The organism is Cupriavidus sp. FW305-46, assembly GCF_058787075.1.
The window spans coordinates 1-90,736 of the sequence record NZ_JBYSZI010000023.1; the positions used below are offsets into that span (position 1 = coordinate 1).

80 protein-coding genes, 5 pseudogenes and 2 riboswitches are annotated in these 90,736 nt (G+C 66.7%); of the genes and pseudogenes, 56 read left to right on the forward strand and 29 right to left on the reverse strand.

Features of this window, described 5'->3' with window-relative positions:
• Positions 1 to 218, forward strand: a 218-nt coding sequence (locus tag AC3WON_RS13280; RefSeq protein ID WP_492351998.1) for a T6SS effector amidase Tae4 family protein, incomplete at its 5' end; no start/stop codon positions are given.
• A 351-nt stretch (positions 219 to 569) separates the two neighbouring features.
• On the opposite strand, the gene AC3WON_RS13285 is transcribed toward AC3WON_RS13280, so the two are convergent.
• Positions 570 to 1,883 carry a D-amino acid dehydrogenase gene (locus tag AC3WON_RS13285; protein WP_492320635.1) on the reverse strand — a complete coding sequence of 438 codons (1,314 nt, stop codon included), beginning with the start codon at positions 1,881 to 1,883 and terminating at the stop codon, positions 570 to 572.
• Between the two features lie 11 nt (positions 1,884 to 1,894).
• Positions 1,895 to 2,013: riboswitch (glycine riboswitch) on the reverse strand.
• Positions 2,014 to 2,112: riboswitch (glycine riboswitch) on the reverse strand.
• A 156-nt stretch (positions 2,113 to 2,268) separates the two neighbouring features.
• Between AC3WON_RS13285 and AC3WON_RS13290 the strand changes: the two genes are divergently transcribed.
• The 5 genes from AC3WON_RS13290 to AC3WON_RS13310 all read left to right on the forward strand — a co-directional run bounded on the left by AC3WON_RS13290 (position 2,269) and on the right by AC3WON_RS13310 (position 8,774).
• The gene (locus AC3WON_RS13290; RefSeq protein ID WP_492351999.1) at positions 2,269 to 4,596 is read left to right on the forward strand and encodes a TonB-dependent receptor; all 2,328 of its coding nucleotides are present in this window, start codon (positions 2,269 to 2,271) and stop codon (positions 4,594 to 4,596) included.
• A 25-nt stretch (positions 4,597 to 4,621) separates the two neighbouring features.
• Entirely contained in the window at positions 4,622 to 5,845 is a 1,224-nt protein-coding gene (locus AC3WON_RS13295; RefSeq protein WP_492352000.1) for a sialidase family protein, read from the forward strand.
• Entirely contained in the window at positions 5,842 to 6,345 is a 504-nt protein-coding gene (locus AC3WON_RS13300) for a TlpA family protein disulfide reductase (protein WP_492320638.1), read from the forward strand. Before AC3WON_RS13295 ends, AC3WON_RS13300 begins: the two co-directional genes overlap by 4 nt.
• 293 nt (positions 6,346 to 6,638) lie before the next feature.
• Positions 6,639 to 7,730 carry a porin gene (locus AC3WON_RS13305; RefSeq protein ID WP_492320639.1) on the forward strand — a complete coding sequence of 364 codons (1,092 nt, stop codon included), beginning with the start codon at positions 6,639 to 6,641 and terminating at the stop codon, positions 7,728 to 7,730.
• Between the two features lie 39 nt (positions 7,731 to 7,769).
• Complete coding sequence (locus AC3WON_RS13310; protein WP_492320640.1) at positions 7,770 to 8,774, forward strand: MBL fold metallo-hydrolase; 1,005 nt, start codon at positions 7,770 to 7,772, stop codon at positions 8,772 to 8,774.
• Positions 8,775 to 8,804: 30 nt separating this feature from the next.
• Here AC3WON_RS13310 and AC3WON_RS13315 read toward each other — a convergent pair whose 3' ends face one another.
• The 3 genes from AC3WON_RS13315 to AC3WON_RS13325 form a co-directional block, all read right to left on the reverse strand.
• The gene (locus AC3WON_RS13315) at positions 8,805 to 9,794 is read right to left on the reverse strand and encodes a Bug family tripartite tricarboxylate transporter substrate binding protein (RefSeq protein ID WP_492320641.1); all 990 of its coding nucleotides are present in this window, start codon (positions 9,792 to 9,794) and stop codon (positions 8,805 to 8,807) included.
• A 61-nt stretch (positions 9,795 to 9,855) separates the two neighbouring features.
• The gene (locus tag AC3WON_RS13320; RefSeq protein ID WP_492320642.1) at positions 9,856 to 10,836 is read right to left on the reverse strand and encodes a tripartite tricarboxylate transporter substrate binding protein; all 981 of its coding nucleotides are present in this window, start codon (positions 10,834 to 10,836) and stop codon (positions 9,856 to 9,858) included.
• A gap of 26 nt (positions 10,837 to 10,862) precedes the next feature.
• Positions 10,863 to 11,612, reverse strand: a complete 750-nt coding sequence (locus AC3WON_RS13325) for a GntR family transcriptional regulator (RefSeq protein WP_492320643.1) — start codon at positions 11,610 to 11,612, stop codon at positions 10,863 to 10,865.
• A 119-nt stretch (positions 11,613 to 11,731) separates the two neighbouring features.
• On the opposite strand from AC3WON_RS13325, the gene AC3WON_RS13330 reads away from it, so the two are divergent.
• Positions 11,732 to 12,586 carry an amidohydrolase family protein gene (locus AC3WON_RS13330; protein ID WP_492352001.1) on the forward strand — a complete coding sequence of 285 codons (855 nt, stop codon included), beginning with the start codon at positions 11,732 to 11,734 and terminating at the stop codon, positions 12,584 to 12,586.
• Positions 12,587 to 12,693: 107 nt separating this feature from the next.
• A pseudogene (locus AC3WON_RS13335) lies at positions 12,694 to 13,306 on the forward strand (zinc-dependent alcohol dehydrogenase family protein); the annotation flags it as partial.
• Between the two features lie 16 nt (positions 13,307 to 13,322).
• On the opposite strand, the gene AC3WON_RS13340 reads toward AC3WON_RS13335, so the two are convergent.
• From AC3WON_RS13340 to AC3WON_RS13355, 4 genes are read right to left on the reverse strand one after another with little or no spacing between them, the layout of a single operon-like run.
• Positions 13,323 to 14,018, reverse strand: coding sequence for a DUF2894 domain-containing protein (locus tag AC3WON_RS13340; RefSeq protein ID WP_492320645.1), 696 nt, complete (start codon positions 14,016 to 14,018; stop codon positions 13,323 to 13,325).
• Complete coding sequence (locus tag AC3WON_RS13345) at positions 14,011 to 14,658, reverse strand: OmpA family protein (protein WP_492320646.1); 648 nt, start codon at positions 14,656 to 14,658, stop codon at positions 14,011 to 14,013. The genes AC3WON_RS13340 and AC3WON_RS13345 overlap by 8 nt, the downstream gene beginning before the upstream one ends.
• Complete coding sequence (locus AC3WON_RS13350) at positions 14,655 to 17,270, reverse strand: DUF802 domain-containing protein (protein WP_492352002.1); 2,616 nt, start codon at positions 17,268 to 17,270, stop codon at positions 14,655 to 14,657. Before AC3WON_RS13350 ends, AC3WON_RS13345 begins: the two co-directional genes overlap by 4 nt.
• A 10-nt stretch (positions 17,271 to 17,280) precedes the next feature.
• A complete protein-coding gene (locus AC3WON_RS13355; RefSeq protein WP_492352003.1) occupies positions 17,281 to 18,021 on the reverse strand; it encodes a DUF3348 domain-containing protein in 741 nt (246 codons plus the stop codon).
• Between the two features lie 116 nt (positions 18,022 to 18,137).
• Here AC3WON_RS13355 and AC3WON_RS13360 point away from each other — a divergent pair, with 116 nt between their 5' ends.
• From AC3WON_RS13360 to AC3WON_RS13380, 5 genes are all read left to right on the forward strand, one after another.
• Positions 18,138 to 18,746: a glutathione S-transferase family protein gene (locus AC3WON_RS13360; RefSeq protein ID WP_492320649.1), complete on the forward strand. Its 609-nt coding sequence runs from the start codon at positions 18,138 to 18,140 to the stop codon at positions 18,744 to 18,746.
• Between the two features lie 96 nt (positions 18,747 to 18,842).
• Positions 18,843 to 19,880, forward strand: coding sequence for a hypothetical protein (locus tag AC3WON_RS13365; RefSeq protein ID WP_492352004.1), 1,038 nt, complete (start codon positions 18,843 to 18,845; stop codon positions 19,878 to 19,880).
• A 124-nt stretch (positions 19,881 to 20,004) separates the two neighbouring features.
• A complete protein-coding gene (locus AC3WON_RS13370; protein WP_492352005.1) occupies positions 20,005 to 20,694 on the forward strand; it encodes a LuxR C-terminal-related transcriptional regulator in 690 nt (229 codons plus the stop codon).
• A complete protein-coding gene (locus tag AC3WON_RS13375) occupies positions 20,691 to 22,487 on the forward strand; it encodes an ATP-binding response regulator (protein WP_492320652.1) in 1,797 nt (598 codons plus the stop codon). The genes AC3WON_RS13370 and AC3WON_RS13375 overlap by 4 nt, the downstream gene beginning before the upstream one ends.
• 178 nt (positions 22,488 to 22,665) lie before the next feature.
• Positions 22,666 to 24,042 (forward strand): DUF1214 domain-containing protein, encoded by a 1,377-nt coding sequence (locus AC3WON_RS13380; RefSeq protein ID WP_492320653.1) that lies wholly within the window; start codon positions 22,666 to 22,668, stop codon positions 24,040 to 24,042.
• A 40-nt stretch (positions 24,043 to 24,082) separates the two neighbouring features.
• Here the strand turns inward: AC3WON_RS13380 and AC3WON_RS13385 are convergent, their stop codons facing one another.
• Positions 24,083 to 24,448, reverse strand: coding sequence for a glyoxalase superfamily protein (locus AC3WON_RS13385; protein ID WP_492352006.1), 366 nt, complete (start codon positions 24,446 to 24,448; stop codon positions 24,083 to 24,085).
• Positions 24,449 to 24,601: 153 nt separating this feature from the next.
• Between AC3WON_RS13385 and AC3WON_RS13390 the strand changes: the two genes are divergently transcribed.
• Positions 24,602 to 25,573 carry an aliphatic sulfonate ABC transporter substrate-binding protein gene (locus AC3WON_RS13390; RefSeq protein ID WP_492320655.1) on the forward strand — a complete coding sequence of 324 codons (972 nt, stop codon included), beginning with the start codon at positions 24,602 to 24,604 and terminating at the stop codon, positions 25,571 to 25,573.
• Between the two features lie 83 nt (positions 25,574 to 25,656).
• Here AC3WON_RS13390 and AC3WON_RS13395 read toward each other — a convergent pair whose 3' ends face one another.
• Both AC3WON_RS13395 and AC3WON_RS13400 read right to left on the reverse strand, forming a co-directional pair.
• The gene (locus AC3WON_RS13395; RefSeq protein ID WP_492352007.1) at positions 25,657 to 27,861 is read right to left on the reverse strand and encodes a phosphocholine-specific phospholipase C; all 2,205 of its coding nucleotides are present in this window, start codon (positions 27,859 to 27,861) and stop codon (positions 25,657 to 25,659) included.
• Between the two features lie 47 nt (positions 27,862 to 27,908).
• Entirely contained in the window at positions 27,909 to 28,118 is a 210-nt protein-coding gene (locus AC3WON_RS13400) for a hypothetical protein (RefSeq protein ID WP_492320657.1), read from the reverse strand.
• A 386-nt stretch (positions 28,119 to 28,504) separates the two neighbouring features.
• Here AC3WON_RS13400 and AC3WON_RS13405 point away from each other — a divergent pair, with 386 nt between their 5' ends.
• Complete coding sequence (locus AC3WON_RS13405) at positions 28,505 to 29,191, forward strand: GntR family transcriptional regulator (RefSeq protein WP_492320658.1); 687 nt, start codon at positions 28,505 to 28,507, stop codon at positions 29,189 to 29,191.
• Between the two features lie 25 nt (positions 29,192 to 29,216).
• On the opposite strand, the gene AC3WON_RS13410 is transcribed toward AC3WON_RS13405, so the two are convergent.
• On the reverse strand, positions 29,217 to 30,194 hold the full coding sequence (locus tag AC3WON_RS13410; RefSeq protein ID WP_492320659.1) for a Bug family tripartite tricarboxylate transporter substrate binding protein: 978 nt from the start codon (positions 30,192 to 30,194) through the stop codon (positions 29,217 to 29,219).
• A gap of 55 nt (positions 30,195 to 30,249) precedes the next feature.
• Positions 30,250 to 31,485: a CaiB/BaiF CoA transferase family protein gene (locus AC3WON_RS13415; RefSeq protein ID WP_492320660.1), complete on the reverse strand. Its 1,236-nt coding sequence runs from the start codon at positions 31,483 to 31,485 to the stop codon at positions 30,250 to 30,252.
• A 241-nt stretch (positions 31,486 to 31,726) separates the two neighbouring features.
• Here AC3WON_RS13415 and AC3WON_RS13420 point away from each other — a divergent pair, with 241 nt between their 5' ends.
• Both AC3WON_RS13420 and AC3WON_RS13425 read left to right on the forward strand, forming a co-directional pair.
• Positions 31,727 to 32,707, forward strand: a complete 981-nt coding sequence (locus AC3WON_RS13420; protein ID WP_492352008.1) for a quinone oxidoreductase family protein — start codon at positions 31,727 to 31,729, stop codon at positions 32,705 to 32,707.
• Positions 32,708 to 32,784: 77 nt separating this feature from the next.
• Positions 32,785 to 33,543, forward strand: coding sequence for an enoyl-CoA hydratase/isomerase family protein (locus AC3WON_RS13425; RefSeq protein ID WP_492320662.1), 759 nt, complete (start codon positions 32,785 to 32,787; stop codon positions 33,541 to 33,543).
• A gap of 7 nt (positions 33,544 to 33,550) precedes the next feature.
• On the opposite strand, the gene AC3WON_RS13430 is transcribed toward AC3WON_RS13425, so the two are convergent.
• Complete coding sequence (locus tag AC3WON_RS13430) at positions 33,551 to 34,441, reverse strand: LysR family transcriptional regulator (RefSeq protein ID WP_492320663.1); 891 nt, start codon at positions 34,439 to 34,441, stop codon at positions 33,551 to 33,553.
• A gap of 111 nt (positions 34,442 to 34,552) precedes the next feature.
• Between AC3WON_RS13430 and AC3WON_RS13435 the strand changes: the two genes are divergently transcribed.
• From AC3WON_RS13435 to dmpG, 17 genes are all read left to right on the forward strand, one after another.
• Entirely contained in the window at positions 34,553 to 35,671 is a 1,119-nt protein-coding gene (locus tag AC3WON_RS13435) for a muconate/chloromuconate family cycloisomerase (RefSeq protein WP_492320664.1), read from the forward strand.
• 62 nt (positions 35,672 to 35,733) lie between these two features.
• Complete coding sequence (locus AC3WON_RS13440) at positions 35,734 to 36,729, forward strand: tripartite tricarboxylate transporter substrate binding protein (protein WP_492352009.1); 996 nt, start codon at positions 35,734 to 35,736, stop codon at positions 36,727 to 36,729.
• 143 nt (positions 36,730 to 36,872) lie between these two features.
• Entirely contained in the window at positions 36,873 to 38,600 is a 1,728-nt protein-coding gene (gene poxR / locus AC3WON_RS13445) for a phenol degradation transcriptional regulator PoxR (protein WP_492352010.1), read from the forward strand.
• Between the two features lie 521 nt (positions 38,601 to 39,121).
• Positions 39,122 to 39,346 (forward strand): phenol hydroxylase subunit, encoded by a 225-nt coding sequence (locus tag AC3WON_RS13450; RefSeq protein ID WP_013952185.1) that lies wholly within the window; start codon positions 39,122 to 39,124, stop codon positions 39,344 to 39,346.
• 50 nt (positions 39,347 to 39,396) lie between these two features.
• The gene (locus AC3WON_RS13455) at positions 39,397 to 40,392 is read left to right on the forward strand and encodes an aromatic/alkene monooxygenase hydroxylase subunit beta (RefSeq protein WP_492352011.1); all 996 of its coding nucleotides are present in this window, start codon (positions 39,397 to 39,399) and stop codon (positions 40,390 to 40,392) included.
• 32 nt (positions 40,393 to 40,424) lie between these two features.
• Positions 40,425 to 40,706, forward strand: coding sequence for an MmoB/DmpM family protein (locus tag AC3WON_RS13460; protein WP_492320668.1), 282 nt, complete (start codon positions 40,425 to 40,427; stop codon positions 40,704 to 40,706).
• Positions 40,707 to 40,741: 35 nt separating this feature from the next.
• Positions 40,742 to 42,262 carry an aromatic/alkene/methane monooxygenase hydroxylase/oxygenase subunit alpha gene (locus AC3WON_RS13465; RefSeq protein WP_492352012.1) on the forward strand — a complete coding sequence of 507 codons (1,521 nt, stop codon included), beginning with the start codon at positions 40,742 to 40,744 and terminating at the stop codon, positions 42,260 to 42,262.
• Between the two features lie 32 nt (positions 42,263 to 42,294).
• Positions 42,295 to 42,654, forward strand: coding sequence for a phenol hydroxylase subunit P4 (locus AC3WON_RS13470; RefSeq protein WP_010810417.1), 360 nt, complete (start codon positions 42,295 to 42,297; stop codon positions 42,652 to 42,654).
• Between the two features lie 37 nt (positions 42,655 to 42,691).
• Positions 42,692 to 43,768: an NADH:ubiquinone reductase (Na(+)-transporting) subunit F gene (locus tag AC3WON_RS13475; protein ID WP_492352013.1), complete on the forward strand. Its 1,077-nt coding sequence runs from the start codon at positions 42,692 to 42,694 to the stop codon at positions 43,766 to 43,768.
• Between the two features lie 12 nt (positions 43,769 to 43,780).
• Positions 43,781 to 44,104: a 2Fe-2S iron-sulfur cluster binding domain-containing protein gene (locus AC3WON_RS13480; protein WP_492352014.1), complete on the forward strand. Its 324-nt coding sequence runs from the start codon at positions 43,781 to 43,783 to the stop codon at positions 44,102 to 44,104.
• Between the two features lie 69 nt (positions 44,105 to 44,173).
• The gene (locus AC3WON_RS13485) at positions 44,174 to 45,109 is read left to right on the forward strand and encodes a catechol 2,3-dioxygenase (protein WP_492320673.1); all 936 of its coding nucleotides are present in this window, start codon (positions 44,174 to 44,176) and stop codon (positions 45,107 to 45,109) included.
• Between the two features lie 48 nt (positions 45,110 to 45,157).
• The gene (locus AC3WON_RS13490) at positions 45,158 to 46,612 is read left to right on the forward strand and encodes a 2-hydroxymuconic semialdehyde dehydrogenase (RefSeq protein ID WP_492320674.1); all 1,455 of its coding nucleotides are present in this window, start codon (positions 45,158 to 45,160) and stop codon (positions 46,610 to 46,612) included.
• 9 nt (positions 46,613 to 46,621) lie between these two features.
• Entirely contained in the window at positions 46,622 to 47,404 is a 783-nt protein-coding gene (gene dmpE, locus AC3WON_RS13495; protein ID WP_492352015.1) for a 2-oxopent-4-enoate hydratase, read from the forward strand.
• Positions 47,405 to 47,440: 36 nt separating this feature from the next.
• The gene (gene dmpH, locus AC3WON_RS13500; protein ID WP_035816275.1) at positions 47,441 to 48,229 is read left to right on the forward strand and encodes a 2-oxo-3-hexenedioate decarboxylase; all 789 of its coding nucleotides are present in this window, start codon (positions 47,441 to 47,443) and stop codon (positions 48,227 to 48,229) included.
• Positions 48,226 to 48,444: a 2-hydroxymuconate tautomerase gene (gene thmT, locus AC3WON_RS13505; RefSeq protein WP_492320728.1), complete on the forward strand. Its 219-nt coding sequence runs from the start codon at positions 48,226 to 48,228 to the stop codon at positions 48,442 to 48,444. Before dmpH ends, thmT begins: the two co-directional genes overlap by 4 nt.
• 24 nt (positions 48,445 to 48,468) lie before the next feature.
• Positions 48,469 to 49,413, forward strand: coding sequence for an acetaldehyde dehydrogenase (acetylating) (locus AC3WON_RS13510; RefSeq protein ID WP_492352016.1), 945 nt, complete (start codon positions 48,469 to 48,471; stop codon positions 49,411 to 49,413).
• A 17-nt stretch (positions 49,414 to 49,430) separates the two neighbouring features.
• The gene (dmpG, locus tag AC3WON_RS13515) at positions 49,431 to 50,495 is read left to right on the forward strand and encodes a 4-hydroxy-2-oxovalerate aldolase (RefSeq protein ID WP_492320677.1); all 1,065 of its coding nucleotides are present in this window, start codon (positions 49,431 to 49,433) and stop codon (positions 50,493 to 50,495) included.
• Positions 50,496 to 50,532: 37 nt separating this feature from the next.
• Here dmpG and AC3WON_RS13520 read toward each other — a convergent pair.
• Together AC3WON_RS13520 and AC3WON_RS13525 are read right to left on the reverse strand one after the other, a co-directional pair.
• Positions 50,533 to 50,631, reverse strand: a pseudogene (locus tag AC3WON_RS13520) (SAM-dependent methyltransferase); the annotation flags it as partial.
• A 6-nt stretch (positions 50,632 to 50,637) separates the two neighbouring features.
• Positions 50,638 to 52,362, reverse strand: coding sequence for a serine hydrolase (locus AC3WON_RS13525; RefSeq protein WP_492352017.1), 1,725 nt, complete (start codon positions 52,360 to 52,362; stop codon positions 50,638 to 50,640).
• Between the two features lie 394 nt (positions 52,363 to 52,756).
• Between AC3WON_RS13525 and AC3WON_RS13530 the strand changes: the two are divergent.
• The 13 genes and pseudogenes from AC3WON_RS13530 to AC3WON_RS13590 all read left to right on the forward strand — a co-directional run bounded on the left by AC3WON_RS13530 (position 52,757) and on the right by AC3WON_RS13590 (position 69,435).
• Positions 52,757 to 54,390: pseudogene (locus AC3WON_RS13530) on the forward strand (methyl-accepting chemotaxis protein).
• Positions 54,391 to 54,468: 78 nt separating this feature from the next.
• Entirely contained in the window at positions 54,469 to 55,434 is a 966-nt protein-coding gene (locus AC3WON_RS13535; protein ID WP_492320680.1) for a threo-3-hydroxy-L-aspartate ammonia-lyase, read from the forward strand.
• Positions 55,435 to 55,509: 75 nt separating this feature from the next.
• A complete protein-coding gene (locus tag AC3WON_RS13540; RefSeq protein ID WP_492352018.1) occupies positions 55,510 to 56,739 on the forward strand; it encodes an RtcB family protein in 1,230 nt (409 codons plus the stop codon).
• 46 nt (positions 56,740 to 56,785) lie between these two features.
• Positions 56,786 to 56,962, forward strand: a pseudogene (locus AC3WON_RS13545) (IS3 family transposase); the annotation flags it as partial.
• 450 nt (positions 56,963 to 57,412) lie between these two features.
• Positions 57,413 to 57,612: pseudogene (locus tag AC3WON_RS13550) on the forward strand (nucleotide sugar dehydrogenase); the annotation flags it as partial.
• Positions 57,613 to 57,817: 205 nt separating this feature from the next.
• On the forward strand, positions 57,818 to 59,086 hold the full coding sequence (locus AC3WON_RS13555; RefSeq protein WP_492352019.1) for a flippase: 1,269 nt from the start codon (positions 57,818 to 57,820) through the stop codon (positions 59,084 to 59,086).
• Complete coding sequence (locus tag AC3WON_RS13560) at positions 59,079 to 60,311, forward strand: O-antigen polymerase (RefSeq protein ID WP_492320683.1); 1,233 nt, start codon at positions 59,079 to 59,081, stop codon at positions 60,309 to 60,311. The genes AC3WON_RS13555 and AC3WON_RS13560 overlap by 8 nt, the downstream gene beginning before the upstream one ends.
• Complete coding sequence (locus tag AC3WON_RS13565) at positions 60,304 to 61,248, forward strand: glycosyltransferase family 2 protein (RefSeq protein WP_492320684.1); 945 nt, start codon at positions 60,304 to 60,306, stop codon at positions 61,246 to 61,248. The genes AC3WON_RS13560 and AC3WON_RS13565 overlap by 8 nt, the downstream gene beginning before the upstream one ends.
• Before the next feature lie 412 nt (positions 61,249 to 61,660).
• Positions 61,661 to 62,908, forward strand: a complete 1,248-nt coding sequence (locus AC3WON_RS13570; RefSeq protein ID WP_492352020.1) for a hypothetical protein — start codon at positions 61,661 to 61,663, stop codon at positions 62,906 to 62,908.
• A 216-nt stretch (positions 62,909 to 63,124) separates the two neighbouring features.
• On the forward strand, positions 63,125 to 63,634 hold the full coding sequence (locus AC3WON_RS13575; RefSeq protein WP_058698492.1) for a sigma-70 family RNA polymerase sigma factor: 510 nt from the start codon (positions 63,125 to 63,127) through the stop codon (positions 63,632 to 63,634).
• Positions 63,635 to 63,640: 6 nt separating this feature from the next.
• On the forward strand, positions 63,641 to 64,657 hold the full coding sequence (locus AC3WON_RS13580; RefSeq protein WP_492352021.1) for a FecR domain-containing protein: 1,017 nt from the start codon (positions 63,641 to 63,643) through the stop codon (positions 64,655 to 64,657).
• A gap of 157 nt (positions 64,658 to 64,814) precedes the next feature.
• Complete coding sequence (locus tag AC3WON_RS13585) at positions 64,815 to 66,983, forward strand: TonB-dependent receptor (RefSeq protein ID WP_492352022.1); 2,169 nt, start codon at positions 64,815 to 64,817, stop codon at positions 66,981 to 66,983.
• Between the two features lie 10 nt (positions 66,984 to 66,993).
• Positions 66,994 to 69,435 (forward strand): TonB-dependent siderophore receptor, encoded by a 2,442-nt coding sequence (locus AC3WON_RS13590; protein ID WP_492352023.1) that lies wholly within the window; start codon positions 66,994 to 66,996, stop codon positions 69,433 to 69,435.
• A 157-nt stretch (positions 69,436 to 69,592) separates the two neighbouring features.
• On the opposite strand, the gene AC3WON_RS13595 is transcribed toward AC3WON_RS13590, so the two are convergent.
• Both AC3WON_RS13595 and phnN read right to left on the reverse strand, forming a co-directional pair.
• Positions 69,593 to 70,585, reverse strand: a complete 993-nt coding sequence (locus AC3WON_RS13595; RefSeq protein WP_492352024.1) for a tripartite tricarboxylate transporter substrate binding protein — start codon at positions 70,583 to 70,585, stop codon at positions 69,593 to 69,595.
• 43 nt (positions 70,586 to 70,628) lie between these two features.
• Positions 70,629 to 72,434, reverse strand: a complete 1,806-nt coding sequence (gene phnN, locus AC3WON_RS13600; protein WP_492352025.1) for a phosphonate metabolism protein/1,5-bisphosphokinase (PRPP-forming) PhnN — start codon at positions 72,432 to 72,434, stop codon at positions 70,629 to 70,631.
• A gap of 354 nt (positions 72,435 to 72,788) precedes the next feature.
• Here phnN and AC3WON_RS13605 point away from each other — a divergent pair, with 354 nt between their 5' ends.
• Positions 72,789 to 73,334, forward strand: a complete 546-nt coding sequence (locus tag AC3WON_RS13605) for a MarR family winged helix-turn-helix transcriptional regulator (RefSeq protein WP_035816290.1) — start codon at positions 72,789 to 72,791, stop codon at positions 73,332 to 73,334.
• A 108-nt stretch (positions 73,335 to 73,442) separates the two neighbouring features.
• Here the strand turns inward: AC3WON_RS13605 and nadC are convergent, their stop codons facing one another.
• The 8 genes from nadC to fliL all read right to left on the reverse strand — a co-directional run bounded on the left by nadC (position 73,443) and on the right by fliL (position 78,783).
• The gene (gene nadC / locus AC3WON_RS13610) at positions 73,443 to 74,276 is read right to left on the reverse strand and encodes a carboxylating nicotinate-nucleotide diphosphorylase (RefSeq protein ID WP_018313570.1); all 834 of its coding nucleotides are present in this window, start codon (positions 74,274 to 74,276) and stop codon (positions 73,443 to 73,445) included.
• A 123-nt stretch (positions 74,277 to 74,399) separates the two neighbouring features.
• Complete coding sequence (fliR, locus tag AC3WON_RS13615; protein WP_492352026.1) at positions 74,400 to 75,185, reverse strand: flagellar biosynthetic protein FliR; 786 nt, start codon at positions 75,183 to 75,185, stop codon at positions 74,400 to 74,402.
• Positions 75,186 to 75,226: 41 nt separating this feature from the next.
• Positions 75,227 to 75,496 (reverse strand): flagellar biosynthesis protein FliQ, encoded by a 270-nt coding sequence (gene fliQ, locus AC3WON_RS13620; protein WP_492320693.1) that lies wholly within the window; start codon positions 75,494 to 75,496, stop codon positions 75,227 to 75,229.
• 40 nt (positions 75,497 to 75,536) lie between these two features.
• Entirely contained in the window at positions 75,537 to 76,322 is a 786-nt protein-coding gene (gene fliP, locus AC3WON_RS13625; RefSeq protein ID WP_010810397.1) for a flagellar type III secretion system pore protein FliP, read from the reverse strand.
• Positions 76,319 to 76,774, reverse strand: a complete 456-nt coding sequence (fliO, locus tag AC3WON_RS13630; RefSeq protein ID WP_492320694.1) for a flagellar biosynthetic protein FliO — start codon at positions 76,772 to 76,774, stop codon at positions 76,319 to 76,321. Before fliO ends, fliP begins: the two co-directional genes overlap by 4 nt.
• Positions 76,771 to 77,220 carry a flagellar motor switch protein FliN gene (gene fliN, locus AC3WON_RS13635; RefSeq protein ID WP_010810395.1) on the reverse strand — a complete coding sequence of 150 codons (450 nt, stop codon included), beginning with the start codon at positions 77,218 to 77,220 and terminating at the stop codon, positions 76,771 to 76,773. Before fliN ends, fliO begins: the two co-directional genes overlap by 4 nt.
• Entirely contained in the window at positions 77,213 to 78,232 is a 1,020-nt protein-coding gene (gene fliM, locus AC3WON_RS13640; RefSeq protein ID WP_010810394.1) for a flagellar motor switch protein FliM, read from the reverse strand. The genes fliN and fliM overlap by 8 nt, the downstream gene beginning before the upstream one ends.
• A 59-nt stretch (positions 78,233 to 78,291) precedes the next feature.
• Positions 78,292 to 78,783, reverse strand: a complete 492-nt coding sequence (fliL, locus tag AC3WON_RS13645; RefSeq protein WP_011616679.1) for a flagellar basal body-associated protein FliL — start codon at positions 78,781 to 78,783, stop codon at positions 78,292 to 78,294.
• Positions 78,784 to 79,249: 466 nt separating this feature from the next.
• Between fliL and acnB the strand changes: the two genes are divergently transcribed.
• On the forward strand, positions 79,250 to 81,841 hold the full coding sequence (gene acnB, locus AC3WON_RS13650; protein WP_492320695.1) for a bifunctional aconitate hydratase 2/2-methylisocitrate dehydratase: 2,592 nt from the start codon (positions 79,250 to 79,252) through the stop codon (positions 81,839 to 81,841).
• Positions 81,842 to 81,999: 158 nt separating this feature from the next.
• Here acnB and AC3WON_RS13655 read toward each other — a convergent pair whose 3' ends face one another.
• Positions 82,000 to 82,659 carry a response regulator gene (locus AC3WON_RS13655; protein ID WP_492320696.1) on the reverse strand — a complete coding sequence of 220 codons (660 nt, stop codon included), beginning with the start codon at positions 82,657 to 82,659 and terminating at the stop codon, positions 82,000 to 82,002.
• A gap of 224 nt (positions 82,660 to 82,883) precedes the next feature.
• On the opposite strand from AC3WON_RS13655, the gene AC3WON_RS13660 reads away from it, so the two are divergent.
• From AC3WON_RS13660 to AC3WON_RS13685, 6 genes are all read left to right on the forward strand, one after another.
• Positions 82,884 to 84,689 (forward strand): hybrid sensor histidine kinase/response regulator, encoded by a 1,806-nt coding sequence (locus tag AC3WON_RS13660; protein WP_492352027.1) that lies wholly within the window; start codon positions 82,884 to 82,886, stop codon positions 84,687 to 84,689.
• A gap of 101 nt (positions 84,690 to 84,790) precedes the next feature.
• On the forward strand, positions 84,791 to 85,495 hold the full coding sequence (locus tag AC3WON_RS13665; protein ID WP_492352028.1) for a glutathione S-transferase N-terminal domain-containing protein: 705 nt from the start codon (positions 84,791 to 84,793) through the stop codon (positions 85,493 to 85,495).
• A gap of 142 nt (positions 85,496 to 85,637) precedes the next feature.
• On the forward strand, positions 85,638 to 86,969 hold the full coding sequence (locus AC3WON_RS13670; protein ID WP_492352029.1) for a PQQ-dependent sugar dehydrogenase: 1,332 nt from the start codon (positions 85,638 to 85,640) through the stop codon (positions 86,967 to 86,969).
• A gap of 77 nt (positions 86,970 to 87,046) precedes the next feature.
• Positions 87,047 to 87,886 carry an EamA family transporter gene (locus AC3WON_RS13675; protein ID WP_439669720.1) on the forward strand — a complete coding sequence of 280 codons (840 nt, stop codon included), beginning with the start codon at positions 87,047 to 87,049 and terminating at the stop codon, positions 87,884 to 87,886.
• Between the two features lie 141 nt (positions 87,887 to 88,027).
• Complete coding sequence (locus AC3WON_RS13680; RefSeq protein WP_492320700.1) at positions 88,028 to 88,852, forward strand: class I SAM-dependent methyltransferase; 825 nt, start codon at positions 88,028 to 88,030, stop codon at positions 88,850 to 88,852.
• A 232-nt stretch (positions 88,853 to 89,084) separates the two neighbouring features.
• The gene (locus AC3WON_RS13685; protein ID WP_492352030.1) at positions 89,085 to 89,447 is read left to right on the forward strand and encodes a hypothetical protein; all 363 of its coding nucleotides are present in this window, start codon (positions 89,085 to 89,087) and stop codon (positions 89,445 to 89,447) included.
• A 126-nt stretch (positions 89,448 to 89,573) separates the two neighbouring features.
• Here AC3WON_RS13685 and AC3WON_RS13690 read toward each other — a convergent pair whose 3' ends face one another.
• Together AC3WON_RS13690 and vapB are read right to left on the reverse strand one after the other, a co-directional pair.
• Positions 89,574 to 89,984, reverse strand: coding sequence for a type II toxin-antitoxin system VapC family toxin (locus AC3WON_RS13690; RefSeq protein WP_492352031.1), 411 nt, complete (start codon positions 89,982 to 89,984; stop codon positions 89,574 to 89,576).
• A complete protein-coding gene (vapB, locus tag AC3WON_RS13695) occupies positions 89,984 to 90,220 on the reverse strand; it encodes a type II toxin-antitoxin system VapB family antitoxin (RefSeq protein WP_492320704.1) in 237 nt (78 codons plus the stop codon). Before vapB ends, AC3WON_RS13690 begins: the two co-directional genes overlap by 1 nt.
• 136 nt (positions 90,221 to 90,356) lie before the next feature.
• Here vapB and AC3WON_RS13700 point away from each other — a divergent pair.
• Positions 90,357 to 90,736, forward strand: a 380-nt coding sequence (locus AC3WON_RS13700; protein ID WP_492352032.1) for a LysR family transcriptional regulator, incomplete at its 3' end; no start/stop codon positions are given.

Sequence of the window (90,736 nt, forward strand, 5' to 3'; positions counted from 1 at the left end):
AAGTAAAGGGGCGAACCGGAATAATAATGTTCGATGGCTATTGGGCGCGTGACGGAGAGGCGGCAGGGAATGCTAGCGGAGGCCATATCGATTTATGGAATGGGGAAAAACTTACAGGCTTTGGTACTGGTCTAAGAGTAAGTTGGAATATTGTGGTTCCAGGTGTTTGGTCAGATTTTCGCAACTCGAAGACAATTATTTTCTTCCCCATAAAATGAAGATACTGAGAGCAGTCATCGGCGCTATTGTTGGCGCTGTCCTGGCTACGCTTGCTGCTTGGGGCGGGTTATATCTCTTCGGCATTGTAGTGTTGCGCGGGACAGGAAGTTTGTTCGACACGAAGCAGCATGCAGCGAATCTGTTCTTTGTTGGCTGGTTCGTGTCTATGGTCGCAGCCTCATTAATTGGTGGATGGCTTGGATACTCATCCGGGCGAAGATAGGGCATCACGTCCACTATTCTTCAAGCGTATACATGCGCCGCCCCATGCTTCCATCATGGCGCGGCGCTGTTCGCGCACAGTGGCCCCTATCCCACAAATGGGAGAGTGGGAGAAAACACCCGCGAACTCAGGCCTTGGCCAATGCCAGCGGCGCACCCGGCGCGACTGCCACGTTCGCGCCGAAATGCTGGTCGACAACTCCCGCCACCATATCAGCCGTCACCGCCGACAAAGTCCACCCCAGGTGCCCGTGCCCGGTGTTGTAGAAGATGCATGCCGCCCGCCCGCGCCCCACGCGCGGCAGCATGTCCGGCATCATCGGCCGCAGCCCGGCCCAAGGCACCACGCTGCGCGTGCTGACGCCGGGAAAGCACTGCTGCACCCATTCCACCAGCGGGCGGATGCGGTCGGCGCGGATATCGCGGTTGTAGCCGTTGAACTCGGCGGTGCCGGCCACACGGAAGCGGTCGTCGCCCAAGCGGCTGGTGACCAGCTTGGTTTCGTCGTCGAGCAGGCTGACCACCGGTGCGGCGGCGCGGCTGGCCTCGTCGGTCAGGTTGACCGTGATCGAATAGCCCTTGACCGGATAGATGTTGACCCGGTCGCCCAGCCCCGCGGCCAGCGCGCGGCTGGCGGTGCCGGCGCAGATCACGGCGCCATCGAAGCTGGAGGTGGCCGTGTCGGCGCCGTCCTGCACGGTCACGGTGGCGCGCCTGCCGTCGGCCTTCACCGCCTGCACGTCCTGGCCGTACAGGCAGCGCACGCCCAGCCGATCGATGGCTGCGGCCAGGCCGCTGGTGAACTTGTGGATGTCGCCGGTGGAATCGCTCTCGGTGAAGTAGCCGCCGTAGTACGAGCCGGCCAGCGTCGGCTCGATCGCGCGCATCTCCTCGGGCGTCACGGCGCGCCGCTCCAGCCCGCCCTGCGCCAGCAGCGCCGAGACCCGGCCGGCATGCTCGAAGCCGGCCTTGTCGCGGTAGATATGGAGGATGCCTTCCTTCTTCAGGTCGAAATCGATGCCTTCCTGCGCCGCCCAGGCGAACAGGTGTTCACGCGCGGCGATGGCCAGGCGCGCGGTCTCGATGGTGTTGCGGCGGTAGTGGGGGATGGCGGCGATGAACTCGGCGAACCAGGACAGCTTGTGCCAGTTGGGCCGGGGATTGACCAGCAGCGGGGCGTCGTTGCGCAGCATCCATTTCATGCCCTTGACGATGGTCGACCAGTGGGTCCAGACCTCGGCGTTGGAGGCCGACAACTGGCCGCCATTGGCGAACGAGGTCTCCATGGCGGCATAGCGGTGGCGTTCGAACAGTGTGACGGAGAATCCGCGCCGGGCCAGCGCGTAGGCCGTGGTGACACCCGTGATGCCACCGCCGATGACAGCGATTGATTTCATGATCTGCAGGTTCCAGGAACGTCGATGGTGGGAGCCCGGACGCAATATGCGTGGCGGACGCCCCCTCTGTTCTGGACCTGAGAGATTCACGACACCCGGCCGCGAGGGCGGGGCGCGCTTGCTCCTTCGGTATGCCGGCGGACGATAGCGTCCGGCATTCTTCAGAGTGTACTGACTGGTGATGCCGGTCCTTTTGCCTGAGAGTTTCCGGGGCGGTTGCTCCTTCGGCGCTGTCCGCGGCGGGCGCCGCGACAGTCTCTCCCTGCATCACATTGGCTTGATGCCAATCGGGGCAATGTAGTGACAAGGCTCGACGTTGGATATGCGGGTTAACGCTTAGGCGGCCTGCCGCCCGCGTCGCTATGTCGCATCGGCCTGCGTCCCCGTGCCCCATAAAATGTCAGCGCTCGCTCTCGGGGAGAGGCGCCGTATGCTGCGCTCAGGTGGAGTGAGTCGAAAAAGACGACAACAAGGTTTTCCAGTGAAGAAAAATCGCATTGCACTGGCCGTTTCGGCGGTGCTGATGGGCCCCGCCGTCGCCGCCGCCCAGGTGGTGGACGCGCCCGAGCCGCTGCAGGAGGTGGTGGTCTCGGCCAAGTCGGAGCGCGCCGAGACGCCGGCGATACCGCCCAACACGCCCTCGCCGGCCTACGGCATCAGCAGCCGCCGCATGGCCGACTTCAATGTGGTGAACACGGAAGACGCCCTCAAGTACGCGCCCAACCTCGCCGTACGCAAGCGCTTCATCGGCGATATGAACTCGATCATCTCGGTGCGCAGCACCAGTTCGCGCCAGTCGGCGCGCGGGCTGGTGTATGCGGACGGCCTGCTGCTGTCCAACCTGCTGGGGTCGGACTTCAGCTTCCCGCCGCGCTGGTCGCTGGTCAACAGCGCCGAGATCGAGCGCATGGATGTGCTGTACGGCCCGTATTCGGCGCTATATCCCGGCAACTCGCTGGGTGCGACGGTGCTGATCACCACGCGCACGCCGGAGAAGCTCGAGGGCGATGCCAGCGTGCAGCTGTTCACGCAGCGCTTCAGCCTGTACGGCACGCACGACAACTTCAACGGGGTCCACGCCAACGCCTATGTGGGCGACCGCGTCGGCCCGTTCTCGTGGCTGGTCAGCGTGGACCGGCAGGACAGCAAGAGCCAGCCGTTGAGCTTCTATACCGCGGCACGCTCCACGGCCCGTGCCACTTCTGCCGACAAGCCGGTCACCGGCGCCTACTTCGACCAGGACCAGACCGGCCGCGACCGCGTGGTGATGGGCGTGAACAGCGAGGGCGTCACGCACACGGTGCAGGACCAGCTCAAGCTCAAGCTTGGCTACGACATCACCAATACCCTGCAGGCGCAGTTCACCGCGGCCTATTGGCAGCAGGACCGATCCAGCGCCACCGGCAGCTACCTGCGCGATGCCGATGGCAATGTTGTGTCGAGCGGTCCCGTGAATATCGGCGGCTATCGCTATGTGATTCCCGCCAACGCCTTTGCCCCCAGCAATGGCGAGGACGCGCGCTGGCTCTATGGCCTGTCGCTGCGCACGCGCAATGAGACCGGCTGGAATTTCTCGGGCGTGGCGTCGCTGTTCGATGTCAGCAAGGACATCAGCCGCAGCGCCAACACCGCCGGCAGCGGGCCGGGCACGGTGACCTATGGCGACGGCACCGGCTGGCGCACGCTCGACCTGAAGGCCGACTACCGCCCGCAGCTGCTGCAGGGCGGGCACTGGGTCACGTTCGGCTACCACTATGACAATTACCGGCTGAGCAACACCACCTACAACACCTCGGACTGGCAGGCGGTCACCATCACCGCCTTCAACAACGCCTTTGCCGGCAAGACCGAGACCCAGGCGCTCTATGCGCAGGACGCCTGGTACTTTGCCGAGGACTGGAAGCTGATCCCCGGCGTGCGCTACGAACACTGGCGCGCCTATGACGGCAGCCGCAGCCAGCCCGGCGTGGACATCGGCTACCCGGTGCGCAGCGAATCCAACTGGTCGCCCAAGCTGGCGCTGGAGAAGGCCTTCGGGCAGGACTGGCTGGGCCGCTTGTCGCTGGGCCAGGCCTATCGCTACCCGACTGTCAGCGAGCTGTTCCAGGGCCGCATCACCGGCACCGCGCTGATCAACAACGATCCCAACCTGCGGCCCGAGCGGTCATTCTCGAAGGACCTGACCTTCGAGCGCACGCTGGATTCGTCGTACTTCCGGGTCTCGGTGTATGAGGACGATATCCGCGATGCCCTGGTCAGCCAGACCAATACCACGGTATTCCCGACCGTCACCAGTTTCCAGAACGTCGACCGCGTGCGCACCCGCGGCATCGAGCTGGCCTATGACGCGCGCGATGTGTTCGTCAGCGGCTTCGACCTGTCGGCCAGCGGGGCCTACAACCATTCGAAGACGCTCGAGAACGCCAACAACCCGGCCTCGGTGGGCAAGTACTTCTACCGCATTCCCAAGTGGCGGGCCAACCTGATGGGCACCTATCGCATCACGCCGGCCTGGGCCGGCACGCTGGCCATGACCTATTCGGGGCGGCAGTACAATACGCTCGACAATTCCGACGTCAATCCCGACACCTTCGGCGGCACCAGCAGCTTCCTGACCTTTGATGTCAAGCTGACGTACCGGCCTGCGAAGAACGTGCGCCTCGGGCTTGGCATCGACAACCTCACCGACCAGCGCTACTACGTCTACCACCCGTATCCGGGCCGGACGTTCTACGCCGAGGCGAAACTTTCCTTCTGAGCACGTGAACAGGCTGACCATATCCATGCAAGGCGTTCGCCCCGGTTTCCGCTTGATCGTTGCCGGGCTGATGATGGCCGGTGCCGCGCTGGCCGCGACCGCGCAAACGCACGGCGATCACAGCGGCCACGGCGCGCAGGCCAAGGCCGCGAAGATGAGCGAGCTTGGCACCGGCGCCGCGTTCGACCGAAACGGCAAGCTGTGGGTCGCCTACAAGGACGGCCCTTACGTCGCGGTACGTGCATCGACCGACTACGGCCGCAGCTTCGGGCCGGCGCAGCATGTCAACAACGTGCCGGAGCAGGTCGCCGCCGATCATGAAAGCCGGCCCAAGGTCGCCGCGGGGCGCGACGGCGAGATCTTCGTCACCTGGACCCAGCCGCTGCCCAAGCCGTGGACCGGCTTTATCCGCTTTGCGCATTCCGCCGATGGCGGCAAGTCCTTTGCCGAACCGCTGACGGTGCATGCCAACCGCGACCAGATCGCCCACCGCTTCGACGCCATCGCGGTGGACAACGCCGGGCGCGTCTTCGTCAGCTGGATCGACAAGCGCGACGTGGTTGCCGCCGAGGCGCGCAAGCGGCCGTACGCCGGCGCCGCGGTCTACTACGCGGTCTCGGCCGACCAGGGCAAGACCTTCCAGGGCGACTACAAGATTGCCGACCAGTCGTGCGAATGCTGCCGCATCGCGCTGTCGCCCACGCCCGACGGCAAGATGCTGGCGCTGTGGCGCCATGTATTCCCGCCCAACGCGCGCGACCACGCGCTGGCGCTGCTGGGCACCGACGGCAAGGCCACGCCGATGCAGCGCGCCACCTTTGACGACTGGCGCATCGACGCCTGCCCGCACCACGGCCCCGGCGCTTCGGTGGCGCCCGATGGCACGGTGCACATGGTCTGGTTCAACGTGCGCGAAGGCAAGCCCACGGTCTCGGTGGGGCGCTGGAAGGACGGCAAGCTGCAGGCACAGCGCCCGCTGGACGACCCGCGCGCGCAGCATGCCGACATCGTCGCGCTGAACGACAACGAGATCGCGGTGGCCTGGAAATCGTTCGACGGCCAGCAGACGCGGCTGTCCGCGATGCTGTCGCACGATGGCGGCAAGACCTGGCAGACGCGCAAGCTGGCCGGCACGGAGCGCGACTCGGACCAGCCGCACCTGCTGCAGCATGCGGGCCGCGCCTACGTGCTGTGGCGTACCGAGGCCGAGGGCTTCCAGGTGTTCCCGCTGGGCAAGGAGGGCGCATGATGCCATCCCGCCGCAAGCTGCTCGCCGCTGCCGTCCTGACCCTGGCGATGACGGCCGCCAATGCCGGTAGTCAACCGGCCGACCGCGTCGCCGTGTTCGCATCGGCCAGCGCCGCCCAGCTGGCAGCCAGCCAGAAGGGCAAGCCCTTTGTACTGGTGGTGTGGTCGCTCGACTGCGTCTATTGCAAGCGCAACTTCGACGCCATCGGCAAGCTGCGCGCGCGGCATCCGGACCTGCGCGTCGTCACGCTGGCGACGGACAACCCCGACGCGCTGCCACAGGTGCAGCAATTGCTCCAGCGCGTCAGGCTCACGCGCAACGCGTGGGTGTTCGGGCACGAGCCGCAGGAGCGGCTGCGCTATGCGGTCGATCCGGACTGGATGGGCGAGATGCCGCGCACCTACTTCTATCGCGCCGATGGCCAGCGGCACGGCGTGTCCGGCGTGATCAGCGACGCCGACTGGGGCAAGCACCTGCGCTGGGCTGGCATCGCCGGCTGAGCGCGCACCGGAATTCCATGAGGCCAGCGCGGGCCCGCAGCCCACGCTGGAGCGCGCCTCAGGCAAACGCGGTTCACCGCCTTTCTTGTCGGCTGCGCCTGCGTGACGCGCAGCGCAGCGGCGTGCCATAACCCCTCCCCACACATCGGTAGTTTCCCCACTCGGCCTCCATAAAACGGGGCGGTAGTATTCGCCCGTGGTGGTTCAATAAAGAAACAGATGTTCAAATATGAACATATGGGGGCTGCCAGGGTGCCTGGCAGGTTGCCGCCACAGGAAGCAGGGGAGACAGAATGAAATTCAACAGATACGCGGCCGGCCTGGCTGCCGCCATGCCGCTGGTGGCGGCGGCGCAATCGGTGACGCTCTATGGGGTGATCGATACGGGTGTGGAATACCTCAACCACGTGGGTGCGGCGGGAAATGACCTGGTGCGCCAGCCGTCGCTGGCTGCGACTGTGCCATCGCGCTGGGGCTTGCGCGGTTCGGAAGACCTCGGCAACGGGCTGAAGAGCGTGTTCGTGCTGGAATCCGGCTTCGCGCCGGATTCAGGCGTCTCGAATCAGGGCGCGCGACTGTTCGGCCGGCAGGCCTTCGTCGGGCTGAGCGGCCCGTGGGGACAGATCGGGTTTGGGCGCCAGTACACCATGCTGTTCTGGGCGCGTCTGGATACCGACATCCTTACCTCCAACGTCTACGGTGTCGGCTCGATTGACAGCTATATCCCCAACACGCGCGCCGACAACGCGGTCTCGTACAAGGGCAAGTTCGGTGGCGTCACCGTTGGCGCCACGTACAGCCTGGGCCGCGATACCGTCAATGCGGGACCGGGCCCGGCCGGCACCAACTGTGCGGGCGAGAACCCCGCGGACTCGCGCGCCTGCCGCGAATGGTCGGCCATGCTGATGTACGAGACTGACTGGTGGGGCGTGAGCGCCGCCTACGATTCGCTGCGCGGCGGCCCCGGCGCCTTTGGTGGCCTGACCCGGAGCAGCCTGAAGGACGACCGCTTCTCGCTGGGCGGCTACATGCTGCTGCCGCGGACCAAGCTGGGCCTGGGACTGCTGTCTCGCAACAACGAAGCAAGCAGCACCCCGCGCAGCGACCTCTGGTTCGCGGGGGCGTCCTACGACATCACGCCCGCGTTCAACCTTGCCGGCGAAGTCTTCTACGTGAAGTACCGGCGCAGCGCGAACAAGGCCTGGCTTGGCGCGATCCGGGGCACCTACGCGTTCTCGAAACGCACCTCCGTGTATGCCACGGCGGGCTATATCGACAACGGCGGCCAGTCGGCGCTGTCGGTCAGCGGCGGCAGCCCCGGCGGCAATCCCAGCGCGGGCGGCAACCAGGCCGGCGTGATGCTCGGCGTCAAGCAGATCTTCTGAGGCGCTGCAGCGCTGTCACCCTTTTCAATAGGTAGAACGATGAAATCATCCCGCTTGCTGGCGATGCTGACCGGCATCGCCCTGATGTGTGCCACGGCCTTGTCGGTCGCCGCCACGCCCGCCCCGGCTGCGGCCGCCCCGGAACGCACTGACCATTTCCGCGTGACGCTGCTGGGCACGGGCACCCCGGTGCCTTCGGCAACGCGCGCTGGCTACAGCACGCTGGTCGAGGCCGGCGGCCAGAAGCTGGTTTTTGATTTTGGCCGCAATGTGGCCGTGCGCCTGTGGCAGTTGCGGATTCCGCTGGGCAGCGTCGACGCGCACTTCCTGACGCACTTCCACTCGGACCATCTGGTGGGACTGCCCGACCTGTGGCTGACTGGCTGGCTGCGGCCGCCCTACGGCCGCCGCGACAAGCCCATGGCGCTGTACGGCCCGGCGGGCACGCGCGCGCTTGCCGATGGGCTGCGCCAGGCCTTTGCCGCGGACATCGCCATCCGGCACAAGGATGAGGGCAGCGCGCTTGCGGGCATCACCATCGATGCCCGCGACGTCGCGCCCGGGGTCGTCTATGAAAAAGACGGGGTCCGCGTGACGGCATTCGAGAACGACCACGGCGACAACATCCGGCCGTCGTATGGCTACCGGATTGACTATCGGGGCCGGGTGGTGGTGCTGTCGGGCGATACCCGGTTCAGTCCCGCCGTGGTCGCGCAGGCAAAGAACGCCGACGTGCTGGTGCATTGCGTCACGCTGATCCCCGATGCGCTGCTGGCTTCCAACCCCGCGTACCGTGCCATCTACGATCACCTGTCCTCGCCGGAGGATGCCGCGCGGGTCTTCCAGGCTGCGGGGCCGAGGCTGGCGGTGTTCAGTCACATCGGCCTGAACGGCGATGCCACGGTCGGGCAGATTGCCGAGCGGGTCCGCAAGACGTATGCCGGTGAACTACTGATCGGCGAGGACCTGACGCGCGTGGAGATCAGCCTGGATGGCCGTGCCGGGACGCCGGGTGGCGTCGCGGTGTGGCAGGAGCGACCGTGAGCCCCGGCGCGCCGCGCCATCCCCTTGCGTTCAATCCGGCTTGATTCCCGCGCGCGCAATGATGGGCTTCCAGCGCTGCTGCTCCTGCGCGATAAAGCGCGAGAACTCGGCCGGCGTGTCGCCCACCACAATCGCCGCATCCGCGCTCAGGCGCTCGACCGACGACTTGCTCTTCACTGCTTTCACGGTGGCGTCCGCCAGCTTGTCGGCGGCCGCCTGGGGCAGAGATGCCGGTGCCAGCAGGCCATACCACTGCGTCATTTCGAAGCCGGGATAGCCTTGTTCGGCAACCGTTGGCACGTCGGGCAGCTGGGGAATGCGCTGGGTCGTGCCGGTGGCGATGCAGCGCACCTTGCCGGCCTTGATGAACTGGATGATCGCCGGCGCGCCGACCGCGGCTGCGTCCAACCGCCCCGACAGCAGGTCAGTGATCTGCGGACCGCTGCCGCGATACGGCACATGGGTGATGAAGGTGCCGGTCGCGGCCTTCAGGTATTCAAAGGCCAGATGGCCGGCGCTGCCGTTGCCGGCCGAACCGTAGTTCAGCTTGCCGGGCTTGCTCTTGGCCAACGCCACGAACTCCTTCAGGTTCTTCGCGGGGACGTCCGGGTGGACCACGTACAGGCTCGGCACCTTGGACAGCAGCGAGATCGCGCGGAAGTCCTTGACGGGGTCATAGGGCAGCTTCGGGAAGATAAACGGATTGACCGCCAGCGTGCCGATATGGCCGAGGATCAGCGTGTGGTTGTCATCGGCGCGCGCGACTTCGCCCATGGCGATATTGCCGGCCGCGCCGGGCTTGTTCTCGACGAAGACTGACACGCCTAGCAGCTTGGTCAGCTCCGCCGCGGTGGAGCGGGCCACGATCTCCGAGCTGCCGCCCGGCGCGAACGGCACCACCAGCCGGATCGGCTTGGCCGGCCAGGCCTGGGCACGCGCCAGCGTTGGCGCCAGCGCGCACGCGCCCAGTGCGGCGGTGGTCTTGAGCAGATGGCGGCGAAGGGGATTTATCGGGGTCATGCATTTCTCCTGAAAGTTCTGTAGCTGGGCCGTGGTGGGGCAGAGTCGGTGCCAGTTGGTGCTATTCGGGCTTGATGTTGCCGTCCCGGATGACCTTGGCCCACAGCCGGGCCTGCCCGTCGATGAATTGCCGTGCCTGTGCTGGCGGCGCAGCGACGATCTCGCCGCCCAGCTCGGCCACGCGTTGCCGGATCTCGGGGCTGGTCATGACTTTCTGCAGGGCGTCAGCGAGCTTCGCTGCGATCGGGTCCGGCGTTGCGGCGGGCAGGAAGGCCGCGTTCCATTCATAGACCTCGTAGCTCGCCACGCCGGCTTCCTGCATGGTGGGCACGGACGGCAATGCCTGGGTGCGGGCATGGCTGGTCACCGCCAGCGGCTTCAGCTTGCCGGCCTTGATGTGCTGCAGGCTCGAAGCGACGTTGGCAAAGAACAGCGGCACCTGGCCGGCGATGACATCGGTCATGGCGGGGCCGCCGCCCTTGTAGGGCACATGCAATAGGTCGACCCCCGCGCGCTGCTCGAACAGCACGCCGGCCAGATGCTGCGCCGAGCCATTGCCCGAGGACGCAAAGGCGACCGAGCCCGGCTTTTGCCTGGCCATGGCCAGGACGTCGCTGACCTTGCTGGCGGGAAAGCCCGCCGTGGCCACCAGCACGTTGGGATAGCGCGCCAGCACGCCGACCGGCCGGAAGGCCTTGTCCGGATCGTAGGGCAGGCGCGGATAGAGGCTGGGATTCACCGCATAAGAGGAGGCATCGACCATCATGGTGTAGCCGTCCGGTGCCGCCTTGGCGACATAGGCGGCACCGATCTGCCCGCCGGCACCCGGGCGGTTCTCGACGACGACGGTCTGGCCCAGCTCGCGCCCGAGACCCGGCGCGATCAGCCGTGCCATCAGGTCCGCGCCGCCGCCCGGCGGATACGTCACCACGATCGTGATGGGCCGTGCCGGCCAGGCCGCGGCGGTGTCGGCGGCCTGCGCCAGCGTGGTGGTGGCGATCAGGGCAGCGACCGTGGCGGCGATCGCGTGGCGTGCGTGCATGGGTCTGTCTCCTCGGGTGCGGTCCGTCAGCGGACGTCCGCGGTATAGCGAAAGGCAAAGGCGTCGCCCCGCGTCAGCCGGTATTCGATGCAGTTGCCGCCCAGGTCGAAGGCATGCCGGGTCACGACCGCGCACGGATGCGCATCCGGCAAGTCCAGCAACGCTGCCTCGTCTGCTGCCAGCGTGCGGAAGGTCACTTCGTCAACGGCGCGATGGACCGTGATGCCGCAGGCGCTGCCCAGCAGCGGGTAGAGCAGGTCGCCCCACTGCGCCGCAGGGAGTTGCTGCAGGGCTTCGCAGCGCGGCAGCGGCAGCCAGATCGATTCCAGCAGCCGGGGCGTGTCCTCCAGCCAGCGGCGGCGCGAGATCGCCAGCCCGCGCGCACCGGTCGGCAGCCCGAAGCGGGTTGCCATGGCCTTGTCTAGGCGCACGGTGCGGCACGACAGGATTTCCGAGCGCGGCACCGCCGGCGCGCCATCGGCGCCGCCGAAGCGGAAAAACCGCATCAGGCTGGCCCCGTTGAGCCCCTTGCGCACGAAGGTGCCCTTGCCCTGCACGCGCTCCAGCAGGCCCTGCTGGACCAGCACGGCGATGGCCTGCCGGATGGTGCCCAGCGCAATGCCGAACTCCTTGGCCAGCGCGCCTTCCGCAGGGATGGCGCTGCCGGGCGCCCACGCGCCCGAAACAATATTTGCCTGCAGTTCCGCCGCGATCTGGCCGTAGCGGCTCAGGCCCGCGGCGGTGGTTGTAGTCTGGAGCAGCGCGTTGTCTGGCATGCCGAACCCGTGCTAAATTGATGTCGATGTCCTCTAGAGGACTAGAATACTGACGCGGGTTCGGATGCCATATCCGGATATACCCGCGCCACTGAGCCGCGCCACGGAGGGGCTGACTGATGAGCAAGCGCGCTTTGCCGCTGGTGGATACCCACTTCCACGTGTTCGATGCCGGAGTGGCCGCGCCATCGGCCCGCTACCGGCCGCCCTATGCCGCTGACCTGAAGGACTGGCACGCCCGGCTTGCCGGATTGGGGGATCTGTATGGGGTGGTGGTGCAGACCAGTTTTCTCGGCACCGACAATGCGGCGCTGCTGGCCGCGCTGCAGGCCATGCCCGGGCGCTTGCGCGGCGTCGCGGTGGTCGGCCCTGAGGTAACGGATGCGGAACTGGCTACGTTGCACGCGGCCGGCGTGCGGGGCATCCGCCTGAACCTGTATGGCGATCCGGACTGGCAGCGCATTTCCACCGCGCCGTGGCGCGGGCTGTTCGCCAGGATCGCCGGGCTCGGCTGGCATGTCGAACTCCATACCCGCAACGGTGATGGCGGCATGGTGCTGGCGCAGCTTGACGCGGCCCTTGGCGATGCCGGCGCGCCGGTCGTGCTTGACCACTTCGGCCGGCCTGGTGCAGAGGGAGCCGAGGACACGATCTTCGACGTTGCGACTGCCGTGCGCGCGCGCCGCCAGGTCTGGGTGAAGATCAGCGCGCCGTACCGGCTTGCATCCCCTCAGGACTGGACCAGGTTTGCGCAGCGATGGCACGAAGTCGTGGGAGCTGACCGGCTGCTGTGGGGCAGCGACTGGCCATGGACCAACCACGAGGCGCCGGCTCGGGTCGACGAGTGCCGGATGCTTGCCGCATGGCCGGGGCAAGGGGCGCCCGGTGACAGCGAAGCGGCCGGCGCGGCCTTGTCCGCTGCGCTCCGGTGGCGCAACGCGGCAGCGCTGTACGGGTTTGCGGTGAAGGGATAGCGGGCGGCTGGCGCCGCCGGCTTCAATCCAGCGCCAGCACCCCGGGAATCGCTTCCACCAGCAAATCGATCGTCACCCTCAGCTTGTTCGGCAGGAAACGGGCTGGCCTGGACGCCGCGCAGGCCAGTACGCTGACCTGCGCCGGCCTGACGGCCTGGCAAGCCCTGGCCGAGGCCACGGTGACGCGGCCCGGCGACACCGTCGTGGTGATCGGCACCGGCGGCGTGGCCCTGTTTGCGGTGCAGATCGCCCGCGCACAGGGCGCGCGCGTGATCGTGGTGTCAGGCAGCGACGACAAGCTGGCGCGCGTGCAGGAGCTGGGCGCGGCGCATGGCGTCCATCGCGGCCGCACCGCTGACTGGCCGGCTGCCGTGCGCGAGCTGACCGGCGGCGGTGCCGACCATGTGCTGGAACTGGCTGGCGGAGACAACTTCGGCCGGTCGCTTGCCGCGCTGGCGCAGGGCGGCCGGATCTCGGTGATCGGCAATCTTCAGGGGGATGAGCTGCGCGCCAGCGTCTTATCCGGTCCTGCATGGCCGCGTGACCGTGCAGGGGATCGGCGTGTCGCACCGGCGCGCGCTGCAGGACCTGGTGCGTGCCGTGGACTGGCTGGCGCTGCGTCCGGTGATCGAGAGCGAGTATGGGTTCGGGGACTTGCCCGCGGCGCTCGACCACCTGGAACGCGGGGCCTTCGGCAAGGTGGTGGGGCGGCTGCGCTGAGGCGCGGGCCGGACTGCTATTTGCGAGCCTTGCCGCGCACGCTCTTTTTGGCCGCGGCGGCGCGCGCCGCTTCTTTTTCGGCCGCTGCCGCCGCGCCCAACTGCTCCAGCCAGGCCATGCCCTCGACATAGGACAGGAAATGCCGCAGGTATTCCGGCGACGTCTCGCGCATCAGGGACAGCGAACGATGCACGAGATGGTCGGTATTGAGCGGCCCGGCATTCTCCGGCACGCGCTCCAGCGACAGGCGGAAGTGCTGCTCGACGCTGACCCTGGCCCAAGTCTCGCGGAAGTAGTCGGCCAGGGCATCGACCAGCGGCGCGTCGGACTGGGGTGCGGTTGCCGGCACCGGCGTGGGCGATCGTGCATCGTTTGAGGCAACCGCGAGGGCGGGCCTGGCGCGCGCGGTGATGTCGTGCACGAGTGCGCCAAGCGCGCTGGCTGCCGGGCCGGCTGTTGGCGTGGGCGGCGCGGTACCATCGGCAACATCGCTGTCCTGAACTGTGTACCGCTGCACGATGGCTGCATACGCGGCGGCCAGGCCACGCAGGCGCTCATCCAGCAAGCTCCGCACCGCGCCACTGTGTGCGGCGGCGCGGCGGGCCAGCGCTTGCATCAGGCGGAAGCGCACGGGATCGGCATAGTCGGCGCCGCTGGCCTGCCAGGCGTCCAGTTGCGCGCGGATATCGGCTGCCACGTCGAGGCTAGCCATGTGCCTTCACCGTGCCTGCGGTCACGCGCGGCACCGGCGAGATCTCGACGCGCCGGTTCTTTGCGCGGCCCTCGGCATCGGCATTCGGTGTCACCGGCTGCTGCGAACCGAAGGCGGCCGAGAACACTGAGGTGGGCGGGATGCCGGCATCGATCAGGGTGCGGGTCACGGTCAGGGCGCGCTGCGCCGACAGCTCCCAGTTGTCGGCAAAGCGGCGGTTGCCTTCGCGCACCTGCTGGTCGTCGGTAAACCCGCTCACCATCAGGATCTCGTCGCGGCTGCGCAGGTAGGCCGACAACGGCTGCGCCAGGCTTTTCAGCAGATCGCGGCCGTCAGGTTGCAGCTGGTCTGAGTTGAGCGCAAACAGCACGTTGCCGCTGATGCCGATGCGGCCGTTCACCAGCGTCACGCGGCCGGCCGCCAGCGGCCCTGCCAGTGCCTTTTCCAGCGTCTCGCGGCGCTGTGCTTCCTCCTGCCGCTGCTTCACCTCGGCTTCCAGCCTGGCTGACAGTTCCATCTGCACGCCGATGACCCCCAGCAGGACCAGCACGAACGCGCCCAGCAGCACCGACATCAGGTCGCCAAAGACGGCCCACGCGGGAACGGTCGGCTCGACGCCGGCGTCAAGGTCCTCTCTCATGCCGCCTCTGCGCTGGGCGCTTGCTGGCCGGCGCGCTGCTGCAGGTCCTCAAGGATCTGCTTTTGCGACAGCATGCTCAGGTCGACGACTTCGCGCGCCTGCGCCACGTAGTAGGCCAGTTGCTCGTCGCTGCGCGTCATCGACTTGTCCAGCGCGGCCTCGATGCGCTGCAGGTGGTCGATCAGCTTGCCGTTGGATTCGCTGAACAGCTGCACCGCCACGCCAAAGGCCTCGCCCAGGCTCGCGACTTCGACCGCGCTGCCGGTGACCTGCGCGGCAATGTCGGTGAGCTTGCCGGTTTCGGATTCGACCTTGTCGGTAAAGCGCGTGCCGACGCGGTCCAGCAGGTCCGCCGTGGTGGCGACCAGGGTGTCGACCGCGCTGCGCTGCTCAGTGGAGGCGTGGCTCACGGCATCGAGCAGCGTGCCCAGCGTTTCCAGCATGCGGCTGCGTTCTTCCAGCATGGCGTTGTCGCGCGCCATGCCGTCGGTGAGCTTCTCGCGCAGTTCCGCGATGACCTCCGCGGCGGCCTTGGGCGCTTCGGATGCGGCCTGCATCAGGTGGGCGACTTCGGCGATGGTGCCGGTGGCCTGGGCCTGCGCCTGGGCTGCCATGTCGCGCGCGGTGACGGCCAGCGTCTCGCAGATTTCCTGCTGGCGGCTGACGGTGTGCGCGCTGGTCTGTTCCCATTCCTGGCGCAGCGATGCGGCCATGGTGCCGAGCGTGTCGGTCCAGGCGGCCATGCGTTGCGCGTCCTGCGATGCCAGTTCCGCCTGCAATGTGGTGGCGGCCTTGGGTGCCTCGGCCGCGGCTTGCACCAGGCGGTCGATTTCGGCGAGGGTGGTGCTGGCATGCGCCTGCGTCTCGGTCGAGATCGCGCGCGCGGTCTGCGCCAGCGCCTCGCAGATCTCCTGCTGGCGCGTGGCGGCGTGCGTGCTGGCCTGTTCCCACTGCTGGCGCAGCGTGGCGGCGATGGTGCCGAGCGTATCGGTCCAGCCGGCAAAGCGCTGTTCATCGCGCGCAGCCAGTTCGGCCTGCAGCGTGATGGCCGCCTTTGGCGCGTCCGTTGCGGCCTGCACCAGACGGTCGATCTCAGCGAGGGTGCGGTTGGCATGCGCCTGGGTCTGGGCCGAGATCTCGCGCACGCTCTGCGCCAGCGTCGTGCTGATCTCGTCCTGGCGGCTTACCGTGTGCGCGTTCAGCTGTTCCCACTCCTGGCGCAGGGCAGTCGTCATGGTGCCGAGCGTATCGGTCCAGGCCGCCAGGCGCTGCGCGTCGTGCGCGGCCAGCTGCGTCTGCAGCCCGGCATGCGACTCGCCCACGGTGCGCACCAGTGTCGCCGCATGCTCGCCGAACGCGGCTGCGGCGGCCGTCAGGGCCTGCCGGTTGTCGCCGGCGAGCTTCTCGCCGGTGCGCTCCTGGCGCGACAGCGCCTCGCGCCATGCGTCGGCAGCGCTGGCGGCTGCCGTGTCGAGCCGGGTGGCGACATTGTCCAGCAGCCCGGCCGAGCGTTGTTCAAAGGTCTGGGCAAAGCCGTCGAGGGATGTGCGCAGGTCCGCTGCCAGTGCCTCGCTCGCGCGTTGATGCCCGGCCAGCGCCTGGTTCCAGGTATCCGCAACGCCCGCGGTGGCGCTCTCGAAGCGGCTCGATACCCCATCCAGGTGCTGTTGCACGGCTTGGGTCACGTTGTCGCGCAAGGCCGTGGTTTCGCGTGCCAGGCCCGCCATGGTCGCGTCCACCGCAGGCTGGATCGCTGCGCTTGCGGCACGGGCGCTGTCGGCAATGCTGTCCTTCAGCGATTGCTCCACCGAAGACGCCAGGCGCGTGTAGACCACTTCGGTCTTGCCGTGGAAGGCGTCCTGGCTGGCGGCCAGGCGCTCGGTCAGGGCCTGGTTCTGTTCGGCCATCGTGGTCATCATGGCCTGCATGCGCTCGACCAGTGCCGGCATCACGTCGGCCTGGCGCTGCAGCAGCCGGAACGCTTCATCACGCTGGTGGCCGCGCGAGTAGGGGCGCAGCGTGGTGGCGATGCGGGCATCCAGCGCCTGCGCGGCCTGGATCCGCTCGCGCCGGCACAATGCCGACAACAGCCCCAGCATCGCGGACGTGGCCACGCCCGCGACCGAGGTGCCGAACGCAAAGCCCAGGCCCTTGACCGGTGCGGCCAGTGAGGCGCGGATGGCCTGCAGGTCGGTGGCGGTCTCCAGCGCGATGCCGGTGCCGCGCAGGGTCGCCACCATGCCCAGGAACGTGCCCAGCATGCCCAGCAGCACCAGCAGGCCGACCAGGTAGGGTGTCAGCGCGGGCCCGGGCAGGCCGACGCGCTCGCCTTCCACGCGCAGGCGGGCGCTGTCGCGCAGGCTGGGATGCAGCCGTTCCAGCCAGCTGCCAAGGCTGGCCGGCGCTTCGGACAATCCGGCGGCGGCCTGCGCCAGCGTGGCGGTGGCCTGGCGGTAGCGGTACAGCTCCAACGCCCCCGCCAGGTAGCAGCCGCCGATCAGCAGTGTCACGGCCAGCGCCAGGAAGTTCGTGCCTGCATAGCCGGCGGCGATCCAGCACACGATGGCCAGGCCCGCCAGGAAAGCGACAATATGGGTAAGGTATCGGGTCATGATGTTCTGGTTAGCTGTCTTGCAGCGCCGCCAGCAAGCCTTCAAGGGGCTGCCAGCGGATGTCGAGTTCGGCGAGCAATACGCTCTGCATATCCTTGCGGAATACCGCCAGCCACGCACCGGGCCTGGCCGTTGCGGGCTGTCCCGCGGCCTGGGCTTCGGCCAGCGCCGCGGCTTCGGCCTGGCGCAGGCGCTGGAAGTGCGGCTCCAGCATCGTCGGCAAGGCGCCCAGCAGGCTCTGTTCGCGCGCGCCCAGCACGCGCTCCATCACGGCATCGACCATGGCCAGCTTGGCCATGCCGGGTGCGTGGCCGGACAACGCGCCGCGCAGGCGCCCGCGCAGGTCGCCGATCGCGGTCTCCATGGTCTGTTGCAGCGTGAGGTAGCGCTGGCGATAGACCGCGTAGTCGACCTGCGCGTCCACGGGGTCGGGCAGCGCGGACGGCCGGGCCGGCCCGCGCCGCTTGCCGGCTAGCGTGGTGTCTTCCACGATGGCATCGGCCAGCGCGGCGCGCACGCGCGCGCATTCGCGTGCCTCAGTGCTGTCGGCAGCACGTGCGGCAGGCGGCGTTGCCGGCGCATTGGCCTTCAGCGCCGATGACAGCGCGATCGCATCCGCCCAGCCAAGCCATTGGCTCAGCTGGCTCGAGAGCGAGCTTGCAGGAGGAGGGGCATCGGCGTCAGTCAGGCGAGCCAGCAGGCGGACGAGCGTCGGGCCGCTGAAACCTGTGCGCCGGGGCACTTGTAACATTGCGCCGGATTCGAAAAATCCAGCAGTTTACACGCCCGCGCGGTGGCGCGGCCGGCTGGCGTGGTGGATGATTGGCGGGAATCCGTCCCGGACCCATCCCACCACGGAGTGAAACCATGAGACTGGTTGGCATGCTTGATTCCCCTTATGTCCGCCGCACGGCGATCTCGCTGCGCCTGCTCGGGTTGCCGTTCACGCATGAGTCGGTGTCCGTCTTCCGTGAATTCGAGCGTTTCCATGGCATCAACCCGGTGGTCAAGGCGCCATCGCTGGTCTGCGACAACGGGGTCGTGCTGATGGACTCGACGCTTATCATCGACTATGCCGAGTCGCTGGCGGGCCGCAGCCTGATGCCGGCGCAAACCGCGTCACGGCAGGCCGCGCTGCGCATCGTCGGGCTGGCGCTGGCGGCGAGCGAGAAGGTGGTGCAGAACTTCTATGAGCACAGCCAGCGGCCGGCGGGCAAGCTGCACCAGCCGTGGCTGGACCGTGTCGATGCCCAGCGCGAGAGCGCCTTTGCACTGCTGGAGGCGGAACTCGCCACGCGTCCGGTCCCGGCTGGCGAGGCGGAAACCGGCCAGGCCGAGCTGACCGCCGCGGTCAGCTGGACCTTCGCGCAGTTCATGATGCCGGGCGCGGTCGATCCGGCGCGGCATCCGGCGCTGGTCGCGCTGACCGCGGCACTTGAGCGGCTGCCCGCATTCGAGGCATTGCCCTGCGCATAGGTGGCTGCTGGCGCGCCTACCGCGGTAGGGTGCCAATCGCAGGCATTCCGATGCAACATCAGTCCCCCTGTGGAACGCGATTTCAAAGGGGAACACATGAAGACCAGACTGCATCGCCTGAAAGTCCTGAGCGCAGTCCTCTGCGTGGCCCTGGCCGCTTGCGGCGGGGGCGGTGACGACAACGGCGGCAGCGGCTCGTCGGGCGGCACTGGCAACAGCGGCAATACCAGCGGCACTGGCGGCACCGGCGGCAGCACCGCAACGCGGACGGTGATGTTCGAGGATACGCCCGTGACCGGGACCAGCGCCGAGTTCCTGACCCAGCTGAATGGCCAGGGTGCACGTGGCTTCCGTTTCGTCAGCGGCTTCTATTTCCTCGGGAACCCGGCAGGTTCCGAGCAGAAGGGGGTCTACGTCAAGGACGCGCAGACGACCTATACCTATGAACTGCCGCAGGAACCGGGCGGCGCCGATGTCCAGGCGTGGGCCACGGCGTACGAGGCCTGGCTGAACAGCCATGGCGCGCGCGGCTTCGTCTGGGGCGGGCCCTACATGGTGGGCGGCCAGATTTATGCGCTGATGCGCAAGGACAACGGGTCGTCGTCGACTTTCTCGTACAAGGTCATGGTGGTGGACACCAATGCCAGCCTGTCGGCCTTTGTCCAGAACCAGGCCAACCCGCTGGGCGCGGACGGCTACTACCTGGCGGTTCCGGCGTACCTGGGCCCGTTCGGCGTGAGCAGCACCGTGGCCATCTTCCGCAAGGACCTGCAGGGCAGCGCCCGCTATGGCTATGAGGTCCTGTCGAATCCGGCCAGCGACGGCGATGTCGTCGCCCAGATCAACACGCAGGGTGCGCGCGGCTATCGCTTCAAGGTGCCGTTCGTCAGCGGCGGCACGCAGGTCAACCTCTACGAGAAGGACCTGTCGCAGTCCAGCACCTTCCGCTTCCACGACTTCGCGTCGCAGCAGACCAGCGCGGGCTTCCTGGCCCAGGCCAACGCCGAAGGGCAGAAGGGCTCTAGCCTGATGGGCGCCTACGGGTTGCCGAGCGGCACCATCCGGGACTTCTACTTCGAACCGGCCAGCTGCACCGGCTTCCTCTGCGATACGCGCAGCCTGTTCGGCCTGTAAGCGCCAGGCGCCGGGGCTTGCCCCGGCCCCGGCGTGCCCATGTGCAGTCAAGGTAATACAATCCACCTGACCAGGCGACGAGACCAATCGACAAGTCCATACGCGCGAACCGGGGTGGGAACTCATGACAAGAAGTCAAGGCGCCGCAGAGAACAATAACGGCGCCAACATCGACGCCAGCGCGTGCCGCAACTATGCCATCGTGGTGGATGACCACCCGTTGATGGCGCGCGGCATTGCCGGCTACCTTGCGGCGCATTGCGGGTTTGACGCTGCCCTGCATGCAGCCGATGCGCGGGAATGCGCGGCGCTGACGGAACGGGAGGGATGCCCGGCGCTGCTGGTGGTGGATTTCTGGCTGCCGGACGGCACCGCGGTCGGGTTGCTGCGCGAAGCCGCGGCGCGCCTGCCCGCCTGTAAGCTGCTGGTGATGAGCGCCGACGACGATGCGCGCGTTTGCATCAAGGCGCGCGAGGCCGGCGCGCACGGCTTTATCCTGAAGAACGAGCCCCCGGAGGTGTTCGCCACCGCGGTAGCGTCGCTGCGCCAGGGCCGGCGCTGGTTCCAGCAGGCAGGGCCGCCGTCGGCGCGGCGCGAGTTGCCGCTGGAGCCCAGCGAACTGGGCCTGACGGCGCGCCAGGCCGAGGTGCTTGGCATGATGCTGCGCGGCCTGCCGAACAAGCGCATCGCCCTGACCCTGTCGGTGTCGGAGCAGACCGTCAAGGAGCACGTCACCGCGATCCTCGGCAAGCTTGGCGTGCGCAACCGGATCGAGGCCATCGCCCTGCTGCACGGGCGCAGGCTGGAATCTTGAAGAAGGCCCTCGCCCGGCTGCTTGGCTTGTCGCGCCCGGATGCGGATGCCGGCATCAGCCCGCGCGCGCGTGCGCGGCTGCTGGACATGACGTTCGGGCGCCTGGTGTTCAGCGTCAATGCGATTCCGTTCGTGGGGGTGCCTTTCGTCATCTGGCTGTATGTCCAGAAGCTGGACGGCGGCGCGCTGCTGGCCTGGACACTGGGGTATGGCGCCGCGGCGGTGTGGATGCAATTGCGCTTCCGGCGCTACAAGCAAGAGCGGGAAGACGATGACGCCCTGGTCCGGCGCTGGCTGCCGTTTGTGCAGCGCGTGGCGCTGGTGCACGGTTTCTGCCTGTCGCTGGCCGCGGTCCTGACGGCCAGCCTGGGGGGCTTTGACTTCAAGCTGCTGCTGTATATCAGCATCGCCGCCATCGTGGCGGCCAATGCCACGCACCAGACGCCGATCCTCGGTGTATTCCAGCGCTTCTTCGTTGCCTGCTGGACTTTGCAGATCGTCAACACCCCGCGCAGCTTCCCCGAGCACTGGCCGTTCGTGCTGCCGCTCGCGTTGCTGTATGCGCTGGCCATCTACCGGCACGCGCTGATCGCCAACCAGTTCTTCCGGCAGCAGGTACGGATGGAGGATGACGGCATCCGCCTGGCCGAGCGCTACCGGCTGGCCAAGGAAGAGGCCGAGAAAGCCCTGCATGCCAAGAACCTGTTTCTCACCACCGCCAGCCACGACCTGCGCCAGCCCGTGCATGCCATGGGCTTCCTGATCGAAGCCATTGCGCGGCGCAACCGCGACCCGGCCCTGATCCCGCCGCTGGACGACCTGCGGCGCAGCGTGCGCTCGGTGCACCTGATGTTCAACTCACTGCTCGATCTGTCCCGGATCGAAGGCGGCATTGCCAGCCCGCGCAATACCGCCGTGGCATTTGCGCCCTTGGTCGAAGAGGTGGCGTCGCTGTTCCGGGAAGAGGCGCGCAGCCGCGGCCTGGACCTGCGCGTGCGCCTGCCCGCAGGCGCCGCCGCGGTGCTGGCCGATCCCGCATTGCTGCGCCAGTCCTTGGTCAACCTGGTGCACAACGCGCTGCGCTATACCAAGCGCGGCGGGGTGCTGGTGTCCGCGCGGCGGCGCGGCAGCCACTGGCTGCTGGAGGTCTGGGACACCGGCGTGGGGATCGCGATCGAAGAGAAGGGGCGGGTCTACTCGCCGTTCTATCGCAACGAACATGCGTGGCGCATCGACAGCGCGGGCCATGGTCTGGGCCTTGCCGTGGTGGCGCGCTGCGCCACGCTGATGGGCGCCACCTACGGGCTGGACTCGGTGGAGCGCCGCGGCTCCAGGTTCTGGCTGCGCTTTCCCGAAGCGAAGCCGCTGGCGCCGGCGGCGATCGAGCCGGTCTACGAGCCCGATGGCCTGTCGGCCTCCACCCTGCTGCAGGGCGTCTGCCTGGTCGTCGAGGACGACCCGCTGGTGACCGCCGCGTGGACCAGCCTGATGGAGGCCTGGGGCGTGCAGGCGGCGTGCGCGGCGTCGGGGCAGGAAGCCCTGGCACTGGTCGATGCCGGCCTGCAGCCCCAGGCGATCCTGTGCGACCAGCGCCTGCGCTCCGGCGAGAGCGGCTTCGAGGTGCTCAAGGCGCTGTTCGAACGCTGCCCGGACGCAAGCGGCGCCATGGTCAGCGGCGAGTTCGATTCCGAGGCGCTCCAGCAGGCCGAGCGCGAAGGCTACCTGGTCCTGCACAAGCCACTGGAGCCGTCGCAGCTGCATGCCCTGTTGTTCCAATGGCTTTGTGCTGCCTGACAGCATGGATTGGTGGGTCTGCCTGCGGCGGTGGTCCCACTCAGGCATTTCCGGGGCGAAAGAAGTGTCCGGATCGATTTTATTCAGATCACCTGAAGAATTTATTTAGTTCACTTTTTTCGACCTCTCAGCGACAGTCTAGCGACCGCAAATCGCGATACTGGAAAGAGAGGGCCCCATGTCTATCTCAAACCGCGCTGTCGCTGCCTCCATGCTGGCCGTTTCCATGTTGGCGGGCCTCGCCGGATGCCATAGCCCGTCGGCCGCGGCGTTGGCTGCGGCGTCGGCTGTCTCGTCGGGCTCCGCGACGGCCGCGGTGTCGGAACAGGACATCAACGATGCCTACGTCTACCTGCTGGGCCGGCTGCTTGTCCTGCGCCAGCAGCAAATCGACTTCCGGAAGGAAGGTTTCCAGTGGAACCGGATCATTCATCGCGACGTCGGCGGTGTGTCGTGGGCCAACCCCAACCTGGATGTCGCCTACAGCGAGGCCTGGGTTGCGGTCGACGAAAAGACCTGCACGGTCTTCAGCGTGCCGGCCATCAAGGGGCGCTACTACACCATTCAGTTCCTGAACGGCTGGGGCGAAACCGTCGCCAATATCAACGAACGCACCTATCCGGACCATCCAGGCGGCGAATTCGCGATGTGCCTGAAGGGTGCCAGTGCGGCACTTTCGCCCAATGCCAGGCGCATCGACCTGCCGGGCAAGACCGCACGGGTGCTGGCCCGGGTGGAAATCGGCGCAGACAAGAAGCAGGCCATTGCCCTGCAGCATCAGATCACGACACGGATCACTGGCACGGCGACGATTGCCCCGGTACCTGCCACGCCCGCCTTCAGCAATGACAAGCTCCCCGGCGTTGAAGCCTTTGACTCGGCAGCCGTTGCGCTTGGCTCGGAGCCGGACATCAATCCGGGCATGGAGCCCATCCAGGCCAAGGTGCGCGCGGTGAGTGCCGCGGTGGCCAGCAGCCCCGCCGAACGCGCGCGGGTGGACAAGGTCATCCGCGAGAAGACGCTGCCGGCGTTCTTACAGTCGTTCTCCACCGCAGGTACCATCAGGAACGGCTGGAACCGGCCCGCTACCATCGGCAAGTACGGCAGCGACTACCACACCCGCACCCGCATCAACCTGGGCGGGATCTGGGCCAACAGCACCGATGAGGTCGTCTATTTCAAGACGGATGCAGACGGGACCGGCACCAAGCTCGACGGCGGCAATACCTACACCATCACCTTCCCGAAGGACGAGCTGCCCGCCCGCCACGTCAAATACTTCTGGTCGGTGATTGCGGTAGATGCCAAAAACTTCCGCGTGATCCCGAATGCGAAGAACCGGTTCCTGATCAACAAGCAGTCCAGGCTGAGCTATGGCGAGGACGGTTCGCTGACGCTGTACTTCGCGCCTGCCAGGCCGAAGGATGCGCCTGACGGCAACTGGCTGCCCACGCCCAAGGGAAAGAACTACCACCTGACGTTCCGGCTCTATGGGGCGGACCAGCCGGTCCTGTCCGGGGAGTGGTTCCCGGCGCCGCTGGTCAAGCGTAACTGAGCGGGCCGGTCTTGGCAGGAAGGCGCCTGCCAGTGCTGACCTAATCCTCCGCCACCTCGCAAAACCGCAGCCGGTTCCCGAACGGATCGGCCACCTGCAGCATCCGCCCCCAGCCCACATCCTCCACACCGGGCCTCGCGTACGGATAGTCCTTGGCCGACAGCTCCCGCTGCAGCGCATCGATATCCTCCACCGTCACGAATACCGCCGATCCGGGCGTGGCGTCGCCATGGTGCTCGCTCAGGTGCAGCGTCAGGCCGCTGCGCCTGACCTGCGCGTACAGCGGAAGTCCCTCTTCATACCGATGCTCCCAGTCGAGCGTGAAGCCGAGGAAGTCGAGGTAGAACTCCTTGGCCTTGTCGACCGAGAAGATCCGGAGGATGGGGATGCCGGCAGACAGGCTCATGGTTCCGTTCGGTAGTTGCGCAGGAATGCCGGATGATAACGCCGGCCCGCGGTGATCCGCGCGGCCGGCGCATAAGCATCCGCGACAATCTTCGTTGGCTTTGTGCGGGCCCGTGTCTAAGCTGGCGCTCCAGTGAAATCCCGGAACACCGCTATGAACCCGACCCATGACTCACGCCGCCGCCTGCTTCTGACGGCAGCGGGCGCCGCGGCTGCCGCCAGTGTGCTGCCAGGCGTCAGCTGGGGGCAAGGACAGACCGCGCTGCGCATCGGCTACCAGAAGTCCTCCACGCTGATGATCCTGCTGAAGTCGCGGCAGACGCTGGAGAAGGCGCTGGCGCCCAAGGGGGTGACGGTGCAGTGGTACGAATTCACCTCGGGCTTGCCGCTGCTTGAAGCGCTGAACCTCGGCAATATCGACCTGAGCGCCGACGTGGCCGATGCGGTGCCGCCGTTTGCGCTGGCCGCGGGTGCCGCGCTGACCTACTACGCCAGCGAGACGCCTTCGCCGCAGGCACAGGCCATTGTCGTGCGTGGCGACTCGCCGATCCGTGAGGTGGCGCAGCTCAAGGGGCAGCGGGTGGCATTTGCCAAGGGCGCAGGCGCGCACTACCTGGTGCTGGAAGCGCTGGCGCGCGCGGGTCTGTCGATCCGCGATATCGAACCGGCATACCTGAGCCCGGCCGACGCCCGCGCGGCGTTCGAGCGCGGCAGCGTGGCGGCATGGGTGATCTGGGACCCGTTCCTGGCCGCGGTGCAGCGCCAGGCCAATGCGCGTGTGCTGCGCGATGGCGAGGGGCTGGCCAGCTATCGGCGCTTCTACCTGGCGGCGACGCCGTTCGCGCGCGCGCATGCCGAGGTGCTCGAGGTGGTGTTCGATGCGTTGCGCGACGCGGGCGACTGGGTCAAGCGCAATCCGGCCGAGGCAGCGCGCTGGCACGCGCCGCTGATCGGCCTGGATGCGGCCACCGTGGAAGCCGCGAACGCGCGGCGCAGCTATGCGGTGCGCACGGTCGACGCCGCCGCGCTGGCCGAGCAGCAGCGCATCGCCGATGCCTTCACCGCGCAGCAGATCCTGCCGCGCAAGGTAGCGATCTCGGCGTCGCCGGTCTGGCGCAAGGCGTAGCCGGCAGGGCGCCGGCCACGCTTACGCGACTTGCGTCGCACAATCTGCCCCTGGGCTCAACGCGAGCCCCGGGGCGTGCCGCATCAAACCACTCCCATCTCCGGATCGCTGACCGCGTCCTCGCCGGTCTCCATCCGCCCCGCAAAGCGCCGCGCGAACGACGGACTGGCCTCGCAGGTCACGACGAAGTCGTACCAGTTGCCGCTGTCGGCCACCGGCCATTCCAGCATTTCCACCTTGCCGCGCTTCACGGTTTGCGTCCACGGGCCGTCGTCGCGGTAGGCCAGTGCCGTGACGGTGAAGGTCACGTCGGGGTCGCTGTCGTTATGCAGCTTCACCTGGATCGTGGGCTTCTTGCACGGGTTGTAGCAGACCTGGATTTCGGTGGACGTGGTCACCGCTTCGTTGATGTCGCCGGAGAAGGCGCGGTGATAGCCGTTGGGCCCGAGCACCCACAGGTCGTACTTGCCGCCGTCGGCATTGATGTCCCACGCATCGTCCAGCGTCTTGCCGGCTTCGACCACGTAGCGGCGCGGAATGCGGTCGAGGTGCAGCTTGTCATAGACGTGGAACAGCGCGCCGGCCTGGTTGGTGCTGGCGTTGGCGAACAGCAGGCGGACTGCCCTGGATGCGGCGTCGACGCGTGCACTGGTGTGCAGTTCATATGGCAGCTTGCGCGACGGACGCGTGCCGGTGTCCTGCTCCGGCAGCGCGGGCGTGGCCGGCACCGGGATCGCCGGCTGGGTCTGCTGCCAGGCGGTCAGGCTGGTGGCGTCGGCACGGGTGGTGCGCCCCGCCAGCGTGGGCAGGGTCTCGGTGTTGGGCGTGGCGAAGTTGAAGGCGCTGGTCAGGTCGCCGCAGATGGCACGACGGTAGGCGCTGATCTGCGGCTCCATCACGCCGAAGCGCGCCTCCAGGAAGCGCAGCACCGAGGTGTGGTCGAACACTTCAGAGTTGACCCAGCCGCCGCGGCTCCACGGCGACACCACCCACATCGGCACGCGCGGGCCGGGGCCGAAGGGCTTGCCGTCCTGCGGCGGCTGCTTGGCCGTGGCGGGCTGGAAGTTGAAGTACTCGTAGGCCATCTGCGCGTCGTCGAGGGTCGACTTGCCGGCCAGCGTGCCGTCCAGGTTGCGCGACGGCGCGGTCGGCGGCGGGCTATGGTCGAAGAAGCCGTCGTTCTCGTCGAAGTTGATCAGCAGCACGGTCTTGCTCCAGACCTCGGGCGATGCCGTCAGCGCGTCCAGGATGGCCTGCACGTACCAGCCGCCCTTGGCCGGGCTGGACGGGCCGGGGTGCTCGCTGAACTCGGCCGGCGGGATGATCCACGACACCTCGGGCAGCTTGCCGTTGAGCACGTCGTCGCGCAGCGACTGCAGGAAGCCGCCGTCGGGCATGGTGTTGCAGAAGCCCTTGGCCAGCGGGCTGTACTGGTCGTCGATGTCCGGGTTGTAGGGCGGGTTGACGCCGGTGCCGGCGGTGTTGGAGAGCTTGCGCCCGACGGGCATCTTCTCCATCTCGGCGCGCCAGTGCCGGAAACTCATCATCTGGTTGCAGCCATAGTTGTCCGGCACGTTCTGGTAGACCTTCCAGCCCACGCCCGCGGCCTGCAGGCGGTCGGCGTAGGTCTTCCAGGTCCAGCCTTCGGTGGAGGGACCAACATCGGCGCCCGCGTTGAACTCATTGATCATCACCGCGACGTTGTCGCCGGTGGGACCGTTGCTGCCGGTCCAGTAGAACAGGCGGTTGGGGATGGTGCCGGTGTGCATCGCGCAGTGGTAGGCATCGCACAGCGTGAAGGCGTCGGCCAGCGCGCGCTGGAACGGGATCTCGGCGTCATCGTAGTAGCCCATCGACAGCGCCTTCTTGGCCACCGGCCAGCGGTCCATGCGGCCGTGGTCCCACGCGGCCTGCGCATCGGGCCAGGTGTGCGGCGTGCCGCCGGCGCGCTGCGCGTTGCCCAGGGTTTCGTCCAGGTGGTAGGGCGTCAGGAGATTGCCGTTGGCATCGGTCTGGTAGAACGCGTTCTTGCCATTGGGCAACGGGATCGCGAAGCGGTCACCGTAGCCGCGCACGCCCTTGAAGGTGCCGAAGTAATTGTCGAACGAGCGGTTCTCCAGCATCACCATCACGACGTGCTTGACGTCCTGGATGGTGCCGGTGGCGTTGTTGGCCTCGATCGCGAGCGCGCGGCGGATGCTGGGCGGAAAGCTGGCCAGCACCGCGGCGGCGGCGCCGGTGCCGAGGCTGGTCTTCAGGAACTGTCTTTTTGACGGGTTGAAGGTCATGGCTGTGGCTGGGTCGGTCTGTCGCTCGATCGAAAAAGGGGCCCGCTTCACGGGGCGCAACGCGTGGAGCAGGCGCCGGGCTGGTCAGGTTTGCCGGCGTTTTCCGGTTGGTTGCCGTTGGCGGCGGTGGGCTGCAGGGTGCCGCCGCTCGCGCCCGGCGAGTCGCCGCCGCCGCAGGCGGCAAGCATCAGTGCGAGGGTGATGGTGCCGGCCGCCAGCCATGGGCGGGTGGGACGCAACAGCAATGAGGGTCTCATTTGGTGCATTGCCTTGTAGTCGTTGAGGGGGATAACGATTGCCGAGCCCATGCGCCGACATCAGATGCAGGCGCATGGACTTCCGCAGCGCGGACGACAAGTGCGGGGAACTGGCCGGTTCGGGTGCGGTTGGCCTTGGCTTGTCGCGACAGCGGGCGATTGTTGATTGGTCAAATGTCAGATGTTTGACATCAAACACATTTGGCGATTTGGTTTTGTAACCAAAAGTGTCGCACTGGCAGAGTTGCCATTGCTGGCTGGCCCCGCCCACTCTTAGTCAAGCTGGCGTGCCGTGAGGCCACATCGTGTGCACACAACAGGCATCAATGAATACGCAGGGCAGGGTAGAATCACGCCATCCCCGTCCTCCGCACGCGCCGCAGTCCATGTCTGAAGAAAAGAAGAGCCTGTCCGAAACCATCCGCGCCGCGATCGAGCAGGAGATTCTTTCTGGAAAGCTTCCCAGCGGCACCCAGCTGGAAGAGCAGCAACTGCTGGCGCGCTTCGGCGTGTCCCGCACGCCGGTGCGTGAGGCCCTGATCCAGCTTGAGTCGGCCGGCCTGGTGGACCTGGTCCCGCGCCAGGGCGCGATCGTATCGTCGATCACCCTGCGCGAGTACGCGGCGATGAACGAGATCCTGGTGCAGTTGGAGGCGCTGGCGGCGCGGCTGGCGGCGCGCCGTATCTCGGCGGCTCAGCGCACGGCGATGCAGGCCGCGTTCGAAGACTGCCGCGCGGCCGCGGAGCGTGCCGATTCCGACCGCTACCGCGAAGCCAACGATGCCTTCCATGACGTCATCTACGCGGCCTGCTGCAATGACATCCTGTCGCGGCAGATCCGCACCATGCGCGCGCGCATGCGCGGCATGCGCGACCTGCGCTTCGAGAAGCCCGCCCGCATCCTGGCCTCGCTGGCCGAGCATGAGGCGGTGATGAGCGCCATCGTGCGCGGCAACGAGGACGATGCCGCGGCCGCGATGGTCCGGCATATCGCCACCGGGGGCGACGTCTACGCGGACATGATCGCTTCCATGCCCGGCGACGAGGCCGGCGGCAAGCGCGGCCGGCGCTAGTCAATGACCGCGGGGGCAGGCAGGCTCAGTCCAGCTTGACGCCGGCCTGCTCGATCCGCGTCACGGCCGACTTGCCGTCAGCCGCGGCCCATTTGCCGAACTCCGCTGGCGACGCCGAGGTGGAGACCTCGCTGCCATTGGAAGCGAGCTTCGCGCGCAACTGCGGATCAGCCATCACCTTGGCGGTGGCGGCAAAGAGCTTGTCGCGGATGCCGTCGGGCAGCCCGGCCGGCCCGTACAGCCCGAACCAGAAGGTGAAATCAAAGCCCGGCAACCCCATCTCCGCCAGCGCCGGCAGGCCTGGCGCGACCGCCGATGGCTTGGGCGTGGTCACGCCGATCATTTTCACCACACCCTGCGTGCCCATCGGCAACACCGACGCCGCCGTGCCAAACGACAACTCCACCTCGCCCGCGGCAACGGCCTGCAGCGACGGTGCGCCGCCCTTGTAGGGCACGTGCGTCATCTTGACTCCGGTGGCCTTCTCGAACTGCAGCCCGGCGATATGCGGCGAGCCGCCGATGCCGGACGACGAGTAGTTGAACTTGCCCGGCTGCGCACGCGCCTTGGCCACCAGGGTCTTGACGTCGTTGACGTTCAGGTTCTTGTTGACGGCCAGGATCAGCGGCGACACGGTCAGCCGCGTCACCGGGGTGAAGTCGGTCGCCTTGTAGCGGGCCTTGTAGAGCTGCTGGTCGATGCCATACAGCGTGGCCGTGGCCAGGCCCAGGGTGTAGCCGTCGGGGGCCGCCTGCGCCAGTGCCGCGGAAGCCAGCGTGCTGCCGGCGCCGGGCTTGTTGTCCACCAGCACGGTCTGGCCAAGCTCCTTCGACAAGGCCTCGCCGAACACGCGCGCGACATAGTCGGCCGCGCCCGCCGGCGTGTAGCCCACCAGCAGCCGGATCGGCCGGGTCGGGTAGTCCTGCGCAGCGGCCATGCCGGGCAACGCAGCCAGGGTGGCAAGAGCGGTGCCGATCGCGGCGCGCCCGAGGGTGTGTTTCATTGCTGTCTCCTTTTGTGTTCTCGTTGTCGCTATCGCGTGTCCTGGCCGCTGGCGCTCAGGACGCCACCTTGGCTTCGCGCAGGGCCGCGACGCCGGCTTCGTCATAGCCAAGCCCGCGCAGGATCTCGTCGGTGTGCTCGCCGGGATCGGGTGCGGCGCGGGCAAAGCGCTCGGGGTGCGGCGCGGCCGACAGGTTGATCGGCGAACGCAGCAGTTCCAGTGGCCCCAGCGCCGGGTGCTCGGCGGGCCGGGTCATGCGCAGGTGGCGCACCTGCGCATCCTCGAAGGCCTGGCCGATATCGAACACCGGCCCGCACGGCACGCCGGCGGCATTCAGGCGCGAAGTCAGTTCGGCCGCGGTGAAAGCAGCGGTGCACTGGTTGATGGCCTGGTCCAGCCGGTGGCGGTCGGCGGCACGGCCCGCGGCGGTCTGGAACGCGGGGTCTTCCAGCAGCCAGACGGCCTCGACGGTGCGGCAGAAGTTGGCCCACATGCGGTCAGTGCTGGCGGCGATATTGACCACGCCGTCGCGGCAGCGGTAGGTGCCCATCGGCACCAGCGTCGGGTGCGCATTGCCCTGCTGGCTCGGCACTTCGCCGTCGACGGTGTAGCGCGTGGCCTGGAAGTCCAGCTTGTTGAGCATGCCCTCGATCAGCGAGGTATGGACCCATTGGCCGCGGCCGGTGCGCGCGCGGTGCAGCAGCGCCAGCAGGATGCCCTGGCCCAGGAACATGCCCGCGGTGGTGTCGGAGATGGCAATGCCCACGCGCAGCGGGCCTTTGCCGGGCTCGCCGGTGACCGAACTCAGCCCCGACATGCCCTGCACGATCTGGTCCAGTCCCGGGCGCTCGCAATAGGGCCCGTCCTGGCCGAAGCCCGAGATGCTGGCCAGGATCACGCGCGGATTGATCGCGCTCAGGCGCTCATAGCTCAGCCCCAGCCGTTCCTTGACCACCGAGCGGAAGTTCTCCACCACCACGTCCGACCGGCGCACCAGGCGCGCCAGCACCTCGGCGCCCTGCGGCGTCTTCAGGTCCAGGCACAGGCTGCGCTTGTTGCGATGCAGGTTCTGCTCGTCCGAGCCGCGCCGCCGCCCGGTGACGGAACCGCGGTCCTGCGGCGGGGGCGGCTCCACGCGGATCACGTCGGCGCCCCAGTCCGACAGCAGGCGCACCGCCGCCGGGCCGGCGCGGGCGATGGACAGGTCCAGCACGGTGATGCCGGACAGCGGCAGGTCCGCGGGGGGGGCGTGAGGCCCGGCGGCTTCAGTGCCGGGAGGCAAAGACGTCATGGCAGTTCCTTGGCGATGGATTGTGCAAGTATACAAATAACAATCATAAAAATACGTATACGGAGTTTCCACGATGCGGAGTGCTGCGGGAAGGCGTAGGCTGCGAGGGCATTCATGCGGATTTGCGTCACCTGGATCCCATGGAAATGCCATTCGAGTCATATGGAATAGCGCGATCGGCGGCCAGGCGGCCGGGTCCAATCACCCTGTGTCCGACCGACGCCCGAATTTGAGGATTTGTATGCTGACAGATACCGTCTGTATTAACAGGGTGGGCGGACCTGAGGTGCTGGAGTCCTGCCAGGTCACCGTACCGCCGCCCGGTCCTGGCGAACTGCAGCTGCGCCAGTCGGCCATCGGCCTGAATTTCGCGGACATCTACCAGCGCAAGGGCGCGCATGGCCCGCACACCGCGGCGCCGTTCCCGGTCACGCTGGGCTCGGTTGGCGCCGGCGAGGTGACCGCGGTTGGTCCTGATGTAGAAGGGTTCGAGGTCGGCCAGCGCGTCGCCTGCATGCATCCCGGCGCCTACCAGGTGACGCGCAACGTGCCAGCGGGCCGGGTCGTGCCTTTGCCGCACGCAATCCCGGAAGAGGTGGCCGGCGCCACGCTGCTGCGCGGGCTGACTGCCGAGTACCTGCTGCGCCGGCTCTACGCAGTGCAGCCGGGCGACGCCGTGCTGGTGCACGCCGCGGCCGGGGGCATGGGCGTGCTGCTGTCGCAGTGGGCGCGCGCACTCGGCGCGACCGTGATCGGCACCGTGGGCAGCGAGGCCAAGCGCGCGGTGGCGCTGGCACATGGCTGCCACCATGTCATCAATTACCGCGAGGCGGACTTCGTGGCCGAAGTGCAGGCGCTGACCGGCGGCGAGGGCGTGGCGGTGGTCTACGACGCCGTCGGCAAGAACGTGTTCGTGCCGTCGCTGCAATGCCTGCGGCCGTGCGGCATGGCGATCAACTACGGCACCGCGTCGGGCGACGTGGAGGCCTTCGACCTGCAGCTGCTGCACGCGCGCTCGCTGATCGTGTCGCGGCCGACGCTGCGCACCTACATTGCGAGCCCGCAGGCGCTGGCCAATGCCGCGGCCACACTGTTCGCCGCGGTCGCTGCCGGGCAGCTGCGCCTGGAGGTCAACCACCGTTACCCGCTGGCCGCCGTGCGCGACGCGCACCGCGACCTGGAGGGCCGGGCCACCACGGGCTCGGCCGTGCTGATTCCCTGAACCCCGGCGAGCACAAGATGAATCGCCGTCGCGCCCCGCAGGCCGGTGCCCAATGATCCCTACCTGGAGTTTTCCCGATGCACACTGATGGTTCCCTTCCTTCGCTCGACATTGCCGGTCATGTCGCCACGATCACGCTGCGCCGCCCGGCGGTGGCCAACCGCCTCGGGCCGGATGACCTGGCCGAGCTGCAACGGCATGTCGATGCCGTGAACGACAGCGACGTGCGCGTGCTGCGCCTGCGCGGCGCCGGCAAGTACTTCTGCAGCGGCTTCGATATCGGCAGGCTCGCGGCCGGGCAGCGCGGCGCCGGCTTCGAGACCCTGGTCAACGCGGTGGAAGACTGCCGTGCGGTGACCATTGCCGAGATCCACGGCGGCGTCTACGGCGGCGGCACGGACCTGGCGCTGGCGTGCGATTTCCGGCTCGGCACCGCCGCGGCGGACATGTTCATGCCCGCGGCGCGGCTGGGGCTGCATTTCTACCAGCGCGGCATGGAGCGCTATATCAGCCGGCTGGGCCTGAACCACGCCAAGCACCTGTTCCTGACCGCCGAGCGCATCGACGCCGACGAGATGTTCCGCCGCGGTTTCCTGACCGAGCTGCTGCCGGCGGAGCGCCTGCGCGAGCGCGCCGACCAGCTCAGCGACACCGTGGCCGGGCTGGCGCCGCTGGCGGTGCAAGGCATGAAGCGGCACCTGAACGCGATCGGGCGCGGCGCGCTGGATGCCGAGGCGCTGGCCGCCGACATCAGCCGGGCCACGCAGTCGCAGGACATCCGCGAAGGCGCGCTGGCCTGGAAGGAAAAGCGCAAGCCGCAGTTCACCGGCACCTGATGTAGGCCTACTGCGCCTGCCGCATCACCCATTCCACCGCCCGCGCCAGGAACGGTGACGTGTCGCCTTCGCGATAGCTCATGATCACCGGCGAGACGAAGCCCGGCGCGTCGATCGGGCAGTAGCGCACGTCGTCGCGATGCAGGCGCTGGATCGATGCCGGCACCAGGGTGATGCCGATGCCGGCCGCCACCAGCCCCAGCGCGGTCTGCAGCTCGTTGGCCTCCTGCGCCACACGCAACTGCAGGCCCTGCGCGCGGAACAGCGACAGCAGGTGGTCGGCATAGCTGGGCCGCGGCCGGGCCGGGTAAAGAATGAACGGCTGCGCCGCCAGCGCCTGTGGCGTCAGCGCCTTGCGGCGCGGCGCGGGCAGGCGTGCCGGCAGCGCGGCCACCAGGGGTTCGGCCATCACCACCTGCTGGCGGATGGCGGGGTCGTTCAGCGCGATGCGCCCAAAGCCCAGGTCGATGCGGCCGGCCTTGAGCGCCTCGATCTGCTCGACGGTGATCATCTCGGCCAGTCCCACCTCTACCTGCTGGTCGTGCCGGTCTGATTCGCGCAGCTCGCGGATCAGTTCCGGCAGCACGCCATACAGCACTGACGGCACGAAGCCGATGCCGAACCAGCGCTTGTCCTGCCGCCCGATGCGGCGCGTGCCTTCGATGGTCTCTTCCAGCCGCTGCGTCAGCTGCGTGGTCTGCTCCAGCAGGAAGCGGCCCGCTTCGGTCAGGCGCAGCCCGCGGCCGACGCGGTCGAACAGCGCCACGCCCACTTCATCTTCCAGCTGGCGGATCTGGCGCGACAGCGGCGGCTGTGCCATATGCAGCCGCTCGGCGGCGCGGGTGACGTTCAGTTCCTGGGCCACGACCTGGAAATAACGCAGGTGCCGGAGTTCCATTGCTGTCCTGTTTCCATACCTGCAAGGTATCGATCGAGACATCATCGGTCTTGGACGCAGGCAAAGTCAAGCCGCATACTTGGCCCCAATATCCATTTGCATCGACAAGGTATGACCACGACTATCACTTCGGTGGAGGCCATCCTGGTGGACCTGCCCACCATCCGGGCACACCAGCTGGCCATGGCCACCATGCAGCAGCAGACCCTGGTGATCGTGCGGCTGCGCTGCAGCGACGGCGTGGAGGGCATCGGCGAGGCCACCACCATCGGCGGCCTGTCCTATGGCGACGAAAGCCCGGAAGGCATCAAGCTGACCATCGACACCTACCTGGCCCCTGCGCTGGCCGGCCAGGATGCCACCAACGTGCATGGCGCGATGGCGCGCCTGGGCAAGGTCGCGCGCGGCAACCGCTTCGCCAAGTCAGCGCTGGAGACCGCCTTGCTGGATGCGCAGGGCAAGCGCCTGGGCGTGCCGCTGGCCACGCTGCTGGGGGGCGCGGTGCGCTCGACCCTGCCGGTGCTGTGGACGCTTGCCAGCGGCGACACCGCCCGCGACATCGCGGAGGCCGAGCAACTGCTGGCCGAGCGCCGCCACCATACCTTCAAGCTGAAGATCGGCCGGCGCAGCGTGCGCGACGACGTGGCCCACGTGGCCGCGATCAAGCGCGCGCTGGGCGAGCGGGCGCGCGTCACCGTCGACGTCAACCAGGCCTGGAACGAGGCCGACGCCGCCACCGGCATCGCCATGCTGGAAGCCGCCGGCATCGACCTGATCGAGCAGCCGACTCCGCGTGAGCAGCGCATGGCGCTGGCGCGTCTGGCAGCGCGCTTCGTGGTGCCGATCATGGCCGATGAAGCGGTGTGCGGCCCGGAAGACGCGATGGAGCTGGCGCGCATCGGCGGCGCCGACGTGTTCGCGCTGAAGATCGCCAAGGCCGGCGGCATCTTCGGCATGCTGCGCACCGCCGCGGTGGGCGACGCCGCCGGCATCGCGCTGTACGGCGGCACCATGCTGGAGGGCAGCGTCGGCACCATCGCCGCGGCGCATGGCTTCTGCACGCTGCCGCATCTGGCCTGGGGCACTGAGCTGTTCGGACCGCTGCTGCTCAAGGACGATATCGTGCAGCAGCGCCCCGAGTACCGCGACTTCAGCCTGCACCTGCCTGAAGGCCCCGGCCTGGGGCTGGCGCTGGACGAAGACAAGCTGGCGCACTACCGGCGCGGCTGAACTGGCAGGCCGCGCCCCCCGCATGGCACACCGGTGCCTGCACGCATCAAGTGAGGAGACCAATGAAGACGTTATTCCAGCGGCTGGCAAGCACCAGCCGCGCAGGGGCGCTGGCACTGGCTGCCGGCCTGTCGTTCGCAGCGCCGGCCGCGCACGCGGCCTATCCCGACCATCCGATCCGCTGGATCGTGCCGTTCCCCGCGGGCGGTGCCATGGACAACATCGCCCGCACGCTGGGCGAAGACATGTCGCGCACGCTGGGCCAGGCCATCGTGGTCGAGAACCGGCCGGGCGCCGGCGGCAATATCGGCGCCGAACTGGTGGCGCGCGCGCCCGCCGACGGCTACACGCTGATCATCGTCGCCAACGGCATGGCCGTGAACCCGGCGCTGTACGGCCGGCTGAGCTACGACCCGGTCAAGGACTTCGCGCCGGTGTCGCTGCTGGCGGTGGTGCCCAACGTGCTGGTGGCCAGCAAGGCGCGGCGCCAGGAAAGCACCGTCAAGGATGTGGTGGCGCACGCCAAGGCGGCGCCGGGCGAGTACACCTATGCCTCCGCCGGCAACGGCACCTCGATCCACCTGGCGGGCGAGCTGTTCACCTCGATGGCCGGCGTCGACATGCTGCATATCCCCTACAAGGGCAGCGGCCCGGCCATGACGGATCTGCTGGGCGGCCAGGTCGACTACATGTTCGACAGCATCACCTCGGCCAGGCCGCATATCGAATCGGGCAAGCTGACGGCGATCGCGGTCACCACCAGCAAGCGCTCCAGTGCGCTGCCCAACGTGCCGACGGTAGCGGAAGCCGGCCTGCCGGGCTATGAGCTGTCGCCGTGGTTTGCCGCCTTCGTGCCGGCGAAGACGCCGCAGCCGGTCATCGACGCGCTCAACCGCGCTATGCTCGAGGCTTTGGGGAAGCCGGCCGTGCAGAAGCGGCTGGCGCTGATCGGCGCCGAGCCGATCGGCAGTTCACCGGCGGTGCTGCGCGAGCACCTGGCGAAGGAAACCGATAAGTGGGGTGTGCTGATCCGCCAGCGGGGTATCCGGGCGGATTGAGCGGCCCGGCCCAGCGCGGCCGGTTGGGGTAGTCCCCGGGCAATGTCATTGCCCACCCCCGTTTCCCTTGGCACATAATGTGCATAAGCTGCCAGCCGAAAGGCACACTCGAGCGGATCACCCGCCGGCACTGAGGGGAGACAATGAGCAGTTCAACCGACAAGTTCTCGGCCACCATGCGCGATGGCCTGGCCGATCTTGCCCGCCGCCTGCGCTTCGCCATGGAGGAGGGTGCGATCTGGCTGGACGAGCAGCGCATGATCCTGATCCATACCGCCGCCCTGGGCGCGCTGCGCAAGGAACTGGTGGACACCCTGGGCATGGAGCGGGCGCGCGGCCTGTTCATGCGCATGGGCTTCCATTCGGGCATGCGCGACGCTGAGGTCGCGCGCAAGCTGCGCGCAGGCCACAGCGACTTTGGCCAGCTGGAGATCGGGCCCTGCCTGCATACCATCGAGGGGGTGGTGCGGGTCACGCCGGTCAAGGTCGACATCGACATCGCCGCCGGCATCTACGATGGCGAATTCCTGTGGGAAGACTCCTTCGAGGGCGACGTCCACCGCCAGCTGTTCGGCATCGTCGACGAGCCTGCCTGCTGGATGCAGATCGGCTACGCCACCGGCTACACCTCGGCGCTGATGGGGCGCACCATCCTGTACCGCGAGGTCGAGTGCATCGCCTGCGGCCATCCGCACTGCCGCATCATCGGCAAGCCGGTGGAAGCCTGGGAAGACGGCGCGCAGGCGCTGGCGCTGTACCAGCCCGATCCCGTGATCGAAACCATCATCGCCTTGCAGAGCGAGGTCGAGCACCTGCGCGCGCTGCAGGGCACCCCGGCCACGCCGGCCGACCTGGTCGGCACCTCGCCAGGCTTTCGCGCCGCCTGGAGCCTGCTGCAACGCGCCGCGGCCAGCAACGTGACGGTGCTGCTGCTGGGCGAGACCGGCGTGGGCAAGGAGCGGTTCGCGCAGGCGCTGCACAGCGTGAGCGGGCGCGCCGACAAGCCCTTCATTGCCGTGAACTGCGCGGCAATTCCCGATGAGCTGATCGAGTCCGAGCTGTTCGGCGTGGAAAAGGGCGCCTTCACCGGCGCCAGCCAGTCGCGCCCCGGGCGCTTCGAGCGTGCACATGGCGGCACCCTGTTCCTGGACGAACTGGGCGAACTCTCGGCCTCGGCCCAGTCCAAGCTGCTGCGCGTGCTGCAGGAGGGCGAGGTCGAGCGCGTGGGCGGCACCGGCACGCGCAAGGTGGACGTGCGGCTGGTGGCCGCCACCAATGTCGACCTGGCCGAAGCCGTGAAGCAGGGCACTTTCCGCAAGGACCTGTACTACCGCCTCAATGTCTACCCGGTCACGATCCCGCCGCTGCGCGAGCGCTTGGACGATATCCGGCCGCTGGCCGAGCGCTTCGTGGCCCGCTACGGCGCGCGCCACGGCAAGCGCATCGTCGGCATCACCGACCGCGCGCTGGCCGAGCTGCGCCACTATGACTGGCCCGGCAACGTGCGCGAACTGGAGAACGTGATCGAGCGCGGCGTGATCCTGGCCAGCCAGGGCGGCCAGATCACCGCCGACCACCTGTTCCTGCCGGGCACCGTGGCACCGGTGGTGGATACCGCGCCGCGGCTGGGCGCGGGCGGCACCTTGCCAGACCTGCGCGAAGCCGCGGTCCATGCGCTGCTGGACCAGATGTCAGAGCAGCAGCTGGCGCTGGGCGACGTCGAGACCGTGCTGATGGAGGCGGCCATGCAGCGGGCCGACGGCAATATGAGCCAGGCGGCGCGGTTGCTGGGCATTACGCGGCCGCAGCTGGCGTATCGGTGGAAGATGCGCGGCACGCGTGGGGGCAACGGGCACGGCAACGGTAACTGAGGCCGCTTTCAAGCTTCAAATGCTGAGGGTGTGCTCCCTCTCCCGCAAGCGGGAGAGGGAGCACACCCGCGTAGATCAAGCGCGTCCACACGATCCCCTGCGCCACCCATCTCCTCCGCTTCTCCCGGCTCCTCGCATTTCCCCCCTTGATCATTTGATGCAGCCCCGCCCGGCCGCGCATCGGCCCGAAGTTGCCCGATGCTGCACCGCGCCAGCGATTTTTCCCTGCCAGATCAAGTCTTCTCACCCAGCTTGCCCAGGCACGCTGCTGCGCCGCAGGGCAATCCCATCCGCATTGGCTCGCTGCCCGCAAACGCCCGCCCGGCGCGGCTTTTGATCATTTGATCAAGGCTTGCGGACAGCTTCATCAATTCATCGACAGGTTTCGCGCGGACCTTTCCGGGTTAACGCGCACGCTCGTCATCGCCAATTCCCCGCAACCCTTGTCCCACAACGCTTCGCGCTCGCTGGCACGGTCTTCGCAGTAAGGCCTGCGTCCAGCCAACGCAAAGGAGCGCGCCATGAACACCCCGTCGGTTCCCCTGTTCGAAGCCACGCCGCGCTATGTGCGGGTCGAGGGCCGCACCCCCGAAGGGTTTGTGCAGTTCGCCTTCAGCGTGGCCGACCCGGAGCTCAACGTCGAACTGATCATGCCGGAGCCGATGTTCGAAGCCTTCTGCTGCGTCAACCGCGTGCGCTTCCTGCCCCCGCTGGAAGCCGCGCCGCAGCCGCAAGCCGACGACTGACGCCGCAGCCACCGCATCACAAAGAGAGAAGGGATACAGGAGACCAAGCGATGCAAGTCGATATCAAGACCCAGCAGATCCAGCCGCTGCGCCAGACCTACGGCCATGTCGCGCGCCGCTTCGGCGACAAGCCGGCGTCGCGCTACCAGGAGGCGACCTACGACGTGCAGTCGGAGGTGAACTTCCACTACCGCCCCACCTGGGACCCCGGCTTCGCGCTGTATGACAAGCGCCGCACGGCGATCGTGATGCAGGACTGGTACGCGCTGAAGGACCCGCGCCAGTTCTACTACGGCGCCTACGTGACCGCGCGCGGGCGCCAGCAGGATGCCACCGAAAAGAGCTTTGCCTTCGTCGAGAAGCGCGGGCTGCTGCAGGCGCTGCCGGCCGAATGGCAGGAACGCCTGGCCACCGGCCTGCTGCCGCTGCGCCATGTGGAGTGGGGCGCCAACATGAACAACTTCTACTGCGCCGACTATGGCTGGGGCACGGCCATCACGCAGGCCTGCACCTATTGCGCGATGGACCGCCTGGGTATCGCCCAATACCTGTCGCGCATCGGCATGCTGCTGGACGGCAATACCGGCGTGGCGCTGGAGCGTGCCAGGGTGGCCTGGTTGGAGAGCGCCGCGTGGCAGCCGCTGCGCCGCTTTGTCGAGCACACCTTTGTCACCGGGGACTGGTTCGAGACCTTCGTCGCCCAGAACCTGGTGCTCGACGGGCTGCTCTACCCGCTGGTCTACCAGCATGCCGACGCGGTGATCGCGCGCGCCTGCGGCACCGGGCTGGCGGTGCTGACCGAATTCATGAACGACTGGCGCGACGAGCACGCACGCTGGGTCGATGCCGTGATCCAGGCCGCAGCGGCCGAGTCCGATGCCAACCGCGTGCTGCTGTCCGGCTGGGCGCGCGCCGCCTGCGCGGAGGTGGCGCAGGCGCTGGTGCCGGTGGCCGATGCGCTCACCGGCGAAGACGGCGCGCAGATGGTGGCGCTGTGCCGCGAGCAGTTCGAAGTCCGCCTGGGCAAGCTCGGCCTGGCTGCCTGATCCGCCCACAACGAACCCCACGGAGACACGCCATGTCAGCCACCGCTGCCAACGTCTACATCGCCCTGCAGAACAACGACGACACCCGACCCATCATCGACGCCATCACTGAAGCCAACCCGCATGCGCTGGTGTCGCAGTTCCCCGCCATGGTCAAGATCGACGCCCCCGGCCACCTGACCATCGTGCGCGAACTGGTGGCCGGCAAGCTCGGCCGCGACTGGGACCTGCAGGAGATCCACCTGAACCTGATCTCGCTGTGCGGAAACATCGACGAGGACGAAGACGCCTTCACGCTGCGCTGGAACGCCTGACCCGGCAGCGGCATAGAGAACATCACGGAGACATCATGGACGCACGCAAGAAGCTCAACCTGCGCGAGAAGTACGCCTCGATGACGCGGGACCTGGCCTGGGAAACGACCTACGAGCCGATGGACAAGGTCTTCCCGTTCGACAAGTACGAGGGCATCCGCATCCACGACTGGGACAAATGGGAAGACCCGTTCCGCATGACCATGGATGCCTACTGGAAATACCAGTCGGAGAAGGAGCGCAAGCTGTACGCGATCATCGACTCGTTCGTGCAGAACAACGGCCACCTGAACGTATCCGATCCGCGCTACCTGAACGCGCTGCGGCTGTTCCTGACCGGCGTGACGCCGCTGGAATACGCCGCCCACCGCGGCTACGCGCACCTGGGCCGGCATTTCCGCGGCGCCGGCGCGCGCGTGGCGGCGCAGATGCAGTCGGTCGACGAGCTGCGCCATGCCCAGACCCAGCTGCACACGCTGTCGGTCTACAACAAGTACTTCCACGGCTTTGGCGAATGGCGCCACATGCACGACCGGGTCTGGTACCTGTCGGTGCCAAAGTCCTACTTCGAGGACGCGATGAGCGCGGGGCCGTTCGAGTTCATCACCGCGATCTCGTTCTCGTTCGAGTATGTGCTGACCAACCTGCTGTTCATGCCGTTCATGTCGGGCGCCGCCTACAACGGCGACATGGCCACGGTGACCTTCGGCTTCTCCGCGCAGTCCGACGAGTCGCGCCACATGACGCTTGGTTTGGAAGTGGTCAAGTTCCTGTGCGAGCAGGATCCCGGCAATATCCCGATCCTGCAGAAGTGGCTGGACAAGTGGTTCTGGCGCGGTTTCCGCCTGCTCACGCTGGTCGGCATGATGATGGACTACATGCTGCCCAAGCGCGTGATGTCGTGGGCCGAGGCCTGGGAGATGTACTTCGAGCAGGCGGGCGGGGCGCTGTTCAAGGACCTGGAGCGCTACGGCCTGCGCATGCCCAAGTACCACGAAGTGGCCACCCAGACCAAGGACCGCATCACGCACGAGGCCTGGGCCACCTTCTACAACTACGCGGGCGCGGCCGGCTTCCACACCTGGGTGCCCAAGGCCGACGAGATGGCATGGCTGGCCGAGAAGTATCCGCAGACCTTCGAGCGCTACTACAAGCCGCGCCTGGACCACTGGCAGGAGCGCCAGCAGGCCGGCGACCGCTTCTACAACGCCACGCTGCCGATGCTGTGCCAGACCTGCCAGATCCCGATGGTGTTCTCGGAGCCGGACGACCCGACCCAGACCTGCTACCGCGAGAGCAGCTACCACGGCATGAAGTTCCACTTCTGCTCGGACGGCTGCAAAGACATCTTCGACGACGAGCCCGCCAAGTACGCGCAGGCCTGGCTGCCGGTGCACCAGATCTACCAGGGCAACTGCGGCGGCGCCACGCTGGAGGACGTGCTCAAGTGGTACCGGCTGGACCCGGGCGCTGACAACCTGGACTTCGAGGGCTCGCAGGACCAGCGCAACTGGAACGCGTGGAAGGGCATCGGGCCTGCCGCGGACGCCGCCTGAAGCGGCCCCCATCACAAGACAAGGAGACAACCATGCCCGTCGTATCCATCGGCGACTACGCCTTCGAGGCGGCCGACCGCGAGGCCGTGTTCCACGGCAACCGGCTGCTCTATATCGGCTGGGACGGCCACCTGCTGTTCTGCGCGCCGCATTGCTTCCCGTTCCCGCCGTCCATGCCGCTGCGCGACGTGGTCGACAAGGTGCTGCCCGGCGTCTACGGCTACCACCCCGACTTTGCCCGCATCGACTGGGGCCAGGTGCAGTGGCTGCGCGGCGGCCAGCCCTGGCAGCCCGACCTGGACCGCTCGCTGGAAGAGAACGGCCTGGGCCACAAGGACGTGATCCGCTTCCGCACGCCGGGGCTGGACGGCATCGGCGGCAGCCGCAGCTGAGGCGCATGGTCGAACGCACCACCGGAAGGAGACCAAGATGTATTCGCTGACGATTGAACCGATCGGGCAGACCATCCCCATCGCTCCCGGGCAGACCGTGCTGGACGCGTGCCTGCGCAACGGCGTGTGGCTGCCCCATGCCTGCTGCCACGGGCTGTGCGCCACCTGCAAGGTGCAGGTGGTGGACGGCGAGGTCGAGCAGGGCGAGGCCTCCAGCTTCGCGCTGATGGATTTCGAGCGCGACAACGGCCAGTGCCTGGCCTGCTGCGCGACCGCGCAGTCGGACCTGGTGATCGAGGCCGACATCGAGGAAGACGCCGATGCGCTGGGCCTGCCGCTGGCCGACTATCGCGCCGAAGTTGTCGAGACGCGCGCCCTGACGCCCACCATCCTGGGCATCTGGCTGCGTGTGAAGGATGGCGGACGCACGGCCTTCCAGGCCGGTCAGTACGTCAACCTGAACGTGCCGGGCTGCGACCAGCCGCGCGCGTTCTCGCTGGCCAACGCGCCGGGCGACGACCTGGTCGAGCTGCACGTGCGGCGCGTGCCGGACGGGCAGGCCACCGGCTACCTGCACGACCAGCTGGCGGTCGGCGACGAACTATCGTTCTCGGCGCCCTATGGCCGCGTCTTCGTGCGCAAGTCGGCGCAGGTGCCGATGCTGTTCCTGGCGGGCGGGTCCGGCCTGTCGAGCCCGCGCGCGATGATCCTGGACCTGCTGGCCGCCGGCGAAACCCTGCCGATCACGCTGGTGCAGGGCGCGCGCAACCGCAGCGAGCTGTATTACGACGCGGAGTTCCAGGCGCTGGCGCAGGCCCACCCCAACTTCCGCTACGTGGCGGCGCTGTCGGACGAACCCGCAGACAGCGGCTGGAACGGCGCGCGCGGCTACGTGCACGATGTGCTGCGCCAGCTCTACGCGAACGGGAACGAGGACGGCAACGCTGACTTCCGCGGCCACAAAGCCTATCTGTGCGGGCCGCCGCCGATGATCGAAGCGTGTATCCGCACGCTGATGCAGGGGCGGCTGTTCGAGGCGGACATCCACACCGAGAAGTTCCTGTCCGCGGCCGATGCGCAGAACAGCGCGCGCAGCCCGCTGTTCAAGATCTGAGGGAGGCGCGCCATGCATACCGTCGAGATCGCCGGCAGCGGGCTGCGTTATCCGTGCGCACCGGAGCAGAACCTGCTGCGGGCCATGGAAGTGCTGGGCCGGCGCGGCATTCCCGCCGGCTGCCGCGGCGGCGGCTGCGGCGTGTGCAAGGTCCGCATCGAGGCCGGGCGTTACCACGCCGGCAAGGTCAGCCGGGCCTGCCTGTCCGAAGCGGAGGAGCGCGACGGACTGGTGCTGGCCTGCAAGACCTATCCGGACAGCGATATCCGGCTGCAGCCGGTGGCCCTGCTGCAGCGCTGCCTGGAAAAGCAGTGGCGGCGCGAGCAGGGCCGGTAGCAAGCGAACGAAGCACAAGCAAAGAAGGTGGCACCCACACAACGCCACCACCACACCAGGAGACCCATCATGGCATTGACAGGCGTATTGCGACCGGGGCACGTGGCCCTGCGCGTGCTGGAGCTGGAGCCGGCGCTGAAACACTATACCGAGGTGCTCGGCTTGATCGAAACCGCGCGCGATGCGCAGGGCCGGGTGTTCCTGAAGGCCTGGGACGAGCATGACCATCACAGCGTGGTGCTGCGCGAGGCCGACAGCCCGGGCATGGACTACATGGGCTTCCGCGTCGACAGCGGCCACACGCTGGAGCGGCTGGCGCGGGAGGTGGAGCAATCCGGCCTGGCCGCCGATTGCCAGTGGATCCCCGCCGGCGAGCATCCGCACACCGGCGTGCGCTTTCGCTTCACCATCCCGACCGGCCATGCCATCGAGTTGTTCGCCGACAAGGACAAGCTCGGCTGCAACACCGGCGACCTCAACCCCGATCCCTGGCCGGACGACCTGCGCGGCATGGCGCCCAGCCGCTTCGACCACTGCCTGCTGTACGGCGACGATGTCGACGGCACGGTCAGGCTGTTCCGCGAAGTGCTGGGCTTCTCGCTGGCCGAGCAGGTGGTGGCGGGGCCGGACGGCGAAATGCTGATCGGCGCCTTCCTGACCTGCTCCAACAAGGCGCACGACATCGCCTTTATCCGCCACCCGGAGAAGAACCGCTTCCACCACGCCTCGTTCCTGCTCGACAACTGGAGCGAAGTGCTGAAGGCGGCCGACATCATCTCCAAGAAGGACGTCTCGCTCGATATCGGCCCGACCCGCCACGGCATCACGCGCGGCGCGACGATCTATTTCTTCGACCCCTCCGGCAACCGCAACGAGGTCTTCTCCGGCGGCTATATCCACTATCCGGACAAGCCCACCATCACCTGGACCGACAACGAACTCGGGCGCGCGATCTTCTACCACGACAGGAAGCTGAACGAAGCATTCCTGAATGTGCTGACCTGAGTCCCCGCCCTGGCTCAATCGAAGAGGCTGAAACTCAAGAGAACCAACATGAAAGACTTCAAGAACTTCATCAACGGTGAGTGGGTCGGCACCGCACGCACGTTCGAGAACCGGAACCCCGCCGACAACAGCGTGATCGGCCACGTGCACGAGGCCGGCCAGGCCGAGGTCGACGCCGCGGTACAGGCCGCGCGCCGTGCGCTGCACGGCCCCTGGGGCCGCATGACCGTCGCGCAGCGGGTCGAGCTGCTGCACGCGGTGGCCGACGGCATCAACCGCCGCTTCGACGAATTCGTGCAGGCCGAGATTGCCGATACAGGCAAGCCCTTCGGGCTGGCCAGCCATATCGACATCCCGCGCGGCGCGGCCAACTTCAAGGTCTTTGCCGACCTGATCCGCAACGTGCCGACCGAGAGCTTTGCCATGGACACGCCCGATGGCGGCAAGGCCATCAACTACGCGGTGCGCAGCCCGCGCGGCGTGATCGGCGTGGTGTGCCCGTGGAACCTGCCGCTGCTGCTGATGACGTGGAAGGTCGGGCCGGCGCTGGCCTGCGGCAATACCGTGGTGGTCAAGCCCTCGGAGGAGACCCCTGCCACCGCGACGCTGCTGGGCGAGGTGATGAACGAGGCCGGCGTGCCGCCCGGCGTCTACAACGTGGTGCACGGCTTTGGCCCGGATTCGGCCGGCGCGTTCCTGACCGCGCACCCGCAGGTCAACGGCATCACCTTCACCGGCGAGACCCGCACCGGCGAGGCCATCATGAAGGCCGCGGCCAACGGCGTGCGGCCGGTGTCGTTCGAGCTGGGCGGCAAGAACGCGGGCATCGTGTTCGCCGATGCGGACTTCGACAAGGCCGTGGCCGGCATCATGCGCTCGGCGTTCGAGAACAGCGGCCAGGTGTGCCTGGGCACCGAGCGCGTCTACGTGCAGCGGCCGATCTTCGAGCGCTTTGTCGCCGCGCTGAAGGCGAAGGCGGAGGGCCTGAAGCTGGGCCGGCCCAGCGAGCCCGGCGTGAACATGGGCCCGCTGGTGTCGCACGAGCATCGCGACAAGGTGCTGTCCTATTACCGCAAGGCCGCCGAGGCCGGCGCGACCGTGGTCACCGGCGGTGGCGTGCCGCAGATGCCGGGGGCGCTGGCCGAAGGCGCCTGGGTGCAGCCCACCATCTGGACCGGCCTGCCGGAAAGCGCCGCCGTAATCCGCGAGGAGATCTTCGGGCCCTGCTGCCATATCGCCCCGTTCGACACCGAAGAGGAAGTCATCGCGCTGGCCAACGACACCCCGTACGGCCTGGCCGCCACGGTCTGGACCGGCGACCTCGGCACCGCGCACCGCATGGGCAGCGCGCTGGACGTTGGCATCTGCTGGATCAATGCCTGGTTCCTGCGCGACCTGCGCACCGCCTTTGGCGGCGCCAGGCAGTCCGGCATCGGCCGCGAGGGCGGTGTCCATTCGCTCGAGTTCTACACCGAGCTGCGCAACGTCTGCGTCCGCCTGTGAGGTTCCGTCATGCATAACGAACTTATCCTTGAGATCGGCGCCAGCCTGCACCATGCTCTGGCCTCCCGTCGCCCGGTGGCGCCGCTGACCGAATCGTGGCCGGAGCTGAGCATCGACGATGCCTACCGCATCCAGCTGGCGATGGTGCAGCACCGGCTCGACGCCGGCGAGCGCGTGGTCGGCAAGAAGATCGGTGTGACCAGCCGCGTGGTGATGGACATGCTCGACGTGCGCCAGCCCGACTTTGGCCACCTGCTGTCCGGCATGGACTACCCCGACGGCGCGGCGATTCCCGCCGACACCCTGATCGCGCCCAAGGCCGAAGGCGAGATTGCCTTCGTGCTGAAGGAAGACCTGGAGGGGCCGGGCGTGACCAATGCCGACGTGCTGCGCGCCACCGCCTATGTGCTGCCTTGCTTCGAGATCGTCGATTCGCGCATCCGCGACTGGAAGATCCGCATCCAGGACACCGTGGCTGACAACGCATCGTCAGGCGTGTTCGTGCTGGGCGATGCCGCGGTGGACCCGCGCAGCGTGGACCTGGGCACGGTCGGCATGACGCTGGAGAAGAACGGCGAGATCGTCGCCACCGGCGCCGGCGCGGCCGCGCTCGGGCATCCCGTCAATGCGGTGGCGTGGCTGGCCAATACCCTTGGCCGGCTGGGCATTGGCCTGAAGCGGGGCGAGGTGATCCTGTCCGGCTCTCTTGCCGCGATGGTGCCCGTAACCGCCGGCGACCAGCTGCGCATCAGCCTGGGCGGCATCGGCTCGGCCGGCGTGCGCTTCGTCTGAACCCGACCCTTTTTCCAATTCAGCGCAGGACAAGCCATGAACCTGACACAAGACACCATTGCCCGGCTCGCCGAGCACCTGGAGAACGCCGAGCTGCAGCGCGAGGCGGTGCGCAAGATCACCGACGAATACCCGGACATGGACTGGGACGATGCCTACGCCATCCAGGACGCCATCCGCGCGCGCAAGGAGGCGCGCGGCACCCGTATCGCCGGGCTCAAGATGGGCCTGACTTCGTTCGCCAAGATGCGCCAGATGGGCGTGAGCGACCCGGTGTACGGCTTCCTCACCGACTATGGCGCCTGCATGGACGGCGCGGCCATCGATACCGGCACGCTGATCCACCCCAAGGTGGAAGCGGAGATCGCCTTCGTGCTGAAGGCGCCGCTCAAGGGGCCAGGCTGCCATATCGGCGACGTGCTGGCCGCGACGGACTTCGTGGTGCCGGCGGTGGAGGTGATCGACTCGCGCTACGAGAACTTCCGCTTCGACCTGAAGAGCGTGATTGCCGACAACACCTCGTCGGCGCGCTTCGTCGTGGGCGGCACGCACCGCGGCGCCGAGGGGCTGGACCTGAAGAACCTGGGCGTGGTGCTGGAGAAGAACGGCGAGGTGGTGGCCACCGCCGCCGGCGCGGCGGTGCTCGGGCATCCGGCCAACAGCGTCGCCATGCTGGCCAACATGCTGGGGGCGCGCGGGCGCGAGCTGCCGGCGGGCACTTTCATCATGACCGGCGGCGTGACCGAGGCCATCGCGGTGGCGGCCGGCGACAACATCACTGTTCGCTACCAGCACCTGGGCACGGTATCGATGCGCTTCACCTGAACCGCGTAGCAAGGAGACACACCATGCCAATCATGCAGGTCTTCCTGATCGAAGGCCGTACCGACGAACAGAAGGCGCGCCTGATCCGCGCGCTCACCGATGCCGCGGTCGAAGCGGTGGGCGCGCCGGTGGAAACCGTGCGCGTGATGATCACCGAGGTGCCGAAGGCGCAGTTCGGCATCGGCGGCAAGACCGCCATGGAACTGGGCCGCTGACGCCCACGCGAAAAGGACAACGACATGGACATGAAAGCAAGCTGCCGCCACAAGGTGGCCATCATCGGCTCCGGCAATATCGGCACCGACCTGATGATCAAGGTGATGCGCCACGGCCGGAGCCTGGAGATGGGCGCCATGGTGGGCATCGATGCCGCGTCGGACGGGCTGGCCCGCGCCGCGCGCCTGGGCGTGCCGACCACGGCCGCGGGCATCGACGGGCTGGTCGGCATGCCGGGCTTCGGCGATATCCACATCGCCTTCGATGCCACCTCGGCCGGTGCCCATGCGCACCACAACCGCGTGCTGCAGCAGCACGGCGTGCGCGTGATCGACCTGACGCCGGCGTCGATCGGCCCGTACGTGGTGCCCGTGGTCAACCTGGACCAGCACCTGGACGCCCCCAACATCAATATGGTCACCTGCGGCGGCCAGGCCACCATCCCCATGGTGGCGGCGGTGTCGCGCGTGGCCAGAGTGCACTACGCCGAGATCGTGGCGTCGATCTCGAGCAGGTCGGCCGGGCCGGGCACGCGCGCCAATATCGACGAGTTCACCGAGACCACCAGCCAGGCGCTGTGCTCGGTGGGCGGTGCCGCGCGCGGCAAGGCCATCATCGTGCTCAACCCGGCGGAACCGCCGCTGATGATGCGCGACACGGTCTTCACCTTGTCGGAGGACGGCGATGAAGCGGAAATTGCGGCGAGCGTCGAAGCGATGGCGCAGGCAGTGCAGGGCTACGTACCGGGTTACCGGCTCAAGCAGCGCGTGCAGTTCGAGCGTATCGCCGCGTCGGCGCCATTGAATATCCCCGGCCTGGGACCGATGAGCGGGCTCAAGACCTCGATCTTCCTGGAAGTGGAGGGCGCCGCTCATTACCTGCCGGCCTATGCCGGCAACCTCGACATCATGACCAGCGCCGCACTGGCCTGCGCCGAGCGCCTGGCCGAGACCCGGCTGTCCGCATGAGCCGCAGGGAGACAACGATGACCGCACAACCCACCAAGAAGCTCTACATCTCGGACGTGACGCTGCGCGACGGCAGCCACGCCATCCGCCACCAGTACAGCCTGGCCCACGTGCGCCGCATCGCGGCCGCGCTCGACGCCGCGCGCGTGGATTCGATCGAGGTCGCGCACGGCGACGGGCTGTCGGGCTCCAGCTTCAACTATGGCTTTGGCGCCCATACCGACCTGGAATGGATCGCCGCCGTGGCCGAGACCGTGCGCCATGCGCGCGTGGCCACGCTGCTGCTGCCGGGGGTGGGCACCGTGCACGACCTGCGCGCCGCCTACGACGCCGGCGCGCGCGTGGTGCGCGTGGCCACGCACTGCACCGAAGCCGATGTCTCGCGCCAGCACATCGAATATGCGCGCGAACTCGGCATGGACACCGTTGGCTTCCTGATGATGAGCCACATGACCACGCCCGCGGCGCTGGCGCAGCAGGCGAAGCTGATGGAAAGCTACGGCGCCCAATGCGTGTATGTGGTCGATTCCGGCGGTGCGCTGGGCATGCAGGACGTGCGCGAGCGCTTCCGCGCCTTCAAGGACGTGCTCAGGCCGGAAACCCAGACCGGCATGCACGCCCATCACAACCTGAGCCTGGGCGTGGCCAACTCCATCGTCGCGGTGGAAGAGGGCTGCGACCGCATCGACGCGAGCCTGGCCGGCATGGGCGCCGGCGCTGGCAACGCCCCGCTGGAAGTCTTCATCGCCGCCGCCGAGCGCCTGGGCTGGCAGCATGGCTGCGACCTCTACACGCTGATGGATGCCGCCGACGACATCGTGCGCCCGCTGCAGGACCGCCCGGTGCGCGTCGACCGCGAGACCCTGGCGCTGGGCTACGCCGGGGTCTATTCCAGCTTCCTGCGCCATGCCGAGGCCGCCGCGGCGCGCTACGGCCTGGGCACGGTCGACATCCTGGTCGAGCTGGGCCGGCGGCGCATGGTGGGCGGGCAGGAAGACATGATCGTGGATGTGGCGCTGGACTTGCTGGCGCGGCGCAGTGCGCAGGCGGGGCAGGGCGTGTCGTCGGCGGCGGTGGCCTGACCGTCGGCAGGGGCGGTCGGGGCGACGCCGGCGCGGCCCTTGCCGCAACGATCGCCAGCATCGGGCGCTCACGCTCCATGGCCAGGGCCGGCTGCGCGGCAACCTGCGCGTCAGTCGGTCCCCATTCCTCCACGTGCGCAAGTCATGTTGCACCCCCATGAAGGAGGTCGATTTCAGCCTTCAACGCCAGGAACGTCCGGTTCGGCTGGCAAAACACCAGCGCGTCGACGCAGCCTTCTGCCGGCGCACGAAACTCCACGCGCCAGCCGGGCAACTCCACGATCTCGAAGGTCCGTCCCTCGGACGGCAGCAGGTGGTAGCGGGGTTGCCCGGTAATGGTCATGTGCAGGTGCCCGGCCGCATCCAGTGCGACCTCGATGCGCTGCACGCTGTGCCGGTACTCGCCGACGCAGCGTGCGCGGAAGGCGGCCGTGGTTGCGTCGCCGCTTGCCATGCGGTGGAAGACAATATCGTCGACCAGCGGCTCCAGCGGTGCCGCAATGCGGTCAATGGTGCCTTCCCGGTTGTAGAGGAAGGTGAGGGCCAGGTTGTCGGGATAGATCTCGGCGGGCTTTTCGGCGGTGCTGAACACATCGTAGTGGCGATGGGCGAGCTGGCCGGCCATGCCGCGCCAGCGCCAGGAGAGCGTATCGCCAGCCACACCGATGGTGACCTGCCCGTACGCGGGGTGCGAGTAGTCGCCCGCGTAATCTTGCAGCGGATGGCTGGGGCTGGTGCCGGTATGCTGCCGCGCTTGCCGTGCCGCCTGGTTGATCTGCAGCTGCGCGAGCATTTCGTGGCGCCGGGCCTGCATGCGGGTGAACCAGTCGATGGGCGGGTGCCCGCACAACTGGTCCAGGGCCGCATACGTCAGCAGCGCGGTCACCGCGCTGGGTGCCCGGTTGGTCAGCACCGCAATGCCGATGCGCCTGGATGGCATCAGCGTCATCAGCGTCGCCCAGCCCAGCCAGCTGCCGGAGTGCGAGACCGTGCGCTCGCCGCGGTATTGCTCGACCGTGAGGCCAAGGCCGTAATGCTGATCGCCGACTTCCGCGAACTCCGACATGCCGATATGCACGCCTGGCGTCATCATGTCGCGCACGATCGCCGGCGATAGCAGCGCTCGCCCGCCAACCCTGCCTTCATCCAGCAGGCAGCGCATCCATTTCGTCAGGTCCTCCACCGAGGTGGCGAGGCCACCGGCCGGTTTCACAATGGAGGACCAGTTTGCACGCAAGCACTCGCTTGCAACCATCGTATGCGGGTGCGCGTGGTCGGGAGCTGCGGCCAGGGCCTCGGCGGAGAAACCGAAGCGTGAGAAGCCGAGCGGGCGCAGCAGGCGTTCCTCGGTGAAGTCCTCCCAGCGCTGGCCGCTGAGGCGCTCGGCCACATGGCCGGCGATCACGTAGCCAAGATTCTGGTACTGCCAGCGTTCGCGCAGGTCACGGCTGGGCGCCAGGTGGCACAGCCGTGCCAGCAGCTCGCTGGTATCAAGGTCACCCGGTGTATGGAGCCAGTCGTGGCGCGGCATGCCGCTGTGGTGGCAGAGCAGGTCGCGAAACGTGATGCGCTCGGTGGCGACGGCATCGTGCAGCCGGAATCCCGGGATCAGGTCGCGCACGGGCGTGGCCCAGTCGAGCCTGCGCTCGTCCACCAGCAGGCCCAGGCCGGCGGCGGTGAAGGACTTGGTGATCGAGCACAGCATGAACTGCGTGGCCGTTGTCACCGGTGCTGGTCCGGCGCTGTCGCGGACGCCGTAGCCCCGCATCAGGACAGGCTCGCCGTCGCGGATCACGGCCAGCGCAAGCCCGGGGATCTTCCAATCGGCCATCGACTTTTCAACCAGTGCATCGAATCCGTTCAGCATGGGGCGTTCCTGGGGACACGGGCTCCGTATGCTGCCATGTCCTGGCGACGCAGTCGCCGCCTGGCCGAAGTGACTGTGCCTTGTTCGCGACATCCCAGCGTTGTCATTGGCTCACTTGTGATTGTTGATGCACTCTATGCGACCATTCCTCCTGCTGGCGACTCCATGCCCCTCTCTGGTAGGGATCAGTTCGGCCCGTCGCGTCCGTTAGCCAGCGCAACAAAGAGCACGGATACGCCGGAAAGTGGCCAGGGCAAAGTACCCCCGGCCAGATCGCGGACGCCGGGCCGACCAGCAGGAACGGGCGCGCAGTGGCATGCCGCCGTGGGGCATGCAAGATGGATCCATAACGAACGAAGCGCATACGTCTTATTGGACGGTGAGGGGAGCGATCATGAATTTCAGGAGTCTGTCTATCCGCACGCGGCTGCTGGCCGGGTTCGGCACGCTGGCGGGCATGGTGCTGGTGGTGTCGGCGTATTCGCTGCATGCGCTCGGCGATGCGACCGCAGGTTTCAATGACTATTTGAACGGGCTGAATGCCCGCGCTGACATGGCCGCGCAGGTGCGCAGCGCGGTGGACCGGCGTGCCATCGCGGCGCGCAACCTGGTGCTGGTGACCGACGCGGGCGAGCTGGAGCGCGAGAAGGCCGAGGCCCTGCGCGCGCACCAGGACGTGCAGACCCGGCTGGCGCGGCTGACCGAGATGGTGCGCCAGTCCGGCATCAGCGACGACGCGCGCAAGCTGGTGGAGGATGTGGTGAAGGTCGAGGCCCAGTACGGCCCGGTCGCCACGGGCATCGTCGGCCTGGCGGTGGAGCGCAAGATCGAGGAAGCCGTGTCCCGTATCGACAAGCAATGCCGCCCGTTGCTGGCGGCGCTGATCAAGGCGACCGACGCCTACGCCGAGTTCACCCTGGCGCGCCAGAAGGAGATGGAGCGCAGGCTGGAGGCGGATTATGAGCGCCAGCGCAACCTGCTGATCCTGATTTCCATGGTATCGGCGGCCATCGCCGTCGTTGGCGGCCTGCTGATTACGCGTGCCATCACGCGGCCGATCCAGCAAGCTGTGGATGTGGCCGGCACCGTGGCCAGCGGCGACCTGGGCGCGCGCATCGAGGTCGATCGCGATGACGAGACCGGTCGCCTGCTTGCCGCGCTGCGCGACATGAACGAGCGCCTCACCGCCACCGTTACCCAGGTGCGTGCAGGCAGCGGCAATATTGCCGTGAGCACCAGCGAGATCGCGCGCGGCAACGCTGACCTGAGCAGCCGCACCGAGGAACAGGCGGCGTCGCTGGAAGAAACCGCGGCCAGCATGGAAGAGCTGACCGAGACCGTGCGCCAGAATACCGACAACGCCCGCCAGGCCAGCGAGCTGGCGCGCAGCGCTGCACCGTGGCGCAGCGCGGCAGCGCCACGGTGCAGCGCGTGGTCGGCACGATGCAGGACATTAGTGCCAGCTCGTCCAAGATCGCCGAGATCACCGGCATCATCGAAGGCATTGCCTTCCAGACCAACATCCTGGCGCTGAACGCGGCGGTTGAGGCTGCGCGTGCAGGCGAGCAGGGCCGCGGCTTTGCCGTGGTGGCCAGCGAGGTGCGCGGCCTGGCGCAGCGCTCATCGAGCGCGGCCAAGGAGATCAAGGACCTGATCGAGGCGTCGGGACGCCAGGTGCACGACGGTGCGTCGCTGGCGGCAGAGGCCGGCCAGACCATGGCCGAGGTGACCCAGGCGGTGGCGCGCGTGACCGGCATCGTGGAAGAGATTGCCACGGCGTCGGCCGAACAGACCCGCGGCATCGAGCAGGTCAACCAGGCCATCGTGCAGATCGACCAGGTGACGCAGCAGAACGCGTCGCTGGTGAGTGAAGCTGCCAATGCGTCGCGCGCGCTGGAAGAGCAGGGCCGCGAGCTCACTGAGGTGGTGGCGTTCTTCCGCCTGCCGGGCGAAGGCGGCGCCTCGCACCGGGGTGCCGATACGCTGGCCACGCAGCGGCGCGCGGCGCACAGGCTGGCCGCGGCATAGCGCCACGCCGGGGCGGCGTGGCTGCAAGGTGGCCCCGGGGCGGGTAAACTGGCCGGTCCCAGCCTCCTTGCCACCGCCATGACCGCCCTGCCTATCTCCTTCGACGACGTCGCTGCCGCCCACGAACGCATTCGCGCGGCGGCCCACCGCACCCCGGTGCTGACTTCCGCCACCGCTGACGCGGCCACCGGCGCGCAGCTGTTCTTCAAGGCCGAGAACTTCCAGCGCATCGGCGCCTTCAAGTTCCGCGGCGCCTACAACGCCATCGCCCAGTTCACGCCGCAGCAGAAGGCGGGTGGCGTGCTGGCGTTCTCTTCGGGCAACCATGCGCAGGCGATCGCGCTGTCGGCCCGGCTGCTGGGCGTGCAGGCGGTGATCGTGATGCCGCAGGACGCCCCCGCGATCAAGATCGAGGCCACGCGCGGCTACGGCGCCGAAGTGGTGCTGTACGACCGCTACCAGGACGATCGCGAGGCGCTGGGCCGGCGCATCGCCGCCGAGCGCGGCATGACGCTGATCCCGCCGTATGACCATCCGCACGTGATGGCGGGGCAGGGCACGGCCGCCAAGGAGCTGTTCGAGGAAACCGGCCCGCTGGACATGCTGGTGGTGTGCCTGGGCGGCGGCGGGCTGCTGTCTGGCTGCGCGGTGGCGGCGCAGGCGATGTCGCCCGGCTGCGCCGTGTATGGCGTCGAACCCGAGGCCGGCAACGACGGCCAGCGCAGCCTGCGCAGCGGCGAGATCGTCCGCATCGACACTCCGCGCACCATCGCCGATGGCGCGCAGACGCCGTTCCTGGGCAACCACACCTTTGCCGTGATCCGCGAACTGGTGACGGACATCGTCACGGTGTCGGATGCGGAACTGGTCGACACCATGAAGTTCTTCGCCGGGCGCATGAAGATCGTGGCTGAGCCCACCGGCTGCCTGGCCGCCGCCGCGGTGCTGCACGGCAAGCTAGATGTGAAGGGCAAGCGCGTGGGGGTCATCATCTCGGGCGGCAATGTCGACCTGGGCGCCTTCGGCAGCTTCCTGTTGGCTTGAGTCGGGCGGCAGGGAATCCTGGACTGGCCCTGGCCGTCTAACCTGCAATCCGCGACGACAAAGCCAGGGGCGGCCATGACGGACAAGCGCCACTATGACGTGCTGGACACCGGCGCCGGCAAGCCGGTCAAGCTGTGGACGCGCGGCGTCCCGGTGGAAGGCGCTGCCCGCGAGCAACTGCTGAACACGGCGCGGATGCCGTTCATCTTCCGCCATCTTGCGGTGATGCCGGATGTACATCTGGGCAAGGGCTCGACCATCGGCTCGGTGATCCCGACCGTGGGCGCGGTGATTCCCGCGGCGGTGGGCGTGGACATCGGCTGCGGCATGATGGCCGTGAAGACCTCGCTCACCGCCGCTGACCTGCCCGACAACCTCGGACCGCTGCGCAGCGCGATCGAGCACGCCGTTCCGCACGGGCGCACCGCGCAAGGCGGGCGGCGCGACCAGGGGGCCTGGGGCTCGGCGCCGGCGCCCGTTGACGCGGCATGGGCCGAAATGGCGCCGGGCTTTCAGCGCATCACCGACAAGTATCCGCACCTGGCGCGCACCAACCATCGCAATCACTTGGGCACGCTCGGCACCGGCAACCACTTTATCGAGGTGTGCCTAGACGAGGCCCAGTCAGTCTGGTTCATGCTGCACAGCGGCTCGCGCGGCGTCGGCAATGCTATCGGCATGACCTTCATTTCGCTGGCGCAGCAGGACATGCGCAAGCACCTCGCCAACCTGCCGGACCGCGACCTGGCCTACCTGGTCGAAGGCTCCACGCACTACGAGGACTACATCTTCGCCGTGTCATGGGCCCAGGCCTACGCGCGCCGCAACCGCGAGCTGATGATGGAGGCGGTGCTGGCCGCGGCGCAGCGCGTGCTGCGCAGGCCGTTCCAGGCGCGGCTGGAGGCGGTCAACTGCCACCACAACTACGTGCAGAAGGAACACCACTTCGGCGCCGACGTGCTGGTCACGCGCAAGGGCGCGGTCAGTGCGCGCGTGGGCGAGCTGGGCATCATCCCGGGATCGATGGGCGCGCGCTCCTTCATCGTGCGCGGCAAGGGCAACCCGGAATCGTTCTGCTCATGCAGCCACGGCGCGGGGCGCACCATGAGCCGCAGCGAGGCCAAGCGCCGCTTCACCGTGGCCGACCAGGTGCATGCGACCGAGGGGGTCGAATGCCGCAAGGACGCCGCGGTGATCGACGAGATCCCGATGGCGTACAAGGACATCGACGCGGTGATGGCGGCGCAGGCTGACCTGGTGGAGATCGTGCACACATTGCGGCAGGTGGTGTGCGTGAAAGGCTGAACGGCTGTTGCCCCCCGCCGTGAGCGGCCTCTGGCAAGCCGGCGCTGCGGCGCCGGGGCTGATCCACCACTCCGACCGCGGCCGCCAAGCCTTCTAGGCCAAGCTTGCTGGCTATGGCATGGTCTGCTCGGTGAGTCGCAAAGCGAATTGTTGGGACAATGCCCCCAGCGAAAGCTTCTTCAATAGCTTGAAGAACGAGCGCGTGCACGGCCAGCGCTACCGCCATGGCACATGTGGGGGATTCTTAGTTCTCTTTACGACAGAGTGTACGGATTTTCATCGTTGTAAGGGGCTCGCCCGGACGGGGAACTTATAGCGAGTTGTGCTTGTGGTTCAGCCGAATGGCTGATCCGCTGCCCCGGGCTTGCTGGAGCGTTTCCTGATCGAATCCAGACATATATGAGCAAAATATGTCGCGTTAGTGAAGAATTGCGCGTAGATAGCTATGGCCCCGGCATCTGGGCGAAGCACCAACGTGCGGACCGCCTGGCATTAACTTGCTACTGGACTTTCGCGCGGACATACCTTGCTGACCGTGGGTCGATGGCGGCGTCGATGCGGCACCGAAGAAATGCTTATATGTGGTGCCGCACATAAATACTCTCTGACGCTGCCAGCACCGCCGATAATTCTTGAAACAAGAGAAGACGCCAGAACATCCATTTGTCCGGACCTGACCCACAAGGCTGAGATGCTGGGCTATCACCCGCAAGTCATTCTGGCCGGTAGTTGCATCAATGATGGCATGGCGGTGTGTGTGTGGCACAGCAGACGGTAAAGAAGATCATTCAGTCTGGAAACGCGGTGAAGCGTGCGAAGGTGATCGTCCTAGGACTGACCTTTAAGGAGAATTGTGCGTATTTGCACAATAGCTCTTGGCGACGTTGCATATGGTAAGTCACCGAGATATCGGAACTTCCGTCCTGGTGATATACGCGATAGTCAGGCCGATATTGTGAAAGCCAGAAATCTAATTGGTTACGATCCGAAATATCGTGTCAGAACAGGCATTGAGCAGGCGATGCCATGGTATCTGATGAGATTGCGAGGCTCGATCTCAGGTTGAAATCGGTAGATCATGCGGCTATCCCATATTTCGTGGAATCTAGCTGGATTGGCGCTCCCATTACTCGTCGCCGCTGTCACGGTCCCGCAACTCATACAGAAACTCGGGAACGAACGGTTTGGGTTGCTGGCGCTGGCATGGGGATTGATCGGCTATGCGGGTGCGCTAGATCTCGGGATCGGTCGTGCACTGACGCAGTTGGTATCCAGTCTACGGGGCGCAGACGATCTAGCGGATATCCCGGACGTGCTGGCGACAGCGCGGCGGATTACTCTTGTGACAGGGCTGGTCGGTGGTAGTTTCGTCGCGGCGACCGCGTTGCTGGGTGGATACGCTTGGATCGATGCGCATGGTACCCCCCCTCTTGAGATCCGCTCGGCCATGATATTGCTAGCGATTGCGTTACCGGCACAGGCGATGAGTGCCACCTATCGCGGCATGAACGAAGCCTTTCTGAACTTCAAAGGCATTAGTTTATTGCGCGCGGGACTCGGCGTAATCAATTTTGGTGGGCCGTATCTGGTGACCCTCTACACCAATCAACTTCCGTGGCTGATTGCAACGTTAGTAGTCAGTAGGGTTCTTGCCTTGTTCGCATTTGATCACTTAGCTGCCCGATGCATGCGGATTGGTGGGGTTGGATATAAGGGCGTCTATTCTTCGAAGATCGCGCGATCACTGTTCGCTTTCGGCGGATGGGTGACGGTCAGTAGCATAGTAAGCCCGATCTTAGTCCAAGCGGATCGTTTTGTTATCGCCTCGGTCATCTCTGCTGCAGCGGTGACTGTCTATGTTTTGCCGTACGAGATGGTGACGCAGAGCTTGATATTGGTGAGCTCAGTATCGTCCGTAATGTTCCCAACCTTGAGCCAGTTGATGCGTGAACGTCCTGGCGAGTGGCGCGCCTATTTTCGTCGCTGGTTATACATCATGATTGGATTAATGGCGGTGGTGAGCATATTAATGGCTTTGCTTCTGCCGGAGGTACTCTTATGGTGGATAAAGGACCATCTAAATTCCGAGTCAATTGTAATCGGTCAAGTGCTGTGTCTCGGAGTCTTTGCCAATGCGATCGGCTCCATGTTTTACGCGTTGATTCAGGCGGACGGGCGAGCCAATTTGACCGCAACATTGCACGTGATTGAATTGCCGTTTTTTGTTGTTGCGCTATATTTTCTCCTGAATAACTATGGTATTCATGGTGCGGCTTGGGCCTGGGTGGGTCGCATGATTTTCGACGCCAGCGCGTTAGCATACTATTCCAGGAGGCGGAATGTTTGAGATATTGTTGCTCATTACGTTGGCGGGGCTGCTGACAGCGAGTCGGCGGCAATTGGGATTCGGGAATCCATTTCAGATTTACTTCTTCGTTTGGTTCTTTTTGCTCTTTGGATATTATTTGTCTCGGGATACTTTTATCTCGGTTTCGGTAGAATTTATCCTTATTATTTTGACGGCAAAGCTTCTTGCGTTGTTTATTATGATCTCATGCTGTCTCCGACTTCGGGTGGGGGGCGCAGAAGTTTGGCGGCACGGGGTCATTGCGAGAAAGAGTAGATTTATTGACCTGGCGCAGTTAGTGGCGATCATTGCGCTCCCGTTCGTCTACGGGCGAGCTACGGAAATTGCGGATGGTGAGAGCATTTTTACTGTGTTGGGTTATATAAAACTCCGTGCGGCGATAACGGAGGATGGGGAGGGTTATGGGATATTGGCATACTTGTGGGTACTTTCTTTTGTGACTACCTCCGTGTCGATATTTCTTTACCGCCAATCAAATTTGGGAGGTGGTCGCCTGTGGCTTTCCGTCGCGGTGAGTCTATGTTACTGCTATCTCAGCACTGGTCGGACATACATCTTGTTCTTTTTGTGTCTGGCTCTTGTTCCGTTGATGAATGTTGGTGCAATTCGTATGCGTGGGTTACTCATCGCGCTGGTTATCTTTGCGGCTTTATCGATATTTGTAGCGGCGATGACTGCGAAGGGGATTTCCGCGGATGAGGGTATTGCGGAGAATATTGAGTCTTTTCTCGAAAGCCTGAGAGGCTATGTAGTTGGTCCGTTTCTTGCATTTTCCCGACTTGTGGAATGGAATCCGGATTTAAGTTGGGGGGAGAATACGTTTCGCTTGTTTGTGTCCCTTCAATATGCCCTGGGTATTTCAGATAAGGCCCCGGTATCTTTGGTCAAAGGATATGCGTTCGTACCGGATCCAACCAATGTGTATACGGTATACGAGGTTTATTTTCGAGACTTTTCGTACATCGGCGTGCTAATTCCACCGGTGTTTTTGATGGTGCACTATTGGTTGTATAGGAGAGCGCGTTCGAGCGGTGGAGTCTGGATCTTTTATTATTCGGCTTCGGTGTACCCGTTGGTGATGCAGTTCTTCCAGGATCAGTATTTTTCGTTGCTATCAACCTGGATTCAGGTCTGGTTTTGGTATTGGCTGTTTATGACACCGTACCGATTCAGATGGCAAAAGGGGGGGCTCGGTCATGCTTGATATTGTTTTGGTTAATTGGAATAGCCGAGGGCAACTCTCGGATGCAATCACAAGCATTGTGCAGCATCACGGCGGATTGGTTAAATCGGTAATTATTGTCGATAATGCCTCAAGTGACGATTCTCTGTCGTTGGCAAAGGTGGTGGCGTCTAATTCACCATTTGATGTAAAGGTAATAGTTAATACCTGGAATCGCGGCTTTGGCGCGGCCTGCAACCAAGGCGCGGCGCTTGCTGAGGGAGAGTTTGTGCTCTTCTTGAATCCGGATGCGAGGATATTTTCCGAGTCGTTGCTCAGACCCTTGACTTACCTTAAGGAACCTGGGGCGGCGGACGTGGGGATTGTCGGTGTTTCACTTGTGGATGAGAAGAATCAGGTGGCTCGCAGTTGCTCGCGTTTTCCGACGGTGGCATCTTTTTTTGTCAACGCTACCGGACTTAATCGCCTTCCAGGCCTGCAGCGATGGACGCAAGCCATGGTGGAATGGCCTCACGATTCGAATAGGCAAGTAGACCAGGTGATAGGAGCTTTCTTTTTAATGCGTCGTGACCTATTTATGGCACTGCACGGATTTGACGAACGATTCTTTGTTTACTTTGAAGAGGTTGATTTATCGCTACGTGCTCGTCAAGCCGGATTCCGGAGCATGTATATAGCTGACGTCCAGGCGTATCACGCTGGCGGCGGCACCTCGCAACAGGTAAAGGGGCATCGGTTGTTTTACTCTTTGCGTAGCCGCTTACTTTACGGGTTCAAACATTTTAAGCGGATACCTGCGTGGACGTTGGTTTTTGTAACTCTTTGCTTGGAGCCGTTAAGTCGCATAGGTTTTTCGCTAATCGCCGGTAGAATTGATGATGCTCGCAATACGTTGATGGCCTATCGTATGCTGATTGCTGATCTCGGCGATATATTGATGAGGGCGAGTCGGCCGTGAAAGTACTTGTGCGCTCTCGCTATGAGCCAACGGGGGAGGCGCTTGTATCAATTCCTGTCTGCGCATCAAGCGAAAGACGTGGAACCCGTCATCGCTCCATTAGTGTGCGATGAAAAGCTGACGGAAGTATACCGCTCTGGTGGATACCGGGTAGCTAGCTTGATCGATGCGAGAGTGGAGTTGCCAGGATATGAGTAATAGGCGGAGGATTCTTTTCGGAGGACTTGCAACGAGCATCGGTGTTTCGCTGCTCCGGTGGCAAACAAGTCTCGCAGGCACTGAGGAGCGCTCTCCGTCGCATCGTCCGGGGGATGAACCGACAAGCGTAAGAAAGTTTGGTGCGCGGGGAGATGGTGTTGCCGATGACACTGCTGCCGTCGCGGCTGCCGTGGCGGGGATTAGGGATGGCGGCATGTTAGTGTTTCCGGCCGGCGGTCGCTACAGGCTGACGGAGGTGGACCTTACTGGAAAGACGGTCACGCTCATTGCATACGGGGCCGAAATCATATGTGCCATGGAAGGCAAGGGAGCTATCAGGAAAAGCGATCACGGAAAGAAGCTGACAATCTGCGGTGGCAGATTCACTGGACGGGGTATCGGCGTCAGGTGGGTGACCGGCACCAGCACTACTCAATACGATGATTTCTTGCTGGTCGGCGTCAAATTCATGAATGCCGACTACGGCGTGTATCTCGATGGGGTGCGCGAGGGGGCGCTAGTTGGATGTTCCTTTGACGGTACGTTTGGTAACAAGGGGGTCTATCGTGTCAGGACAGTCAATACGCAGCTTATAGGCTGTAATTGGAAGAATACGGCGTACATGGTTAATGATGACGGTGACTACAGCCCTTATTCTGCTGGTCTGGTTATCAATGGCGGTGTCGCCATCGGCTGTGCAACTGGCATCTATTCGCAGGGAACTGATTTGGTAACAATCACTGGGGGAGTGGTTATTGACTATTGTGATGCCCCCGTTGTGCTACGTGGGGTTGACTGCGTCGAGATCAACGGTGGGTGCTACCTATCAAGTCGCGCGCTTCGCGGGGGGGGATCTAATCCCGCGTTGGATGTCAATTTGGCTGACAACGGCGACCCCACGAGAAATCTCAAGATTGGCTTTATTTCAGCACTGAACCATTCGAACGGTGCCGGAGCTGATTGCATCAGGCTGCGGGGCGTGGCCTCGGGATTCTTGGTGCACTGTACGATTTCATTCTTTAGACGGTTTGGGATCGATTTCGCTGGCTGCACACGCTTCCAGGTTAACGAGAACACGCTGGCTCGAGGGGCGGGCTCGCCTGCCACGATGGCAATCATTGAGTCGGCGGATGGTGACAGTAGCAACGGCGTGAGTCGAAATGATACTGGGGGGCTGCGGATATCTACGCTATTCGCCAGGGTTGAAGGCAACCTAGGGTTCGCTACCGAGGGATGTGGCGAGGCAATGGCAGCTGCAGATGCATCTGCCATGACGGTGAAGCATGGTTTGAGCTATACCCCGTCTAAGAGCGAAATTGTATTGACAGCGACCAACCGAGAGGCAGCGAATGCCAGGCCGTATATCGCGGCCGTATCACCTACTACATTCACGATCGGTTTTGCATCTGCTACGACGTCAAGTGCGAGCGTCGCTTGGCATGTAAAGAGAAAAACGTTCTGACGGGGCGCTGGGTACCCAGCGCGGCCGTGATTCACTTGGGATCGTGAGGGAGCGGTTCCGCCCAGCAGCGGCCCGCGGGCCGCTGCGAAGGGGTGAGGGGGCGAGCGTTGCCAGGAAGCGCTTGCAGCATCCGTGAATCTCCGCTTAAAATAGAAATAATTCTCATTTGCATAGTGCGCGCATCGTTGGGTGCGGAAATGAACGAGGGTTTCGCAGGTGGGCGCCGCCGACATTCCGGGCAATCAGCAGGTTCATGTTCTCTATTGCGATCACCACCGGTGGTTGCAGGGGTGGCTGCGCCGTCAGCTTGGCAATGCCTGCGACGCTGCTGATCTCGCCCAGGACGTATTCCTGCGCCTGTTGCGGCGTGAACCCTGCGATATCCGCGAGCCGCGCACCTACCTGAGCACCATCGCGCGTGGGCTGGTCATCGAGCACTGGCGCCGCCGCGAACTGGAACTGGCGTGGCTGGAGACGCTGGCCCAGCTGCCCGAACCACAAGCGCCGTCGCCTGAGAGCCGGCTCCAGTTTCTCGAGACGCTGATCGCGATCGACCGCATCCTCGATGCCTTGAAGCCGCGGGTGCGCACCGCATTCCTGTGGGCGCAGCTCGAAGGGCTGAGTTGCCGCCAGATTGGCGAGCGTCTGGGGGTATCGCTGGCCACGGCGGAACGTTACGTGGCCACGGCGCTGCGGCATTGCTACACGCTGCGCTTTGGCGAGTAGGCGCCGGTGACCGATCCAGGCAGGCCCGCGCAGCCGCGGCCTGAGCTCTCTGTTCCGTCCGATGTCGTCGACCAGGCCATCCGCTGGATGGTCAAGCTCGACTTTGGCGAGGGCGATGCCGTTGCGCACAAGGGTTTTGCACAATGGCTGGCCGCCAGTCCGCTGCATGGCGTGGCCTGGCAACGCGTGCAGGGTCTGAAGGACGATTTCAGCCGGATGCCGCCGGCCCTGGCGCTCGATACGCTGAAGACCGTGGGCAAGCGTCGTGGCACGCGCGGCATCCGGCGGCGCCAGGCTATCAAGATCCTTGCGCTGGCTGGTGTTTCGGTACTGGCTGCCGGCGCAGCGCGCGAGCTGGCCCCGTGGCAGCGCCTGCTGGCCGATGCCAGCACCGCCACCGGCGAGCAGCGCACGGTGCGGTTCGACGACGGCAGCACGATCGTGCTGAATACCGACACCGCGATCAGCACCCGCTTCGACGCCACGCGACGCGTCGTGACGTTGCGGCGTGGAGAGATCCTGGTTGCCACCGGCCACGATACGCCCGTTGCAATGCGGCCGTTCTGGGTAGAGACGCCATTTGGCGGACTACGCGCTCTGGGCACGCGCTTTGTGGTGCGGCTGGAGGACGGGCACGCGCGCGTCAGCGTGCTCGAAGGGGCGGTCGCCCTGCATCCCGCCAACGGCCGGGCCGCCGATGACAACGCAAAGGTGGCGCGAGCCGGCACGAACTGGTGGCTCGCAGCCGACGGCAGCGCACCAGCACCGGCCCGGCCGTTCACGGACGACGGCTGGGCCGAAGGCGTGATCGCCGGCAACGACATGCGGCTTGCGGACCTGCTGGCCGAGCTGTCGCGCTACCGGAGCGGGCGCATCGTCTGCGACCCGTCCGTGGCGGACCTGCGCGTGTCCGGCGCATACCGGGTGCGAGACACCGACCGGGCACTGGCATTCCTTGCGCAGGCGCAGCCCATCAGCATTCGCTACCGCACGCGCTTCTGGGTCAGCGTGGGGCCGCGCTGAACCACGATGCCGGGCGTGCGAGAAATATTTTCAGGAAAAGTGAGGGGATTCCGGTTCTCGACCGGCCAACAGCATAGGAAACCAAAACCTGTCGCTGCCGGAGAGAATGATGTCTGTATCTTGTTTTACCCACGCCCGCCCTGCAAAGTCGCCTCGCATGGCCTGCACGCCGCAACCCCGGCCGCTGGCCATCGCGCTGCACCGTGCCTGCGTCTGCCTGACCTTGGGGGCCGCCGTGGCACCGTTTGAAGCCCTGGCGCAGGCCGCCGATCCACAAACGCTGCCGGCCGTGACCGTCAGCGCCAGCGCCGATGGCGCCGGCGACCTGCCCGCGGCGTACGCGGGCGGACAGGTCGCGCGCGGCGGCCGGCTCGGGCTGCTTGGCAACAAGGGGGTGATGGACACCCCGTTCGCGACGACCAACTACACCGCACAACGCTTGGAGGACCAGCAAGCCGTGACGCTGGCGGAAGTGCTGGGGAGCGACCCGTCCACGCGCTTCACCGGCCAGATCGGCGGCGTGACCGATTCGTTCTACATCCGCGGCTTCCCGATCAACGAGGGCAACCTGTCCGAGGTGGCCTTCGACGGCGTCTACGGGGTCTCGCCCAACTATCACCTGTTCACCGAATACCTGGAGCGGGTCGAGGTGCTCAAGGGCCCGGCCGCCTTACTGTATGGCATGTCGCCCAACAGCGGCGTGGGCGGCGTGGTCAACGTGGTGCCCAAGCGCGCGCTGGCCACGGACCTGACGCGCTTTACGCTGGACTATGCTTCCGACGCGCAGGTGGGCGGCGCCGTCGACCTGAGCCGCCGCTTCGGCGAGAAGCGCGAATGGGGGGTGCGCTTCAACGGGCTGCACCGCCAGGGCCCGACCCCGCTGGACCACCAGAAGTCGCGCGCCGAGGTGGCCGCATTGTCGCTGGACTATCAGGGCGAGCGCCTGCGCGCCTCGCTCGACGTGATCGAGCAGTACCAGTGGGTCGATGCTCCCACGCGTCCGTTCCTTGTCGCCCCGGGCGTGGAGGTGCCAGCGGCACCTGACGGCCGGCGCAATGTCTCGCAGCCATGGGGCTGGTGGAAGTCCAACGACCTCTCGACGCTGCTGCGCGCCGAGTACGGCCTGACTGACAACGTCACCATCTTTGCCGATGCCGGCGGCACCCGCTCGGACGTGGCGCGCTTCTCCGACCAGACCCCCACCATCCTGAACGCCGGCGGCGACACCTCGGCCGTGCCGCAGAACTGGAAGTTCCGGATCAATCGCTCCTCGTTCGATACCGGTGTGCGGGCCAGATTCGGGACCGGCTCAGTCAGGCATGCACTGGCGCTGCAGGCCAACCTCTACACGGACAGGATCGCGAGTGCCAGCAGAGCGGGCACGGCGGTGCGGTCCAATATCTATGACCCGGTCGCCAGCCCCGAGCAGAGCGTGGCAGCACCCGCCTCCGTGCCCAAGGTGTCGGACTCCACGCTGTCCGGCGTGGCGCTGGCCGACACGCTGAGCGCATTCGACGAGCGCCTGCAGCTGACGCTGGGCCTGCGCTACCAGCAGGTAAAGTCCGGCAACTACAGCAGCAGCGGCGCCAAGACCGCTTCGTATGACGAGAGCGCGGTCACGCCGCTGGCCGGCATCGTGTACAAGCCCTGGCAGCATGTGTCCCTGTACGCCAACTACGTGGAAGGCCTGAGCAAGGGCGATATCGCGCCCGCCACCGCGTCGAACGCGGGCCAGGTGTTCGCACCGTACAAGACCAAGCAGCAGGAGGTGGGCGTGAAGCTCGATGCCGGCAAGGTCATGGCCACGCTGGCGGTGTTCCGCATGAGCAAGCCCAGCGGCCAGCTGTTCGGCACGGTCTATGCGATCGACAGCGAGCAGCGCAACCAGGGCATCGAGCTCACGCTGTCCGGGGAAGCCTGGAAGGGTGTGCGCCTGCTCGGCGGCGTGACCCTGCTGGACGGCGAGCTGACCAAGACCAACAGCGCCGCGACCCTCGGCAACCGCCCGGTGGGCGTGCCCAAGGTGATGGCCAACGCGGGCGCCGAGTGGGACCTGCCGTGGGTACAGGGCCTGACGCTGACCGGCGCGGTGAACTACACCGGCAATGCTTACGTCAACCAGGCCAATACCCAGCACGTGCCGTCGTGGACCACGGTGGACCTGGGCGCGCGCTACCGCACCAAGGTCAGCGGTCATGCCACCACCTTCCGCGCGGCGCTGATCAACGCCTTCGATCGCAAGTACTGGTCGGGCGTGGCATCGTACGGGACCATTTCGCAGGGTGTCCCGCGCACCTTCATGGCGTCCGTGGCCGTGGACTTCTGAGCGGAGCGGCGTGAGGAAGCGGCAGTCGCAACGATCCCCGGGCGCGGTGTGGCGCACGCGGAGCGCTTCGGCCGCCGCGGGGGCGTGGCTCGCTGTCCTGACGCTGGGGACCGCCGCGCTGCCGGCGCTGGGGCAAGACAAGGGCAGTGCCGTCGCCATGCGCGCCTTCGCCATCGCGCCCGGCCCGCTCACGGTCACGCTGAACCGCTTTGCCAGCGCCGCCGGCATCAATCTGTCCTACGATGCCGCGCAGCTGGCCGGGCTGCGCAGCGAGGGGTTGCATGGCAGCTATGCCGTTCCCGAGGGCTTTCACGTGCTGCTGGCCGGCACCGGGCTGGAGGCTGTGCCGATGGACGGCGGCGGCTACGCCGTGCGCCGCGCCGCGGTGCAAGGTGAACGCGCGCCCGCAACGCTGCCCGAGGTGCGCGTCGTCGGCACGCATGACAGCGAACCGCCGTTGCTGGCCGGTGGACAGGTCACACAAGGCGTGCGCCTGGGTTTGCTCGGCAACACCGACAACATGGATGCACCGTTCAATGCCGTGGGCTACAGCGCCGGCTTCATCGAAAACCAGCAGGCACGCACCGTTGGCGACGTGCTGGCCAACGATGCATCGGTGCGCTATGTCAGCCAGCCCGGCGGCATCCTGGATGCGTTCAGCATCCGCGGGTTTCCGGTGGGCAACGGCAACTTCGGCGAGATCGCGTTCGATGGCATCTATGGCGTGGCGTCCAACTATCGCGTTTCCACCAGCTATGTCGAGCGCGTGGAACTGATCAAGGGCCCCACGGCGGTGCTCAACGGCATGGCGCCCAGCGGCAGCGTGGGCGGCGGCATCAACATCGTGCCCAAGCGCGCGGGTGCCGTCGACGTGACGCGCTTCACGGCCGACTACGCGGCGGCGTCGCAGTTCGGGGGCAGCGTGGATATCAGCCGCCGCCTGGGCAGTGCCAGCCAGTTCGGCATTCGCTTCAATGGCAGCTACCTGGGTGGCGGTACCGCGCTCGACAACCAGTCGCGCCGCGCCACCTCGGGCGCGCTGGCGCTGGACTACCAGGGCGAGCGCTTGCGCACCACGCTGGATCTGATCGGCCAGCGCGAACGGATTTCCGCGCCATCGCGGTTGCTGCATATCGTGCCAGGCATCGCCGTGCCCGACGCGCCGGATGGCCGCCGCAATATCTCGCAGCCGTGGGAGCAATCCCATATCCGCGACGGCTCGCAGCTGCTGCGCGCGGAATACGACCTTGCCGACGGCGTGACCTGGTTTGCCGATGCCGGTGGCGGGCAGACGCACGTGGCGCGGCTGTTTGCCATCACGCCAACCATCATCGATGCCGCGGGCGATGTGGCGGTAGCCGACTCCAACTATCGCTTCCAGGTGGCGCGTGTCAGCGCCGACACCGGCGTGCGCGCGCGTTTCCAGACCGGCCCCGTGAGTCACCAGCTCAGCGTCGTGGCCAGTGGCTACCACGACAAGCTCGGGCGCGCGTACAACACTGCCAGCACGACCGCGCTGACCAACCTCTACGCGCCCGCGACGCTGCCGTTCCAGGATGTGCCGGCGCCGTCTGGCGTGCCGACGGTATCGAAGACACGGCTCACCGGCGTGGCATTGGCCGATACGCTCTCGGTCCTTGACCGCCGCCTGCAACTGACGCTTGGCCTGCGCCGCCAGCGTGTGCAGTCGGACAACTTCAACGCGGACGGAGGACTGGCCTCGCGCTACGACCAGGGCGCGTGGACGACGCTGGCGGGGTTGGTGGTCAGGCCCTGGCAGCAGGTATCGTTCTACGCCAATCGTATCGAGGGGCTCAGCAAGGGCGAAATCGCGCCGGGTAGTGCCAGCAATGCCGGTGAAGTGTTCGCCCCGTACAAGTCGCGCCAGTACGAGGTAGGGGTAAAGCTGGAACAAGGCGGCATGCGCGCCACCATCAGCGCATTCCAGATCAGCAAGCCCGGCGGGGAGCTTGCTGGCTCGTGGTTCGCCGTCAACGGCGAGCAGCGTAGCCGGGGTCTCGAGTTCGGGCTGTACGGCGAGCTCGCCAGCAACGTGCGCTTGCTGGCGAGCGCTGCACTGCTTGACGCAACCATCACCCGCGACGCGGACGCCGGCACGGTGGGCAGGTCCGTCATCGGCGCCCCGTCGCTGCAGGTGAACCTTGGCGCCGAATGGGATGCCGCCTGGCTTCCCGGCCTGACACTGAGCGGCGCGCTTGCCTACACCGGGCGCCAGTATGTTGACCAGGCCAATACCCAGAGCTTGCCAGCCTGGACGCGCGTGGACCTGGGTGCGCGCTACCGGACCAGGATGGCCGGGAAAGACGCGATTCTTCGCCTCTATCTGCGCAATGTGTTCGACCGCCGTTATTGGGCGGCGGTGGACAGCTATGGCGGCCTGGCCATTGGCGAGCCGCGCACGTTGATGATGTCGGCGACGGTCGGCTTCTGATCCGGCCTGAAGGCGGCCCGGCGCCACCGGATCGTCGCGGCCATCCCGCAGGCACGAACGCGCTCGCACGGGGGCTGGCTTGCGCCCGCGTGGCAACGATGTACTACGGGAAGTCGGGGGATCCGCCTGCTGTGGCCTGGCCGGTGCCCCAGCCGGGTCAGTCGACGAGCAGATTGATCTTCGTCGTGAATTTCTGCCAGCGATCGATGTCGGAACTCACCAGCTTCTGGAATTCAGCGGGCGTGCTTGTCGTCGTGGCAAAGCCGAGTTGCGTCAGCGATGCCTTGACCTCGGGCTTGGCGATGGCCCTGGCGATTTCCGTGTTGAGCCTTTGCACGATCTCGGGCGGCGTATTTGCCGGGGCGAGGATGCCGAACCATTGGTCGACGTCATAGCCGGCCACGCCAAGCTCGCTCACGGTGGGTACGTCTGGCAGGAACGGCGAGCGTGCCTTCGACGTGACGGCCAGCGCGCGCAGCTTGTTGCTTTTCAGGTAGGGGATGGTGTTGGTCAGCGTGTTGACGCTGACATCGGCCTGGTTGCCGAGTACGTCGGCGATGGCGGGGGCGCAACCCTTGTATGGCACGTGCAGCATGTCCATCCTTGCCGAAACCTTGAGCAGTTCGCCTGCCAGATGCTGCGGGGTGCCGTTGCCGCACGACGCATAGCTGGGAGGGGAGGCGCTCTTGCCCGCCGCCAGCAGGTCGCTGAAAGTGCGGAGTTTCGAGTGCGATGGCACGGCGATCACCGATGGCACCGAAGCGAAGGTGATGACGGCGCTGAAATCGGACTTGGGATTGAACTGCAGCTTCTTGAAGACGCTCGGGTTGATGGCAAAGCTGCTGTTGACGATAAGCAGCGTATAGCCGTCGGCGGGACTCTTGGCGACGAACTCGGCGCCAATATTGCCGCTGGCGCCGGGCCGGTTGTCGATCACCACCGGCTGCCCCAGCGACTTGCTGATGTCGGCCCCGATCAGGCGCGCGAGAGAATCGGTCCCCCCTCCGGCCGGGAACGTCACCACCATGCGGATCGGCTTTTGCGGGAAGGTACTGGCGATATTGGCTTCGGCGCGCCCGGGCAGGGTGCCCAGGCTGCCTGCGACAAACAGGAGCGATGCCAGACTGCTGACGACGGATAGGGGTCTCATTGATATGCCTCGTCGGTTAGGGTGAAGGAAGCGGGAAAGCCGGTCAATCGGGGTCTATACGCACCGCCTGGCAGCACTCGCCGCCGGCGCGCACCAGTGCCGCAGCCGCCTCTAGCGCTTCAGCGAAGCCGGCGTGAATACGGTAGAGCGGTTGCCCTGGCGCCACCCTTGCACCGATCGCGCACAGCATGTCGACCCCGGCACCGCCATCGCGCGGCGCGCCGGCGGCGCGCGCCACGCCGGAAATCTGCAGGCCATCGACGCCCGTGACCCGGCCCTGCGTGGCGGCGGGAACGACCAGCGTATGCGTACCCGGCGCCACTGGATCGCAGCGAACGCCCTGCGCGGCGGCGATGCGCTCGAACGCGGCCCTGGCCTTGCCTTCATGCAGCAGCGCCGCCGCAATTTGCATGCCGTGTTCGGGGGAGCCCACGCGGGGATCGAATGCGATGATTTCGCCGGCAAAGCGCAGGGCCTTGTCACGCAGGTCGGCGGGCGCATCGGGAGCGTTGTCGAGCACGAGTCGGACGTCGCGCACTTCCAGTGCGGGGCCGATGCCGCGCCCGATCGGGCGGCTGCCGTCCGTGACCAGTGCGCGTACGTGCAGGCCCAGTCCCTTGCCGACGTGTTCGAACAGCGCGCCCAGCGCCTCGGCGTCGGCGCGCGTTGCCAGCTTGGTTTGCGGCCCGTAGGGCAGGTCGACGATGACATGGGTGGCGCCGGCGGTGTACTTCTTCGACAGGATCGACGCCACCGACCAGCGCCGCGAATCCAGCCGCAGCGGCCGCGTGATGGCGTTCATCACATCGTCGACCACGGAATGGTTCAGCCGTCCGTTCCAGGCGATGCAGGCGCGCGCCTGGGCCACGCAGCGGCGCACGTCCTCGTGCGCCAGGTCGACCCGTGCGATGGTCTCCATGGCATCGGCGGTGCCGGCGGCAGAGGTGATCGCGCGCGACGATGTCTTGGGCATCGCCAGCCCGTAGGCCGCGACAATCGGCACCACGATCAGCGTGATGCGGCTGCCGGGAACGCCGCCCATCGAATGCTTGTCGACGACTACCGGTTCGTCCCAGTCGATGCGGGGTGTGAAGGTGGTACGCGCGCGTGCCAGTGCCACCACTTCCTCGTCCGTGAGCGTGCGGGTTGCGGCAACGAGGAACTCGGTCAGCTCGGCCTCGGTGTAGCGCCCGGCGATGGCGTCCTGCAGCACGGCGACGTAGGCAGCTTCGTCGAGCGGCTCGCCGCGCAGCTTGGCCATCAGGTTGGTGCGGCTGGCCGGCCGTTCGGCGGCGGATGCCCTGGTGCCGTTGCGCAAGGCTTCGACAAAGCGTGCCGTGCCTGCTTCCAGCGTGCTGTCGTTCGACACCGTGATACAGGGGACGTGTGGCGGCACCGGAGCTCCCGCGCGTGCCACGCGGCTGGCAACCTGGTCGCCCGATTCCCGCCCGCGTGCGGCAATGCGCCGGGCAAGCACGTCATGCGGTGCCGTTACCAGGACCACCACGAAACGGGGCAAGCGCGCCGCGAGTTCCGCGATGACGCCGCGCGAGCCATTGGCCACGACGTTGCGGCCGCGTTCGAGCTCGCACATCAGGGACCTGGGCAATCCGTAGCGGAGGTCGTGCGCGTCCCAGGTCACCAGGAACTCTCCGCTTCGCTGGCGCCGCGCGAACTCGGTTTCCGTGACACCTTCGTGCTCCTCGCCAGCAGAGCCGTCAGGGCGGGTGATGACGCGCCGCGCAAAAACGTAGTCGCCGTCGAGCGTGGCACGTGCACCGTCGATCAGGGAGTCCTTGCCAGCGCCACTGGGCCCCACAACAAAGAAGAATGTGCCGGTCGCCTTCATGAGCATTACCTTAGATGTCGAAGTTATGTGGCTATGCTAGCACCGGCCAGGGGGGTGTCAAGATAAGTTCGATGTCTAAGGTAATGCAAGCAACGGGCCAGCGCCCGCAAATCCAGTGTGTACGCGGGATTCGCGGGCTTATAGGGGAAAACACGGGGAGCAGGGTGCGCGGTGACGGTGCCCCGTGCATGGGTTGCGGGCATCGTGCACTGATGGAGTGAACGCTACATGGAGAGGCCTTGCCGACGAAGCAGTGGTGTCGGCGTGCGGGCGCCGGAGGCGCTATCATGTGCGCTGTCGCTGGCACCGGGTCGTCCGGTGCCGCATGCATACGCTCTACTTTCCCTCACGACTATGGCCACAAAGAAACCGGATGCTCCGGTCCCGATCACGCCTGCGGATGAAGCCGATGAAGAGCGGCTTGCCCACCTGGTGAAGGATGCCGCCCGGGCCTATATCCGGGCGCTGCAGCTGCGGCTGGCGGAACATTCGGTTTCGTATGGCCACTGGACCATCCTGCGTATCCTGTGGCGCCATGACGGCGTGTCGCAGCGAGAGCTGAGCGAACGCGCCGGGGTGACCGAGCCGACGACGTTTGCGGCAGTCAAGGCGCTGGAGGCGCTGGGCTACGTGGAACGCACGCATCTTCCCGGCAACAAGAAGAAGGTGCATGTGTTCCTGAGCAAGACCGGACGCGCGCTGCGCCGCAAGCTTGAACCGCTGGCGACCGAGGTGAATGAACTCAGCGTGGAAGGGCTGAGCGAAGAAGACGTGCTGACCACGCGCCGCGTGCTGATCACGATTGCGAAGCGGCTGGTCGCCGACGAAGCCGCGTCGGCGGAACATGGCCGGCGGGTCCCGTCCACACAGGAGGTGGGGCGCCTGCTCTCGGACCTGTAGACGACCCGCAACGGAAAAGACCCTCGCCGGGCGAGACCGGCAAGGGTGAATGCCTTGGGTAGAAGGCGTGAATCGGTTAGAGCGATCAGGGGGCTGGTCCCCCCGGTGTCAGGCTTCGTCGAGCCCGATGTCGACGGCAGGGGCGGACTGGGTGATCTTGCTCGTGGAGATATAGTCCACGCCCGTTTCCGCCACGGCCCGGATCGTTTCCAGGCGGATGCCGCCTGATGCCTCGACCTTGGTCCGGCCATTGACGATCTGCACGGCTTCCTTCATGTCGGGCACCGACATGTTGTCCAGCATGATCACGTCGACACCGGCTGCCAGTGCTTCGTGCACCTGTTCCAGCCGGTCGCATTCCACTTCCAGCTTGGTCAGCACGGGCAGCTTGCGGCGCACGCGTGCCACGGCGGCAGCGATGCTGCCGCATACGGCGATGTGGTTGTCCTTGATCATCACGCCGTTGTCCAGGCTCAGCCGATGGTTCAGGCCGCCGCCGCAGGTCACCGCATGCTTTTCCAGCGCGCGCAGGCCCGGCGTGGTCTTGCGGCTGTCGATCAGGCGCGCCTTGGTATGGGCAATAGCCTGGGCATAGGTTGCCGTATGGTTGGCGATGCCGCACAGCCGCTGCATGATGTTAAGAGCGGTGCGCTCGGCCGTCAGGACGCTGCGTGCATTGCCGCTCACGTTAAGCAGCACCGCGCCTTTTTCAACCTTGTCGCCATCGGCGACGCGCACATCGACCGACAGCGTCGGATCGTAGCGCGCGAAGATGCGTGCCGCCACGTCGATGCCGGCGATAAGCATCGGCTCGCGGGCGTTCATGCAGAAGGTGCCGGTCTCTCCCGGTTCAATCATGGTCTGGACGGTCAAGTCGCAGATGCCGATGTCTTCGGTCAGCCAGAGGTCGATCAGCTTGTCGGTGGCGAAAATGTCGTACATGAAGGGCTCCTGAACGGTGGTTGCGGTACCTCAGAAATCTTAGAGATCGAAGTACATGGCGCAATACTAGTCCTTCCATGCGCCATGTCAAGTAATATTCGAGATCTAAGATAATACGCAAACCTACCGCGCAAACTGCCCCAGCACCGTCCCGAGCGCCTCCAGCCCCGCCTCGATCATGTGCTGCATGTAGGTGCCCATCTGCGGCATCACCAGCATCAGCACCAGCAGGCCGCCGGACAGCGTGACCGGGAAGCCGACCGCAAAGATCGACAGTTGCGGCGAGGCGCGGTTCAGGATGCCCATCGCCAGGTTCAGCGTCAGCAGCGCCGCGATCATCGGCAGCGCCAGCAGCAGTCCGGACGAGAACACCATGCCGCCGGCGCGGGCCACGGCCATGGCGCCGCCGGCGGACAGCGGCGTGCCGCCGATGGGCAGGCCGTTGAAGCTGTCGACCAGCGCGCCCAGCATCAGCAGGTGGCCGTCCAGCGCCAGGAACAGCAGCATCGCGATCAGGTTCAGGAAGCGCGACAGCACCATGGTCTGGCCGCCGGCGGCGCGGTCGAAGAACGAGGCAAAGGACAGGCCCATCTGCAGGCCGATGATTTCGCCGGCTTGCTGCACGGTGGCAAAGACCAGCCGCATGGCGAAGCCGGTGGCCAGGCCGATGCCGACTTCGTTGAGGATGATCATCAGCCCCCCGAAGGAGTACACCGGCACCACCGGCAGCTGCGCGATGGTGGGCGACACCACCATCGCGATCATCGCGGACAGCGCGATCTTGGCGCGGCGCGGGATGGTGGACTCACCGAACAGCGGCGCGGTGCCGATCAGGGCCAGGATGCGGAAGAAGGGCCACAGGAACGCCGCGAGCCAGCTGTAGAGCTGGGCTGAGGTGAATTCGACCACGGCGGGGAGTCAGGGCGGAAGGGCGGGGGGACTGGCCAGCGTCAGTGCGCCAGCGCGGGAATGCTCTGGAACACCCCGCGCATGTAGTCGACCATGGAATTGATCATCCACGGCCCGGCCAGCACCATGGTGGCGAACAGCGCGATCAGCTTGGGGATGAAGCTCAGCGTCATCTCGTTGATCTGCGTCGCGGCCTGGAACAGGCTCACCACCAGGCCGGCGGCCAGCGCCACCAGCAGCAGCGGGGCGGCCAGCAGCAGGGTCATCTTCATCGCCTGGGTGGCGATGGTCATTACGGTCTCGGGTGTCATGGCTCGGACTCTGCGGTGGGTGGCGGGCGCTGGGGCCGCCTCAGTTCATGAAGCTCTGCGCCAGCGAACCCAGCAGCAGCTGCCAGCCGTCGACCAGCACGAACAGCATCAGCTTGAACGGCAGCGAGATGGTGGCCGGCGGCACCATCATCATCCCCATCGCCATCAGCACGCTGGCGACGACCAGGTCGATGATCAGGAACGGGATGAAGATGGTGAAGCCGATCTGGAACGCGGTCTTCAGCTCGCTGGTGACGAAGGCCGGCACCAGGATGCTGAGCGGCACTTCCTCGGGGCCCTGCATTTCAGGCGCCTTGGCCATCTGCGCGAACATGGCCAGGTCCTTCTCGCGGGTCTGGCGCAGCATGAAGGCCTTGAGCGGCTCCGCGGCCTTGGCCGCGGCGGCCTCCAGGCTGATCTTGTTTTCCGACAGCGGCTTGTAGGCGTCGTTGTAGACGCGGTCGAACACCGGTGCCATCACGAAGAAGGTCAGGAACAGCGACAGGCCCACCAGCACCTGGTTGGGCGGCGAGGTGGCGGTGCCCAGTGCGCTGCGCAGCAGGCCCAGCACGATGATGATGCGGGTGAAGCCGGTCATCAGCAGCATCGCCGCCGGCAGGAACGACAGCGAGGTCAGCAGCACCAGCGTCTGTACCGGCAGCGACCAGATCTGGCCGCCGCCCGGGGCGGGCTTGCTGATGACGCCGGGCAGTGCCTGGGCCCAGGCCGGCGCGGGCGCCAGCGCGGCAATGGCCAGCATCAGCGCGAGCAGGGACAGCAGCGGGCCCGGCAGCGGGCGCCGCAGCGCGGCACGCGGGGAATTCATGACTTGAAGTGATTTTGCATCGAACGCAGCAGCTTTTCGGCAAAGGTGCCGCCACCCGGCTGTTGCGAAGGGCCTGCACCGCCGGTGGCGGCGAGGGGATTGGCTGCGGTGGTGCCCGCAGGCAGGGTATGCAGCGGCCGGATTTCGCCGGGGCTCACGCCCAGCACCAGCCAGGTATCGCCCACTTCCACCAGCACCAGGCGCTGGCGTGCGCCGAGCATGGTGCTGCCGACCACCTTCATCGCGCCGCCGGTGGCGTGACGGACCAGGCCGGCACGCCGGGCCACCCAGGCCATGCCCAGGATCAGCGCGACGATGGCGAACAGCCCCAGCCCGGCCTGCGCCAGGCTGGCCGCGCCGCTGATGGCCGGCGCGTGCGTGCCGTCGGCGGCCATGGCGGCCCCCGGCAGCGCCGCAAGCACGGCCAGGCTGGCGCGCGTCTGCATGCTCATTTGTTCAGCTTGCGGATGCGCTCGGACGGCGTGATGATGTCCGTCAGGCGGATGCCGAACTTGTCGTTTACCACCACCACCTCGCCCTGCGCGATCAGGTAGCCGTTGACCAGCACGTCCATCGGCTCGCCGGCCAGGCCGTCCAGCTCCACCACCGAGCCCTGCGCCAGCTGCAGCAGGTTCTTGATGGGCACCTTGGTGCGGCCCAGTTCCACGGTCAGTTGCACCGGGATATCGAGAATCATCTCGATATCGTTGCGGAAGCCGCTCGGCGCTTCCTTCGCCAGCGGCTGGAACACGGTGGCGGCGGCCGGAGTGGCCGCGGGTTGGGCCGCCGGTGCGGCGGCTGCGGGGATCCCGGCGGATGTGGCGCTGGTCTGCTCGGCCAGCGCGCTGGCCCAGTCGTCCATCGGATCGACGGGCTTGTCCTCGATGCCGTCACTCATAATCGCTGTCCTCGGTGTCCAGGTGGGAATCGCCGTCCTGGTGATTGATCATTCGTTCTACCCGCAGCGCGTACTGGCCGTTCATCGTGCCGAAGCCGCATTGCATGACGGGCACGCCGTCCACCTTGCCGAACACCTTCTCCGGCAGCTCGATCGGCAGCACGTCGCCGGCGCGCATCGCCAGCACTTCGGCCACGGTGCTCTGCAGGTGCGCGAACTCGGCCACCAGCTCCACCTCGGCCGCGCGCAGCTGCGTGGACAGTTGCGTGACCCAGCCCTTGTCGACTTCCTTCTCGTCCTGCAGCGGATTCATCAGCAGGTCCTTGAGCGGCTCGATCATCGCGTACGGCAGGCACACGTGGAGCTGCCCGCCGACGGCGCCCAGTTCGATATGGAAGGCGGTGGTCACCACGGCCTCGTTATGGGTGGCGACGTTGGCAAACTTGGGGTGCATCTCCGAGCGGATGTACTCGGTCTCGATCGGGTGCACGGTGCGCCAGGCGTTGCCGTAGCTGGCCAGCGTCAGCTCCAGCATGCGCTGGATGATGCGCTGCTCGGTCTGGGTGAAGTCGCGGCCTTCCACGCGGGTGTGGAAGCGGCCGTCGCCGCCGAACAGGTTGTCCACCACCAGAAACACCAGGTTCGGGTCGTAGACGAACAGCGCCGTGCCGCGCAGCGGCTTCAGGTGGACCAGGTTCAGGTTGGTCGGCATCGGCAGGTTGCGCGCGAAGTCGCCGAACTTTTCGATCCTGATGCTGCCCACGGTGATGTCCGCGCCGCGGCGGATGAAATTGAACAGCGCCGTGCGCATCGAGCGCGCAAAGCGCTCGTTGATGATTTCCAGCGTGTGCAGGCGGCCGCGGATGATGCGTTCCTGCGTGGCCAGGTTGTAGGGGCGCACACCGCCCTCGTCGAGCGCAGGCTCGCTGGCCTTGGGCGTATCGGCTTCGCCGGATACGCCCTTGAGCAGCTCGTCGACCTCGTCTTGCGAGAGGAACTTGTCGTAGGCCATCTAGTGTCCTGCCCCTTGTGCGGCGTTATGGATGAATCCGGTGCGGCCCTGGCTTGCGCTTACTGCACCACGAAAGAGGTGAAGAGCACGTCCAGCACCCGCTGCGCCGGCAGGCCGCTGGCAAACGGCTTGCTGATGGTGTCGCGGATGTCGTCGGCCAGCTTGCGCTTGCCTTCGACGGTGGCCAGGTCGGCCGGCTGCCTGGCCGACAGCAGCAGCAGGATGCGGCTGCGTGCCTCGGGCAGGTACTGGGCCAGGCGAGCCTGGGTCTCGGCATCGGCCACCTTCAGCGACAGGCCGGTGTGCAGGAAGCGGTCGCCGTCGTCGCTGCGCAGGTTGACGGTGAACGCGTCCAGCGGCACGAAGATCGGCGGCGGCACGACCGGGGCGGCGGGCGCGGCGGGCGCCGCCGGCTGGCGGTTGCTCAGCACGCTGCCCAGCACGAAGCCTCCGGCGCCCAGTGCCACCACCAGCACGCCGGCGCCGATCAGCAGCAGCCGGCCGCGCTTGCCTGTGTTGCCAGTCCGGGGAGGGGAAGCCGTGTTCGCCATGAGAAGCCTGTATCGGAATGCCTGCCATTCTTCCGGAATCGCAGGCCAGCAAAGGGCCGAAAAAAAGGGGGAAACCCTTTCAGCTTGGCCATTTGAGCGGAAAGGGAGCAGGCACGGCAAGCTATCTGCGAAGCAGGGCGCTAAAGCGAGCGGGCGCTTCGTGATGCGCGCCTGCAGGCTGGTTAACGCTTGATGTCGTGTGAACTTGAGTGCCGGTGCAAGCTGCCGCGATTCCTGGCCGGGCCGCCGGGCAGGTCGCGGGAGCGCCGCCATGCATTCCCTACTACGCTAGTCGGGTAGTGATTCATGTGGGTTCGCACGTCCTCCAGTTTCCAGTGCCTTGATTTGCATGATGTTTTTGGTTTTCACTCTTATATAAGATATAAGACATTTGACCAGGGGGCGGCTTCAGACTACAATCGCGACGTAACGAGATTTTCTAAACCTAATTACTCAGCAGGTTCCCATGCTTGAAAACTATCGCGCACATGTGGCCGAGCGCGCCGCGCTTGGCATCCCCCCTCTGCCCCTGACCGCCAAGCAGACGGCCGAGCTGGTCGAACTGCTGAAGAACCCGCCCGCCGGTGAAGAGCAGACCCTGGTGGAGCTGATCACCTACCGCGTGCCGGCCGGTGTGGATGACGCCGCCAAGGTCAAGGCCTCGTACCTGGCCGCCGTGGCGCTGGGCAAGGAAAAGTGCGCGCTGATCTCGCGCGCCAAGGCGACCGAGCTGCTGGGCACCATGCTGGGCGGCTACAACATCTCGCCGCTGATCGAGCTGCTGGACGATGCCGAAGTCGGCACCGTCGCCGCCGAAGCGCTGAAGAAGACCCTGCTGATGTTCGACGCCTTCCACGACGTGAAGGAAAAGGCCGACCAGGGCAATGCCAACGCCAAGGCCGTGCTGCAAAGCTGGGCCGACGCCGAGTGGTTCACCAGCCGTCCGGAAGTGCCGCAAAGCCTGACCATCACCGTGTTCAAGGTGCCGGGCGAAACCAACACCGACGACCTGTCGCCGGCTCCGGACGCCACCACCCGCCCGGACATCCCGATGCACGCGCTGGCGATGCTGAAGAACAAGCGCGAAGGCGCTGCGTTCCAGCCGGAAGAAGACGGCAAGCGCGGCCCGGTCAAGTTCATTGAATCGCTGAAGGAAAAGGGCCACCTGGTCGCCTACGTGGGCGACGTGGTCGGTACCGGCTCCAGCCGCAAGTCCGCCACCAACTCGGTGCTGTGGTTCACCGGCGAAGACATCCCGTTCATCCCGAACAAGCGCTTCGGCGGCGTGTGCCTGGGCAACAAGATCGCCCCGATCTTCTACAACACCATGGAAGACGCCGGCGCGCTGCCGATCGAGCTGGACGTGTCGAAGATGGAAATGGGCGACGTGGTCGAACTGCGCCCGTATGAAGGCAAGGCCCTGAAGGACGGCGCAGTGATCGCCGAGTTCAAGGTCAAGTCCGACGTGCTGTTCGATGAAGTCCGCGCTGGCGGCCGTATTCCCCTGATCGTCGGCCGTGGCCTGACCGCCAAGGCGCGCGAAGCGCTGGGCCTGGCCCCGTCGACGCTGTTCCGCCTGCCGCAGAACCCGGCCGATACCGGCAAGGGCTTCACGCTGGCGCAGAAGATGGTCGGCCGCGCCTGCGGCCTGCCTGAAGGCAAGGGCATCCGCCCGGGCACCTACTGCGAACCGAAGATGACTTCGGTTGGCTCGCAGGACACCACCGGCCCGATGACCCGCGACGAGTTGAAGGACCTGGCCTGCCTGGGCTTCTCGGCCGACCTGGTGATGCAGTCGTTCTGCCACACCGCCGCCTACCCGAAGCCGGTCGACGTCAAGACCCACCACACGCTGCCCGAGTTCATCAGCACGCGCGGCGGCATCTCGCTGCGCCCGGGCGACGGCGTGATCCACTCGTGGCTGAACCGCATGCTGCTGCCCGACACCGTCGGCACCGGCGGCGATTCGCACACCCGCTTCCCGATCGGCATCAGCTTCCCCGCAGGTTCGGGCCTGGTGGCCTTTGCCGCCGCCACCGGCGTGATGCCGCTGGACATGCCGGAATCGGTGCTGGTCCGCTTCAAGGGCAAGATGCAGCCCGGCGTGACGCTGCGCGACCTGGTCAACGCGATTCCGCTGTACGCGATCAAGCAAGGCCTGCTGACCGTGGCCAAGCAAGGCAAGAAGAACATCTTCTCGGGCCGCGTCCTGGAAATCGAAGGCCTGCCCGACCTGAAGGTCGAGCAAGCATTCGAGCTGTCGGATGCATCGGCTGAGCGCTCGGCCGCCGGTTGCACGGTGCGCCTGAACAAGGACCCGATCATCGAATACATCAACAGCAACATCACGCTGCTGAAGTGGATGATCGCCCAGGGCTACCAGGACCCGCGCAGCCTGCAGCGCCGCATCAAGGCCATGGAAGCGTGGCTGGCCGATCCCAGGCTGCTGGAGCCGGACGCCGACGCCGAGTACGCCGCCGTGATCGAGATCGACCTGGCCGACGTGCATGAGCCGATCGTGGCCTGCCCGAACGACCCGGACGACGTCAAGACGCTGTCCGAGGTGGCCGGCGCCAAGATCGACGAAGTGTTCATCGGTTCGTGCATGACCAACATCGGCCACTTCCGCGCAGCTTCCAAGCTGCTGGAAGGCAAGCGCGACATCCCGGTCAAGCTGTGGGTGGCTCCGCCGACCAAGATGGACCAGAAGCAGCTGACCGAGGAAGGCCACTACGGCGTGTTCGGCACCGCCGGTGCCCGCACCGAAATGCCGGGCTGCTCGCTGTGCATGGGCAACCAGGCACAGGTGCGCGAAGGCGCCACGGTGATGTCGACCAGCACGCGTAACTTCCCGAACCGCCTGGGCAAGAACACCAACGTGTACCTGGGTTCCGCCGAACTGGCGGCGATCTGCTCGCGCCTGGGCCGCATTCCGACCAAGGAAGAGTACATGGCCGACATGGGCGTGCTCAACGCCAATGGCGACAAGATCTACAAGTACATGAACTTCGACCAGATCGAGGACTTCAAGGAAGTGGCCGACGGCGTGACGGTGTAAGCTGCCCAGTCAGGCTGACATGAAGAAGGGGCCCCGCTTGCGGGGCCCCTTTTGTATTTGGCTTTTGTCGGCTTGACGGGTGGCATACGCCACCACCACCACTGAATCACCGCTGGGGTGCTCCCTCTCCCCATGAGGGGAGAGGGAGAACACCTTGCTCAGGCTAGTTCGGGCGGCTTTGGAGCACCCAGCGGAATCCCCTGACGCGCGGCGTACGCCACCACCTCCGCGGTATTGTGCAGGTCGAGCTTGCGCATCAGGTTCTCGCGGTGCTTGCGCGCAGTCAGCGGGCTGATGTCGAGTTGCGCGGCAATGTCGCCGGCGGTGGCGCCGCGCGCGATCAGCATCAGGATCTGCAGTTCGCGCCGGGTGAGCGTGGCAATGCCGTCCGGTGCCGCGGTGGCCGGTGCAGTGGCGCGCGCGGCCACGAAGTTGCGGCCCTCGCGCAGGGCCATGAGCGCGGGCACCAGTTCGCTGATATCGCCGCTCTTGACCAGGTAGCCATTGGCGCCCGCATCGATCGCCGCGTGGGCCATGCCCGCGCCCGCGCTGCCGGTCAGCACCAGGATGCGCAGCGCGGGATGCCTGGTGCGCAGGCGTTCCACGAAGGCCAGGCCATCGACGCCGGGCATGCCCAGGTCCATCACCAGCAGGTCGGTCGGTACCCGTTCCAGGAGCCCCAGCAGTTGCGCGCCATCTGCTGCCTCGCCCGCCAGCACCAGGTTGCCGACGCCGGACAGCACCTGCTTGAGGCCCTCCAGCACGATGGCATGGTCATCGGCGAGGGCCACGCGGGTCGGGACGGGAAAGCGGCTCATCGCGGCAGGTGCATCGGTGGCGAATGGGAAAGGGAAGGTGGTATAAAACGGCAGCCCGTCAGTCCGGCAGCTGCAGGTGGCCTGCTGAATGCCCCAATGAACCGGCGGCCGGCTGGATTATAGCGTTGCACGCCCAACCTGCCCCACGGCCTATCTAGCATGCGCAAGCTCCCGTTGTCCTGTTGCCGTACCGTTTCCTGCCGCCCGCAGCGGGCGCTCGCATCATGACGGCCACAGGCACCGGATTGCCGCCGGCCTGGCAGCCCGGCGATGTGCCGGCGGCGATGGTGGACCTGCTCTACCGCCAGTCCAACGCGGTCCTGTTTGCCAACTTCGTCATTGCGCTGCCGGTGGTCTACGTGCTGCGTCCCAGCGTGCCGCTGCCCATGCTGGCCGGCTGGATGGCCGCGGTGTACCTGCTGACCACGCTGCGCATCGGCCTGTCGTGGCGCTACTTCCGGCGCGACGGCAGCACGCCGCCGCAGGCGTGGGCGCGCCGCTTCATGGTGCTGTCCTGGCTGTCCAGCCTGCTGTGGGGCGCCGTGGGCTCTGCCATCCTGCTGCCGCCCGAACCGCAGCTGGTGGCGTTCTGCTGCATCGTGCTGGCCGGCATGTCCAGTGGCGCGATCCCGTCGCTGTCGGCGCATCCGGCCACCTACCGCGGTTCAGTCGCGGCCATGCTGCTGCCGTTCACCATCTATTGCCTGGTGCAGCAGGGGCCGGTGTATGGCGTCTACGCGGGCTTTGCCGCGTGCCTGCTGTGCGTCAACATCTACTACAGCCAGGTCACCTATCGCGCGCTGCGCGATGGCGTGACACTGCGCTTCGAGAACGTCGCGCTGATCGGCGAGCTTGAGCGCGAGCGCGACCGCGCCACCGCCGCGGACCGGGCCAAGACGCGCTTCCTGGCGGCCGCCGGGCACGACCTGCGCCAGCCGGTGTATGCCATCGGCCTGCAGGCGGCATCGCTGCTGACACTGGGCGAGCGCGGCGACGTGGCTGGCGGCCAGGCGCATGCGATCGGCCACCGGCTGCAAGCCACGCTGGCGCGCATGGACAACCTGCTCGACGGCCTGCTCGACGCCTCGCGCCTGGATGCCGGCGTGATGCCGGTGCGCCGCCAGCCGCTGCAGCTGGCGCGGCTGCTGGCCGAGCTGCGCGACGAGTACGCCGAGCAGGCGTGCCAGCGCGGCAGCGTGCTGCGGGTGGTGCCGGCGCGCGCGTGGATCGACAGCGATCCGGACCTGCTCAAGCGCATCCTCGACAACCTGGTGGCCAATGCGCTGCGCCATGCGCCGCGTGCCAGCATCCTGGTGGGCGCGCGGCGCCGCGGCGATGCCATGGAGATCCAGGTGATCGACACCGGCCCGGGCATCGCCGCGGCCCAGCAGTCGCGCGTGTTCGACGAATACGCCCAGGTGCCGGGCCTTGCCACGGCAGGCGACGACCAAGCGGGCGCAAAGGGACTGGGCCTGGGCCTGGCGATCGTGCGGCGCCTGGCGGCACTGCTTGGCCACCAGGTGGGCCTGCGTTCCGCACCGGGGCGCGGCTGCGTGTTCTCGGTGCGCGTGCCGCTGGCTGCCGCCGCGGCACAGGTGCATCCAGCCACCCCCGCCATTCCCGCGGCCGCTGGCGAGCCGCTCTGCGTGATGCTGGTCGACGACGACGCGCAGGTGCTGGGCGCGCTCACCGAACTGCTGATGCTCTGGGGCCATGTGGTCTACGGCGGGCGCACCGTTGCCGCAGTGCGCGCTGCGTACCGCGCCGCCAGCCAGGACGGGCCCGCCCCGGTCCACCTGATCCTGGCCGACTACCGGCTGGCCGAAGGCCTGACCGGCATCGCCGCGGTCGGCATGCTGCGCGCCAGCCTGGGCCGCGCGGTGCCGGCGCTGATCGTCACCGGCGACACCGCGCCAGACCGGCTGCAGGCGCTGCATGACAGCGGCTTCCCGGTGTTGCACAAGCCGATCCTGGGCGAGGCCTTGCGCGCGGCCCTGCAGCGCGCGGTGCAGCCGGCCGAGGCCGCCTGAGGCCCTGCGCTGCATGCATGGCAGGAGCGGTTTATGATCGGGTTTTTCCGTTGTCCGGCGCCTTCTTGCGCAGTGCGCAAGCGCCTGAACCAGGAGCCAGTGTGCCCGATCTGTCCGCTTTCCCCATCACCCGCAAATGGCCGGCGCAGCATCCCGACCGCATCCAGCTGTATTCCCTGCCCACGCCCAACGGGGTCAAGGTGTCGATCATGCTGGAGGAGACCGGCCTGCCGTATGAACCGCACCTGGTGCGCTTCGACGCCAACGACCAGATGTCGCCGGAGTTCCTGTCGCTGAGCCCGAACAACAAGATTCCCGCCATCCTCGATCCCAACGGCCCGGGCGGCAAGCCGCTGGCGCTGTTCGAATCGGGCGCGATCCTGCTTTACCTGGCCGACAAGTCGGGCCAGCTGATCCCGGCCGACCCCGCGCGCCGCTATGAAACCATCCAGTGGGTGATGTTCCAGATGGGCGGCATCGGGCCGATGTTCGGGCAGGTGGGCTTTTTCCACAAGTTCGCGGGCAAGGAGTACGAGGACAAGCGCCCGCGCGACCGCTACGTGGCCGAAAGCCGGCGCCTGCTGAATGTGCTGAACCAGCGGCTGGAAGGGCGCGACTGGATCATGGGCGACGCCTACACCATTGCCGATATCGCTACCTTCCCGTGGGTGCGCAACCTGCTTGGCTTCTATGAGGCGGGCGAACTGGTCGGCATCCAGGACTTCCCGCATGTCAGGCGCGTGCTGGAGGCGTTCGTGAAGCGCCCGGCGGTGGTGAAGGGGCTCGATACGCCGCACCGCGGCTGAGGGCGGCCCGCGGCGCGCGCGCCGCGGGCGTGGGCATCGTCCTACACGGGGGCCTCCCCGGCGCCTACAGTGGGGCGGGCGGCGCGCATCCTATAGTCCAGGGACAGGCGCACCGCCCCGCGTTGCCTGAGGAGCCCGGACCATGCCGATGCCCATCACCTTTTCCCTGTTGCGTGTCGTTCTTCTGGCGGGCGCCACCGCTGCGCTCGCCGCCTGCGGTGAAACGGCCAAGCTGCCTTCCGAAGCGGGCTTTGGCCCCACGCCGCAGCTGCCGCCACCCAACCAGACCGCGATCCCCACCGTCAAGATCGCGCCGGCCATCGGCTGGGCCGCGGGCCAGCGCCCGGTGCCGGCCGCAGGCATGGCGGTGACGGCCTTCGCCGACAAGCTGGACCATCCGCGCTGGGTCTATGTGCTGCCCAACGGCGACGTGCTGGTGGCCGAGAGCAATGCCCCGCCCAAGCCCGACGACGGCAAGGGCTTCCGCGGCTGGATCATGAAGAAGGTGATGAAGCGCGCGGGTGCCGGCACCCCCAGCGCCAACCGCATCACGCTGCTGCGCGACACCAACGGCGACGGCGTGGCCGACCAGCGCTCGGTGTTCCTGAAGGACCTGAACTCGCCGTTCGGCATGGGCCTGGTCGGCAACGACTTCTACGTGGCCGCCACCGACGCGGTGCTGCGCTTCCCGTACCAGCCCGGACAGACCCAGATCACGGCCGCGCCCCAGAAGGTGGTGGACCTGCCCGGCGGGCCGCTCAACCATCACTGGACCAAGAGCCTGATCGCCAGCCGCGATGGCAGCAAGCTGTACGTGACGGTGGGCTCCAACAGCAACGTGGGCGAGCACGGCATGGACAAGGAGGTCGGCCGCGCCGCCATCTGGGAGGTCGACCCGAAGGCCGGCACGCACCGGATCTTTGCCAGCGGCCTGCGCAATCCCAACGGCATGGCGTGGGAACCGGTCACCGGCATGCTCTGGACCGCCGTCAACGAGCGCGATGAAATCGGCAGCGACCTGGTGCCGGACTACATCACCTCGGTGCGCGACGGCGGCTTCTATGGCTGGCCCTACAGCTACTACGGCCAGCATGTCGACGCACGCGTGAAGCCGCCGGCGCCGGACCTGGTGGCCAGGGCCATTGTGCCGGACTATGCCGTGGGGGCGCACACCGCGTCGCTCGGGCTGGCCGCCGCCGGCGGCAACAGCCTGCCGGCGCGCTTCAGCGAAGGCATGTTCGTGGGCCTGCACGGTTCGTGGAACCGCAGGCCGCTGGCGGGCTACAAGGTGATCTTCGTGCCGTTCAGCAAGGGCCGGCCCAACGGCGCGCCGTTCGACGTGCTGACCGGTTTTCTCGATGAGGACGGCAACGCGCGCGGGCGGCCGGTGGGCGTGGCGATCGACAAGCAAGGCGGTTTGCTGGTGGCCGACGATGTCGGCAATACCGTGTGGCGGGTCAGCGGCGCGAAGTAGGCGGACCAGGGCGCGGCAGCGGCGGCACCGCACCGCTAGAATGACGGCGTCCCCACACGCCGGGCCCGCTGCCGTCCATGTCTCTCACGGTCTTCGCTGTCGTCCTGCTCGCCGCGTTCCTGCATGCCGCCTGGAACGCGGTGGTCAAGGGCGGCGGCGACAAGATGCTGTCGACGGTGATGGTGGCGGTGAGCGCCGGACTGATGGGCGCCGTGGCGCTGCCGGCGTTGCCGCAGCCGGCGCCGGCGAGCTGGCCGTTCATCGCCGCGTCAGTGGGCGTGCACGTGGTGTATTTCGCGCTGGTGGCACGCATCTACCACACCGCGGACATGAGCCAGACCTACCCCCTGATGCGCGGCACCGCGCCGCTGCTGGTGGCGGTGGCCAGCGTGGGCTGGCTGGGCGAGCACCTGTCGGCGCTGGCGTGGAGCGGCATCGCCGTGATCAGCCTGGGCATCCTGGCCATGGCGGGTGGCGCCCGCGGTGCCCCTGGCAGCCGTGAGGGCATGTGGCTGGCGCTGCTGAACGCAGTGGTGATCGCCGCCTATACGCTGATCGACGGCACCGGCGTGCGCCGCTCCGGCGCGCCGGTAGCGTATGCGTTCTGGATCTTCGTGCTGACCGCGGTGCCGCTGGCGGCGTGGGCGCTGGTGGCGCGCCGGCCGGCGCTGGGCGGCTATGTGCGGCGCAACCTGGTGTTCGCGCTGGTGGGCGGCGGCGGCACGCTGGCGTCCTACGGGCTGTCGCTGTGGGCGATGACACGCGCGCCGGTGGCCCCGGTAGCCGCCCTGCGTGAGTCCTCGATCCTGTTCGGCGCGCTGATCTCCGGGCTGCTGCTCAAGGAGCGCGTGGGCGCCGCCCGCCTGGGCGCGGCCTGCCTGATCGCCGCCGGCGTGGCCACACTGCGCTTTGCCTGAGGGCACGTCTGGGTGCCGGTCTGAATGCCTGGCCGCTGCGCGCCGCCGGCGCTGTCTATACTTGGTTTTACCGGGGTCAGAGGCGGAGGGGCACTGTGTCCGCGCAAACCGGCAGCCTGGCATCGACGCCGAGGAGAGGGCATGGACCACACCGCAGATTCGTTTCGGGCCTTTGAGCTGGCTGGCTGGGAAGATCCCGAGGTCGTCAGCCAGTACCAGGAGCATCTGTCGCATGTGACCCGGCAATCGGTCGAGTCCCTGCTTGACGAGGCCCATGTGGCCAGCGGGCTGCGCGTGCTGGATGTGGCCACCGGCTCTGGCCATGTCGCGGCGGGGGCGGTGCGGCGCGGTGCCGAATCCGTCGGCATCGATTTCTCGCTGGCGCAGGTGCAGCTGGCGCGCAAGCTCCATCCGGATGTCCATTACGAGCAGGCCGATGCGCAGGCGCTGCCGTTCGGCGATGCCAGCTTCGATGCCGTGGTCAATGGCTTCGGCATGTGCCACCTGTCCGACCCCGATACCGCGCTGGCCGAGGCCTTCCGCGTGCTGCGCCCGGGCGGGCGCATTGCCTTCACCGTGTGGGACACGCCCGAGCGCGCGGTCGGTTTCGGCGCGGTCTATGCCGCGATCCGCGCCTACGGCTCGATGGAGGTCGATATCCCCGTGGGGCCGAACTTCTTCCTGTTCAGCGATCCGGGCCATTGCCGCACCGCGTTGCAGCAGGCCGGCTTTGTCTCGCCCACCTGCCGCAACGTGCCGCAGGTATGGCGCTTCTCCACGCCTGACCAGCTGTTCGATGCGCTGGCCCAGGGCACCGTGCGCGCCGCCGCCACGCTGCGCGCGCAGACCCCCAAGGCCCGCGACGAGATCCGCGCCGTGCTGCGCGGCACCGTCGCCGCCTATATGCGCGGCAGCGGCTTCGAGGTGCCGATGCCGGCAGTGCTGGCGGCGGCGGTCAAGCCCTGAGGGCGGGGCTTACGCACCTGTGGCGGCGCGGACGCCGCCGAGGGTGTTGGAGATCGACCGACATCCCTGCCGCCAGCGTCGGCCTGGCCCCACCATCCCATTCCCGGAAAGTGCCGTAATCCACGCCGCAACCAGCCTTGTGGCGGTGGCACGGTCATTGCGCAACGGACAGCGAGCGCGGCGCCGCGGCTCGTTGTGCCACCAGCCAGCAATGGCTTCCCGGAGAACCCCGATGTACACCCGACCCCAATGCCAGACAGGGCAGGCCGCGCCGCGCCCATCCGCAATCCTGCACCGCTCGCGCCAGGCCATGGCGCTGCTGCGTGTGCTGGGCTTATGCATCAACAGTGTCGCCTGCGCCCAGTCCGAAGCGCCGCAGGCTGCAGCGCCTGCCGTGCAGGCCGTGACGCCGGAACAGAAGTTTGCGCCCGGATACCTGGAGGCCGTTGCCACCGGTTATGACAATGGGTTGGCCTTGCGGGAGCCGGAAGGCCTCGCGCCGCTGAGGCCGCCGCGCGAGGCGCGCAGCGCGCCGGCGGCAGGCGCCGTGCCGGTTGCCATGCCAGCGGCGGTGCGGCCGCAGCCGGCGCGCTGACCTGGCGGGGCCCCGGGAGCAGGGTGGCGAAACAAGTGGCGCAGTGCGGGCCTTTAGCGCCTGACCTGTTCCTGTTCGTCCCGCCCTGCCGACATGAAGTCGTTCGGGAAGGCTGGGTACTTGAGTTCAGCCTTGGGGTGACGCGGTCCAGTCTTCGATGCGCAGGCCCGGATACGTCGCAAAGTCGCGCACGTTGCGCGTGACCACTGTCAGATCCTCCGCAATGGCATGGGCGGCAATCAGCTTGTCCATGACATCTGCCTTGCGTTCGCGCGTGGCGGCACGAATCGGGCCGTAGGCGCGCGCGGCTTCGGCGTTCAGCGGCAGCACTGGGACCCGCGCGACCAGCCCTTGCAACGCGCGCCGCGCAGCCTCCGGATTGCCAGAGACGGTTACACCGTATTCGAGTTCGGCCAGGGTAATCGCAGACAGCACCACATCGCCCTCGAAGCATTGAGCAAAGCGTTCGGCTACCTGGGGCGGCTGGTGCTTCATCAGGTAGATGCACATGTTGGTGTCGAACATATACCTGGCCATCAGAATCCCTCCCGCTCAGCCTGCTCCTGGTCGCCGCGGCCTTGTGCCATGAAGTCGGCCGGGAACGCGGCGAAGGCGTCGAGCAGGCCCGTCAGGCGCTGTCGCACGGGGCGGATCCGCAACTCATCGCCGATCCGCTCGATTTCCAGCTGCATATCGGTGTCGGGGTAGGCCAGTTCCGCGGGAATGCGCACCGCTTGGGAGTTTCCGTTACGGAAGATCCGGGTGAAATGCATTGTGGTTTCCATGTACATCCTTGTATGTACGAGCATAGCACCATCTAATCAGAAGTACATCTGCGTGTGTACGTCCATAATTCTCAATCTCGTCTGTCATTACCTACAATTCGTCACACTGGTAATTCCCCGCCCCATGGACATCGATCTCGCCCGCACCTTCCTGCAAGTCGTCCGCACCGGCAGCCTGCTGGCCGCGGCCGACAAGCTGCATGTCACCCAGACCGCCGTGACCGCGCGCATCAAGAGCCTGGAATCGCAGCTCAACTGCCGCCTGTTCGAGCGCAACAAGGCGGGCGCACGGCTGACGCCCGATGGTCAGCGCTTTCTCGGCTACGCCAGCCAGCTGGTGCAGACCTGGGAGGCGGCCTGCCGCGAGCTGCCGTTGCCGGCCGGGCTGGCCAGCCTGTTTCGTTTCGGCACGGAAATCAGCTTGGGCAGTCCGCTGGTGCTGCTGTGGACCACGCGCCTGCGCCAGCTGATGCCGGCGCAGGCGGTGCGGGCGGAGGTGGGGGA

Bases quoted from the DNA above. Each gene is read 5' to 3' on its own strand.
- fliL (WP_011616679.1), bottom strand. From the start codon at position 78,783: ATGGCGAACACGGCTTCCCCTCCCCGGACTGGCAACACAGGCAAGCGC.
- AC3WON_RS13555 (WP_492352019.1), top strand. From the start codon at position 57,818: ATGCGGCTATCCCATATTTCGTGGAATCTAGCTGGATTGGCGCTCCCA.
- AC3WON_RS13395 (WP_492352007.1), bottom strand. From the start codon at position 27,861: ATGACCTTCAACCCGTCAAAAAGACAGTTCCTGAAGACCAGCCTCGGC.
- AC3WON_RS13675 (WP_439669720.1), top strand. From the start codon at position 87,047: ATGTCTCTCACGGTCTTCGCTGTCGTCCTGCTCGCCGCGTTCCTGCAT.
- dmpG (WP_492320677.1), top strand. From the start codon at position 49,431: ATGACCGCACAACCCACCAAGAAGCTCTACATCTCGGACGTGACGCTG.
- AC3WON_RS13490 (WP_492320674.1), top strand. From the start codon at position 45,158: ATGAAAGACTTCAAGAACTTCATCAACGGTGAGTGGGTCGGCACCGCA.
- AC3WON_RS13435 (WP_492320664.1), top strand. From the start codon at position 34,553: ATGACCACGACTATCACTTCGGTGGAGGCCATCCTGGTGGACCTGCCC.
- fliQ (WP_492320693.1), bottom strand. From the start codon at position 75,496: ATGACACCCGAGACCGTAATGACCATCGCCACCCAGGCGATGAAGATG.
- AC3WON_RS13585 (WP_492352022.1), top strand. From the start codon at position 64,815: ATGGCCTGCACGCCGCAACCCCGGCCGCTGGCCATCGCGCTGCACCGT.
- AC3WON_RS13605 (WP_035816290.1), top strand. From the start codon at position 72,789: ATGGCCACAAAGAAACCGGATGCTCCGGTCCCGATCACGCCTGCGGAT.
- AC3WON_RS13450 (WP_013952185.1), top strand. From the start codon at position 39,122: ATGAACACCCCGTCGGTTCCCCTGTTCGAAGCCACGCCGCGCTATGTG.
- AC3WON_RS13360 (WP_492320649.1), top strand. From the start codon at position 18,138: ATGAGACTGGTTGGCATGCTTGATTCCCCTTATGTCCGCCGCACGGCG.
- AC3WON_RS13420 (WP_492352008.1), top strand. From the start codon at position 31,727: ATGCTGACAGATACCGTCTGTATTAACAGGGTGGGCGGACCTGAGGTG.
- AC3WON_RS13465 (WP_492352012.1), top strand. From the start codon at position 40,742: ATGGACGCACGCAAGAAGCTCAACCTGCGCGAGAAGTACGCCTCGATG.
- fliN (WP_010810395.1), bottom strand. From the start codon at position 77,220: ATGAGTGACGGCATCGAGGACAAGCCCGTCGATCCGATGGACGACTGG.
- AC3WON_RS13350 (WP_492352002.1), bottom strand. From the start codon at position 17,270: ATGACCCGATACCTTACCCATATTGTCGCTTTCCTGGCGGGCCTGGCC.
- AC3WON_RS13295 (WP_492352000.1), top strand. From the start codon at position 4,622: ATGCAAGGCGTTCGCCCCGGTTTCCGCTTGATCGTTGCCGGGCTGATG.
- AC3WON_RS13305 (WP_492320639.1), top strand. From the start codon at position 6,639: ATGAAATTCAACAGATACGCGGCCGGCCTGGCTGCCGCCATGCCGCTG.
- fliP (WP_010810397.1), bottom strand. From the start codon at position 76,322: ATGAATTCCCCGCGTGCCGCGCTGCGGCGCCCGCTGCCGGGCCCGCTG.
- AC3WON_RS13300 (WP_492320638.1), top strand. From the start codon at position 5,842: ATGATGCCATCCCGCCGCAAGCTGCTCGCCGCTGCCGTCCTGACCCTG.
- AC3WON_RS13595 (WP_492352024.1), bottom strand. From the start codon at position 70,585: ATGAGACCCCTATCCGTCGTCAGCAGTCTGGCATCGCTCCTGTTTGTC.
- AC3WON_RS13405 (WP_492320658.1), top strand. From the start codon at position 28,505: ATGTCTGAAGAAAAGAAGAGCCTGTCCGAAACCATCCGCGCCGCGATC.
- AC3WON_RS13440 (WP_492352009.1), top strand. From the start codon at position 35,734: ATGAAGACGTTATTCCAGCGGCTGGCAAGCACCAGCCGCGCAGGGGCG.
- AC3WON_RS13430 (WP_492320663.1), bottom strand. From the start codon at position 34,441: ATGGAACTCCGGCACCTGCGTTATTTCCAGGTCGTGGCCCAGGAACTG.
- AC3WON_RS13475 (WP_492352013.1), top strand. From the start codon at position 42,692: ATGTATTCGCTGACGATTGAACCGATCGGGCAGACCATCCCCATCGCT.
- AC3WON_RS13480 (WP_492352014.1), top strand. From the start codon at position 43,781: ATGCATACCGTCGAGATCGCCGGCAGCGGGCTGCGTTATCCGTGCGCA.
- AC3WON_RS13340 (WP_492320645.1), bottom strand. From the start codon at position 14,018: ATGGCTAGCCTCGACGTGGCAGCCGATATCCGCGCGCAACTGGACGCC.
- AC3WON_RS13410 (WP_492320659.1), bottom strand. From the start codon at position 30,194: ATGAAACACACCCTCGGGCGCGCCGCGATCGGCACCGCTCTTGCCACC.
- AC3WON_RS13510 (WP_492352016.1), top strand. From the start codon at position 48,469: ATGGACATGAAAGCAAGCTGCCGCCACAAGGTGGCCATCATCGGCTCC.
- fliM (WP_010810394.1), bottom strand. From the start codon at position 78,232: ATGGCCTACGACAAGTTCCTCTCGCAAGACGAGGTCGACGAGCTGCTC.
- AC3WON_RS13365 (WP_492352004.1), top strand. From the start codon at position 18,843: ATGAAGACCAGACTGCATCGCCTGAAAGTCCTGAGCGCAGTCCTCTGC.
- AC3WON_RS13690 (WP_492352031.1), bottom strand. From the start codon at position 89,984: ATGGCCAGGTATATGTTCGACACCAACATGTGCATCTACCTGATGAAG.
- AC3WON_RS13425 (WP_492320662.1), top strand. From the start codon at position 32,785: ATGCACACTGATGGTTCCCTTCCTTCGCTCGACATTGCCGGTCATGTC.
- AC3WON_RS13685 (WP_492352030.1), top strand. From the start codon at position 89,085: ATGTACACCCGACCCCAATGCCAGACAGGGCAGGCCGCGCCGCGCCCA.
- AC3WON_RS13535 (WP_492320680.1), top strand. From the start codon at position 54,469: ATGACCGCCCTGCCTATCTCCTTCGACGACGTCGCTGCCGCCCACGAA.
- dmpE (WP_492352015.1), top strand. From the start codon at position 46,622: ATGCATAACGAACTTATCCTTGAGATCGGCGCCAGCCTGCACCATGCT.
- AC3WON_RS13455 (WP_492352011.1), top strand. From the start codon at position 39,397: ATGCAAGTCGATATCAAGACCCAGCAGATCCAGCCGCTGCGCCAGACC.
- acnB (WP_492320695.1), top strand. From the start codon at position 79,250: ATGCTTGAAAACTATCGCGCACATGTGGCCGAGCGCGCCGCGCTTGGC.
- AC3WON_RS13370 (WP_492352005.1), top strand. From the start codon at position 20,005: ATGACAAGAAGTCAAGGCGCCGCAGAGAACAATAACGGCGCCAACATC.
- AC3WON_RS13345 (WP_492320646.1), bottom strand. From the start codon at position 14,658: ATGAGAGAGGACCTTGACGCCGGCGTCGAGCCGACCGTTCCCGCGTGG.
- AC3WON_RS13560 (WP_492320683.1), top strand. From the start codon at position 59,079: ATGTTTGAGATATTGTTGCTCATTACGTTGGCGGGGCTGCTGACAGCG.
- poxR (WP_492352010.1), top strand. From the start codon at position 36,873: ATGAGCAGTTCAACCGACAAGTTCTCGGCCACCATGCGCGATGGCCTG.
- AC3WON_RS13330 (WP_492352001.1), top strand. From the start codon at position 11,732: ATGAGCAAGCGCGCTTTGCCGCTGGTGGATACCCACTTCCACGTGTTC.
- AC3WON_RS13385 (WP_492352006.1), bottom strand. From the start codon at position 24,448: ATGAGCCTGTCTGCCGGCATCCCCATCCTCCGGATCTTCTCGGTCGAC.
- vapB (WP_492320704.1), bottom strand. From the start codon at position 90,220: ATGCATTTCACCCGGATCTTCCGTAACGGAAACTCCCAAGCGGTGCGC.
- AC3WON_RS13315 (WP_492320641.1), bottom strand. From the start codon at position 9,794: ATGACCCCGATAAATCCCCTTCGCCGCCATCTGCTCAAGACCACCGCC.
- phnN (WP_492352025.1), bottom strand. From the start codon at position 72,434: ATGAAGGCGACCGGCACATTCTTCTTTGTTGTGGGGCCCAGTGGCGCT.
- AC3WON_RS13540 (WP_492352018.1), top strand. From the start codon at position 55,510: ATGACGGACAAGCGCCACTATGACGTGCTGGACACCGGCGCCGGCAAG.
- AC3WON_RS13290 (WP_492351999.1), top strand. From the start codon at position 2,269: ATGCTGCGCTCAGGTGGAGTGAGTCGAAAAAGACGACAACAAGGTTTT.
- AC3WON_RS13670 (WP_492352029.1), top strand. From the start codon at position 85,638: ATGCCGATGCCCATCACCTTTTCCCTGTTGCGTGTCGTTCTTCTGGCG.
- AC3WON_RS13660 (WP_492352027.1), top strand. From the start codon at position 82,884: ATGACGGCCACAGGCACCGGATTGCCGCCGGCCTGGCAGCCCGGCGAT.
- AC3WON_RS13470 (WP_010810417.1), top strand. From the start codon at position 42,295: ATGCCCGTCGTATCCATCGGCGACTACGCCTTCGAGGCGGCCGACCGC.
- AC3WON_RS13570 (WP_492352020.1), top strand. From the start codon at position 61,661: ATGTTAGTGTTTCCGGCCGGCGGTCGCTACAGGCTGACGGAGGTGGAC.
- AC3WON_RS13565 (WP_492320684.1), top strand. From the start codon at position 60,304: ATGCTTGATATTGTTTTGGTTAATTGGAATAGCCGAGGGCAACTCTCG.
- AC3WON_RS13655 (WP_492320696.1), bottom strand. From the start codon at position 82,659: ATGAGCCGCTTTCCCGTCCCGACCCGCGTGGCCCTCGCCGATGACCAT.
- AC3WON_RS13390 (WP_492320655.1), top strand. From the start codon at position 24,602: ATGAACCCGACCCATGACTCACGCCGCCGCCTGCTTCTGACGGCAGCG.
- AC3WON_RS13460 (WP_492320668.1), top strand. From the start codon at position 40,425: ATGTCAGCCACCGCTGCCAACGTCTACATCGCCCTGCAGAACAACGAC.
- AC3WON_RS13380 (WP_492320653.1), top strand. From the start codon at position 22,666: ATGTCTATCTCAAACCGCGCTGTCGCTGCCTCCATGCTGGCCGTTTCC.
- fliO (WP_492320694.1), bottom strand. From the start codon at position 76,774: ATGAGCATGCAGACGCGCGCCAGCCTGGCCGTGCTTGCGGCGCTGCCG.
- AC3WON_RS13310 (WP_492320640.1), top strand. From the start codon at position 7,770: ATGAAATCATCCCGCTTGCTGGCGATGCTGACCGGCATCGCCCTGATG.
- AC3WON_RS13525 (WP_492352017.1), bottom strand. From the start codon at position 52,362: ATGCTGAACGGATTCGATGCACTGGTTGAAAAGTCGATGGCCGATTGG.
- AC3WON_RS13415 (WP_492320660.1), bottom strand. From the start codon at position 31,485: ATGACGTCTTTGCCTCCCGGCACTGAAGCCGCCGGGCCTCACGCCCCC.
- AC3WON_RS13355 (WP_492352003.1), bottom strand. From the start codon at position 18,021: ATGTTACAAGTGCCCCGGCGCACAGGTTTCAGCGGCCCGACGCTCGTC.
- nadC (WP_018313570.1), bottom strand. From the start codon at position 74,276: ATGTACGACATTTTCGCCACCGACAAGCTGATCGACCTCTGGCTGACC.
- AC3WON_RS13320 (WP_492320642.1), bottom strand. From the start codon at position 10,836: ATGCACGCACGCCACGCGATCGCCGCCACGGTCGCTGCCCTGATCGCC.
- AC3WON_RS13400 (WP_492320657.1), bottom strand. From the start codon at position 28,118: ATGAGACCCTCATTGCTGTTGCGTCCCACCCGCCCATGGCTGGCGGCC.
- dmpH (WP_035816275.1), top strand. From the start codon at position 47,441: ATGAACCTGACACAAGACACCATTGCCCGGCTCGCCGAGCACCTGGAG.
- AC3WON_RS13485 (WP_492320673.1), top strand. From the start codon at position 44,174: ATGGCATTGACAGGCGTATTGCGACCGGGGCACGTGGCCCTGCGCGTG.
- AC3WON_RS13680 (WP_492320700.1), top strand. From the start codon at position 88,028: ATGGACCACACCGCAGATTCGTTTCGGGCCTTTGAGCTGGCTGGCTGG.
- AC3WON_RS13325 (WP_492320643.1), bottom strand. From the start codon at position 11,612: ATGCCAGACAACGCGCTGCTCCAGACTACAACCACCGCCGCGGGCCTG.